Source organism: Legionella wadsworthii DSM 21896 = ATCC 33877, from assembly GCF_000701265.1.
GTDB lineage: Bacteria > Pseudomonadota > Gammaproteobacteria > Legionellales > Legionellaceae > Legionella > Legionella wadsworthii.
Genome location: NZ_KL370760.1, coordinates 57,921 through 173,263, shown reverse-complemented (window position 1 = coordinate 173,263; position 115,343 = coordinate 57,921). Strand labels below are relative to the sequence as shown.

Genomic DNA, 115,343 nt, shown 5'->3' with positions numbered 1-115,343 from the left:
ATCGTGAATTATTAAACGTAATCACGCCTGATTTTCCTCAAAATCCAAAAAACATCCCGGAAAATTTTTCCTTCACCCAGAACCTACGCAATCGAATTATGGATTACAATTTATGGCGGCTACTGATTACCCGTTCAAAACGGGCTCTGGATCTTTTGGCTGCGGTGAATACCGGCTCTAAATCTTATCTCGGTTTTGTGAGTGCCATGGATACTGTGATGGATCCGGTGTTGAGACATCTGGGCTGGTTTTTTTGGTTGCCGCGTTTGTTCGTGAATTTTTATTCACTTTTTAAGCATTCCGTTCCCGGTTGGTGGATGGATGACAGAGAGAAATCGTTAGGCTGGGCGGTACGATTTTCAGCACAAATTAAAAGGCGCTATTTTGAATTTGGGAATGATATTGTTTGGGTCACCTCAGGTTTAATTAATACTTTTTATCTAACCGGAGCATTGGCTCCTGTTGCATTCTATGTGTCGCTTGCAGTATTTGCTTTTGATGTCCTTTTGGCCATCACCCGGGCATACATTGAATTGAGCCGAATATACGAACTTCGCGCGCAATATGAGTCGATGAAAGCAAACAGTCCCCAGGAAGAAAAGCAAATAAGGGAACACATTAAAGCCCTCGACAAACAAATCGCTTTTGAACAGTTTCGTTTGGGCTCCCATGTGGCAACGACTTCGTTTATACTTTTGGGTATGTGCATGGCGCTCCCCATCTTTGCGGTAAATCCCATTATCCCTTTCATAGGCGCTGTGATTTTGGTAATGGTTTGTTTTGCAAATTTCCAAATTACCGAAGAGATAGCCAGGAGACGGCCTCAGGATACATTTGATAAAGCATCTGCTTTGTCCAAGCTTGGATTTTTTAACACGAAAGAACATCCACCCGTAGAATTGGAACAACTTTCCAAGAAGGATAAAGAGGAGCTGTTGGAAATAGAGGATTCCATCTGCTGCATTTAAGCGTCGCGATTAGAAAATAATTCTTCAATACCCCGAGTCCATAAATTCCTGTCCTTCTCGCGCAAGAGTGGAGTTCGTCTTCCAAATAAATCCTTCACTTTGTTTGAGGAATAGATTCCCGCCTGCGCGGGAATGACAGATGCTGAGTGTAAAAAGTCTAAGTTGAGACTCATTATTTCCAAAAAAGTTATTTATGTCTCTTAAGTAAATGAAAAGAAGAGCCCAGATTTCTATAACTCAAATCCAAAAAACCCTGTCTTTCACGTGCAGGCGGGAATCCATCTCTATTTTATTTCTTCACTATGCTTGTGGACAGAATCTAAATTGAAATGTCGAACAGACGAAAAGCACAAAATCATTGAAAATAATTGATATTCAAATTTTCTAATGACTGAAAATAAATGCCAATTCTATAAACTCCATATCACTATATCCCTGTCATTCCCGCGCAGGCGGGAATCCATCTCTGCCGGCAATCCATAACCCTTGTTGAACACAGATTTCAACATTCAGGAAAGACAAAGATCAAATACCCTAAAAGCGACTCCACAAATTCAAAACATTCACCCTCTATTAATGATTCCCCTGAGGTATAGAGCCTTTCTAATTTGAATGCTATGCTTTAGATCTTCTATTTTTTTAAAAAAGGTCAAGTATGTCAGGAACCGTAGGATTACCCCAATTTAGCCATATCGACGTCAATCATTTTCAATCCCATCTTGATGCCATGTTAAAAAAACATTTAGGGCAGGTGGAGCATTTACTCAAAGAAAATACGCATTACACATGGGAAAATTTAATGTATCCCCTGGAAGATATGGCCGATGAGCTCGAGCGTTTTTGGTCGCCGATGTCTCATTTACATGGGGTCATGGATTCTCCTGAACTGCGTCAGTGCTATGATGCCTGCTTGCCGCTACTCTCAGCTTATGAATCGGCAATGGGTCATAATCATGAATTGTACGAAGCCATTAAATCCATAGACACCCACACATTAAACCCCGTGCAACAAAAATTGGTTGCCGACAGTCTGCGTGATTTTGAGTTATCCGGGGTTGCCTTGGCTGCGCTACATAAAAAAAGGTTTGAAGTCATTCAAGCCCGGCTGGATGAATTAACCAACAAATTTGAACACAATATTTTGGATGCCACCCAAGCCTTTACCCTCCACATCACAAACCCTGCACGTCTGGCGGGATTGCCGGAACATGCGTTACATACAGCGAAAGAAGTGGCACACGAAAAAGGCCTGGAAGGACATTTGCTGACCTTGGAATATCCTTGTTATCAAGCTGTCATGACTTATGCAGAAGATCGCGCCTTACGCGAAGAAATGTATCATGCTTATATTACCCGAGCCTCAGACCAAGGCCCTAATGCGTCGACCTATGACAACACACCTTTAATACAGGAAATATTGGCGCTGCGCCATGAAAAAGCGCAACTTTTAGGTTTTAACAATTATGCCGAATTGTCTCTTGCCACCAAAATGGCAGAGTCGACCAGTAAAGTCAGGGGTTTCATGGAGGATTTAATCCAACGCATCCATAATCAGGCAAAAAATGAGTTTAAGCAACTGCAACAATTTGCAGAGGAAAATTTCCAGTTAAACCCAGTGAAGCCTTGGGATGTTGCCTATTTATCGGAAAAAAGAAGACAAGCTTTGTTTACTTTGTCACAAGAAGATTTACGCCCTTATTACCCTCAACCTAAAGTCATGCAAGGTTTATTTGATTTGGTGAAAAAACTCTACGGCATGTCCATTGAAGAAATAAAAGGCGTGGATATATGGCATAAAGATGTCCACTGTTATTGCGTGGTGGATGAACATGGCGCGGTTCGTGGCTATGTGTTTACAGACTTATTTGCCCGACCAAACAAACACAGCGGCGCCTGGATGGATTCTTTACAAAGCCGCCGAAGATTAGACGACGGCAGCCTCCAATTGCCGATTGCTACTTTGACATGTAACTTTGCCAAAGCCTCAGCGAACAAACCCGCCATGTTATCCCATGAAGAAGTGGTGACTTTATTCCATGAATTCGGGCATTGTTTACATCACATTTTAACCCAGGTGGATTACTTGGGTGCTTCCGGCATTAATGGGGTTGAATGGGATGCTGTGGAGCTACCCAGCCAATTTTTTGAAAATTGGTGTTGGGAGAAAGGAGGGTTGGATGTTTTGACTGCACATGTGGAATCCGGAGAACCCCTGCCTGAATCGCTTTTTGAAAAGGTAATTGCGGCAAAAAATTTCCAATCTGCAATGGCCATGTCACGGCAGATGGAATTTTCACTTTTTGATTTTCGCATTCATCAGGAATATACCCCAGAACAAGAAGCCTTTGTTGAAAGCGTTTTAGCCGACGTCCGCTCTAAAACCAGTGTGGTCCCGATAATGCCCTACAATCGTTTTCCTCAGAGTTTCAGCCATATATTCGGGGGCGGTTACGCCGCAGGTTACTACAGCTACAGTTGGGCTGAAGTGCTCTCCAGCGATGCATTTTCCCGTTTTGAAGAAGAGGGCGTTTTAAATTCTAAAACCGGGCATGACTTTTTGCACTGTATCTTGGAAGTAGGTAGTTCCAAGAAAGCGGCAGAGGCCTATAAAGAGTTCCGAGGCCGCCCAGCCACGGTAGATGCATTTTTACGGCATAACGGGATAGAGGGTTAGTTAAGACCTTCCTTAAGGCAAGACCCCTTTTTAAATTTGTCTTGTCCCGCGTTTGATGTGTCTACGTCCCGTGTTTAATTTGTCTACGTCCTCGTGTTAATTTGTCTATGTCCCCCTGTTTAATTTGTCTACGTCCCGCGGCTTGTCCGCGGGATCCCCTATACCCATACCCAGCCCTCGACGAATTTTCACACAAAGACTGCTCATCCACGTCCAGATATGTTATAATTAAGGTGTACAAAAATGGGGGCGACCTGGTTTCGACGTGGGTTGCAAAACCAGAGGTGCATGCCGAGATTGAGAACTCTCGTAAATCAGACTCAACTTAAATATAAATGCAAACGATGAAAACTTTGCTGGTGGAGAAGCTATCGCTGCCTAATAAGCACTTTAGTTGAACCATCACTGTGTACTGGCCAATAAACCCAGTATCCCGTTCGACCGAGCCCGCTTATCGGTATCGAATCAACGGTCATAAGAGATAAGCTAGCGTCCTAATCCATCCCGTATTAAGGCGCGAAATTCAGGGAATCGCTGTGTAGTATCCTGCCCGTCGGAGAATGCACAGTTAAATCAAAAGACACGGCTACGCATGTAGAGCTGAAGGCAGAGGACTTGCGGACGCGGGTTCGATTCCCGCCGCCTCCACCAATTTACCTTCCAAGAAAATCCGATAACATCCATAATTCCTTGTAAACACTATATTTTAAGCCTATTATACGTCCACTAATATTCAATAAGTACCCCCTACATCCAAATTATATTGGGGGTATTTGTTGGGGTATATCGCAATATTGAAAAGGAGGTACCCCCAAGTGGCGTTAAATCATATTCGAATCATTAATGCAAAGCCTAAAGAGAAGGCCTATAAGCTTGCTGATGAAAAAGGTTTATTTCTTTATGTTACCCCTAAAGGTGGTATGTACTGGCGTATGAAATACCGTTTTGGTGGAAAGGAAAAATTGTTGGCCTTGGGGGTATATCCTGATGTCTCTCTTGCTAAGGCTAGGGATAAACGCGATGAAGCCAGAAAGTTGCTTGCAGATGATATTGATCCCGGTGAACATCGAAAGGTCATGAAAAAAGTAGAGCATGAACGCTCATCTAATAGCTTTGAAGTAATTGCTAGAGAATGGTTTGTTAAATTCTCCTCAAATTGGGTAAAGAGTCATTCGGATAAAATAATTCAGCGTTTAGAGCGCGATATTTTCCCTTGGATTGGAAATAAGCCCATCACTGAAGTGAATCCTCCTGTGTTGCTGTCGGTAATTCGACGAATTGAAGAGCGTGGAGCATTAGAAACTGCACACCGAGCATTAAGCAATTGTGGTCAAGTATTCAGATATGCGATTGCAACAGGTCGTGCCGAAAGAGATTCATCTCAAGATCTGAAGGGAGCATTACCTCCAGTAAAAACCAAACATTTTGCGGCGCAAACGGATCCTAAACATTTTGGACAGTTGTTGCGCATTATTGAAGATTATGAAGGCTCGCTTATTGTTCGTTGTGCCCTACGTTTGGCTCCATTGGTGTTTGTAAGACCTGGTGAGTTACGGCACGCAAAATGGGTAGATATTGATTTCGATGCTGCCCAATGGAGTTACGTTGTTACCAAAACTGATACTCCCCATATAGTCCCATTGGCTACTCAAGCACTTTCTATATTTAAAGAACTTCATCCCCTTACTGGTGATGGCATTTTTGTTTTTCCATCAGCAAGAAGTAAGGATCGCCCAATGAGTGATAATGCCATTTTGGCTGCTTTACGCAGATTAGACATTAGTAAAGAAGAAGCTACGGGCCATGGCTTTAGAGCAACTGCACGGACATTGTTAGATGAAGTTCTTGGAGTAAGACCAGACATTATCGAGCATCAGCTGGCGCACGCAGTGCGAGATCCTAATGGTCGGGCATATAACCGTACAGCTCATTTACCTGAGCGAAAAAAAATGATGCAGGATTGGGCAAATTATTTAGATTTACTTAAAAATTAACTTAAGAGAGTTAACCATGGATTCTACAAATTTAATTCTTTTGAATAAGGTCGAGGCTGAAATAGTAATACCCAAGGCATTAAGGGGTGAGGTGCAAGTGTATATAATTGATACTGGCACTGATATTCCTCGTTTATTAAAAATTGGGGATATAGAAAAGATACGTCGAGCAATTCCAAGAAGGACAGAAATTAATCTGGAGGCTTCATCTCCAACGATCAGTAATAGGTTTACTCGGATTGGTTATTTAGATATGTGTATTTTGCAATCACAATATGATCTAATTTTCCCTAAGACCTTGGCTAGTTATAAAAGTGCTATGTTATCAAAAAGTAAATATTGGACTGAATTTGTTTCTCAGGTAGAAAAGGCTGCTACAGACTACCCCATTTGGATGGAGAACTGTAAAAAAAGAGGTAATAAAATTACACAGGAGCATAAAAAAGATTGGGTTAAAGAGAATATTGTTCGAGATGAACGCAAAGCAGAAGTAATAAAAAATGTTCTGACAGACCTGTTCAATAATTAACTTTAAAATCAATAAGATACGTTTGCCATAAATTTTGTTTATGACAAATAATGTGACAAATTCTTACCTAATTTACTTTAAGTCATGTTTAATAACCTTTAAGGAAACACAAACATGACTAATACAATCTTAAGATTACCCGCTGTAAAAATATCCAGTGGATTACCTCGTAGTACTCTCTATCTCCGAATATCCCAAGGTTTATGGACAAAGCCCATTAGCTTAGGTGCTCGCACAGTTGGCTGGCCTGCTCATGAGGTTACGGCATTAAATGCTGCAAGGATTGCAGGTAAAACTGATGAAGAAATCCGTGCTCTGGTTTGTCACCTAGAGGCTGCTCGAAAAAATTATGGAGAAACTAATCATGTTTAACAAAAAGAATGTTTTCCAAAAGAAATTTAATCGGGAGTTATTGCCAAATCCTAGTCAATATTTTCGGGAGCAAGGTTTGAAAATCAATGGGTATGGTGAGTGGAAGAATGCACTTTGTCCGTTTCATCCAGATACAAAACCTAGCTTACGCTTAAACTTAAATTCAGGAGGATTTCGTTGTATGGCTTGTGGTGCGCATGGAGGAGATGTTTTAGCATTCCATATGCGGCTTCATGGTCTTGATTTTATTACCGCAGTTAAAGAGCTTGGAGCTTGGGAGGATCAGCAATGAATTTTTTACCCGAAGAACTTCAAAATTCTGTATCAAAATTAACCCAAAAAATAATTAATGAAGGTTTCCAACAAGAAGCTCTGCATGAATATAAAGATTTCAAAGGTATCCCCATCTATTGGCGAATACGTTTAAAAAATCATGCAACTGGTGAAAAATGGATTCGACCTATGAGATGGATTGAAGGTAAAGGCTTTTCCCTGGGTGAACCAAAATTTTTGAATAAAAAACCCCTTTATAATTTACATAATTTAGCTGAGCAATCAGAGGCCTTAGTGTGGATTGTGGAGGGAGAATGGTGTGCTGATGCGTTAAGCCATTTGGGAGTTCTTTCCTTGACAAGTGGTAGTGCTGATTCTGTGATTACAACTGATTGGCAACCATTGTCAGGAAGAGAAGTAATCATTTGGCCTGACAATGATAATGCGGGTGAACGATTTGCAAAGGCTGTTATTTCTGAACTACGGTTACTTGGATGTAAGCTGTGGCAAGTTAATGTGGACGCATTAAATTTGCCACCTAAAGGAGATGCTGTAGATTGGTTAAGAATGAATCCTCAAGCTACTGATAAAGAAATTGCGTATCTTCCCCTCATTGACTTATCTGCTTCAGAGGCAGAGACCCACGAGCTAGATACTATTACTGCAGAGAAGTCTCATCGAGAAAACCAAGCATCTACTATTGTAAACTTTGTTATAGAGCATATGGAATTGTTTCATGATAAAAACTCAGATGTTTATGCTCAAGATTTATTGACTAGGGAAACACGTCGTCTAGATAGCAGGGTATTTAAGGATTGGTTAGTTTCAAATTATTATGAAAAAACTGGGAAATCACCTCGTGATCAATCAGTCCGAGAAGCTCTGAGTACGCTAGGCGGTATAGCACGATTCAAAGGAGAATGTCGAGAGGTACATATTCGTGTAGCTAAGTATGAAAATGCATATTATCTTGATCTTGGTGGATGTGGGCAAAGTTTAGCAATTCAGATAATACCCGGGGAGTGGAAACTAATAAACAATCCTCCCGTAAGATTTTTGCGTCCCGAAACAATGCGACAATTACCTATTCCCATCGGAGGATATGATTTATCTTCGTTGTGGCAAATGGTTAATATTCCAGAGAATGATCGGCTTTTAGTTATAACTTGGTTAATTGAGTCTTTAAGACCAGATACCCCTTTCCCCGTGCTAGAGCTGATTGGAGAACAAGGAAGTGCAAAAAGTACAACGCAAATGGTGCTACGACGACTAATAGATCCTAATGCTTGCGATCTTCGTGCAGCCCCTAAAACAACAGAAGATATTTTTGTTAGTGCGGGTGTAAATTGGGTAGTCAGTTACGAAAATATTAGTCACTTATCGGCGCCAATGCAGGATACTTTGTGTGTATTGGCAACTGGAGGCGGTTTTGCAAAACGAAAATTATATAGCGATGCGGATGAATCTGTTATCAATGCAAAGCGTCCCGTAATTCTCAACGGGATTAGTGCAGCGATCACTGCGCAAGATTTAATTGATAGGGCCATTTCAATTGAAACTCCAGTTATTACTAAAAGAACTGAAATCAATGAAATTTTGAGTACTTATGAAAAAAAACATCCCATATTACTAGGTGCGCTTTTGGATATTTTTGTCCAATCACTCACGCGTTTACCAATGATCCAATTAATTTCAAAAAATTGTCCGCGGTTAATTGAGTTTACGCGGCTGGGAATGGCAATTGCTGAAGTAATGGGCCAAACTAGCGAGGAGTTCTTTGAAGCTTTCAATGCCTGTCGTCATGAATCGATTGTCCGTACAATTGATGCGAGTCCAGCAGCATCGGCATTGATTGAGTGGTTTGATAAGCGTAACCGCCAAAAAACTGATTTACCTCTTAAAGTATTATTTGCTCAGGTAGAAATGTTTAAGCCGAATGGTTCCGATAGTTGGCCGAGGTCACCTAAAGGTTTTGGCGATGCGTTACGACGAGCAGCACCTGCATTACGGCAAATGGGAATTGAGTGTCGTAGTTTAGGAAAAGTGGGTAGCTACATCTCGTGGGAAATTAGACAATGTAATTAATTGTCACATCCATGTCTTCATGTCTTGCATGTCTTTTCAAAAGACATCAAGACTTGTAAGACATACATAATAAAACTTTTTTCTATGAATAAATTATAACATTCATGTACGTAATAATTGGTATTTCGTAAGGGGTAATAAACTAGATATTACGCGACTAAATAGAGTTTTTTTTGTAAAATATTGCTAAGATTTTTCAGGTGTTATGTCGAACCAGGGAGGTTAAAATGACTAAAACATCATCAAAAGTAGGACGTCCCACGAAATATAACTCTGAATTGGTGGAAGAAATATGCAATGCCATCGCTTCTACAAGTAAAGGGATTAGAGTTCTGTGTAAAGAGAATATGCATTGGCCTTGCCAAGACACCTTATTCGCTTGGCTAAAAAAATACCCTGAATTTTCCGAGCAGTACGCGCAAGCAAAGATATGTCAAATTGAATTATTAATAGACGAAATACTTGAAATTTCTGATGATGAATCCAATGATTATTTTATACATGAAGATGGTACTGTAGTGACGAATAATTCTTCTATAAATAGGTCCAGGTTGAAAATAGATACTCGCAAATGGCTAGCAAGCAAATTAGTGCCAAAGGTTTATGGTAATAGAATTGATAGTGATATTCAGTTCCAAATGTCAGAGGAATTGCAAAAGTTAAGTGAGGAGTTTAACGAGAAATATAGCCGTGATTATTAATTAAAGGTAAGTTTAACTGCGGTAAAAGTGTAAAGCATAAGGGAAAGAAGCATGGGGGTATATCCCCGAAACGAGGGCCCCCTCTAATACGTAGTCTGAGGCTCCAGCAAAGGGAGGTACAATATTTTTTAAAAAAATGATCCAGCAGATCCATCACGGTACTCCTCTGCGGTAATGACCGTTTCATACAAACCAACGTTTTCATTTTCGTGGCGGTTAATACCTGTGTATATTAGACTTGCGTCCTCATATCGCTTGAATTTGTAAACAGCATCATTCATGAGGGCGCTATTAAATACTCCCAGACTAACCAAAAGCTCAAAATCTTTGACGATTAAGCCAGTTACCTTTTTAAAAAGCCCTGGCTCAAGTTGGGTAATAACATCCTTAAGGCTTTTCTCTCTATAATCGGTCAAGTACATGAATACAGGGATACGGGTGGCAAATTTTATGAGTTTTTCCCGAATTTGATTACGTAGCTTTTTATATTCCTTCTCATTGGAAATCAACTCGCGCTTCTCACCAGTATTGAGTTCGCGTTCACTCGCTTCTTTTTTTATCTTTTGAACGGCTTCCGATTTATTAATGATCGTTTCAATATCTTGGTTAAGTGTTCTAAAACCCTCTATTCGCATTAATGCATCCATAGCTTCTTGGCTATTCATCAGACGTTCAAGCGTGTAGTTATCAACATTAACCAGTAAAGCGCTTTCCCAACGACGAGCTAATAAAGTTGCAGTGGTCCCGCTCATAGCCATATCCAGAATACCTGCAGCGTTAATTTGCTTCATGGAGCTGCCATCATAAGCTAGAACAGGCAAGAAATGGATAAATTCCGCTACGTTCTTTTCTGGACTCGATTCATTAACGTTGAGTCGGCAGCTGTAATCTGCAATCTGACGAAGTGCTCTGTCTGGGGCAAAGTCAAAAACATAGCATTCTCCTTTAATAATTTCCTGTTTATTTGGGGATTTGTTATCTGGATTATTTATAACCCAAGGAGTTTGAACTCTAAAAGCAGCCTGAAAATAAGTTTCAGGACTGGAACAATTACGTAGCATAAAGATTCCCGTCCAGGGTTTAACTGATACTCCTGTAGTCAATTTTCCGCAAGATAATGTAATTGTTCTGGTTTCAATAGGCGTCTCCATTGCATCCTCAATTGGAAGAAGTGCCTCGACACCAATGCCTGCCTTGCTCCCTGCTGCCACAAGAATTTTATATGCATGGTAAAATTTATTATGTCTTTGACCCAACAGATTTTTCATGGCGTAGCAAGATGCAACGGATGGTAAAAACCAAAATGTATGCGATAAGAGGGCGAGTAATCTAACGTCTGAAAATGGCATGGGGGGCTTTTCTGCACCGAGCTTTAGATTATCAACAGTGGTTTCAAGAAAAGCACCGCGAATCAGGTCGAGCCATTTTTGTACTTCGTTTTCATACTTAAATTTGGCAGTTAAACCTTCTCCAGTAGCTGAGAAAAAAGTGTTTAAATCAAACTGATTAAACTCTCCTCCCATTGCAATATCCCGAATGGAATCTGGTAATTGGTAAGTTAACATGACCATACGTGGCAACGAGTCGTAGGGATTATTATCGCCTTTCCATTGTTCTTTAGCGCGCTGTTCATCGGAATAAGTCCAGTTGTATATTTGTTCTTCAATGAATTCACCCGTTGCGATAGCGCGAAATGGTGTACCAGAAAGATACAAATAGGCAGAGGTGGTTATTGGCATTATATTTTCATCAAAAAAGTCAATGCCATCCCCTTCAGCATATTGAGCTTCATTTTTATCCTCTGCTGCAAATAACTCTTTAGCGCTTTCCCGCCATGCACCATAATGATATTCATCAAGAATCACACAATCCCAATGCATGGTATGCACCCATTCGTTTTTAGCCTTAATACCACCCACGTTATTTTTACCCATGTAATCTTGGAACGAACCAAAACAAACAATAGGTCTATTGGGATCATTTGATTCAAAGGAAAGCGTGTCTTTTGATATAAATTGCCACTCCTTAAAATCGATATGCAATTGCAAATCATCACGCCATGCATTGTGTACAGCAGGTTTAAAGGTGAGAATCAAAATCTGTTTCCAGTCCATACGTTTGGCCAGTTGATAGGTGGCAAATGTTTTTCCGAATCGCATTTTGGCGTTCCAAAGGAAATGAGGTGTTTTTTCGGGATTTTCCTTTTTGAAACTTTTGAAGTAGGCCATAGTTTTATTAACAGCTGCTTCCTGTTCAGGACGCATACTAAAATCCAGTGTTCTATTATCTTCATTTTCAATACCATCTCGTATAGCGATAATGGCGGCCTTAACGTCTGACACGGAACATTTAAACCATTCACCATCTAAATTATGAAATCCCTTATTTCTTAGATGCCTATGTATTGCATGATCAGTAAAAGCGCTGCCATCTTTTCGCATAGCAGATTCAACAAGTTCAATTTTATAGGGGGGTGGTCCTGGGCGTAATATGGGGTATTGTTGTCTAACACGTTGTTCCACGCCTATACATGTATAACCAATTTTTAATAAACCATCATATTGAGGATTAGTATCCACATAGGCATAAATTTCAGGCTTTGCCACCGATTTTGGAGGAAAAAAACTATCACTCATCAGTGATCTCCATAGGTCTTACCATAGAGTCAATAAAGGCTATTTCGTCAGCTGTTATATTGTATTTTTTATATAGTTTATCGTCTGTCCATATCTCGCTAAAATCTTGCATCGGGACAAGAGCATATTTGTCTCTCATTGCATGTTGAGTATTCTTCTTCAGCATAATGCAAAATCTAAAAAATTTTGTGCGAATGTAAGACATTACATTCTTGCAAGTCTGTTCATTGTTAAATGGCCCGATCAATAGATAAGATTGGGTGCAACAGCTATTTGGTTCTCCCATAAAAGGCTTACCTAAGAATCTATAAGGATAATTTCCTCGTTCTCCATATCCAGCGGCAATATAGACTTTCCATTCATCAACCCAGTGCTGATTTCTTAATAATTGATCTCTGCGAATAAATCCAATTCCACTTGAGGTATGTATCTTTATAGCATCTGTAAAAGAGTTTTCCTGAAAATCTTTAAATGTAGTAATGAATCCAAAGGGAGTTTGGGGGCTAACAAGTGCATCAAAAGTAGGTTCCTTAAAAGCTGCTATTTTTCGTTTGATGGGAATTGACTCATTGAATCGAATAAAAGTATCCCCTTTATCCTCAAGAAGCGAGCGTATTATTGGACTACTGTTTTCCTGATTAGCTCTAATAGTTTTGATTTCACATGGGCCATTATTATCTCTGTCCCATAGAAAATAACAGACCCCACCAGAAATATCGATTCCAGGAAAACAGTCTGTTGCATTAGGATAATCTACTAGTTTTCTTATCCGAGTATCATTTAGCATTTCTGACCGAAACTCATCTAAACCACGACCTCCTGCAAACCATCGAGATTGAATAATCATTGTTAAGAACCGTGGATTTAACTTTTTAGCTTGCTGAACAAACAAATGATATAAAGGTATTGCATAGTTTTTTTTCTCAATTCCTACATTAAGCTGATAAGGCGGATTTCCTATGATCACATCAAATTTCATATTAAATATCTCCCTCGGTGTGCTTGTATGAATGAATTGGTATGCATGGCTTTCTAATTCAATACCACGTTCATATAAGCTCTGTTTTGCGCCACAGAAAGTACATTTTTTTTTATGCCATGTATGACCTATAGGATCAAAAATGATGTTACCATCCGGGTTATTAAATGCAGTTATTACGGAATATGAGCTATTGGCAAACCTTGAGCAATAAACAGATCGTCTAGCCAATAACGCTGTCAGCTCCGTGATTCCAATTCCGTAAAGTTGTTTTGTATAAATATGATTGATACGTTTCTGAAGATTAGGAATTTCTTGTTCCAAACCACGTAATAAACGTTTGGCAATTTCTCGTAAAAACACCCCTGATTTACAGGCAGGGTCTAAGAATGTCATTTCTTTATCTTGCCAAATATATTCTGGCAAAAGATCCAGCATTTGGTTTACAACTGAGGGGGGTGTGAAAACTTCATCGCTGCTCAAATTGGCAATGAAACTTAAGATATCTGGGTTGTATTGCGGTTGTATTTCATACATTTTGATACAACCTCAGAAAATGCATGAGCGGGAATTCTTTTATTGGATTTGCAGGCGATTTTTTTTGATCAAAATTTACATGATTATGTAGGGAAGAATCATCTATGGATTGATTATCCATCAGATGATCAAAGAAATAATCCCTACGCTTTAACATACTCCCGTTTACAGCAGACCATTCTGAAAAAACAATAGGTTCTCCGGTATCAGTAGTTTTCATGGTCAGGGCATTGCCCCAAACTATATTAAGCTCAAGGATAAAGCGTATAGAACTCCTACAATCTTGACTGCAATTTTTGCCATACAAGCTTGTATAGTGTTCATTGAAGTATTTGAACAGGCGGTTGCGGCAATGAAGTACATTGTCTTCTAGAATATCAATGCCATAAAGGGAGGACACTGCAAGAACTGCATAGCGCTCATATTCACGTTTGCTTTTTCTGTAGCGATGCTTAACTACATCTAGTTTGCGGCGCAATATTTCTATTAGGAAGTTACCTGTACCACACGCAGGCTCTAAAAAGCGCGATTCAATTCTTTCTGTCTCTGGTTTGACAAGGTCGAGCATGGCATTTACCTCTCGCTCAGAAGTAAAAACCTCACCGTGCTCCATAACTCTTTTTTTGGATTTGATTTGAGTCATGTTCCCTCTCTTGGCTGATATAATTCCTTACATCACGGCATAAGACTCACAAGACTTATTAATAAACACTTAATTTAAGTGTAGACCAATTTTACTTTCCTGCATGGAATCAAAGCGCTATCATTAGGACATCTCAACCCAGATATGTGTCCTTATCTAAAATATAAAGACACCATTGAGTACAAAGTTCTTCAACGCATCAAAAAAATGTGTGGTAATGTGGTTCTGCGCCAGGATCTTCTGATTGGGTTCTATCGTCAGGTAAGTCGTGTTTTGAAAAAACTGATTGATGCGAATGAACTGATTAAAATTGGCTGGTATTTATGCTAAGGCTTATTTTTGTGAAATGCTCAACAAGCCTGTTCTTAAGGAGGATTTAGCCAAACCTGTAAAGAAGCTCTCGATAGAAAGGGAAGTAAATGGGAGTATGGCACAGCTCTTCAAGAATATAATGCCGGTTTGCCCACGCAAGTACCTTGTCGTTTAATTAATTAAAAACTCGTTACAGAGGAAAAATATCTCACCACAAGCAAAGACTTCGTGTTGAGAAAGGCATTAATGCAAGATAAGACTACTATATAGTTGACTAAAAGCATTCTTTATTCTAAATTCTAGAATATGGAATAAAGGTGGCGATCAATGATTAAATCACAAGACATCGTAGTTCTGGCTAAACTTTTAGCTTATCAATCAGATGAAAACTGGTCTCAAAATAGGATTGCATTTGAACTGTGTTTGAGTCCTTCTCAAGTCAATAGCGCATTCAAAAGATTAGTCACAGTAGGACTGATTACGCCATATCACCCCCCAGCTAAGCCAAAGCCGATTATTCAGGCCTGCGAAGAGTTTTTTCTTCATGGATTAAAGTATGTTTTTCCTGCCAAATTAGGTGAGCTAGTTCGTGGTATTCCTACTAGCTATGCTGCGCCAAGCTTAAAGGATCAGATTATTGCGGGTAATGATCCTATTCCTGTATGGCCATATGGTGAAGGGAATGAGCGTGGCCTTGCATTACAACCTTTATATTCTTCAGTACCTGAGTCCGTAGCAGAACATCCTGATCCATTATTTTATGACCTATTGACGCTAATTGATGCTATCCGTTCTGGTCGTGTAAGGGAAAGGCAAATTGCCGGACAAAAAATATCAGCAATATTAAAATCAAAAAAGTTGGTATCAAATGAATAGAAGTTCAGCTCAAAGAAATATCGAATCCCTTTCTTTAATTGCACATCGGCTTGGAGATCTATGTAATGAAGTAACTTTTGTTGGTGGCTGTATTACAGGTTTATTGATAACAGACAAAGCCGCGCCTGATGTGCGCTTTACTGTCGATGTAGATTGTATAGTGAACGTTATCACCAGGCCGAGTTATTATGTTATTGCTGAGAAATTACGCCAGAAAGGATTTAAAGAGTTAATTTCTGGTGATCATCCCATATGCCGTTGGGATTGTGGTGGTATTTTAATCGATGTTATGCCTATCGATAAAAGCGTATTGGGGTTTTCTAATAAATGGTATAAGGATGCTCAAGAAAATGCTGTTAGTCACAATATTGCTGACAGTATAGATATAAAAGTTATTTCAGCACCTTATTTTCTAGCAACTAAGCTGGAAGCATTTAAAGATCGTGGAAAACAGGACTTTTTATTAAGCCATGATTTGGAAGATATTATTTCAGTCATTGATGGCCGGCCTGAGATCGTTAGTGATGTTTCAGAAGCATTAGCTAATTTAAAACAATATCTCTCATCTGAATTTGCATTATTGATGAATAATGAGCAATTTCTACAAGCCTTACCTGGTCATTTAAACTATTCACTAGAATCTGAGAGCCGAAAGAAAATTGTGGAGTCTCGGATAAATGCTATTATTGATGTGGTGAAATAAATGAATATTGCTTGGTTAACTGATATTCACCTTAATTTCTTAAAAGTTGAAGCAAGAAAGAAATTTTACCAACAGGTCATTGAAACTGGTGCTGATAGAATTTTGATTACTGGAGATATAGCCGAGGCAAAAGATGTTTGTGAAATTCTTCAAGAATTTAGCACCTACACAAATAAGCTTATTTATTTTGTATTAGGTAACCACGACTACTACTTTAGTAGCGTTAATAATGTACGTGAAAAAGTTCGTGCTCTGTGTGCTCAGAATAAAAACCTCATTTGGCTTGGGGAGCCTAAAACTCTAACATTAGCTGAGGGTATTGTATTAGTAGGCCATGATGGCTGGGCAGATGCGCGTTATGGAGATTTTGATCATAGCTTAGTCAATTTAAATGATAGTCGTTTAATCGCTGAGTTATATCAAGCTTTTTTATTGAATAAGTCTGCCTTAAAAAGGGAAATGCAAAAATTGGCTGACACAGATGCCGCAGTCCTCCAAGAGATATTGGATGATGCGACTAAAACTGATGTTAAAAAAGTAATTATTGCTACCCATATCCCACCATTTCCTGAAAGCAGTTGGCACAAAGATAAACCAAGCGATGAAAATTGGCTACCTTATTTCGCTTCAAAAGCAACTGGCGATGTGATTATGAATTTTGTTAAAAAACATGCTGATATTCAGCTTTTAGTTTTATGTGGTCATACTCATACAGCGATAACTATAAAACTTTCTGATAATCTGATAATTAAATCAGGTAAAGCAGAATACTATAAACCTGAAGTTCAGGAATGTATTTGTATTTAAAAATAAGGTGGCTTGTGACAAGTAGCCCTGTCTGAATACTTAGGTAGAGTATTAATTATGAATATATGGAAAACGATACGTGATAAATTGAATCATTATTTCTCTAAGAATAAACCATCAATTTCTTTTGTTCCCCCAGGACTTATTGAACCCCATGCTTATTTACTTAATCCTCTACCGAATAATAGACGCTTATATAAAATAACGAACATTGACTATCTCTTAAACTCAATCCTAGGAAATTATCTCTATTTCAATAATGTTTCTAGTTATAGTGACTTTCAATTAGCTGATATTAATGATGGTGCACAACTACCACTTGAGCGTCCAATTAACGCTAGTAGTTCATTCGAAACAGATCCTAAGTTTACAATGGAACATTATTACGATAATTCGCGTTCTCGAACTTATGCAAGTTGTTTTTCAATACAAAATTCAGAACACATTTGGGAAAATTATGGTAATCACAATCCTACAGCTAAAGTGGGGATTATTTTTGATTATACTAAACTTAAGACTATGCTAAATGCAGCTATGCTGTCGTCAAATACCCGATTATTAACTAATAATATTCCATGTATTCAATTTTTCTCAATTAATTATGGAATGATAAAATACGTTAATTGGCAAGAAGCTAAAAACGAGTCTGAGTTTCTTAGAAATCCTATTGAATATGCATATATAAAGGATTTAGCATTTCAAGAAGAAAATGAATTTCGAATTACATTATCAGCGTTGGGTTTGGGTAATTTTACGCTGAATAATGGGGAGGTGTTGAATTTTACACAAAGACCTAGTCTCCATTTATACTTCAATTATTTAGCTGCCGCAGCTAATGGTACAATTATTGGTATCCAATACTCGTATAATGGCAAAATTGAAAATTTTCAGAATCTGATTAGCGATTTTAGAATTTTTCCAACGTAGTAGGTGCTTTTTTTTATAGGATAAACTTTTTAACTTAATAACAATGGGGGTACATTTGGGGGTATATTGTTATTAACTCTAAAAATAATCTTTTAAATACAACACATTGGCCAATCAATTAAATAGCCGCCGCCACAATTATTCAAGGCAGCAAAGACCACTAAAGACATCATGAATCCTTGTAAATCAACGAGTTAGATCCTATTTTTCAGGGTTGAGGTAGTCATTTTTGGTTTCTCGTTGGCACAATAATCACCTAAAATATGTCAGATCTTGCTTTCTGTCTTTATCCATAAAAGACAGCTTTCTATTGGAGTTCCTTGTCAATCCGTTTTCTTAAAATAGGTGTCTATCTATCAGAGTCTGACCTCATTAATGCAGTAGGCTAAATGAACGCCCAGGGGCTGTTTTTGAACAGAGCCCCAAAGTTTACTCATATCAAATGAAATTAAACCACGATCACTGCTGATGATGTCTCAGTTTCGGACTCAAGAGAGAGTTCTGGTTTATTTTCGGGAGCAGCGATAATAGCTCCTCGCCAACCATCTAATAACTTTTCTTTAGGCAGAGTACAGTGGTAATAATCACCATAAGTAAATACAGTCACGTCTACAGTGTCTTCGTCATTTATCTCCAAATTGGTTAATTCTACCCAGTGATCAGCGGCAATGCCTAAAATACTGGCATCGCCCTTATTTGCGGATGGTGCGTGTTTACAGAGTCTATGTGTTAATCCAGCTGAGACACCCAATATAAATTTTGCATTGGGTTGCTTTTGCATGGCTTCCAATACAAAAGTGAAATTTTCTTCCCAACCGGCATAACTGCGCTGATCCGTGCGATGAAAGAAGAACATATAAATACCGCCTAGTGGTTTACCATTGGTATAGGTATGATAACTCGCATTGGTGCAATTAAATCCAAATGTTTGTAACCAGGATATGACTTGAAAATTAGTAGCAGCTCCCTGGGCAAAATCAATGGTTTTAGGTAAACCAGGTAAATATCCTAGTCTGTTAGAGCTATGACGTAATGCAACTAAAAAAGCATGAATAAGATTATTGCTCTCATAATAATCATTGTTAGCAATTGCTTTGCCGTTAATACAAACTTCTCCATTGCTAATGAAATTGATCAGTATTCGAATTGTTAAATCAGGATAGCTGCTCATTAAAACCTTTAAAAAAACTGCCGCCCCACAAATGTTGGCATTACCTTGATTTATTGATTCGGGGTAAATCACTAAGCGTAATAGCTGATAAGCTGCAGAGGTCTTTGTAGTTTGACCAAAGTAACAATCAACAGTTGCATCTCCATCGAGAAAATGTTGAATTTGAGTTATTTCACCCCTCAAGTGCGGATGTGTTGTAAGACTCGTGACTAAAATGTCCCTGGTAAATTGTTCAAAAGAAGGGAATTGAAAGCGTGCTTTTTTGACATTTTCTGTATGCAAGACTTGAAATTGCTCTTCATTTTCTACAAAACGAAGTAATTTATTGGGGGACGCTCTCATTTTTTCCAACAAAGCTTTATGTAAAACTGAAAATTCTCTAGAGCCATTGGGATCTATTTTGGAAAAAACTCTATAGCTATCAAAGAGTTTAACCATGAGATGTTCATCATTCACAATCAACCGGATTAAATTGTCTGTATAATTGTAGGCATTAACATTTAAATTATACGCATCGAAAAAATCTGACGATTCTCTAATAGCATTGCTTATCATGCTGGAATTACAAAATAGGTAAGCCGCCAAACCATGTGTAAATGGAATATTATTGGCCGTTGTGGTTTGGTTAAGAAACTCAAAAATAGTTCCTTGATTGATATTTAAAATAAGGTCGAGGTAATACTCTCCAAGCTCTTTAAATTCTTCTTCATATTCTTCGGCAAACCAATTTAAGCTATTATCAAAAATACGCTTGGGGTCGAAATTAAAACCAGGGGCTGTTAATTTTTCCATCTTTCTTTTTAGCTTTAAGGTGAGTCTTTCTTCTTCCTCTTTATCTTGATTGGAAATTGCCAAATCTATTGCTTCTCTCACTTTCTTCAATGAGGGTATATTCGTGGAGAGATAAAGCTTAGTCTTATCAGTAGACGCGATCTTTTCCCATATTGAAGAATTAAAGAAAAATAACGAAAAGTCATAATTTAAATTAAAAAGATAACCCAGTGGAATTAAATTAAACTTTTTAGTAATAACAGAGCCATAGTGGCCAATCATAATTGGCACAAAGTGAGGATAAGCTTTTGCGATAAGATTTAAATCTTCAGGGGTTGTACACTCATCTATCAGCCCCTTTATATTATTTAGCAATTGGTCAATTTTTGTTTTTGAGTCTATTGATGATAATTCATCATGGCTTTTAAGTTTTGAGGGCATTTTAGGGTTCTTTTTGAACAATATGTAATTAGTTTAACAAATAAATATTAAGGAAATTTTAAGGCAATGACTGACAAGAGTAGTGTGTATGTTGGCTGAAATGTTCTATAAAAAAAGTCAAGGGGATTAGATCTTGCTTTTCGCCTTTATTCATATGGTACCTATTTACGGATCCTGACCCCCAAAATCATGCTTTGATGCTTTACCCAAATATTATATAAAGGTGAATGGTTTCTTTCAGTTGCAAGCACATAAATGAGGTCAGGTCTTTCCTTATTATTGAATATCAAATAATCGGCAAGCTTGTGTATTAGCATTTCAAAATCTAACCAAATTCAAAGTCTGACACTCTAATGCTTTTCAAACTTTCTTAAATTTTTCAAGTAGGGAATATTTGTGGTTCCACAACAATGACAAAAGTATTTCTATATATTAAGCTTAAAATTATAAATATAAATGGAAAGCATAATGAAAGAACCTACAGAGCCCCAACGACCACTTGAGCCTCCAGAACCAAAGCCCATTGATAATCCAGAAGAACCCCTTGTGATTGAATAAGTTTTCAATTGTTCCCAGGTAATAAATTCTAAACTCGGAACGACAGCTTAAATATAGATCCACTCTTTATTCAGTTGGTCTGTGTAAATCACAGACCATGCAGATGCAGTATATGTTTTACATGCCTTCCAGAGAAGACTCAAGCCACAGCAAAACGATATTGATCTTGCAAAAACACGTTTTGCTGAATTAATGAGGAGCAAATAGAGATGAGCAAAGTAGAATGTTACCAAAATGTTTGGGATACAATTGCTGATATTATTCTGAGCGGGTTTCGATTTACGCCTCCCCACCATAAATTATTGAAGTGTCTTATTATTTTCTATTGAATTTTTTCTACCGGCACCAAAAATTAGTTGATTCACAATTCAAGGCCTGAGCCTCTAGATACTACTTATAGTCAGACGAGGGCTTTCTCCACTATATTTTTCAACAAACGCCTCGAATAATTCAAAGGGAGGATTGGGTTTTCTATAAATCTCTGTAGAAATTTTAGTTAATTCAGCTTGAGCCTCTTTATCGATTTTCACTCCGTTTTGTCTGCAAAATAAAAGAAAAGAATCAACGAGTGATTTAAAATCTTGTTTAAAATAATCTTTACCCGCTTCATAATTTTCAAATTGTTGGGAGATTTCAAGGTCACACAAATTTATTTCACCCTCTTCTGAAACTAAAGCATTGGTCAAATTACCGATATCACCATGAGACATCAGGGAATCCTCATGCATTTTATTCAGCTCTGTCAGTGTCTTAGCTAACAAGGTTAGGCACTCCTCAGGCGTACTTATCTTTAGTTTGGCAGATAATGTTGTTCCCTCTAAATAAGGTTCTGTGGTGACATAAGGAACAGTAGAGTCCTTTTTTTTACCCCCATACGTGTGTACCCTAAAATCTCCTCTGGATTCAAAAAACGCCTTTTGTAACTCCAACTTTTTTTCGTTGCGCTCGGGATTATTTTCATATTTTCTATAAGAACCTTTCAGCCCAGTAGGAATGGAACTCGTACTCGTGCCTAGTTGGCGTTTTACAACAACTTGTTCTGCTGCATCTTCAGGCCCTTTCTTTTGATATAAGTCTGCTGTTCTTGAGGTACCTGTACCAAGTTTTTTTAGTTTATCGAATTGTTCTCCATCCATAAAAACTATCGAATTAGAACGATGTTTGTCAGAGGGCATGAAAGCGAATTCACCCCGATCTTTTGCTTGGTTAAATTCAATAATCTGTTCATCAATATCTGTACCTCGTGTGTATGGTGCCCAGTTTATATCTTCATTTTGAATGATTAATTCTAATAAAACATAAGTCCATAAGGAATGATGCTTTTTAGGAATGCTCCCATTCGATAAATAAGTCCTTATCAATCTTATATCGTCTTCTGCGGATGAGCTCTCAGTAATCTTGGTTTGCAGATCTTTAAACAGCTGCGGAATATTATTCTTTGAAAAAGAATGACGTTTACTGGTAAAAAAACCGTCGCCAAAACCATTTTCGGATTTATTGGCATATTTTTCTAAGGCTTGAGTAATAATTCGTTGGTACAATTGACTCATGATAGAGCCTCCTAAAATTAGCCTCTCTTACTAAAGTATAATAAAAAATCATCTATTTGGTTATTAATGAACAAAGTGGCATATATGGGTCAAGTTTACTGATTAATTGCTCTATTTTATTTAAATTAGAAAAAATCTTTTCATTTGTATTTAGATCTATAAAACCACGTGCCGCTCTCTCGGAGTCTTTAATAGATAGGACTTGATTAAGTAAATTATTATAAAATGTTACTAAGAGTGCTTTTTCCTGTGGATAGTTTTAAAAGGAGAATATTTTTGATAAGTACCTGTTGATTAATAGGACCATTTGAATGGTCTATAATTAATCATTATTATTTTTTTTAAGTTCTCTATGCCCGCACCCGATTCAAAACAAGTGGTTTTAGCAATTGCTCGCGAGAGTGTTGAAAAAACCGCACGCCATTTTCGTCTGGATTCGACAAATATTAGGACTGTCAAAAAAAATTTGTATTCAGATAAAATAACAATATCTCCTACATTTTTTGCAACAAATTCCAGGAGCCGTCAATTAGAGGCCCTTTTATTGGATTCCACAAAAGGATTATCCAGACATCAATTGCGCAAAAAAAGGGAAAACGAATTATATACAGAAGAAGCATTTGATCAATCATTTAACATGCGCACTCAAGATCATATTGATGCAAAGATTTTTGCTGAATATTACGTAGGAAACTGTGGAGAGTTGGCTTTTTTTGCCGCCATAATGGTTAAAGAGTTAGGTTATACGGGTGCAGTGGAATGTATTGAATTTAAAAAATATGACCATATTTTTGTGGTCCTTAACCGACCCAAAAATTCTGATCCAAGTGATCCTTCTACCTGGGGAGAAGACACAATTATTTTAGAGCCTTGGCTGAAAACATCTTTTTCTGCAAAAGATTTTGAAAATTTCTGGCTGAATAATATTGATTTAATTTCATTCAAAGATGATGTAAAAAGAAATGACAGAAAAACACAAATAGATGACTTAAAGACTACTGACTTAGGCACCCAAATCACTTTTAAAGCAAAATATTTTTCTCGTTTATATTCATCAGGGGAAAAGCACACCACTGGCTACACTCATGCAAATATTGTCCGTGATTTATCTGCTGACGATGCATTTCGATTCCTTAGATATTTAAATAATTTATATGGAAGGGAATACATACAAAAGAGTGTACTCACTCCTGAAAACAGATTAAAAATGTTGCAAGGTTTATCATATACAAATTACAACACGTTCATGGAAGAAAAATTTTGCATCGATTCATATAAAGAAAAATATATTGCGAATACTGCTACTGGTTTAGAAGTTTTATTGTTTGCATTAACTACGAATGATATTACATTACTTTCTGCTTCGAGGTTGAAGGGTGCCTTACAGAATTACGGATCAAAATTAGATGATGAGTGTAGGGAAGGTGTTGGGCATTTAATAACCCTGCTCTCAGAATTGGAAAAGAATCAAGATCACTCATTAACTTGCTCTAATGTCATCGATATTATAATGAACACTACAACGGGACGATTTTTTTGTCCTCAAAACCTGTGTTTTGATAATGCCAATTTAGAAAATAAAAATATGAAAGACATTCAGCTTCCTAACTGCAGTTTTAAGGATGCTGACTTATCATATGCCATATTGGAAGGCAGTAATCTCTCTGGAAGCAACTTAACTGGAATAAATTTTAAATGCGCTAATCTTAGTAATGCTTCGTTTCGGGGAGCTACTTTGATCGGGGCAAATTTTCGCGAAGCCAATGTAACTAATACTAACTTTTACAATGCGCAATTTTTAAAAAAAACAGCATTTACCGACAAGAGTGAATTTACTGGCGCTCTTAATGAATTATTAATAAATACCAATCTCAATTACCAAACAGAATCTTTAAATATAGCTATTGCAACTGAAATTGATGTAGAAATTAATAAGATAAATAATACTAATCCTGATTTGGCAAATGAATTAAGACAGATCGTTGTAAATCATTACTTATTCTCTAACTGCCTCACCGATGAAATGAAAGCTTTGATAAAATATGATGATTTTTCACATGATGATATGGATTTTTTAATTTAGCTATCCAGGATAATCAATACAGCAATTCGTTGATGCTGGTTTAAGCAAAGTCCCTTGCTTGATCTAAATCGTCAAAATATATCCTGGATCGTGAACTATGTTAAGCATACAATTGATTTTACAGATATTTCCAAGGCTCATGTACCTGATATAGTTAAAAGCTGTGCAATTGAAAATTATGAACGACAATCAAAGAAATCAAATGATAAAAACTTATACTACACATAAAGATCTTTCACCTGACGTAATACAAGAAATGTTAGATAAATTAATTTTGGCTTAAAAAACTTTTTAATTCACCTGCGGAAAAGCATCTTATAAACATGTTTAAAATCAAATTAGGTATAGATAACTTTAGATGTATTGACCTCACTATCTCCTAAAAAAATAAGAGTAAATTTTTTGACTGAAGTGAAGGTTATACAAAAATATACCGAAAAAGTTTGTTACAAACTGAATTAGATTCTCATATCATAAGATGAGGTATATGAACTTATATTAAAAACTACCTCGGGTTCCTCTTCAGAAAGTACTGATACTAATTCTCGATATCTGATTTAAATGTTTTGAAAGAGTCCACTATTTCAGTACAATGATCGTATAGTTCTCCTCTATTTATCCTTTCCGCAATCGAAACTAATTCTTTTAATTTATTATAATAATTAATTAACTCAGCTAATAGATTATTTAAATGCTCACTGTTTTTATATTCGTTTATTATTGTCTTATATCCTTTTTTGCGAAGACTGTTAAAAAGCACAACGAAGAAGTTACATGTTTATCAATGACTTTGAGCTTATAATAAAATAATCAAACCTTGCTATTGATTATTTGAATCGGGGTCGAAAATAAGAGCCAAGCCCCGAGTCGCCTTTCAAAATTTCTTTTACCTCATTCCAAGTGTTCGGTGTGGTAAATAAATTATAAAACTTATTCTCACGATGATAAGTTAGAAATGGCTTTTGATTTTCCCATTTTTGGATGGAATTAAATAACTGGTGTTTATCATCCTGGTTCCAGTTTTTGGTAAAAAATTTAATTAAATCTATAAATTCAATCTTTAACTCTCCAATTTCCAAAAATTTTTGTTTTTTCTCCATCGTTGATAGCTGAACAGCAGTAAATTTTGATACATAATCATTATAAATATGCTTGATGCGTTCAACTTCATGATTATCCGCTTCTTTAGATGAATAAAACGCTTCATGCGTTTTACTGTAGTCAGGTGCGTTTAATAAAAGTGGAATTGTCTCTGGAAATTTAGTTTCTCTGACCGAAAAACCCCGCAAGTCTTCACCTTCTAAATATTTTTCTAGTAAAAAAGGAAAAAGTTCTGATGTATCTTGAGCGCAGGCCTCTTTATGTTCATTCACCTCATCCTCCAATTTGAGCATAATATCTTCAAATAAACGATAAATATCATCATTTTTTTTAAGGGAATCTAACTTCTCTAATTTTTTTTGATACCAGTCCAGCCTGGGTTCTGGCGAGAGTTGTTTTATCTCCTGTTTTAGTTCGGTTAAATAGATTAGTTTAAAACAATCAAGATAATTTTGTGGTGCTGGGGAGATGAGCTGCAAAGGTTTGATTGGTTTACCCATTAAAACTCGATGAATGTTATAAATTAAACTGGCTCGAATAAAGGGATCCTCCTCAAAATCCATCACCGTTATATCCCTTAAATCCAGGTTAGGAATTGAAAGAAGCGCCGAAATTCCAGGAGCTCTCAATTCTTTCAAACTAATATTATGATGGGCTCCCACAAGTGCGATATATTTTTCGGGGCTTTGCGAAATAATTTCAGCGGCGGCAGGATTCATAGCCAAGGAACGTTTTTTCGGAAATTTAGTTTCATTTTTTTTGGCATAACCAGTAATACCATCATAAGCCTCAGTGCTATCAAGAGGGATAATGCGTATCCCAAGCATTTGAGCCATGACTACTAAGCCTAAACTGGAGTAAGGGTTAGTCCTATAGCTATATAAAAAATCATCAGAATTTTTTCCGGTAATAATACGATTGCTGATATCCTGATGAATTAATTCGGCTAATAATGCTTTGGGTAATAAGCCTGTTTGGAAAAATTTTTCGTATAAAGCCGTTTGAGTATCATAAAATCCTGACTCAACAAACAACTGTTTAACTCCAGAGGCCGCAAGGCTAGGCATAGAAGTAATTAAAAATTTTTTATGTAAAACTACAGAATGAGTCTCGCCAATACAGACACCTTGTTGTTCCGATATTTTTTTTAGTAAATGTTCTTTTGCAGAGGAAGCTGAGTTACCACTTATTCCAGTAATTTTATGATCCGACAAACTGTCAAAATCCAGGTTTTGTAGCGCATGCTTTGCTTTGCGAATTTTATTTCTTCGCTTAACTGTGACGGGTTCTTCGCATCGCTCAAAAACGATTCCTGATTTTTCCTGGATAAATTTTTTTTCAAAAACATTTTCTTCATCTAATGAAATGGGTTCACCTGCTTTTTTGAAATCTAATATCAGCGGTAAAAATTCAGCAATAAAAGCACTAATTTCATTTAAATTATGCCGAAAATAAATGGCATTGTTTTTGAAAACAATCGATCGTTCAAAATTATTTAAAAACCCAGCTTTTTGTAAATGAATGACTAAGGCATCAAAAATGCTCGAAGAAGGGTCAGAGCCCGGTTTAATGACATAAAGATACCCTTTATTCTTTTCTGTGCGAGCTTTCAAATTATTACTCATTTATCATGCCTTGTATAATTATAATTCATCTAAGGAATATTTATTTTTAGCCTGTTCGAAAAACAGAGTTTCCTGACACAAGCGCGTCAAAGTTTGTTATTCGCAGTAAATTGAATCCGGTCTTTGCCTAGTCTGATAATTGATAAAACAAGATATAGGAGTAAGAGAGGCTAAATCACCCCGTAAGTTAAATATCAAAGGGTTTATTGCGGGTTTTCAAACGGTTTTTTCTCACTTAGATACAATCATTCAATCGCTATTAACAATGCACGGAAGGCAACCTTATTGACCCACAAGTCCGGAAACTGGGCGACAATATAATCGACCAGTTTGGCCGAATTGAACATTCAGAAACCGCTGCCAAGCCGCTTTTTTCTCGGCCATGGGCTTACTACACCTAACTGGTTTTGTACAATTAATTTATGCTAGTATCACGCGTCATTCTTATTAGGCATTATTCATTTTAATTTAGATATTTCCGAGTATTTAAGAAAGATGTTGTTAAGGATATTCTCTATGATAACAAGGACGGCTAGTATGGTGTATTCGCTAAAAAAAAACCTATTACTTGTATTGCTTTTTTCCGTAGTTCCCTATATTTCTGCGGCGCCATTCAATTTTAATGGATTGATTGGCGTGGATTATCAACCAAATCATTATGCAGGCAAGGTTCCATTAAACAATCATGATGTATTTGTTGTGGGAAATAATACGGCCGGCACGCCGATTACTAATGTCTATACAGAACTGGTTCAATTGAAAGAAGCAGGATTTAATACTGTTCGTTCTTATCAAACAACCGTTTTTTCATGGGTAGAGATTATCAATCAGGCCCATGCTTTAGGAATGAAAGTAATCTATGAGGCAGCTATTCCCCAACGACCAGCAGACTCACTCTATAATGGTGCATGCCCATTTCATCGTAAAAATCAAAATGCTATCCCTTGCGCTCAAGAAACTCTTAATGCCGTAATCACTCAAGTGACCAAGCAAGTTTTTGATGAGACGGTTATTCTTGTATTCGCAGGACACGAAAATTATTGTGAAGCAGGTAATACAAAGTCACCCTGCAACAATCCTGCAACATCAAATGTTACTTACTTAACTTCAGCTGTCAACGCTCTTCAAAGTACGTTGGCTGCTGCAGGTCTTACTACACCGGTAAGCTCTGCATTAGTCAGCGGTAATTTGGTTACGCCAAGTATGGCTATCTCTAATGACATGATGACGCTCATTGACAGCTATTCACCTGATGCTCCTTTGGCTTTTGACCCCTATCCGTTTCAATGGGGTGTGCAAGCAAATAAAGCAGTGTGGACTCCTCCCTTGGCTTCTATAGTTCAATCAAACAATTCATTAGCTTGGGATTATATACATGTTGTTGGTTCAAGTAACCCGAAGGCTTTACCTACAGCTTCAAAACAACCCTTTTATACAGCCGGTCGAGTTCTTTTGGCGGCAGAAACAGGTTGGGCTACTGCTGGGAAAAATCCTTCAGACGACCAATGCAATACTCCCGGACCATGTGTCCCATCCGTTGCAAACGCTTCTACGTATTACAAAGCCCTTTATCAATCCAATACTGCCAATTTTGTTGCTACTTCAGGATATTCAATGGGGGTTCTGGCATTTGAAGCCTATGATGAGCCTAATAAAGGCAGCAGTTCTACTGAAGGACATTACGGGCTTTTTGATTCGAATTGCCAGCAAAAAGCAGCGGGACTGGTTCCTAAAAACCAAATGGTCTCATCGCTTGGATGCCAAGGATTTTCAAAAGGAAGTTTATTAACCATTGTAGGAGGTTTTGGCCATCCCCATACAATTGTCATCAGGCAAAAAAACCCAATCACGGGCAAGGATGCCTCTATCACAGCAACAGGCCAAGATAGAGAAGGGCCTTTAGATGCAAAATGGCCTCAGTACTTGGTATTTCCAGGCGCAACAATTACGATTAGAGGCAATCCTTCTTGTACAAAAACCGTGAACTCAATTGACAGTGCTGGACATATTACATTTTATCCTCCTAATCCTTCAGGTTGTAATTGTCCAAATGATGGCCTAAGCAACTGTTATTATTAAACCCTTATCAAATTGGGATGGCAGTGGGGGCACTGCTATTTCGTTGAATTAGTTTTCACGGAGATTTTTATTATGAAATACGTTGGATTTCGCATATTCGTCTTAAGTTTTTTCATTTCATCAGTATTTGCGGGTAGCGGTGGAGTCATTTCCTCTCCACCAACGAAGCAAACAGGTCTCTTCATCGGCCTGGGTGGCAGCTACAATTTTGTGCGCATCAATTCTGAGATGTCAGGAACTCTGAATGCTATTAGTGGCTTTCCTCCTACTGGTGTGTTTTGGGGTACAACAGGAGACTACTCCAATAAAAAACAAGCGTTTGCTCCTGAGGGGCAAATAGGCTATTTGGGACATTTTAAAGACAGCAATTGGTTATGGGGCATTGATTTTTTGTACCAGTATTCACGGATAAAAAAGTCAGCTGATGGCGATGTTAATGCCCCAGGTACTTATATCCATTTTATAAACCCGTCTGTTAACGTAACGGATGAAGTGAGCATAAATTCTGTCGAAACAAAAGTGAATCATGAGTTAATGTTACCCGTATTTATTGGTTACTCATTGACAAACAGTTTTATATACTTAGGTGCAGGGCCTTCCTTGTTCAGAACACAACATAATATGGCACCAAGTTCTGATACACATTCTGGGTTCTATATGGGTGATATCAATGGTTTTTCTAACACGAGATGGGTATGGGGTAGTGCAGTACAAACAGGTATGGCGTTCTATCTCAATCCTGCTTGGTTTTTAAAGCTCAATTACAGCTATGCCCAAACAGGGCATTATAATGTGGGTAACTCTGTGCCTTTCTCACCTGAGATTAACGGGGGGCTTAATAAAGGAATTGTGTCATTTAACACGTCGCATCGCCTTATCGCCCAAGAAGTTGCCGTTTCGATTAATAGATTGTTTGCATTATGAAATTGATGTATATCCTGCCAGGAAATAATAGCCACAGTATCAACTATACCATTGAGTTTGCTCCCTAATTACAAAGTTAAAGCGCCGAACCATTAATGTTCGGCGCTTTCTGCTAGTAACGAGTTTTGCTGCACCTTATTTTCCGACAATTAATGACTACTCACGGTCGCAGGTTCAGGAACTGTCTAAATAAATGACAAAGTTAATCAAAAATTAGCTATACTTTAAATATTCATACTCTGTGAGTACCAATTTTCCTGGTTTGTTTTTAAAGGAATTCATTATTATGCGTAGTTTTTTGACATCAACCCCCTCAAACTCTATTTTTAAACTGATACAAAACAATAAATTTATGGAATCAAAACAAGACAAGAAAGAAAAATCAGTCGAAAAATTGATTTATGAATCCAAGGAAGAATTAGCCAAAAAAGATGAGTATGGAAATACACCTCTGCATGCGCTTTTATTAAAATTGCATACTGATCTTGAGCCAGGTACCGATCTAGCCAATGATTGTATTCAATGCATATCATTATTGATCTTAAATAAAAATGCTGACACCACTGTAAAAAACCAAGAGGGTAAATCTGCTCTGGATTTAATGGGTGTAGCATTCATAGGGTCTGATTTTACTCTATATAAAGAGCTTATTGATAAGTTATCTGCCAATTCTGATTATAAAAAAGCACTTTTCCATTCAGCAATATATGCCAATAATCTTGAGTTAGTTCAATATCTCCTGAAAGATGATAAAGACCAGCTAATCGCATCTAAAGATCGAAGAGGTTTATCACCTTATGCCATCGCTTTGGCCGCCTCTTCGGCTGATGTAGAAGCTTTTTTTTATGATAATTATCCCAATGATATAAAAGAAACAACTCTAAAATTAGAACCTGAGCAGCATTCTGCGCCCTCTATAATTAAAGCAGCAATCACTTATGAAGATGAAAGTCTGAGACCCACCATCGAAAAGGTTATAGATGACCTTTATAATACTCCTGAATTTAGACCTGTACTCAATCTCATTGCTGCTGAAGCTTTACGAGAGCGTACTGCTGATGTCAAGTCACCAAGAATATTTGTAGCAAATTCAGATAATATCGCCAATCTTACACCGAAATCAAAGGCTTTCGGTGACTCTGATTATCGTACAAATATACTTAGAATAGGCGGGAAAAGAGCTGAAATTGAAATTGCTGGAACTTTTATCCATGAGATCACGCATCTTGCTGCAGAATTAGCTTATGGAAATAATACAAAACCTTATCCCAGAGGTTCTGAAAATCAGGAACAGCTTTATAACACTGCAATCCAGGAACTAATCGCCATAGATCTTACACATCCCAGGTTCTCAGGAGTTAATGAACAAATTCAAAAAATGCTTACCGCAAGAGTTCTTGCCTATCAGGCGAAAGAAGAGAACAAGGAAAAAGGAAGTCTTTCTCAGCCTGAATGGATTGTAGGAGTTGTTCAAGCATCAGTGCTCTGGGGAAAGTATTATGACGGTGCTGACTCTATTACAACACTCGAAAGATTAGGCCAACCAATGATTGACTATTGGGTTAATATTTTTAATAGGGATGTTAGTAATGCTTTTGACAATCATCCGATGAGAAAAGAAGTGATAACCGCTACATCCCTCAAAGATAAAGAAAACGAACCTCTTCAGAAAATAATACTAACCTCTGATTCCCAACCTGATTTTTTGATAAAATTTTTTATACAATCAAATTCAATTTATAAGGGGGGTTTTTGGGGTTCAATAAAGGAGGGTTATGTTGAAGGGAATAGCAAACAAGAGGCTATGGCTCACAGTCTGATCTGGACCGATAAGTTGAAAGAAAAGCTTTCAGAAATTAAGAACTTACCGGATGAAATTAGCCAATTTGAAATTATACAGTTATTCACAAATGAAATATTTAAAAGCCGTGAATATGAAAATTGCCATAGGGATGTTTATAATAAACTGACCAGTATTTATGAAGAGTGGCAAAAATCAAATAATTCAAACCAAATTTTCAGTTTGTCTTCACTGACCGAAACACAAAAAAAGGAAATTAATGACTTGATACCCATTTCTTTAACGACTGATGTCGACAAGGTAGTAGATCCCTGGATAGAAGAAATGAGATCAAAAATAGAAACGATACAACATTCGGTTGTAGTACCCGCAATAAAAAACGTGTTAGGCCGATATGATGTTAAGCCATCTGATGATCGAGCAAGATTAGAAAAAACGCTCATTAATTTTTTATATATAAATTTAACAAAGAAAGAAGTAAATTCTTTAGATTTAAAGAGCGTTGTTGAGGAGATGCTTCAAAATGAAAATATTTTTATTCTACAAAAGGGGCCTATCACTTCTCTAAGAAAAAGTGTTGCTTCACTTCTCGATTCCGATAGAAAACCTCGTGTTACTATTGCCTCGGAAGATAAAATTTTAAAATACTTAAGTAGTACCTTTCGAGAAAAATTCAAAGCCAGTAAAACGAGTAACGAAATAATGTCTCATAAAATGCCTAAAGCGAAGGTAAAAGAACAGAATAAGAAGGAAGAGGAGAATAAAGTGAATGAGAGTGAGGAGATGAAAGAGAATAGAAAAGAAGAGAGGAAAGTGGAGGATATAGAGCAGGTGAAGGAGGGACAATTGGGATTGTATTCCTAAAGGCATCTTTTAGGGTCAACCTGGAATTGCGAACTTCAATTAGGGCAGATAAGTGTTGACGCTCAGAAATGAATGGGCTAAAAATATTTCTCGGGAAAAGGTTCAATTCTCGGCTTGACCACGTGCGTTCTAAACAATTTTTTTCCTTGTTCTGGTTTGTCTACCAACTATTAATTTAACCACAAAAGCCAAATCTCTCTAGATTTTACTCTTACTTATTAGTTTTGCACAAATCTGATGATCCTGTGCCCATACGGGAGAAATGGCCTCCCTGGATTGATTATTTGGAAGCAATGTTATTGCTGTGATCAGACCTATACTGGTCATGAAAAAAAGATAATAAGAGGGGGCTGTAGGACCAATATTGTTTATAAGTAAGGTCACAATCAGGGGGGTAGTTCCACCAAATAAGGCATTTCCTAGATTGTATGAAAAAGCTATCCCGCTGTAACGTATATTTTCAGGACAATTTTCAACAATTGCTGTCATGGTATTGCCTTGATCTAAGGAGCTGAGAAGGGTTGCTATACCTAGAGCTAAAGAAGTCATGAGTAATGATTTATACTGCATTAAATAAAAACAAGGGAAAGTGAATAATAGAATGGCTAAGCTGGTGAACAATATCATTTTTTTGCGACTAAAATGATCTCCAAAAACTCCTCCAAGTGGAACGACAAATAACATGGTAATTAATATGATTGTTTGAAAAGTTAACGCTGTATTGAAGGGAAAACCCATGTAATGTTCTAAATAGGTGGAGATATAACCAACAAAAAAATAATAAAATGTGGCACTCATACAAGTAAGTCCCAAAATTTTAATGAGCTGGTAAGGGGCGTATCGCATAGCTGTCATAAAGGGTCTATTTTCAATAAGATGATTTGTTTTTAAATAGGAGTACACCTTGGTTTCGGATAATTGAAAACGATAATAGGTAAGGAATGAGCCGAATATACCTGCTACAAGAAAAGGTAATCGCCAGGCCCAGGTATTGATGGTTTCTACAGAAAAAAATAAATTAAGTAATGTTAATGTCAATGTGGCACATAAAAATCCCAAATTTGAGCCGCTTGCTGCAAAACTGGTAATAAATCCCCGATGTTTTTGTGACGCTGACTCAGCCAAATAAATCATGATACCGCTGTATTCACCACCTATAGATATTCCTTGAATTAATCGAAGTATAATAAAAAGTGTCGGAGCGAATAAACCTATTTCTTGATAAGATGGAATAATCCCAATTAAGAAGGTGGATAATGTAATAATGAGTATAGAAATTCTTAATGTTTTTGCTCGGCCTCGAGTATCCCCAAAATAACCAAAAAAAATACCGCCAATAGGACGACAAAGAAAGCCAATTGCAAATACCATTAAAGCGTGGATGGTTGCAGTGTTTGCTGATTCTTGAGGAAAAAATTTTCCACCAATGATGGGGGCCATAAAAATAAATAACCCAAAATCAAACCATTCTATAATGTTACCCATACTTGAAATGAGTATTGCTTTATTTTTCAATTAAGATTGCCAAAATTTCGTTGATATGAAGCACACTATAATGAAGAGCAAACCCCGTATGCTTTGTAATAGATTTATCTAAATAGTTCTAATCATATTAAAGAAAAAGACGTGTAAATCAAGAAAAGTATTTTTTACTCTATTTATAGAGCAAACTGTCTCATTTTCAATTCCTAAGAGATCATCTTAAGCTAAGGCATGGATTGTTTAGCCTCAAAAACAGCTATGTCCTTGAACCCCTGTTTAGCTTAATACTTAATGGGTATTATTCCTACCTCTCAATAAGTGCGGTGTTCCATTTTCTTTCAAATCAATTAATCCACCGCAAGAGATAATGTAGTCGATGCGCCTTGCCCCATGAACTAATGTTCCCTTAATATAAAAGGAGTACAATAATCCAACAAAATGATCGTTTAATGCTCTTGTGAGGAGTGATGTAATGCCGAAAAATCCAGAGAAATCCCAAAAAACCAAGGTTTCCCTAACATCAGACCATCAGGTAGTGTCATTAAAAGCAAAAACTCAACCCTTAACACCTCATGAAATCAAAACTCTAAACAGCATTTATAATGAATCCATTCTTCGTTTGAAAAGAGCTGTAGATTTGCTTAACCAATTAGAGCATTACCTTAATTCCAGAGAGGATAAAGGAACGCCCACGAATGTAAAACAGCTTCTAATAGATGATAACGTGGACCCAGAATTACTCCATGCTTTAAAGATGGTAAAGAGACATTTTTACCTCGAGATAAGCAATCCTGTGCATACCATAAATGAGACGGTACATTTCATCAATCGAATCAAGAATAATTTACACAAAACATTAAAAGGACTTGAGGGGCAATTAGATATCACTTTAGAGATAAGCTATAAAGGGCATGGAGATGAACCCGATGAAAGTTTTATTCAACAAAATGCAAAAGATAAAACTTATGTACTGGTGGCGGATAATAGCGCTGCGCCTTTAACCTGGTCCTTATTTTATTATCAGGATAAAATCCTGCAAAAAAAGATTGATGCCTCCGAAGTATTTCCAGGAATTGCGACCCTCCAGTCTGTAACAGAGGCCAATGGCTCGAAAGGGAATTTAATGAAGTTTTTGATGGCCTACCATGCATTACATATGCCCTCTAAAACAAATGCAGTTTATATCAGTAATATGTCACTTAAACGGCAAATGGATACCAGCAGTCCTGTCATTGGATATGTTCATCGTGATGAATCTTTAACCATGTTCAAAGGTGCTATCCATCTCGATTATCGACTGCTCAAATCAAATCCTGATCTCGCGATGAAGACTTTAATTCATGAAGCGGCTCATCGATATGCATGGGTCAATGATCGAGGTTATTATCACAGTACCAAGGCTTTAAAAAAAGAACCATCAAAAACAAGGCCCTTTCCCGCCCAAACCGAACAAAATCCACTATTTGCTCTGGACAATGCGGACTCCTATTCCTATTTCGTCAGTGATGTTTCTGGAGGAGATGGACTTCTAGGCTCTAGAGCCAACTTGCCTCAATGGTGTACTCAGCCTCAGTATGCAAATGCCCACAAACCACTACCAGAGGGTGCTGTTTCTGAAAGTAATCTACTGAAATACGGTATGTTTGGTGCAGGTGTAGCTGCTGCTTTAACTGTAATTGGTGGCGTTTGCTATATGGCAAAATCACAAAATAACCCCGGAGCTGCTTAGCTCAAGGGGTTTAGGCCTTTGCGACGAATGAGGATTGCAACTAGCCTGGTACTGTTTCTAGTTATTTAATGGATATAATAAATTTTTGTCATCAGAGGGTATATATTCCTTATTTGGATAAAGTTTTTTCTCAGAGAAAAAAGTAGATTGAAGATTCATTACCCTTTTCTTGATTCTAGAGTGGCATAGAATTTTTAATAATTCCAAATCAGGATCATCAGAATTTAGAATCATTCGATGCAAACGTTCCGGGGATCGGGCATCGTAACAGGCCTCTTTAAGCAGATCGACAACGACACTCCAAATAAGTAAGTAATTATCTCCATGCCCAAAGGTATTAAATATTTTTAGGATAGGGAGGGTTAAAAAGGGCGTGTCCTTTTGCTGTAACCCAATCAGCAACCATTGAATAGGGTGCGTGAATTCACCATGCTCTAAACCTGCACCAGGATCTTTTAAAAGTAATCCTTTGGAAAAAATTTTCTTAAAAGTACTTAATTCAAGTACGTCTAGTGCTTTTCCCAGGTTAGGGGCAAAACCAATTTTGTGTAATTCATGTTCGAGTACGCTGCGTAATACTTTATGATGCTTTAGAGCATCAACATTGTCATCATCACTAAACGGTACACCTCGCTTATTGGCTTCGGCTACTAATAAGGTATTTAAAGTTCTTAACTGGTTTAATACCGCATCGGTATCTTGTAAAAATAAGGAAATTTTTGCACAGTCTTGAAAAAAATTTTCATATTCTTTTGGGCAACCGTGAAGATAATTCTTTAAGCCAAAACAAATTTTTTTTAAGGTTAAAGCTTCTTCATCAATTAAATTTTGTTCCTGCCATCTACTACTTGGCATGATATTCCCCTCTGATACCACCAATACATTGTCGAGCACAAGACCAATCGAGATTGATTCAAAAAAAACACCTGCATGTTTTTATGGTGATATATTAACCATTGATTTAAAATAAGTCAACTTGCTTAATGTTTGCTTAATATAAAGAGGTTTTCCCAGGATCTGCAGATGGATAATTAACCTATTAAAAATATCTACAAGTAAAGCCTGGATCTTTGTATCCAGTTAATTCAGTAAATGAATTAATGCCACAGCCCCTCTTGGCGCTACATTAAGTTAACGTGACCGTTTGCTTCATTTCATTACGAAGTTTATGTAACAACTTGGCAATTTTGTCATGGCCTTGGCTACATTTTTGAATAATAGATTGTCCAGAAAAATCATTGCTTAACTCTTTTAGCTTGGTTCTAAATGCTACCTGCTCGTCGCTGCCTAATTTTTGATTCACAAAAACTTCGGATAAAGAACACTTATAATTGCTTGCAATCTTTTGGGCAAATTCTCGCATTTCACCATAGGTTAGCGGACAATCATCACCAATAAAGGTTCCCCAATAGGGTGACTTGCCCTCAATATATTTGACTAAAACCAAATTGCCTTTAATTAGGTTCTTGAGGGTCTCTTTACACTGAATTAAATACATACCCTGTAACATCATTGGGCGATCGGCATGATCTTCAAATTGGTTACTTGCAGCATTTGTATCACGCAATGGCTCTATATCAACCATTTTTAAAGTCGTACTGATCACCTCACCAGGACAATAGAGATAATCAAAAGGTAAAAAGCCCTCATTATCAGATACTTCAATTGATGCTCCAAGGGTAATAAGACGCTCAGCAATATCAGCACGGCCGAGGATAATGGCATAGTGCAATGCTGTTTTTCCGTTTTCATCCTGGTAATCCAACAATAATTGATTTTGGTAACGCTCCATAAATTTAAATATTAATGAATCGTTTGAAGGCAAAAGTGTAAGCAGAATAAGTAGCGATTTTTTACCAAACTCTGCCCCGTCACAAAGATTAGGATTGATACGCTCGGGAATTAATGTGAGCAAACGGGCTACATAATCAAAAAGTTCATTAGCCAATAGATAATGCAGAACCGGATTATCCTCTGCCCAGTCTGCGTTAGGACTAAAATTATTTAATCGGATAAAAGTTAATAATTCTTTATCAGGAAGATCCAAAAAATCCAGGGAGTTAAATTGGCTAACGGAATAATAAAAAGGCATGGTATTGTTTGGCTAAAAAATTTGTGCCTATTTTAAACAAATAACATTAAATAAATATTAAGTAGATTGGTTTCACTTTTTGTTGAGCATCCCAACGGGATCAGGCCTTGAATTTTGAATTTACGAATCTAGCCCCCTGTCTTTCCTTTACTAAAATTTCCAAAAGGAGTCTCTAGAACAGATGATAGTGATTATCCTTGAGTCAGTAGGCATATCATATCCATGAACACTTTAAATAAAGGAACAGATTTACATTTCAAGGCCTGACCCTGTGAGTGAGGGCAGAGATGGATATGTAAAATACCTTTTCATGCGCCTCGCGATGCTCTCTTGTACTTATGCCATCAAATTCGTACAATAAAATTTATATATATATCAATGGGGTAATTATGAGGCGAGCGGGTTTGTTCATTATAGGGATTCTCGTTATTCTAGTCATTTTTATTGGCAGTGGTATCAATAAAATTCCAAGATTGGATGAGAAAGTTAAAGCATCCTGGATGCAAGTACAAAACCAATATCAAAGACGTATGGATTTAATTCCTAATCTTGTTAACACAGTTAAAGGGTACGCTAATTTTGAAAAGTCTACTTTGACCGATGTGATTAATGCGCGCGCTAATGCAACAAAAGTCACCCTTACCCCGGAAATGTTAAACGATCCCGTGGCTGTGCAAAAATATGAACAAGCGCAGGGCGCTCTGTCATCAACATTATCAAGACTTATGGTGGTTGCAGAACGATATCCTGAGTTAAAAGCCAATCAAAATTTCCTAGCACTGCAATCTCAGCTTGAAGGAACAGAAAATCGAATTGCCATTGCGCGAAAAGATTATATCGACACAGTCCAGGAGTATAATACCTTGATTAGGACGTTCCCTGGGATTATTTGGGCGAAAATTTACGGTGCCCAAATTAAACCTTCATTTACAGCAGAAACAGGTGCGGAAAAAGCACCCCAGGTGAGCTTTTAACCGATGCGTTTTAATGCGCGTCTGTTCATTGCATTCATACTCTTCCTTTGCTTTTATTCAGGCAGCAGCTTAGTCGCTGCTGCACCAAATTTCCCAGCACTAACAGGCAGAGTCGTCGACAATGCACAACTCCTAACCCCTAAGGCCAAGCAGGATCTCGAAATTCAACTAGACAAATATGAACAAACCACAACGAACCAAGTGGTCGTTTTAACCCTCCCTACATTAAATGGCTATGACATAGAGGAGTATGGTTATCAACTCGGGCGTCGTTGGCAAATTGGACAAAAAGGCAAGAATAATGGGGTGATCCTTATTGTTGCCCCAAAAGAACGAAAAGTACGGATAGAAGTAGGATATGGATTAGAACCTGTTATTACCGATTTGTTAGCCAATCAAATTATTCAAACGGTTATCCTTCCCTCTTTTAAGAAAGGGGAGTATCAAAAAGGGATTGTCGATGGAACCCAGAGTATTCTTGATGTTTTAGGTGGAAAAACAATTACTAAAGCCAAAACTCAAACATCCTCCAAATACGGCTGGCTGGAATGGCTTTTTTTTCTTTTAATCATTATTTTTTTCATTCGCAATCCTAGTCTAGCCTTTTTAATATTTGCTGGTTCTGGAAATCGATTCGGAGGAAGGGGCGGAGGTGGAGGGTTTCGCGGAGGGGGCGGAAGTTTTGGCGGCGGAGGTTCATCAGGATCATGGTAAAGATTTTTTCAAATTTGGAGTCAGAGCAAATCACCAAGGCAATTGGTTTGGCAGAGCAACGTACCTGTGCAGAAATTGCGGCGGTTGTTGTCCCCAGAAGTGATCATTATATTGCCGAAATGATGTTGTATGGTTTTGTTTTTGGAAGTTTAATCAATTTTATATTGTGGGAAACTACAGGATTAAATAAATTTCCTTTATTTTTTTTAATTCAGCTGTTGTTTATGTTTCTGGTTCCTTTTATTCCAGGTTTAAACCGTATTTTGCTCTATTTCTTACCCAGAAAATTACTATTCCATCGCGCATCTCACCTGGGTGCAGAGGAGATCCTGGCCATTACTAAGGCGGTGCCTCATGAGACTCCGGTTGTTTTACTGTTTATTTCCCTAGCAGAGCATTATGTTCATATTTTACCCAATCACAGGGTTGCTCATCAAGTGGATGAAAAATCTTGGGATCCAATTATCAATAGATTTACTATCGCTTTAAAAAAAGAGAGTTTGTCAAAAGCCTGTATTGAAACAATTAAGGAAATAGCAACACTTCTTGAACCCATTTTCCCTGACAATGCAGGAAAAAATTTATATGAAGATGAAATGCGTCATGGCTCCAAATGATGTACAAGATAACTAGGGACAAGGAGCAGACTTCACGTCTCAATGCCTGGTATCCTGGATTACTGAATCACAATTCAGGCGTGACTCCATGCACTGACTCTTGCGCCACGTCATTTTGTTGCAGAGATTTTTGCAATTGCTGTTTCAGTAATGCTAAATCCTCTGTTCTCGCTTTTTGTAAATCTATCATGGCATCTCGAGCGAAGGATGAGCTAAAAAAATAGCCTCGGGTTGAGGAGAGAGTTTTTTCGCCCCATGATCGGTTCATTGCAAAAGTAACCCCTAATCCTGAATCTGAAAACCAATTTCTCCGCTCCTCATCCTTCCAATTATAGAACTCAAGTGAGCGAGTAAATTTTTCTTTTTTAAATGTTGGCGCTGGATTTAGCGGCTCCTCAGGGTCACAATAATGTTGGGCCACATGGGCAGGGACAAGTCTTTGTGCCTGCCCAACTTTCAAACACCAACTTTTATCGCGTTCTTCCCATTCTAGCCTATTAAAATTATTGAGATACTCAGTTAACTCGTTAATAATAGCAAAGTCATAGTGTTTCTCTTGATGAATCTCTCCGTTTAATTCGTAAGTCACTCCTCGGGTTTCAATCTCATCGAATTGCTTATCTAGTGCCAGTCGTATCTCTTCCCCCTTCTTATTGTGGGGCAAACACTGAAGCATCATGGATGCCATATAGCGAACATCTAACGACCATAGAGTGTATTCCCAAACGGTGATGTTTCTAAAAATCCGTCCAGATTGATCGACAATTGTTATTCTAGCAAGAAGTAATTCAGGATTTTTTTGTAGAATCATTTCTGCCTGATCTTGATTCCCTTTAACAACAGCTTGGGCTAAGTCAATAATTAATCGTTTCTGTTTTAATCGCTCTTGTTGGTATGCGTTATAAAATAAAGAACAAGCCAGGACAAAATTGTCGCTGCTTTCTATTCGTGACTTGTTTTCATCTACATGATGGCCAATCGCCGCTATGAGCTCATTAGGGAGTATGTCAAATAGGTTTTGATTCTCTTCATATTTTCTTTTCATCGATACGTTCTAATTAATTTTACAATGGAGCCATTGTAAGCTCTTTTTTAGTGGGTAAAAAATTGATTATTTGTATGATAGATATACAAACTACTTATATGTAGGCTATAACGTCGAATCTTGCGGGATCCATTAAGAAAAATTTCATCCCATGATGCAGTTCTTTCTAAAAGCAGTTCTTTTTTATATCGATGGACAGTATTATTTGATTAAAATGTGATTAAAGTGTAAAATATAAGAACTTAATGCAGGTCATCAAAGACTAAATCACATCCTTTATTCTATTTGTCCTCTGACCTACCGATAATTACTTGCTTAAGCGAATATTAACCTGTGAAGTAGATTATGACTCGAGTAAAAATAGATACAAAACGAAACGATGAAACAGTTGAGAACCCAAATTTATCTTTGTTTAAGTCAAAGTGTTTCAAATTAATTCCCGCGCTTGCATTTTTTCGTTGGAATAATGAAGCATTGAATGAAGAACAGTGGAAAGAGGCTTTGCACCGTTTTGAAGCTTTGGGAAGGAAGAAATTAACGGCTACTCATTTAGTTTACCTATTAAGTGAAGTATTAAATACAGATTTTGAGTCTATAAGTTCTACCTTACAAAAGAAAAATCCTGGTAGGAGTTGTAAAAGGAAGCTTGGGCAAGAGGAAAAAACACTTGCGTCACAAAATTCTTACTCTAAAAAAAGAAAGCGGGAAATAGAAGCTTCGGATCCCTCCCGTCAAGTCATCGTTGACGATGAGAATATACCATCTGGCTTGAAGGATTCTTTTAAAGACCTAAACCTTAGAATGACCTCTCTGACTCCAGGAACACCCACAAAAGAATTTGTGGAGGTCAAAAGAACCCCAGGGCAAAGTAAAGTTAGGCCCTTTTATACTAAAGAAGGTGGCAGTTTAAAGAGACCGCTAACTTTTTATACCCCAATCTCACCTGAAGGAAAGAAAGGGATGGTGGCCATAAAACAAGTCACTGCCCAAGAGATCAAAGATAAAATTCCAACTTTAGCAGCACAGCGAGCTAAGCCTATTACATTTCAAGTATTTCAGAAAGACATTAAAAGTAATACCAGATCTACCAGGCGTATTCCTCAAAAATCAATGACAGGTACTACTTGCCAAAAACTTTTCGCAGCCCATGGGGTAGACACTATCCTTAAACTACATGGTAGCGAGTATCATTGGAGCCATATTTGGGGACTTTTATTAGGTGGCCAACATTCAGTGAAGAACTTAATCCCCACCACCGCAGCCGCAAATTATAATATGCTGAAGATTTTTGAGAAATATGTTGCAAAAAGACTAACTGAAGGCAAGGCCAACTCCCTGGATTGCATTCAAATCACTGCAATACCAAAGTATGAAGAAAACTCTGATTCTCTCATTCCAATCGAGTTGAAATTAAATTTATCCTGGGAAGATAGGGACTCACTGGGAAACAGTAAAAAAATAGCGGAAACAATTACGCTCAATACGCGCTCTTATCGAACCATGACCGATTCCATGGTGCAAGCAATCTCTTTCGCACGCCATGATTTAGAACTCATGATGTCAGTAATTAAGCCCGAAAATGATGACTCTCAATTAGAGGATGGTCAGTTTGAAAACGGCTCTTCTTTTTCTATTTAATGAAAATTTGCAAAATCTTCAAAAGCTTGTGAATTGATGGGTTGTAAACATAAGCTTTGCTGAATCATGTAGACCAGGACACCTAAAAGAAAATCAAACCAGTATCTAACCAACTATATCGCAGCATCGGAAATGCAAGGTAAATGGTATGATTTTCTAAAATAGAATTTGACGAGTAATGTAATTACAAAATGATCATAGATATGCTACAAGTGGTGAAATATTAACCTATACTAAACTTATTCTTTCTAATTAATTTTTTTCCTATGGTTGATTTAAATAAATTGGAACGGTTATTTAAAGCGATTCAGTCCTTGGTAGTCTCCAATTCAGCCCCCTCATTTTGGAAAGGTATCATTCCAGGTACTCTAGAGTTACCCAAGAATGTTTCCAATATGAAGGTTCTCTTCGAAGAGCTCCAAAGAAATCCTTTTGGCCAGGATCCTACATACAAATTAAAATTTTTGATGGGTATAGGAAGTCAGGCAAATGCAGCGATAAACAAAAAACCAGACTTAATAACAAGTAAAATAAGTACTCTCAAAATATTAAGCAGTCTAAGTCGAGATCCTATTACAACCCGGTTTTATGAAGCGCTTGCTCCATTAAAAGATTTAGACAAGCTTTCTGAGGATGAGCAAAATGCTTTAATCCATGAGGTTCAGAATGAGTTATTTAAATTAATTAAGGAAAGAAATAGTGTTCACTTTAACCCACCAAGAGAATTGCTTGATGTAGTGCACTCCGAGCACCAGGAACAGATGTTAAAATCACAATTAGCACATAAGACTTCCCCAAATAGAACAACAGCATATATTTATAGCAATGTTCCGCCTGATCAAGTATTTAATCAAGGATTTACGGCTGGTGGATTTGATCGGGCTTTATTTGAAGGAACATTGGATAAAACGGCAGGAGGTAATACCAGCATGTACCTCCTGTCACAAAATCAACTGGATTTAAAAAAAGCGAAAGATTTTAAATATGTTTACATGATTGATATTTATTCATCGGCAATAATCAATACAAATAACTTTCCAAGAAATACTTTTCCCAATCAAAGTTTAATACCACGTGCTGTTGAACCTTCTGAAATTGTTGGTTGTTTCCAGTTAACTGATGATGAATATCCGCAAATTACCAAGGTAAAAAAAAACGAGGGGCATAAAAAAATAGAACCAGGCGAACAACTTTTATTTCGTGCAGACAGCCGTCATCACTCCGGAGATCCCTCAAAAGATGCAGCATTGCATGTCTTTAGAGAGGGCACCACCGCTACCGCATCCCGCAAAGAGCATGGATGGAAAAAAGGCGATGATTTATTTCAAACGGGTATGAAACCCTGGGTGAATCATTCTGATAATTATAAAGAATATATTGACAATCGAAAACCAACTATTTTTGTTTCTACCACCGATGACATTGAGCGAACACTTAAATTTCCTGAAGAAGTAAAAGCAAAAGAAGCGCGTTATATTTATGTCATGTATAAGCCGGAGCGGGCATTCCAATCTTTAAGTGTTTATAAAGATAGCCAGCATGCATTAACTGATAGTGAATACTTGGTTCCAGGGGGGATTGAAGGTGAACATATTATTGGTATGTATACTTATCAAAATGGTCACTACGTTTCATTTGACTTTAATCCTCACTCAACAATCAATATAGGGGCAGATCCTCAGGCGTTTTTACAAAAGCAAGGTTTACCCATTCCTGAGAACATGAAAAAACAAAATCCTAAAGAAGAAGAAACTTCAAAGTATGAAATCTAAAGGTGACTGATCTTTTAATTTCTTATCTAAATAGGGGATGTCACCCCCCTATTTCTCAAGTAAAGGGAATATTTTGCTAATGAAGAATATATTCCAATGTTATTTTGAGCCGTAATTCAATGGATGATTGTATTTATCATGTTTTCATTTTTTATGGATTCATTCTAATTTATAATAATTTAGCTTAATTAAATATTAGTCATTAAACAAAGGATATGAGGCTGATGATGAAGCAAGGAATGAGCTCGATTGTTGACATTGGTTGTAAGGTTCAGACCTTGAAATTTAAAATTACAAATCTAAGGCCTAATCTTTTTGATTATCAAACTTACATTAAAATAACGCCTAGATTTTTTGTGCTTTTTTTAATTTTCAATCTTGTTATTTTAGAAATTTATGCTGGAGTAAGCCTTTTTGCTGATGGTTCTTTTTTTCTAATCAATATTTTAAGTACAAAAAATTTTTTTATTTTTTATAAAGCAAGAATATTTTCTCAACTCATACCACAAATTCCAGTTGTTTACGCATTAAAATTTGGCGTCAATGATTTAAATTTTTTAATTAAGATATATGGATTTGGTTTAATCGCCATACCAGTTGGCTTATGGATTTCAGCACTAATCATCCAAATAAGAACTGATTTATTTTGGATGTTTGTTATTGCTTTTTCTATCTCTTATCTTAGCTCAGGATTTTTTGCTGTAGGTGAATACAATTTCTCCTATGGTTTGACCGCTCTAATCACTTCTCTTTTGCTGCACGACAATATGGGAAAAATGAAGCAAATGATTTTGCTTTTTTCTTCCTTTTTTATCATTGTAACTTACGAAACAATGATATTTTTAGGTCCATTGCTTTTTACAATTTGTGTTTTAAGGTTTCTTACAACAGAAAGAAATACATTTTTTTCAAAGATTTTGATTGTTATCGCTTTATTTTTTTTCTTAAGCACAGTGATATCTATTTCCTCTCTTTTGATTCCTGGTCCAGGGCATCCGTCAGGGGCAGCAGGGGATGCTTTTAAGATGACAATAAGCACGCATTTTATTTTCTTTTTATTTATGGGATTTTTATTTGTAATTTCTTTAAATAAAAACAGTAAAACTCCTTATTTTTTATTAGCTTTACTTATCGCTGTTGCTCATATAGTAAATACCAATTTTTGGTGCCTCCCTGAAATGAATTATAGCTTCAGATTCCTTTCCGGGTTGGGTATATGCTTTCTGTTTGCCCTATCTGCTTTATATTATTTTGCAAATAGAAGAAGCTTTTTAAAGTTCTCAAAAGGAGCAAGTACAATATATCATTCTCTATTATTTTATTTATTAAAATTAATGAGAAGTTTATTAAAAATAAAACGGACTTTGTTTAATCCCATTCCCATGCTTGTTTTTATTTCATCAATTATTCCATATTATATTCAAACAATTGATTTTTATAATTGGGGAAATAAATATGAACACGAAATTAACGTGCAAATAGGGATGATTTCAATTAAGAAAACCCTTCTAGCGGATTCTATCTATAATTGGTTTTGGACTAGTTCTTTTTTATCCATGATACTTCGAGGGAATCAGACTGGTGCTCTCTTTCTTAATGGGGACAACAATGAAGCACTTCAACCTATTGATCCTTATGGAACTGGTGATCTTTTTAATCAAACTGACAGTAGTGCTTTGAAGTATCTTAATAAAAAATCACCTTATTACCATGATTGGCCGTTATTGGATAATTTAGATCGGTTTCTAGCTTTTAACGCCTCAATGCATGGATTGAGAAGACCCAATGGAAGCTTACCTGGGTCGGGATTATAAACTTTGGACTCTTAAAAATCACCAGCATAGACCAAAAAGACGATGAAGTGTTTCATCTGGTACGAAACCCTGGGTTTATCATTCTGACGATTGTAAAGAATAGATAGATAATCGAAAATCAATTGATTCCAAAGTTAATTTGATTAGAGTATTCATGTAGAAAGAAATTGTTTGATTGGCATAATTTAAGTAAGTAGAATCTCTCAGGGTGCTATAAAATTTCGAGGATAATTAATGAGATATAAATTTTTTATTTCAATCATACTCTCAATTTTTTTATCTGTATGCCATGCAATTAGCAATCCAGTAGTACCTAACTCTTCTGCAGTTGAATCAGACGGCTCATTGAATTCTGTTGATCCCTACCAATACTGTTTTAAAAATTCAACATGGGTAGTTCCTCCCCAAACATTGCTTGCCTACGTCTATGATAATGCTATTTTTACTCCGGTGAGTGACCAAACGGTTTGGGTCATTTCCAGTTATAATCAAGGATATTTTACTGGACAATCTTATACCGCTATCAATAACAGCCTCTTATCTCAAAGATATCTAGTAGGCTCTGTGACTACCGAAGGAAAGGTCTACATCACTTTTTATTCAGGTACCTCATCAAGAACGGACCTTGTCAATGGTATCGGTGATTTGAAGGTGAAAAGCAGTGGTCAATGTTCTTTCATTATGCAAATGAATAGTGGGCAAAATGGTGTCAGCGGTTTGATCCACTGGTCTTATATGACTCCGGTTAGACCGGGGGATGTTTTCTATAATAATTTACCAGGTACCCATATGAGCGTTCCCCAATTTTTGGCACAATTTTAATAATATCTTGATACCTAATGGGTTAATCAAAAATGGAGTTACAAAAAAGTTATGAAAAAAATAGTGCTTTCTTTAATTCTGTCTGTAGCCAGCAATATTACATATTCTGGCAGGGTAGGGGTTAGCACCGATACCAATTGGAATGGTTTTTATCTTGGGGGTAACGCCGGATACTGGAGTTCCCAAGCCAATAAAATTGTCACCACCGGTTCAGTTAATTATATCAATCCAATATTTCCTTTGGGCGCTGGAAATATTGCAAATGCATTAGTGCTAGTGGCTACTAATAATTTTTCCCTGGATTCCACTGGATTTTTAGCCGGAGGTCAAGCGGGCTACAACTACCAACAAAGCAAAAAAATTTTACTGGGTCTTAATGTTGGTTTCGATGGTTTAGTCGATTCAGATCGCACCTATGCCTTGCAAAAAGTCGTTAATTTAACGAATTTTGATGAGTATTACGTAGGCTCTCTGGCAGTTCAACAGAAGATTCATTATCTAGGTACCGTGAGTGCTCGTTTAGGCTATCTTTATCATCCAAATTTTTTAATCTACGGCACCGGAGGTTTGGCTTATGGTAAAATTGGGTTGGATACAGCTTGGTCAGTTAATGAATCATTGGGGCCAACAGTTTTCCCCCCGATAGCCATGCAAAATAACTTAAGTCAAACCCTCCCCGGCTGGACTGCTGGTGCAGGAGTTGAATGGTTATTTAAGCCCTGGAGTGTAAAGATTGATTACACTTACTATCGTTTGAATACCTTGAACGTCCCTGCTGTACTTGCACAACGCAACGCCGCTGAAACCCCAGCTATTCTTTGGGGTAGTACTGATGCGAATACGGCTCTTACTGCTTCTATTGGAAGTGTCAGAGTTGGAATAAATTATCATTTTGCCTGATTACTGTTACTTATGGAGCAGTAAAAGCTGAGGCTAATTTTTACTTCTAGGGGCAGGTCTTGAATTTTGAGTTTACTAATCTAAGGTCTTATTTTTTCTATTTGTCCTTAAAGTAGAATAAGACAAAAAAATAATCCCCAATTTCTTTTAAACTAAATTGCCCGCTTTTATATTGTCACCCCTTATTTCTCAAGCAAAGTAGAATATTTTGCTAATGAAGGAATATATTCCAATGTTATTTTAAGCGTAACAAGAAGTGGAACAGAAATAATCCCACCTGGTACGCCCCATAGCCAGCTCCAAATGAGAATCGTTAGAAAAATTAGAAATGGATTTAATTTTAGGCGCCTTCCTAAAAATATTGGCGTGATGAGCTGTCCCTCTATAACAGCAATTAAAAAGTATAAGATAGGCGGTGCAAAAATTTCCAGGTATGAATCAAATGTGATTAAAGAAACAAATAAAATGATAATAATGCCAAATAAATGTCCTAAATAAGGGATAAATGTGAGGAGTGTCACCATAGCGCCCCAAAGCGGAGCATTAGGCAGATCAAGCAACCAAAAAATGATCATCATGACTAATCCAAAGAAAAGGCATATTAATGAAAAAGTGAATAAATATTTAGATACTTCATTTTTTAGAGTAAGAATATATGGATTTTCAGGAGCTGGTAATTTTTTCCGATTGTAAATAATTAATTCTAATTTTTGGATGAAGGACTTAAAATACATTAAATAAAAGAAAAGCAAAATGACCACTGTACCAATAGAAAGAAGGATATCCGTGGTAAGGTTGAATAGAGAAGGGGCAAGGCTGACGTTAGGTGTTACAATCACGTTCTTTTTTTTATCAATGTTTGTTATGGATTGAGCACTTTCAGCTGCTTGGTTAATTTTCCCTAAAGAGGTCTTTACTGTTCTAAATTTACCTTCAATGATTTTAAAATTATCCGGTGCATTTGCGATCCAGTTTGAAGCGGGTGGGATGATAAAAATAATAAATATGGCAATAATGCCCAGTATGCCGCTTAAGATAAATGTAGAAGCAATGACCCTCGGAATTTTAATATCAATAAGCAAATCCAAAAATGGACTGAGTAACAAATATAAGAGAAAAGACAACAGGAGAGGAAACAAAATATGTTGAGAGAATGCAATGATATACAGAAATGCAATACCAACTAATATTTTTAACTCTATGGATGATTTCGTCTTTATCATGTTCTCATGTTTTATAAGTTTACTTTAATTTATAATAATTTACCTTAATTAACTATTAGTCCAGTAATTTAAATAGATAATTCATAATTCAAGGCCTGACCCCCTGGGTTTACTAGGGAGTCTTTCGGGAAAGAGCTGCGAGTCGGAGTTGACGCGATCTTGTAGTGTATTAATGTCTTCGTGATTAATATGAATGATACACATAACTTATATCATTTAAGCAAGACCTGGATATTAAATAAAAGGAGGATCACTCAGTTTTTTCATCTGGCTTGGGTCTGTCCCGACGGATTTGTTTTTATCGAAAAATTTAAAGCTTAAAACTGGTTCAAAGAGAAAGTTAAATCGTTCGCTGGAAAAGTTAATCGTTCTCACTTTGTCCCCTCCTCGAAACATCCTAAGATCTTTTAAATCCTTCTCAGTTTTCATTTGAGGAAGTAAGGAATTATACTTTTCTAATAAAGCTAATATAATTTCTTCTTCCGTGGCGTCTTTCATATCTAATTTACTACATTCGAACCGCCCATCTCCATGATAAATACACTCGACATATTGCCATTCTTCTATCGGGCAGTTTATATGTCCATTTATGATTACTTTTTGACCTTTTTGGAGTTCTTCTTCTTCACAATCCAACCCCATTGTACTCATATCGATATTTTCAATTGTTAATTTAATTGGAAAGGCGCAAAAATCTTCATTATAAATTTCCAAAAAATGAAGTTCAGCTTCCTTTTCTGTCATTAAAGGAGAACCAAACCCCCGATATTGCTCATTACCCATAAACATCGAGTGAAGGCCATTGCCATCTTTCGAGTAATCAAATAAGGTTGCATGGCTGTATTCTGGAAAATTAGAAAGATACAACCAATCCCCCGGGATATAATCTTCCTTTTTGCAATGAGAAAGAGAAAAGATTTCTAACATCTCCTGTTTATGATCCTCAATTAAAAAGCCATCTGCAATGATAAGAGGATGGTTTTTAAAAAGTAGATTAAAATTGGTTGCGCCGATACTATCTAATAATGCTTTATATTGAATACACATCATCATGCTATGGCATTCAAGAACTATTTTTGTTGTATCATCAAAAATGGACTCTATTGCTTCAGAGGGTAATACTCCTTCCTTTACGGTAAAAAGTCCTAATTTGTTTTTTTCTTGAGTCCAATAATTTTTATTGAGTTGTAGATAATTCGCTTCAGCTGTTGGATATTGATAATAGCCATTCAGTGTATGAAATTTCTCATTATTCATAAGTTTGACTGCATTGAACCTAAATGCAACTTCATAATTAAAGCTTTCCAGTGATTTAAATCGTCGCTCACTATTAACCAGTTTGATAATTATTTCACGCTGGAGAGGATCTTGGCCTATGGAGGACAATGCCATTTTTCTAATTTCCAGTTGCGTTAAAACGTCCTTAATTGAAGGCCAGGCTTTCGCAAGATTAAGATGAAACTGTGTGTTAAGGTAGTTGGTATTTTTTAAATTATCCTCATAAGACTTAAATATTGAAAAGTATTCTGCATCTTTTTTTAACTCGTTCAGATCACTGAATACAAAAGTTCTTTTTGATTTTATCAACATATCAAAACGTTCTGGATTTACAGATCTTATTCTAAGTAATTCTTCAATTAATTCCTTATCAAGGATGGGATCTAACTCAAAATTTTCTTTTATTTTTAAATTTTTAAAATTTTTATAACTAATAAAAAACATAATACTATTCCAAATCTATAAATGGCAAAACTTACTCATATTGGCTATTATACCATCAAAACATTTAGATAAGGAATTAAATTGAAACTCCAGCAAGTGTAGAGCCTTATCAACGCAAAACATGATTTGATCGGTCAGATTCTGAAATCGAAATGGTTTAAATAAGAAAATCAATTCAATTAAAATGGTACATAAATAATCAAACTGAATTGAAATATATCATAATAAGCTATAATGAATATACCTCATCCACCGGCGCTGTTTATGATTAAGACGAAGATTATTGAAAAGAATGATACTGCCATGCTTGAAGTTTTTAGAGACAAATATGCCTCGCTGGCTCACAATCAGGTTGATTTAGAATATTTTAAAAATTCTAAGGTTCGTATTTTTTACACGGATTCTGAAGACAATATAGCTGCAGGATATTGTATTTGTTCAGGTCCTGATTATCGTACCTTTCTACCTTTACCTCCTTCTACCTTAGAAGAACTTAGCTCGAAACACAGTTTTAAAAAAAAGCCGCCGCATGAAATCACCTGCTTATGGATAGAAGAGAAGCATCGAAAAAAGTTTTGGGTATTTTATTTTTTTCTTGTGTTGTACGTAGATCTTCTCCGTTCTCCCCGAGGGCCTTTAATATTTGGAACCCATGGAAAAAGCATTAACAATTATTTCTTACTCGCGTTTCCTAAATTAATTTTTAATAAACGGTTATTTATCCCTACAAAAGGAGAAGAATGTGATTTTTTGATTAGGAAAGGATCAAAATTCCACTTTTTAAAAGGCTTTATCATGTTCATTTCAATCCGCACATTGTTTGGAAACAGGACGCTGTATCGTTTTCGGTTATGGCTTGATGCAAGAGACAAAGTGAATCGTGATCGATTAAGAAATTAAATTATGGGATTTGAGCGGTAGACAACCAAATATTTTTCTCTCCGGGGTGATCTGTGCTTTGTTTCACTAAGTCCACGCTTTTGGCAAACTTTGACTTGAATCGACAATGATTCACATAAGGTAAATGTATTGAACAAATCCCATATCCCGATCAAACATAGACCAGCAAAATAGAATGAAAATCTATTGGTAAAAAGAGTAGACAGAAAACTGTTTAATGATGTCATTTAATTTCTATTTATGTTAAAAACTTTTGCCAATATTTTTTTATGCTTTTAATAAAACAAAGGAGATGTGATGTCATTTAGCAAGAAAGAAACTCAGACGAACCATTTTAGCTGGTCTAATTTTTTGAATTGGGGTACTGCATATAGAGGATATAATGCAAGTATTGCACTACTCGTCAGTTATCAATATTTAACTAATCCGGAAGCTGCATTTTTTGAATATGTTCCTGATATCCTGATTCATGCGGCAGAAGCAGTCATCCCGAACCAATGGTCTGAAATTGCGATCGCAGCAAATATTGGGCGTGCATCGCAAGCTGCCTTCGGATTTTTTTCTGGCAATTCCACTATTCCCAGTGTGGCAAATTTAGTCGATGTAGGGAATCACGTGCTCAATACAGCGCATCGATTGTCCTAATCTCTTTCTTCATAAGTATTATAAATTGAATAAAAACCCACTATGTGTTCATGAGTTGACACTTGACAATATCTCATGAGCTGACACATTTAATTGTGGCAGACACAATGTACTTCATATCCTGGCTATTTGCAGCCAGGATTCTTTCAGCAGCAGAATATAAGATTTTGACCCTATATTTATTTGCTAGCCTTGACCTGGTTTTAATGAGTTGCTTAATTTTTCTTCTAATTCTGTCTCTTTTGAATTAAATGCACGATAAAGCGCTGTCATACCGACACTTAAAACATCAACCAGTTTTTGTAAAAATGGCCTTTCAGACCATTCTGGTTTATTATTTAGGCACGTTTTTAGTGCGCGTTCTGCTGCTTTTATATCCCCATCGTCTAAGGTAGTTTTGTCTTTGATTCTTTCATGCAATTGATGCATGGCAAAATGTCGGTTTATTAATTTTTGCTGTTTTGGAGTTCTTTCATCATTTTTATGGAGAGATGCAAGGCCTTGTTCAGTAAAGATAAATCCTTCATCTGCCAGTTTATCATTTAAATGCTCAAATAATTCACTAGTCGTTGTTTTAATTTGGTTTGCAAAGTTCTGTTTTTCTTGCTCTTCGGCTTCTTGTTGTTGTTTCTCCAACTTATTTTGTTCCCTTTTTTGAGCAACTATCATAGGCTCCTGGAGCGAGCCTTGAAATTCGTATATTTTAGAACCATTAAATTCGTTGTCTCGCAAGTCCTGTGCAGTACGCAGCGTCCCATAGTTTACGTTTTCTAAGGAAGCAATTGAACCTAAAACAGACTGTACTTTACTATGAAAATTAACGGGATTAGGGCTTTCTAAATCTTTATTGAAACGCTTCAATAGGTCCTTCAATTTGCTATGGTCTTTATTTAAAACTCTAAGTTCATCTAACCATTGTTTAAGCTCTTGGTATTTCATCGCGGTCACCTATTTGCCCTGCATGTATTATTATTATACACCAAATGGCTAATGATTTTATTGAAAATAAATTGAAATGAATCAAAAATTAATAAAAATAAAGCATTTTGATATTATTTTATCCGTATACTATTCTTCAAATAGGCCTGGAAATTTAGAACATTTGTTATGTGGAATGAATTATGAAAAAGCATCCTTTCCAAAAAGGTATTGAAAAATCTAATGAAGAATTAAAAGAAACTTCTTTAGGCGTTTATGGTGAATCAAAAAAAAATGTTATTCACAATAAAAAGAGTAAAAAAACTAAAAAAACTGACACATAACATCTTATGATTCGGCCTTATATTTATCTATGGCTATCATTTTTTGACTATTTTACTTTCCAGCATCCACAAAATCGCTTTGATTCTCGTTCTATTCACCGTACAGTACCCCTATGGTTGCGCTGATTGCAGTTTTAGTCGTAACCATGACTTTGACCGATCTCATGAATAATGCTGCGACTGCCGTAGTGATGGCTCCTATTGCTGTAAATATTGCGCGATCTACTCATGTAAATATTGATACTTTTTTAATGGCTGTTGCAATTGGCGCATCTTGCTCCTTTCTCACGCCCATTGCCCATCAAAATAATACAATGGTTATGGGGCCAGGCGGCTATCACTTTTTCGATTATGCTCGATTAGGACTCATTCTTGAAATAATAATTGGAATCGTAGCAATCCCTACTTTACTCTGGATTTGGCCATTACATTAATCATGTTTTAAGACTTGCCTTGATACCAGACACTTCTCCAATTGCTTTGCTGCTCGAGGTATCATCATCCATTTCTATAATGAGATTGGTAGATATAACCTCTGTTATTATTTTCTATGGCATCATCTATGAAGCAGGTAATTATTTTGAATAAGAAAGCGGTAAATGCCATGAGTAATCCGGTCATAGCACCGGTATAGTCTTCATTACATAAGGCTAACGTAAAGTAAAGCATGCTTAACAGTAATGTCATAAGTGCATGATAATCTGATTTATGTGTTTGAGCAGGATTTAACCTATAAAATATGCTGTTTTGATTGTTACTTAATTGTGCTAATTGTTCAATGTGCTCGAATTGTTCTAAATTTTCGAGTTCGGTTTGTTCCAATTCTAATTGTTCCTGTTGTTCCAATTCATTAATTACTTCAGCTAGGGAGGGTACGATTTGGGGGTTTATTGCTTTAAATTTTATTCTATATTTGCTCATAAGGAGACTCCAAAAAAAAAGAAATAGGTACTTTTTGAAGGAAGTTTCTACCTATAATTTTCTAATTTATACATCAAAAGAAGAACAATGTTTCAATTAATCTTTTAAAACTTCGGTTCATCTAAGAAAGTAGTGTTCTTTTACCTCTTTTAACAATTACTTTGCATGGCAATCTTATGCGTTAACATTTTACCATCAGGGATTTCTCATTGTTCATCAGCATCATGATAGGACTAAAATCAATTGTGTTGAAATCAATTAAATGTATCCTGTATATACAAATTTCTTATATGTTGAATTCAAATATGCTGGTTTTTCAATAATAATTTTTAACAACTGAATCCATAGCATAGATAAATAAAATTACTTGCGGGTTGCTCCAAAAGGAGCACGCTTGCTAATTGAGAGTAGTTCATAACTTAAAGTAAAACATGATCTATTCGATGAATTTTTACAATGTATGCAAGTTTTTTAAAAAATCCGAGCATCATTTCCTTAATATTTAGGAAGTAACAGGAACACACCGCCAAGCCAGTAATTAGCGGTACTGTTATTAAGGGATAATTACTTCATGTTTCACAAATTCTGATACTTGTTCGCCACATTCGGTATTTAAATAGTAGGTATATTTACCTGATTTTCCTGGAAGAGTAGTTTCTGTCCATGTTAAATCCTTACCTGTCCAAAGAACCTGTTGTACCCAGTTTCTTACTTGATAATCGGTTATGGGTAAACTTCCTGCAGGTGTTTGCCATTTTAGTGTAACGCTTTTTTTGTCTTGGCTGTAACTGGAGGTGATACCTACAGGTGGTTTGCACACCGAAGGATTGACTACTTTATAACTTTTGATACTCTGCACCAACATACTTGCACTTTTCATATGCGGATTGGGTTGGCCTGCGTAGGGACCGCCAATCGCTAAATTGACAATTAAATAATAGCCCCCGTCCTTGTCATTAAAACCACGGCTTAAAGCATTGGCGCCATCTGCGGGTAATGAATCGGTTTTGACTGGACCCCAGATTTGTTGATTATCAAAATAACCGCTAATGATGTATCCATTTTGGTTACTTTGAGGGTCTTTTTCCCATTCAAACCCCCATTTATGAAATTTATCATACAACTTCTCGGAGACAGTTTTAGTAATTAATCGATAACCCGCTCCTTTGCAATCTCCACCTGTACATCTGGAGTCGTTACCATTAAAGTGCAATGCTGCGGTGCTCACATTAAAATCGGTATTTTTGGGATAGGCTTCCATAATGTCGATTTCACCATTAGTGGGCCATGGAGTATCATTGGTGGGTAGCAACCAAATCGCGGGCCATAATCCACTATGATAATTTGCAGGGTTCGTTTTTGTTTCACAGGAACCATCATCACTGGTTTCACATTTAGGTAACTTGGCAATGACTTCAAGATATCCATGAGATAGACTGCTTGTATCCCAAACCGCTGAGCTCATTGCAGCATTATATGGAGGGGCATCTAGATTTTTACGGGTCATAATTTCACCCGCCATCCAATACTTCTCGTTGACTTTGATCGCAGATAATTTTAATTGTCCAGGTTCATTGTTCTTATCGCAATAGGAACTGACTAATGTTGAATCATACACATTAATTTCACCTGATTTGCGATGATCATAATTAGTTGGGGCAAAAAAAGTTAAACTGTCCTCGGTTTTATCTGTCAAAATGTTTCTAGCTAAACTACATTGTTTGTTTTCATTAAAAGAGCAGGGTATTGAATAGATAGCTTGTGACGATAGGGAGAGAGTTAATAATAAAATTCCTTTCATTGGCGTCCTTATGTTTTTGTGATCCGAATTTTTACTTTAATATTTTATCATAATACTCTTTCAATCTTTAATAGCATCTGAAAGACAACCTTAAAGCCCTGGCAAATAGGGCTATGTCATTATTTGAACCAATTTTAATGCGGTAATATGCTTTATCGTAGCATTGATACAAATCTGGATAATCGTATAAACATCGCACTCCTTTTTATTCAAATACTTAAAACTCTGAAAAGTAATGATGCGTTCCTTGAGCCATGACCGCTTCTGCTTGTTTATTTAATGCGTGCACATAGGCAGCTGTGCGCATATCAATTTTATGATCTTGAGCAATCTCGAGTATTTTTTTAAATTCCCCAGCCATAATGGTTTGCAAACGTTTATATACTTTTTCTAATTTCCAATAATAACCGGACCGGTTTTGTACCCATTCGAAGTAGCTCACAGTAACCCCACCTGCATTAGCTAAAATGTCAGGCAAAATGAAAATATTTTTTTCTTTTAAAATAGAGTCAGCTTCCACCGTGGTCGGGCCATTTGCTACTTCGACAATAACGGATGCTTTAATGTGGTTTGCATTTTTGCTGGTTATTTGATTTTCAAGAGCGGCCAAAATTAAAATATCAACATCCAATTCCAAGAGCTCTTCATTGGTAATCTGGATCGCTTCTACCATTTGACAAACTGAGTCCTCGCAGTAGGCCGCCTGAACTTTATCGAACTTGTTTTTCGCATGGATAATACTTGGAATATCGAACCCTTTCTCACGATAAATACCTCCTTTAGAGTCACTTACCGCTACTATTTTATAACCATCTTGATGTAAAAAATGAGCTAATGGTTGTGCTGCATTTCCAAAGCCCTGAATGGCAACCCGCATTTTTTTGGGCTTCCATTTTTTTATTTTTTCGAGTTCTTTGATGCAGTAGTAAGCCCCAAGGCCTGTTGCTTCCTCTCGGCCCTGACTTCCGCCTAGCGGCAATGGTTTTCCCGTAATTACAGCGGGAGTTGCTCGACGTACAATTTTTGAGTATTCATCCATCATCCAACCCATGATCATGGCGTTGGTATAGACATCAGGGGCTGGGATATCTAAATCTGGACCGATGAAATCTGCTATGGAGATGATATAGCTTCGGCTTAATCGTTCTAATTCAAGCCGGGATAACTCCTTCGGATTCACCACAACACCGCCCTTTGCGCCGCCAAAAGGAATGCCTACCACAGCACATTTAATGGTCATCCAAAATGCGAGTGCTTTGACTTCACTCAGACTGACTCCGGGGTGAAAACGGATACCTCCTTTAGTAGGGCCGCGTATCGCATTATGATGTACTCGATAACCGGTAAATATTTTTAATTGGCCATCATCCATACGTACAGGAACTGACACCTCCAAACAAGCTTTAGTATGTTTTAACCTTTCAACGGCTTCTGGTTCAAGTCTGGCTAGAGCAGAGGCACTATCCAGTCTTAATAAAGCCTTTTCATATAAATTATCATCCATAATATGATCCTTAAGCATTCCCTTGTGAAGATAATACTGTTATATCTTTACTATAATATGTCCTGGGGTAGAAAGTGAAATGGATGCTTTACTTTTAGTGAGGTGACGCTTGATAAAAATCCGTTATCTATCTAAATTAATTACTAAATGCAAGAAATTCATATAAAAAATCAGTTCACAAGGGATAAAGTGATGATAAAGGGAATTTTTTCTCAAATTAAATACGACATACAAGCCTCCATTGTAGTATTTCTGGTTGCATTACCGTTATGCCTGGGTATTGCTCTGGCATCAGAGGCGCCCATGTTTTCGGGAGTCATCGCAGGAATCATTGGGGGTGTTGTTGTCGGGTTCCTTAGTGGCTCTGCATTAGGTGTCAGCGGTCCAGCAGCGGGTCTTGTGGCCATAGTGCTCGCCGCTCAAAAATCGTTGGGGTCTTGGGAAACATTTTTACTTGCAGGATTTATTGCCGGTATTTTCCAAGTCATTGCCGGTTTCTTGCGAGGGGGAATCATTGCTTATTATTTTCCATCTGCGGTGATTAAAGGGATGTTATGCGGTATTGGGATTATTATCATATTAAAGCAAATACCTCATTTAATTGGTTATGATATTTCACCTATTTTAACGGATTTAACAAATGGCCGTTTCGAATTTTTTTATATTAGGGAAGCCATTGATAATTTAAATCCAGGGGTGGTCATCATTAGCATGCTGTCTATTTTTATATTGATCACGTGGCAAATTTTAGTTAAAAAAGGATATAAATTTTTTGAACTAGTGCAAGCGCCATTAGTAGTTGTCTTATTCGGTTTCCTTCTTGCATGGATTTTCAATACTGGGTGGTTTGGTTTCCATTTGCAACCATCCCAACTCGTGCAAATTCCTGAGTTTAAGAGTATCGCTGATTTGACTCAATCCATCGCTTTTCCTGATTTCAGCCAATTTACCAATCTTGAAGTATACAGGGTGGCTGCCGTCATTGCTTTAGTTGCCAGTCTGGAATCTTTATTGTGTGTGGAAGCTACTGATAAGTTAGACCCTTTAAAAAGAGTGACACCTACAGATAGAGAGTTAAAAGCTCAGGGAGTTGGAAATATGCTTTCCAGTTTAATCGGGGGATTGCCGATTACTCAAGTTATTATCCGCAGTTCTACAAACATTACTTTTGGTGCTAAAAGCAAGTTGTCGGCTATTTTACATGGTTTCTTTCTTTTAATTAGCATCCTGGCGATACCCACCTTGTTAAATGAAATTCCATTAGCTTCCCTCGCTGCAATATTGGTGATGATTGGCTATAAACTAGCGAGTCCTTCTCTTTTTAAACAAATGTATCAGATGGGGTGGGAACAATTTTTACCCTTTATTATTACAGTCGTTGGAATTGTCCTAAGTGATTTACTTATTGGCATAAGCGTGGGTTTTGGAGTGGCGATTTTCATTATTTTACGGCATCATTATTTAAATGCACACGATACCAGCATTGTGATGAAAGAAGGAATTGTTTTTCATATGGAATTAGCTGAAGAAGTTTCTTTTTTAAATAAAGGGAATATTATTCACCAGCTCAAACGTATTCCTCCCAAAGCAACATTAATTATTGATGGAACACGTTCCAAATTTGTGGACAGTGACGTGCGGGGGGTTATCTCTGATTTTCTGGAAAATGCAAAATCCAGACAAATCACCGTGGAGATGAGAGGGATACCTGCGTCAAATACTCCTTTTGCCGCCGAATAAGAAGCCTGGCGCAAATTGATTGAATCCATGTCACAGTTATAAATTTATCTGTGTTGCTTTGCTTGTTTGATCACCCTTTTATCTCATGGTGTTAAAGCCATTTGAAAATTATTGTTTCTTAATTTGTTTCTATTTGGATAAAATCATCCTTTTTTAAACGCAGATGATAATGAACAAAGAAAATAAGCATTGGTCACGAGTAGAATATTTACACGAAAATGTAAAAAATCCCCATATACATATTAAAGGTACCCACAGTTACTACAGTGATGCGTGGACGGGAAGTTTTGAAGAAACAGTAGTGCGATATTTATATGGCGATGAGTTTAGTTTGAACAACTGGCAACCCCAATGGCACATTGACCAGCTCTATATTGGTGATTATGTATGTATTGCTGCGGAAGCGATTATTATGATGGGTGGGAACCATAACCATCGTAGTGATTGGTTTTGTCTTTATCCTTTTGCGGATAACTACATTCAAGCGTACCAGGGCAAAGGGGATACGCACATTGGAGATGGTGTTTGGCTTGGTATGCGTTCCTTGATTATGCCTGGAATTACTATTGGCGAAGGAGCAATTATTGCGGCAAATAGCGTGGTCACTAAAAATGTGGAACCATACAGTATTGTGGCAGGAAGTCCTGCAAAATTGGTTAAAAAAAGATTTCCAGATTCTGTGATTCAACGCCTCCTACAATTAAATATTTACAGTTGGGATCAGGAAAAGTTCAATCATTTAAAGCAATACCTCTGTAACAGCAACATCGAAGAATTGGAAAAGCAAAGTGTCGCATATGATGCTGCAAAACCTGGTGGTTTCAAAAAGTAATGCATCAAATCATTTTTTACATGGCTCATTGCGCAATCGCTAGTATAGGATAAAGCATCAGTGAAATACGAATCATTGCTGGGGATGCAGGGTGTACTGATGCCCTTATCAATAGAATTGAATTACCTGGAAAACATAAGGGAGGTTGCCAACCAAATCATTAAAAAATACTCAAATACATCATTACATAAAATTGCACTTAAGCTAAGTAGGTGCTAAATTTTAATTGGTTACTCCATCAATAAATTGCATTGATGGCCTAAGAGAAGACGCCACATGAGAACATTTTCTGAAACAGTAAAATGCATCACCGGATTCTTTGGGCCGGTCTGGAATTTAGCCAAATGAGACGAACAATTATGGGATGTAGATGTTACTAATCAAGGAGAATAAAATGAAAAAGATAATTCCTATACTAGCCTCAATTTTACTCGTGAATTTTGCGTATGCAAGTGATGAGGCAACTACCAATAATTCTGATCAAAAGGCTTCTAAAGCGGATGTTCACACTCATATTACAGATTTTGAACTTATCAGCGAAGGCTCCTCTTCCGATTGCGATAAATTTTTTGGACAGGTTCTAAAAGAAAAAAACTTTACTTGGAAAAAAGGACAACAGACCCTTCTCCCAGGTGGTCATTCAATTAGCCATAAAGAACGCATCATGAAGCATTATTCAGATCATGATCAGGCATTAATTCGTCATAAAGTCATGTTTAATGGTCAAGAAACAGCTGATGTTATTGTCGGATTCTCAAAAAGCAAAGCCAATAAAGATGGAGCTGCAGATGGGCTAATGATGGTAATCAATTGGACCGACGCTCAAGGAAAATCCGAAGATAGACAGTGTTTCTTTTCTTTTAAAGAAAAAATAGAGAAATAAATAATACATGATGTTGATACATTAAATTATTAGGAGAGAGTTTGTTCGTCAATTATTTTTTCAATGAGGTATTTGCATGAAAAAAATTGGTTTGATTGAACGTGTAAACTCTCTCACTCCAGGAAAATTTCACTCCCATTATGTTTTACAGAATAATCCTGTGATAATCCAGGATGCAGTGACTTTCTGGCGCGGATATCAATTATGGTCTCTCGATTATTTTGTTAAAACTATTGGGGACATTAAAGTTCGTTATTATATTTCACAATCAAATTTATACCCTGATCTTCGATGTATAGAGGGGGATAAACTGGATCCAAAAGCTTTTTTAAATGAAGGAACGCTTGCACATTTTGTTGCTCTTCTAAAAAAGAAAAAAAATGTATTTCTTGCTGGAGACGAATTATCGCTTTTTGATAAAAAAAAATACAATCAAAAACTAAAGATTTTAGAGCAGGATTTTGAAGTTCCAATATTAATTGATAAAAATAAAATTCATAGTGGCGGTCTATGGATCTCTCCAAAAAACATTGTCTCGTGGTTACATTATGATCAAAATGGTTGTCATAATTTGAATGCTCAAATTAAAGGCACCAAAGACATTTTCTTATTTCCTCCTGTAGATCTGCAAAACTATTATCTGAATTTATCGAGTGACAAAAAAATTACAAACTTCAGCCAAATCGATATCTTAAATCCTGATTATATTCGGTTTCCTTTATTCCGTAATGCTGCTTATCTAGAAGGTAAACTGGCTGAAGGAGATATTTTATTTATTCCCGCCTATTGGTTGCACAGCTTCAAACATCTTGGTGGCATCAATATTAATTTAAACTTTTGGTGGGGTGAAGACAAATAAACTCAGTCGATTATTTATCATTAATTAGATAAAATTAAAAATTACATTCAAAAAAGTTTATGAGTGGGAAAGACCACATCTTAGCCTCTTAAGTCAATCTAATAAAAAGGCTAGAAGGTTATTAAAATGAAAATTTACAGTAAGAGAGTTAATTTTAAAATTTTTTTCATGATCCAAAATAGAAAAAACTTTTATTTACTCTCTAACCTGTAAAATATAAATTAACTATCGAGACAACCAAAACCAAGAGCCCGGCCTTCTTCTTGAGCGGTTATTTGAGTTGAGTCTGCACCAGCAATGGAAACCTCATCTAATTCAACAAATTCAATTTCTGTGTTGTTTTGAAGTTCATCGAGTATTTCGTCTTTCATGTTACCTCCTAAGTGCAATTTGCCCTAAAGCTTTAGATAAGCTTTTCCCTTTTATTTTAGTATAATTTACGAAAATTGCTGCAGCAATACCCTGTATTAAATTTAATAGAATTGGAAAATTTATTATTTTCAGATGAATAGATATAGCTACTTTTTTTAGCTATATTCAAATAAAGTCAAAGGAGGATATTTCATTTGAGTTCTCTCACATTTTTTCAACTGGGTACGAACCTGTATGAAATAATGAAAAAACAGGATACCCATTTTTTTGATTTAGCCCCGATTTTCAGTAATTTAACCAGAACAGACATTATTTCTCTGATGAACCACTTTTTAATGGAAATCACTGCAAATGATAAAATTACTGATGAAAATAAAATATATTTTTATCAGCAACCCGGCTTACATTTATTAATGCGCTTCACTCATCGTAAATCTTTTTCCCATTCCTTCTTGGCAAGTGAAGTAGATGCTATTGTTATGAATTTATCCGAGGTTGAATTAAAGGTACCTTTGTACCAGTGTAATCTGCATGCCGATCGCTTACATGAGAAACCGGATTCACTTAAACGGCAAGAGGATTTAATTCTCCCGTCATACCTACCTGTTTGTTTACCTGCATTCACCGCAATTCCTGACTTTTACAATGCATCACACAATGCGCCTTTGCTCGTTGCGCATTCAGATAAAAAGGCAAACACCACTTGGGTTTTTAATCGGGATACATTAAATCCCATGCGAAGGGTGAGTACTGATGTACGGGCATCAAGGATTAGATTAATTTTAGAATTGTTTCAAGCAATGCAAGTGGTTAAGGGAATCAAACTTCTTTTAAAAAAATTAATTTTGTCCGATTATGATGCCAATGTTCGCTGGGAAGCGGTGAAGTATTACCATAAAATTAATGGTCAGAGTGCTTTACCTTTATTGCGACAGCTTGCAAAACAGGATGTGGATCCAGAAATAAAGAGAGCATCACAAAAAACATTAGCCTTAATGGGGAAAAAGCATGGCGGAAACATTTTACCCTAATGTAAAAACACCCATTTCATTAGAAGCATTTATTAAATTTATTGAAAACAATCCCATAATCGATGCACTGAAGTCATCAGATTACCAGCCGGAATACTTAGCAACCATTGCGCAGAAATTTGCGCAACTCACTTTAAATAAAAATTTTCTAGCGAAAAAATTATGTAATGAATTAAATCATTTTAGAACGTTCCAAACGGATAATCAGTTCAAACCCTCAACGATTATAATTCATAGAAGTGCTCACTACGTGATAAGAGCAGTCATTTGGATGCCTGTATCTGATCGTTATCAAGCCAGAGTTTTTTCCTATTTCGAACCCCATGATCATAATTTTGATTTTTTTACGGCAAATTATTTTGGGCCTGGCTATAGGACACGGATTTATCATTATGACTATGAGCAGGTGAAAGGGATACCAGGAGAGGAAATTGACTTAGAGTTTATTGAGGAATGTTATTTAACTCAGGATAAGGTGATGTATTATTTTGGTAGTTCTGACGCTCATGTCCAATATCCTCCCGAATCCATAACCGTTTCACTGAACCTGATTTTGCCCAAAACACATCCTGCCAAACGCCGCCAATATGAGTTCGAATTCCTGGAAAACGGTAAAGCCAAAATCATTTTGGGTAATCTTGATCGCTTGACTCAAATGCGCACTTTAATTGATACAGCAATTAGTGTGGGTGATGGCAATACTATGGAGCTCATCCGCAACATTGCGATGACACATTCGAATGAGCAAATGAGAGCAATTGCCTGGCGGGCAATCTTGGCTAATGATCCAGATAAAACCATTAATTTAGATTTAGCTCTTGAAGACCCAAGTGATTATGTCAAAGCGGCTCTTGCTGAGTTTATTAAAAATTAAATTGCGCCGACAATTATTTCTCGAGGGAAGCTTTGTGTACCCGGATAGTTCAGGATGTAATTGACTAGTTGTGCGACTTCCCTGGGGGGAATGGTATTTTGCTCATTCACACCCGAAATGGTGAGTTGTCCTGGAGCAATGGTACACACCCTTACTCCTTGATTCCTGACTTCCTCAAATAATGATCCGGAAAAGCCGAGAATTCCATGTTTGGTGGCACAATAAGTAGACGCTCCAGGAATATATTCCCGTGCTGCAATGGATCCTATATTAATAATCATGCCCTGTTTACCCGCTATTAAATAAGGTAAAGCCAGGCGAGTCATCATCACTAACGAGACCAGATTTACTTGAAGGATATTTTTTATAATAGGCAGAGGCATCTCCATAAAATTTCCAAAATTAAAACACGCTGCATTATTAATCAAAACGTCTAGAGATTTAAAATGATGAATAACCTCCTGGATAATTGATTCAGCTGCCTCAGGCAAAGAGAGGTCGTGAGCAACCGTGATCACTTCACTCTTATCCATTGATTTGGCTAATTCATCCAGATTATGTTGATTTCTGCCATGAAGTGCAATTTTGTTATTGGGCGTATTTAGGAATTTGGCTATTTCTCTGCCAAGCCTCCCTGTTGCGCCCGTTAATAAAATATTCATGATAAAATTCCTAAAAAAATTTAACTATGGACCAAAATCTCCATGAACACCACCGTCCCCTCTATCGGTCAATAAACGAAAGGGATAAAACGATAACGAACTCGTTTGGTATACTGGATGTATTTGTTTGGAAATTCTTCTGCCAGTGCTTTCTCTTCCAGCATAGAGCGTATAATTAGGAGGATGATTAAACACAATGTAATGAGTAAACCATGCCATGAGCCTAATAATAAAGGTATGCCAATAAAATAGAGTATAGAACCCGAGTACATTGGATGACGTACAAAGTGATAGGGCCCTGTAGTCACGATTTTATGTTCTCGGGCTTTTTGAATTTTTACAACAGGGGAGGCATAAGAATTCTCTTTAAATACCAGATAAAAAATATAAAACCCTGTCATTAATAGAATGGCTGCTACTATTTTCACAAAAAGCGGTACCAAATTTTCTTGGGAATAAGCCACATCGAAGGCAATGAAGGGCAACCAGGTTATTTGCAGGATTGAGAAAAGCACCATCAGTACTTTATCCCATTTCTTTTGTCCTTGTTGTATTACAAAAGATCGCCTTTCTTTTAATAACTCAGGATCATGTTTTGCCAACCAAAAACCAATGGAGAGCTCAAAGCTTCCCTGAAGAAAAAGAAAGATCCAAGCGCTTGGCCAATTAAAGGTGTGTACAGGGAGAAAAAGTAAGAACGCCATAATAAGTAACGTAATCAATGTGCGAATCACTAAATTTAATCTCACAATGTATTGTTCCTAATTTTAGTTTTGACTTTGAAGAATAACTTACTTGCTCATCATACCGCCAACATTTAAAATAATCCTATATGCCGCCTGGCTCTATCAAGGCTCGTATTTTTCTATTAAAGATGAATACTTAAGACATCGGTTGGATTCTCAAGGTATTGCCCTTCACAGATCACTTTTGCCCCAATTTTGATATACATTTTATTGAGTTTAGGATTTAACGTATCAAGGTAAATAAAGTCAGCATCCAATTCAACAGCTAAACATTTCGCTTTTTCCAGAAGCTGTCGTGCAAAGCCTAAACCTCGGGCTTTCTCTTCGACATAAATATAATCGAAATAAACGACTTTTAATTCACCTGCTGCAGCGTCATCTTTTTCATTGTCTGGAAAAGGATGGAATTTTTTTTCAAATAAACCAAACATGCCAACGGGTTGGTTATTAAAAGTTCCAACATAAATTTGATCCTGCTTTTCACGTATATCCCTTAGATAAAATTTTTTGTCATTATTCTGCAAATACCCCCAGGCTTTTTTTGCCCAAGACGCTGCAAGGCTTAAATACTCTTCTTTATTTTCCTCATATTCAGATAATTTCTTAAAATGAAGCGAGTGTTGTCTTCCAGCATTGGTAAAAAAAATCATTTAAACTCCTATTGTTTTCAATTTTAAATTATTTTGATACAAGACCATAACTGCTACAGCAAAAATAAGATTTTTAGCCGGTAAATTATGGTTTTGACAATTTCGAGCAGAAAACAGTTCGCTTGATAAAGAGCGCCTAATAAGTATTTTCCTTTCTTCACATATATGTTTGAACCATGATTTTTGCAGATGGAATTTTTGTGCATCATAATGAAGATAGCAACCTCTTGTCATCTTTGTCGCTGGTAGTTCATAAAAAAAATGGGTGGGTCAGGTCAGATTATTCCTGAGCAGGAGCCGCCTGGGTGATGAAAACAAGTGATCAAAGGATTACTTCTCCACCTCCTAATTCATTAATCCTTTTTCTCCCACCCAACAACAATATCATTTTCCAGGGTAATTTTAAGTCCAAATCTGTTTGTTCCTTGCTGATCGTATTTCCATATCTCTTTTTTCTTGGTCTTTAGAATTTTTTGATCTATATCTTTTGGTGTGCCTAAAGAATCTAGCAATTGTTCTGAAGTTTCTCCTTTCCAAATTTCTCTTTGAAGAATTTTTTTAACTGTGCGTTCCTCTTTGTATTTGTTTCGTAAAATTTGCTTTTGATTTAATGTTTTGTGCCTCTTGGCTACATATTGGATGATTTTAAATAAAATAAACATCAAAAGAAGGGAAATGGCTGCCTTTATAAAATAGATAAATAAATAAATAAAAATTAAAACTAAAACGAAATAAAGCACTACTGTGTTATTTCTTCTCATAGAATCAGACCATTTTTGCAGGGTTATATTATGAGTTTAGAGGATAAGTCACTTTCTATCCCGAATTTATAATAAAAACTAAATTTTGTATAAAGAATTTAAGGGATTAATTTGAGTTTACATAAATAAAGATCTATTTTTACGTCGATGGGTTAGCTTTACGTCATTAAACAACCCCCAAAAATTTTAAATATATGGGGGTCTAATAATTATTTGTATTCTGCAGTGGTGATATTGTTTTCTATAAAAGCCTCATTGTCTTGTATTTCTTTTATAAATTGCTGTCCTTCTGTACGGATGATTTCCCATGCACGCTTTACTGCAGGAGTGACAGCTTCTTGTATCCTTTCATTTAATTCCTGGATACGATCATTTTTTTTATAGGCATATTGAATTAGGGCAAAGGGGAATAAGCGGTTTGTGACTGCTGGGCCTTCGGATTGGTATTTCTCTATTAAAGGACTTGTCTGTTCTAGTTTTTGACAATGGTCTACGGTATATCGCATCATTAATAATGCCATAATTCTATAGACAAAGGCTTCAAGTGAATAGGTTGGTTTTTGGGGGGGAAGAGCGACAAAATCGCTGGTATTCATGACGAGGGGATGGCTCATTGAGTTGACTTGGGGATTTAACTGTAGGGATACAGTGGGATGATTGTTTTTAAATTCTTTCTTAACGAGCTTAAGGACACTTTCAATTAGGGGAGCTCCTTTCTTAGGCCATAATCTATCTCTTATTTCGGGAATAAATCTCATCTCTAATTCTTTAATTAACTCAGAATCAATGGCTGGGTTACTTTGCCAATCAAGGACAATACCATACTCCCAAAATAATTCTGGTGGCTTTAGTTTAAAAGAGGTTGAAGTTTCTTCATGTTTAAAAAATTGTACGGAAAGCACTCATTTCTCCTTATAGAATGGCTTGAATTTGGATGAAAATCAGGTAAATCGCAAGAGTAGCCTTGATTGATCCTGCAAAAGAAGAGAATATAACCAATGCGATTAGCGAAATCAAAAGAAAATAGTCGCAAACAACGACATTCGGCATGTATTGCCTGGACGACATTTTGTGAAGATATGAATAAACCCAGTTCTATTTTGATAACTATTATATTTCAATTATGTATCGCATTAATTTGTTTCACAGGTTTTATATTAGATCCATTAATAGGAGTTATAGTGGTATTAATATATTTCCTTTTCATTGGTACATTATTGACATATTTTTTTCTTTTAAAATTTAGAACTTAATACGGTGATGAATATTTGCCTAATCAACAGGGATTATGAACCAGTGTAGTTTGCTTTCTTTATTCAATAGACTCAATTAAGGTTTTCTAAAATAGTATAATAAGAAAAATTTAATCTCTTTTGTGGGCCAATAATTCCCTGGTTTTGTTTATAAATATATAAACCTGATTTATCATTTTCAGTATTTAATAATAAGGTGTAATCTGTTTTTACATTTTCATTCATTTCATGGCATGAAATAAGAGCAATCCCATTATCCTGATCTAATACTTTATAGGTATATTGCCCTTGGTTTATTTTTTGGTTGCTCACGGCTTCATAGGTATAGGTGTCTTTTCTAAAATGCATGACAAAAATTTGGTTGGCATTGGGATTGTCTTTATTTTGGATATCAGCCACACGAAATAGAAAAGTTTTACCCTCTATCTTATTTGGTAACGATGCTTTGGCAGATAGGGCAATGACCATCAAAGAAAGAAATAGAAAAAACTTATGCCTCATAGTTCATCCCGCTTTTTTTAATCATGTTTTGTATCTCATGTGAAGAAAGAATGCGTTCAATACTGTCAACAATTGTTTTGGTTTTTTGATCAAATTCAATATTGACTTTGTTATGAACTTGTTTGTTCGCAAAATGGGTGAGCCTTAGCGTTTCTGGAATCAAATGAAGATAAAATAATCCTTGTTCAGGAATTGTTTTGCCGACAGTTAAACTCGAGCCATCTACTGCAATAAAACCTTTAGGTAAAATATACTTCATCCATTCCGGCTCACATTGAATGACTAGAGTTAAATTATTTTTATCACGGATACGTTGATGAATTCTTGCTGTGCCAAAAACATGTCCTGATACTTCATGTCCACCAATTTCGTCGCCAAAACGCAAGCTACGTTCGATACTGACATAACTTCCTTGCTGCAATTCATTTAAAGTCGTTTTATCTAGGGTTTCTTGAATGGCTTGAAACGAAACATGTGTGTTTTCAAGGGTAACTACCGTTTGACAGACGCCATCGACTGCCACACTATCACCAGGTTTTAAGTTATTGCATAATTCAGCTGATAAATTAACGGTATAATTGATCAAGCCGGGAGACTTCGTTAATGTAATAACTTCATATAAGCCTTTGGTAATACCTGTAAACATATCCTGTTTCTCTTTGAGATTTTTGTACATTTTAATGCATCTAAACGCGCTTAACAATTATCTATTTTGAGCAAAGGTTGCCTGATGGAATAACGCATCATAAATAGGTTTGTCTGGCAATTTGTTGCTCTACCTCGCTTTCCCAATAATAAAAAAGATTTCGCCGTTTCTTGAGTCAGGTATTCCTAATGCCAAACTACCCATGCTATTGTGCAATGTACCCAAATAAAAAACGTCAATTTGCAAGATATTGAGATAATTGAGGAATGAACTTTGCAAAAAAAACAATCTTTGCATGTTGCAGGATGGATAGTCGGATTTCAAGCAGTTGGTTTTTTACTCGGATTCATCACTAAAAATAATATATCCAGTTGGTATGGCGGTCTCATTAAGTCAGAACTTACGCCACCTCCTTTTGTTTTTTCTATCGTATGGCCTTTGCTTTATCTTCTTCTCGCTTGTTTAGGATGGAGAATCTGGAAAGAACAAAGAAATAATCCCAACCGAGACTCCCGAAACATCTGGTTCTTATTTATAACTCAAATGATTATGAATTGGTTGTGGACGCCTATTTTTTTTCAATTCCATTTCATAGGGTTGGGTTTGATTTTTTTGTTTCTATTAATCGGCATTAATTCCTATATATCTTGGAAACTTAGAAATAAAAACCTAATCCAGAGCCTTCTTTTTCTTCCCTATATCCTTTGGTTGATTTTCGCAACTTATTTAAATGCAACAATTTATTGGTTGAATTAAAGTTACATATCATTTAGGAAATGAAAAGGCACACATAATGGAGCAAAATTATGTCCTCTTTATCTGGTTTGTGAATGGGTATCCAATAAGCCATACTGGTGCGTTGCTCCACAAGACCATCATTAAAATTTGAGATTAATTCTTAGGTTAATTGCTTCAGACCCTTGAATCTATCTCCTATAAAAATGATACAATTTACTCCTTTATCAACATGTTAAATTCAGTTTCCCCTCTTTGGGGTTGGTTATTTTTGTTTTAGGCTAGTTAATTTATAAGGATAGATGTGAACTACCAATCGATAATACTATTATTTTTATTCGTTGTAAGTCATATTGCTTTTGCTGCAGAAAAAGAAAAAACCTGTAATGAAGCAGACTGGAACTGCCACGGCTCATTCTATATCACAGCTGGCTATGTCTTTGTTCATACATTGTTCCAGGACAATATTTTATCCCTAGACCCACCCGATCAGGCCACCATAAATTTTTCACCCCAATCTTCCTTTCCTAACAATGCCAGTGGGATGCGCTTTGGTTTCTCGTCGGGTTTTGGGCTGAACCTGCCCTTGAGTTATGAATTGGATTACAATCAGGTGTTTACTCATTCCCAAATAAACAATGATTTAAAAATTTCTCGAGCAAGTAAATCCATAGTCGGTACATTAGCTTATACCGTTAACCCAAAAAGCAGGTTAAGGTTAAGTTTGGTCGCTGGGGCATCAGTCATATCCACCTATTTGACAGCAACTACGGTATCTCCTCGTCCGTTTTTTTCTCAAAATACCAATTCAGTCGATGTCGATCCTTTTTTTGGTGGTTCCATTTCCTATCAGATTAATTCGAAGCTCGCCATTAGGGGGGTGGAATTTTATGATATGGCAACCTATAACCGAGGCGCAGATGGGGCTTTAGTCACGCTGGTGATGCTGAATTATTATCCAGGTTGAGCCACGAAGCGAACTATAAATCGGCTATAGTCAGTGATGCAAAATTTTTTTGACGTACCACTTTTTACGCATTTTATTGCTTTATTTCATAAATTTAATCTATAAGAGGTGTTTCCCTGTGCTGAATCAACTATAATTTTTAATCATAGATTCCTCTTTGAATGGACAAGCAAATGATTAAAGGAAGGATTTTGTTTTCATTCAGAAGAAGCATTTTTTTTATGCTGCTCTTTTGTATTCCTGCGTCTTTTGCACAAAATACCACATCAGCTCAACCAATTAAGATTGGAAGCAGTACTGCGTTAGAAGGGCCGGCACAAACACTTGGGCAAGGGATGACCTTGGGGGAACAGCTATATTTAAAAAAAATTAATGAGGCAGGGGGGATCAAGGGGCAAAAGGTGACCCTGATTGTTTATAATGATTCGTATGAACCTTCTTTGACTGCGCCAAATATGCGCAAATTAATTACGCAGGAGAATGTCCTTGCAATTATCGGCAATGTGGGGTCACCTACTGCCGTAGTATCTGTACCGATCGCGCAAGAATTAAAAACACTCCTCTATGGTTGTTATGCTGGAGCAGAAGTCCTTCGTCAAATACCTCCAGATCGTTATGTCTTTAACTTTCGTGCGAGTTATACAGAAGAAACTGCTGCTATGGTAAAAGGGCTATTAGAGGCAGGCATCCAACCGGACGAAATCGCTTTTTTTACTCAAAATGATTCTTTTGGTGATTCGGGTTATTTTGGTGGTATTAAAGCCTTGAAAGAAGCGGGTTATCACGATGTAGATAAATTAACTCATGGCCGTTTTACGCGAAACACGGTCAATGTGGAAGAGGGTTTATCCGAAATTCTGGACTCAAAAAAGACACCTAAAGCCATCATTATTGTGTCGCCGTATCTTCCGGCAGCTAAATTTATCAAAATGGCTATTCAAGATTTACCGAATACCTTGTTCTTGAATGTTTCCTTTGTTGGAAGCGAAACCCTGGCAAAAGAGCTGGGGTCAGTCGGTAATGGCCATGTGATTGTGACCCAGGTTGTACCCAGTTATGACTCGGATCTTCCGGCGGTGAAAGAGTACCGGGAAAGTCTTAAAAAATATGCCCCGGATGCGATTCCAGGTTATATCTCCTTAGAAGGATATCTCGCAACTAAATTATTTGTTTTGGGTCTAAAGCATGCTGCAGATACCAATAAGCTCACCCGGGAAGGGCTTGTTGATACTTTGGAAAGCATGCGGAATGTAGATATTGGCATAGGTATTCCCATTAGTTTTGATAAAAACAACCATCAAGCACTCCATACGGTTTGGCCAACCATTCTAAGAAATGGAAAATACATCTCTTTTGATTGGATGGAATTGCGCCAATTCATTAAAGAATGGAAGGATAATTAATGCATAGGAAACTCAGGCTCTCATTGGTGAACGTGTTTCTGTTATTTTATATTCTTACCGTCGTGTTCACCCTAATTCTAAGCGCCGCTGCCTTGTATCTAAACCACCAGTTGATTCAAAATCAGAATCTTTTGTTGACTGTGACCTCAATTGAAAATGCCCGTTTTCAAATGAGTAATGCACGATCACAGTTTTTAATTAGACAACAAAGTATCTTAATAGCACATGAAGAAAAAGATTTATCAAAATTGGAGTCTCGAATGCCGATGGAGGAGACTTTTTTAGCAGGGGAAGCACAACTGGCTTCGGTTACCAGTAAAGTATCCTCAGTGGCGCAAGCTCTGCAAAATCTTAAAGTGATTTATCAGAAATTCTTAAAAATTGATGATCAACTCTTGAAATTGACCCAATCCTTTTTAAAACAAAAAAAAGAGCTGGCCAATAAAAAAATGAATATAGACCAGCAAATAAAAAGCATCCATGATCAATCCGAAAATATAAGTGGTATCCTGACTTATCAATACAAAAAAAACATACGGAATTTACGCAGTCATTTTCAACAAGGAAAACTTTCACAAAATGATGTTTTGAAAGAAGCCTTGGATAACCTAATCCTGAGTAATGCTTCCGATGCCCATCGTATTGATGAAAATATTAATACAGAGTTGTCACAACTGATTGCGCTCATCGAACAAATTTCAGATGAAGAAAATTCCGACGAGTTGGTTAATTTAACACACAATCAGCTGCTGCAATTGACTCCTTTAATCCACAATAAATTACAGCAACTGAATGAATTATTGCAGAATAATCCAGAATTGCACCAGGCTTCTCTTGACTTAACCCATAAATTTGACAAGGTAGTCAATGAATTGACTCAGGGCACGGGCAGCATTCTCTCTCTTCGGAAGGAATTGAATGTCCTCCAGGCACAAGTTCAGAGAAATCATATTGAAATACAAGCAAACTTAGCAGAACTTTCCAAACAATTCGGAAATCTGGATAAAATCACCAAAGAATTAAAAAAAGAAGCATTAATAAAGTTCAATCAACTCATCGTGACCAATCGTATCATCATGATTAGTTTGCCTCTTGGCATTCTCTTATTAATCAGCATCGTGGGCTATTTTTTCTTGAATGCGATCTCCAAGTCTTTAAGAAATCTCAGTTTGGCAATGCAAACCATCACGAAAAATAAAATCGGAACAGAGCACCGTTTAAACTTGACCCCTTATGCCGATCTGAATGGAGTTGTAAAAACATTCAACCTGATGGCGGAGAGCCTGCAATATACTCAAGAGCATCTTCACGAGTTGGTCGAGTCCAGAACGATGGAACTGAAAAACGTCAATCAAAATTTAGAACAATTGGTGGTCCAATTGAATGAAGCCAAAAAGGATTCAGAAGTTGCCAATAAGGCAAAATCTGAATTTATTGCAAATACCAGCCATGAGCTACGAACACCCCTAAATGCGATCATTGGTTATTGTGAACTCTTGAAAGAAGAAATGGAAGATGAAGGCCATGATATCTATTTGGATGATCTGAAAAAAATTGAGGCTTCAGCCAAACACTTATTATCCCTTATTAACGATATCCTGGATTTATCGAAAATTGAAGCGGGAAAAATGGATGTATTCTTGGAAGATGTTCACATACCTGAAATGATAAAGGAACTGGAGGCAATAATATCTCCTTTAATGAGTAAAAATTTAAATACATTCGAATATGTAATCGACCCTCATGTGGATATCATGCACACCGATCTCGTTAAAGTCCGGCAATGTTTGTTAAATTTAATAAGCAATGCCGCCAAATTTACCAAAGAAGGTACGATTACGTTGGCCGTAAAACCGATTGTGATTGACGCGAAGCCTTACATGCAATTTGCAGTGAGTGATACAGGTATTGGGTTAACAAGAGAACAGTTAGGTAACTTATTCAAGGCTTTTTCTCAAGCAGAGTCTTCTACAACCAGACGATTTGGGGGCACTGGTTTGGGTTTGTATTTGACTAAAAGTTTCTCCAATATTTTGGGTGGCGATGTCAGTATCCACAGTGAGTATGGTAAAGGCTCCACTTTTACCATTATCTTGCCCTTGAAAAGTACAGTAGGGATGGAAAAAATAATTTCTCATAATCTTTCTGATTTAATTAATGAGAAAAAAGAAGTTAAGACTGTATTAATCGTGGATGATGATCCTAAAATACATGAGATACTACAAAAAACTTTAGATAAGGCTGGAATAAACGTTTTACATGCATTCCACGGGGAAGAATGTCTTTCACTGGCAAAAAAATACCATCCAGACCTCATCACACTTGATGTGATTATGCCGATGATGGATGGATGGACGACTTTGACTGCTTTGAAATCTGATCCTAATCTGGTCAATATTCCAGTTATTCTGGTTTCAATGCTTTTAGAAAAAGACTTAGGGTTTGCCTTAGGCGCTGTGGACTATGTCAGTAAGCCAATTGAGCCTAAACTACTTATGGATAAGATTCAGCACATCTTACCTGCAGATGCAATTAAGTCAGTATTAATAGTGGACGACGAAGCCGATGCACGTAATATTTTACGAAGGTCCATCAATAAGTCTGGTTGGAGTTTAATGGAAGCTCAAAATGGCCGTGAAGCTTTAGAGTGTTTGGCCAAAGAACCCCCTTCTCTGATCTTGCTTGATTTAATGATGCCTGAGATGGATGGTTTTGAGGTGATTAGAGAACTACAAAAAAATGAAAAATGGGCTCAGATTCCTGTAATAGTAATTACAGCTAAAGAGTTAACCCAAAAAGAACGAGAGTTTCTTCTGAATTCGAGTAAGGTTGTTTTACAAAAGAATTCCTATAGCCGCGAACAACTCATTGCTTCGATAACGGATCAGATTGAACAAACGCTTAAAAATCGTTAGGAGAAATTGTAATGACGATAAAGATTTTAATAGTCGAAGACAACGAATTAAATCTTGATATGCTTTCAAGACGTTTGCAACGAAAGGGATTCGATGTAATCAGTGCAGTAGATGGAGAAAAAGGAGTGGATAAGGCTAAGGCAGAACGTCCTGATCTCATATTAATGGATTTAAGTTTGCCTGTATTAGATGGATATGGGGCAACGCGACAACTCAAATCTGATCCTGCAACAAGTACTATTCCCATTATTGCCTTAACGGCACATGCGATGGTTGGCGATCGAGAAAAAGCAGTCGCAGCAGGTTGTGATGAATATGAAGTCAAACCGATTGAGTTTCCCCGGCTTCTTGAAAAAATTGAGAGCCTGGTGAAAAAAGCTTAAGAGTATCGGATTCAAAAGGAACTGGTCATGAATTCAGGTAAAGACATAAAGCCAGATCGCAGCCTAACTCTTATGCGTGAACGGGAGGCGTTATTTGCTAGTTTACGTAGTGATTTTTCAACCCCCATTGACGTCATCGTTGGCTATGCGGAAATTTTAATTGATGAACTTGAATTTTATAAGCTCAGTCAGTATGAAGATGATCTGACTAAAATTTTACAATCAGGGAAACTGTTACAAAATCGTGTCGACGAAGTATTAACCTTTGGTGTGAATCTTCGTAAAACCAAAAAATTTAATTTAAAAACATTTAACAGTGAATTGCAATTCAATTTATTGACGCCGCTTAATTCCGTGATTGGCTACTGTGAATTATTGTTGGAGGAGCTCCCTGCCGAGCAAGAACATTTTATTAAAGATATAGAAAAAATTCTTAAATCAGCAAAGTTATTTATCAGCTATATTAATGAAATCAACAAATTAGCACAAATACAATGGAAGGGTACTGATTTATTAGCGCAATTTAAAAAATCGAATATTGTGATTCATGATGTCATCATTTCCATTCCCCCACTTGATCATAAAATCAAATACAGGCCTTCTCCCTCTAAAGGATCCATTCTGGTTGTTGAAGATAATGAAATGGCCAGAGATTTACTGATACGCCGATTGCATCATTATGGTTTTAATGCCATGCCTTGTGGTGATGCATCCAAAGTAGTGTCGCATATAGATAAGGGGAATTACGATTTAATTTTATTATCCATTATTACTTCGGGGGTCAGCGGTTTCGATGTATTAAAAAAAATAATGGGTCACAGCTTATACTATTATCTTCCAGTAATCGTTATTTCTCCTCTTAAAGAAATTGATGCGGTAGTACGTTGCCTGGAAATGGGCGCTGATGATTATCTTCTCAAGCCATTCAATCCTGTTATTTTTAAGGCCAGAGTAGAAGCTTCCATTGAGAAAAAAATGCTCCGGGATAAAGAAAAACTATATTTAGAACAGTTAAAAGAAGCCAAAAAAAGATCGGATGATTTGTTGCTAAATATTGTTCCAAGTTCTATTGCAGAACGCTTAAAGTTAGGGGAGCAAACAATTGTCGAACGGTTTCCTTCAATCACCGCGATATTTATCGATATGGTTAATTTTTCAAATTTAGCGGATAAGTTGACTCCTGGGAAATTAATTAATATGTTGAATATTATATTTTCCGCTATGGATGAACTTACAGATCATTTTGGCCTTGAAAAAATAAAGACAATAGGTGATTGCTATATGGCGGTGGCAGGTGCTCCAATAGACAATCAATTCCATGCAGAAGTCGTCGCAAATTTTGCTTGTAGCGTTCTTGAAAGGATAGAAAAAATAAACAGGGATTCTTCTATTCCCATTCAAGTACGTATAGGGATACATTCGGGATCCGTTGTAGGTGGCATTATTGGGAAGAAAAAATTTGCCTATGACCTTTGGGGAAAGACAATTAATCTGGCAAGCCGTATGGAGTCTCATGGCGAGACGAACCGGATCCATGTCAGTGAAGCGACCTATCAACTTCTTAAAGACCAATTTGTTTTTGAAAAAAGAGGAACTATTTTAATTAAAGGAGTAGGGGAGATGTCTACTTATTTTTTAATTCACCGCAGACGAAACAAATCCTAAATTTAAACCCTTCTACCTCGTCGTAGCCTTGATCGCGTAACACAACAATTAAAGTTTTTCATTCGCCACATGTTAACGTTCTATTTGTTAACCTACCTACTTTTGCTTATTGTATTAGAAGTAATTTTTTGCTAACTATAGACTAAACGGTTATAAAAAATCACGGCCGTATTTATCATTTAATTATCTAACATGGAGTGTCATCAATGCATTTTAGGTTAAAAAAAATTGGGATTTTTTTGTTTTCGGTAGCAATACTTCCTGTTTATGCTGGCGATATGGGGCCTATAGCTTATAGTAAAGGGAACGGTTTTTATTTAGTAGGGCTTGCTACTTACAATTCATTGGATTTTAATCGAGCAGAAACTGCTTCTTTTTTTTCTCCAGACGCAATTGATGCACCCGCAGCTTCCATTGGTAATAAGTGGGGGTATTCATTAGGCCTTGGATATCGTTTCAATCCTGTTTTTCGAACTGATTTTCGATTTCAAGAAATATCCGATATACCTTTTTCCGTAACTGACGATGGTAATGAAACAGCACACGGACATATAGACACCTATACTTACATGTTGAATGGCTATTTATCTTATCCTCTACCCATGAATGAACGCATCGAACCTTATCTCAGCGGCGGTTTAGGTGCGGCACATAACACAACAAATACTATTTTTTGGCCTTTGGCAGTTCAACATGAATTTGGGAGTACGACCACACAATTTGCATGGCAAGTCGGTGCAGGCGGTCTTTTCAGGATGACGAAGCACTTAGACATTGATATCAATTACAGTTTTCTCAATATAGGCCGAACAACCAATAGTGGGCAATACGACACAATTGCCTCAAACGGGACTCCTGCTAACGGTGCCCCGACAAGGTTTTCACGGGTATACAGCAATCAATTAAGCTTTGGGCTGAACTATCGCGTATAGACAGGGCAGCTTTGAATCGCAGAATATGCTTTAGCAACTTACTTCGGGAATACAGCTATAGCCCAAAAAGTGAGGATTGGATGTCGAATGAGGTTCTAAAAAATCAAATATGCTGACGCCATAAATTTTTTTGCCTTGATACGTCCTTCCATTGCTCGAGCCCAACATCAAGGGCTCACCTTCTCGATTTTTTCCTATATAAACCATGACATGGGTTACATAAGCATTACCGGGTGCCGAATAGGTGCCTGTCCAAAATAACAAATCACCGGGCCGAAGGTACTCTAGACCCCGATTAGCCGAATAAAAAACGCCCTTACTTTTTATCCATTGATACAGGTCATCTGAAGAGCGGGGAACGGATTGCACCCCCATTTGCGTTAGAAGATAATACATGGTTCCTGAGCAATCCATACCTCCTTGTTTGGGATCAGAAGAACCGTATTGATAGGTAAGATTTCGCTTGGTTAATTCCAGACCTATTTCAATCATTTTTTTTACTCTAGTAGGATAGGATTGAAAACCGGTTATCTCTCTTGTAGAAATCGTTTGTGGCCTGAAATCAGAACCTAGAGAGAATGAAACTGTAGAATAAATTATTAAGAAGTAAGTCGCTAAAAGTTGCATCAGTAAATCAATTTATTATTATTTTAAATAGAATAATAAATCTTTACCGCATTGTTTCAAAGCTCTCATTGCTAAAATAAAGGTAAAAGCCAACTCAATACACACCATAATCTATTAAAGTGAGCTATATGTCATCCACATCTTACGCTGAAAAATATCGTCATATTGATTTTAGAAAAAATCCTGAACAGTACTGTATTGGCAAAGGGGAGCAGGGCGTGCTTATCGCGGAACCCTATAAAAGCGAAATTCTGCCGCACTGGCGTTTTAAAACACCAGAAATTGCTAAAGATTCTGCAGCCAGGATTTATGAATTGTTTTTAAATTACAAAAAGGTCAATGATTTTGTAGGAATGGATATGGCGCGAAAATTTTTACAAATGGGATTCACCCGCTCGCGCCGTTATGCCAATCATTCCTCCGGAAGAAAGTATGTTAACAATAAAAAACAGCCCCAAGAGGAACATTCAGAACAATCAGAGAAAGCTAAATCCGCAGCAGTTTTTCTTGAATTCTTACGTAAAGTAAAAAACGATGAGGTTTATAAAAAACTTTATGCAGCCCATAAAAAGTTAGAAAAAAATAGAATCCCAGACGATTATTAACATCAGGATAGGCCGGGCAATTGGTTGTCTGGCCTATCCTTTGAGTTGGCGCATTGGTTTTTAGTGTAAAGTATTTTGGGTGGTATTCTGACAGCCAGGATCTTCAGAGGTAACGGGGTTATGCGATTGAAAAAAAGGATAGCTGTTATCCGAACTGAAAATAAATCCTAATCGTGTTTGCTGATTTTTTTGAAATCGATCTACAAAAGGTTGTACGCTTTTTCTCATGGTTGCGCAGTGATCCATGACTTCATTGCAATAAGCATCAAGTTCCCGGCTCTGGGGAGGAGCAAGATCTTCCATCGGAAGCGTTGTCTGAACTAAATCTATATAATCATTATAAAATGCTTCATAAGTATCCCATAATTGATTTAATTCTTCTACATCCTGTTCATTCTCCATATTAGTTTGGTTCATTTGGTTCAAAAAAAAAGCATCCCCTATGATTTTCATTCCATCAAATTTTTTTTTCAATTGACTTAATAAAGTGCGGAATACTACAGGATCCATAGTCATTTTCTGGTTTCCCAATGGTGAATAAACATGTGGGCTAATTTTAAACTAAATAACAAAAATAAGGCAAGTGTAAATAATTTTTCTCCATCTAATGGCTAATTTATGATGTCAGTTGCTGGGATTGGAAGAAAAATGTACTAAACTTCAACTATGAAGAGAATAATCCTATGTTTGATTTTATTTTTTGCCTCGTTTATCACTACAGCAAATCCTCAGGTTACAGATGAGAATATAAAACTGCAAATTTACCTGGATAAAAATAATTTTAGCCCCGGTAAAATCGATGGAGTGGATGGGGAGTATACTCGTTTTGTGTCTTCTTTGTTAAATCAACTGTCTGAAGAGGACAAGGTTAATTTAAAATACTCGAAGAGCTCTATCCATCCACTTTACACCCAATATAAAATAAAAGAACCGGATAAAAAGTTTATTGGAAAAGTACCGCCATCGCCCAAGCAACAATCCCGAAAAAAATATATCCCTTACTCAAGTTATGGAGAGTTTGTAGCAGAGCGCTACCATACAACTTTACAACTTTTAAAAAAACTCAATGCCGAGAAAAATCTCAATGATTTGAAAGTAGGAGATGTGCTTAAGGTACCCAATGTAGAACCTTTTATAATTGAAAAACTTAAGCCCAAGGTGCTGACTAAGAAAAAGCCTGAGTTCACAAAACGTGTGATAAAAATAAATACCAAACAACATCTTCTAAGAGTTTATGATAATGACATCCTTCTGGCAGTATTTCCCATTACTCCAGGGTCTTCTGAGCTACCGGCACCCAAAGGGGTATGGAAAGTAGTCAATATTACTTATTTACCCTGGTTTAGATATGATAAAAAAATGCTCAATAAAGGAAAAAGAAGCAAGCATTTTTTTAATATTCCCCCAGGCCCTAATAATCAGGTAGGAGTCGTTTGGATGGCTTTGAATAAATCGGGTATTGGTATCCATGGCACGGATAATCCTGAAACAATCGGCCGCGCTACAAGCCATGGATGTATTCGCTTAACGAATTGGGACATCATTAAGTTGGGCAATTTAATCAGCCCAGGCGCAATGGTTAAAATCGATGTGAATTAATCAGATCCGATTATCACAACTTAATTCTTTCAGTTATAAAATTTAGCACAAGTGAGAGCAAAAGGGATCACGCAACACTATAGAATTCTTTAATTATCCGTGCCGCTGATAATGCTGTAATATGATTATGATCTAGTTTTGGAATCAATTCACAAATATCTATGCCAATGTAATTGAAATGTTTCCTTAATCGATGAATTAAGTAGATTACTTGATCTATACTTGGGCCTCCGGGGTAAGGGCTTTCGACCGCTGGCGCACAAGAGGGGTTTAGTCCATCAAGATCAATTGAAAAATAAAGATACTTAAGACCAGCAAATTGCGCGATAATTTTTTTGGTCATGGTTTCAAGATTAGCGTGCGCAAATTCACTACCGCTGATAATGCCTATATTTGGTTTGTATATGGCTAAAGAATCAGCTTCACTTTCAGTGAATTGTCTTATGCCCATGAGCATCACTTGGCGCGGGGTTAATGAAGGCAACAAGAAGCCATGATGTAGAATGGAGCTATAGGATAGTTCATCTTGAGCTTCACAATCAGGATGGGCATCAAGATAAATAACGCCAAACTGACCTGGAAGAATTTCATCCAATGCTTTCAATGCAGCAAATTTGATAATATGATCCCCACCCAGGCAAATGGGCTTTTTATTATTTTTTATCAGTGTACCAAATTTTGAACAAACCAATTGGATTTCTTCAGAAAGAATAGGTTCTGGTATGGCGAAGTGACCTTCATCCCAAAGTTGGTTACCTGATTTAAAATTTTCTGGAAGTGAATATAATCTGTTATCAACCTCTCGAATAAAATCCCCAGAAAATACATTTCGATCCGATGTTGATGAAAATGTAGGCGCAGTTCCTGCGCACTGTGTATTGACGCTGAATAGAACCGAGTGCGCGTTTGCGTAATTTGGACTACTTGCGTATTTCAGCTTAGACATAATCTACTCCTGCTTTTGAACCTTTTCCACATAAAAAATATAAAGGTTACATTTGTTCTCTTTAGATGCATATTGTAAAGGAGATATGATGATGCGTATAATTCATTATTTTTTATCTTTGATGAATTATTTTGATATTACTTGATCCCCAATTAGTGGCTTTTGAAGCAATTGTTAGCAAAGGGACAGTTCATGCTGCTGCAGAATCACTTTCTTTAACACAAACTGCAGTAACGCAACGTTTGCGTCTCTTGGAGCAAAAAATGAAAACTACTCTTTTTATCCGCAGCCGCCGGGGCATGCTGTTGACTTCAGAGGGTGAGCAGTTGCACCGCTATTGTCAGAGAATCATTGAAATGGGAAGCGAGGTGCTTGCCAATATCCAGGGGGCTGGCATCTTATCTGATTTGCGGATAAAGATTGCTGGCCCCTCCAGTATTATCCGTTCAAGAATTATTCCCCAATGCCAACCTATTTTTAAAAATTACGCCAAGTTGCATTGGTCATTTTTAATCGATGATGCTTTTGATCTTACCCCTGCTTTGAAATCTGGTACAGTGGATTTTGTTTTAATAAGGCCAGAACAAGTTACTCAAGAAATGGAAAGTAAGCCTTTATCCCCAGAGCATTATTTATTAGTTTGCTCTTCAAACTGGAAACATCGCAATTTATCTGAAATTATTCGGAATGAAAAAATAATCGATTTTGATAGTTCGGATCAAATGACTTTTTCTTATCTAAAGAAATTTGGGTTATCCGATGGAATTCAGTCGGAGCGACATTTTGTGAATAATACAGAAAGTATTGCCCAATTATTTATTGCCGAGTTTGGTTATGGAGTATTGACCAAGGAATTCGCAGAATCTTATATAAAAAATGGAGATTTACATATTCTGAATGAGGGAAAAGCGTACCTCAACCCGGTAACTCTGGCATGGTATAAACGGCTTGAGCAGCCTCATTATTTTGCTGCCATTATTGAAACGATTAATTAGAGTTCGTTGCTTTAATAATGATAATTCTGAAATTATAATTAAAAAATCCTGGATGCAAGCAATTGCTATGCTGGTTTTATTGTGAGGGGAAATGATGTGTGATGTAATGATGAGTGACCTTAAAATTAGATTTGCCACTGAAAAAGATGTCCCTTTAATTCTGCAACTGATTAAAGAACTCGCAGAGTATGAGCAGTTATTGGCTGAGGTGGTTGCGACAGAAGAAAATTTGCAAGAAACTCTATTTGGTTCTAAAGCGCATGCAGAGGTTATCCTTGGCTACATAGAGGAAAAACCTGTCAGTTTTGCTTTATTCTTCCATAATTATTCCACTTTTTTAGCCAAACCCGGTCTTTATCTAGAGGACTTGTATGTGGCCCCGGATGCTAGAGGACAAGGGGTTGGGAAAAAAATGTTGTCTTATCTTGCCAAATTAGCCGTCGAGCGAGGTTGCGGACGCTTTGAGTGGTGGGTTTTAGATTGGAATAAATCGGCAATCAACTTTTATAAGCAATTGGGAGCCAAACCTATGGATGAATGGACTGTGCATAGGGTGAGTGGCCAGGCATTGTATGATTTGGCGAATAGATATCAGTAAATGACCAGTCGGGCAATTTGTAGCCCGACCTATAAATAGAGTAAATGCTACAGGATTTCTGATGAACAATCATTTACTGCTATATTTCTAAAGGATAGAAAGCGTAAACCCCACAGTGCTGACAAGCTTGCACCGATTAACAAATAAGCGATTCCATAGGGCAATTGCAAGTTGGCTATTAAAAAATGACCTAGAACTGGCGAAAGCCCACCAACAAGACCCATGCTTAGATTATATGATAATGATGCCGCTGTGTATCGAAGATGTACGGGGAAATATTCGCGCATTAAAGCAGGAACGCAAGCTTCCTCGATACTATAAACCAAGAATAATATCATCAAGAAAAATGGTTCTTGGTATATATAAAGGAAATAAAATACAGGAATGGCGGTGACAAGATACAGCAAACAACACCAAACCAATAATCTTTTTGCTCCTAAATAATCAGCGAACAATGCAAATACAGGCACCAAAATAAGACTGAAGCTGATAAATAATGTTTCATATTGCACTGCTTCGTTGAGAGAATAGTTTAATTCTTGTTGTAAAAAGGTGCTCACATAGCCCATCAAAGCATAACTGCCCACTGCGCCGACGTTCACAACACAAAACAAACGCCATAATGCGGGCCTATGATATTTTAGTACGGTTTTTAAAGGATTTTTCTCCCTTGAAGTATGCGCTAAAAATTCAGACGATTCTTTTAAATCAGCCCGAAAATTAAAACCAATGACTCCAATCAACCCACCAAATAAAAACAATACCCGATAACCCCAGGCCGATACGGACGCTTCTCCCAATAAGGCAGTTAAACCAATGGTGCTCATGGAGGCGATCATGATTCCAAGATTTGAACCATTATTACTTAAAGAACTAAAAAAAGAGCGTCGATGAGGGGCTGCAGATTCAGACAAATAAATCATACTTCCAGCAAATTCACCACCGAGACACAATCCTTGAGCAATACGGCATAAACATAAGGAAATCGTTGCAAAGGAACCAATTTGGCTGTAGTCCGGTAAGCATGCCAAAACGATGCTCAAGCTGGTTAGGCCGGTAATCGACCATCGGAGTGCAAATCGTCGTCCAAAACGGTCGCCTAAATAGCCAAACAAAATGCCGCCTAATGGTCTAAAGAAGAAACTCACGGCATAAACCGTCAATGTGCCTAATAAAGCCAGGTGTTGCGCAGTTTGCGGGAAAAAATGCTTTGCTAAAATGGGCGCCAGCAATAGATAAAGCGCAAAATCATACCATTCGATAAAATTGCCGCATACTGCAGCGAATAATGCGTGTTGTTTTAGTTTCATAACTATTATGTGAAGGAGTCCTGTTGCCTATAATTACGACATAAACTTATTTCTAATAAGTCTAGATTTACATCCATTATTTTCATACATCGGGCGTGAAGAAAAATTGACCGACATGTTGCTAATGAAAGCTATATCATACTAACTAGTTTGTACAATGTTAAGGAGACTTGCGAAAAAGTATTCAATCATCAATGAAAATTTATCGACCTTACGGGATTTATTCCCCACGAATGCAAGTTTATAAAAGAATCTATTACAGAAATTTTATTAGCACACAAACATTCTATAAAAATGCAACTGCAAGTGATTTCGAAGATAAAAAAAGAAATGCCTTTCGTATTAGCAAAAAATTGGCGGCTATCTAGCCCCCAATCTACTCTTGCTAGTTTGGAGAAGATATTTATAATGCACTACGCATACAGAATGAATATAAAATCCAATTACCTCCAGTAATTTCATTTAAGTTGAATTATTTGCTATAAAATATTCCGACTAATAAAAAATTTAATAAACGTTAATTGAAGGAAATCGATATGAAAACTCTTAAAAAAGAAGATCAGCTTAGTATTACTCCCGATGAAGCAGTTGATTTACTAAAAAGAGGAAATGAACGTTTTATTCAAAATTTGCGATTTAATCGTAATCTTCTTCAGCAAGTCAATGAAACAGCAGAAGCACAATACCCTTTTGCTACGATCTTAAGTTGTATTGATTCAAGAACACCAGCAGAACTAATCTTTGACCAAGGTCTTGGAGACATTTTTAGTATCAGGATTGCAGGTAATATCGTCAACGATGACATTATTGGTAGTTTAGAGTTTGCCTGTAAAATAGCCGGATCTAAACTTATTGTGGTGCTTGGCCACACAAGTTGCGGTGCAATAAAGGGAGCATGTGATGATGCCCAGTTAGGATATTTGACTCAACTTCTGGATAAAATAAAACCCGCGATTCACCTGGAAAAATCTTTCAAAGAAAATCGCAACGGGAGTAATCACCTTTATGTCAATGAAGTCGCTAAAATTAATGTAAAACATAGCATCCAAAATATTCTTGATAAAAGCAGGGTTATAAAAGAACTAACCAATGAAGGAACCATTAAAATTATTGGCGGCTTGTATGATGTTGCTTCTGGGGAAGTCATATTTTTTGATTAGCGCCCGCAGGTCGGGCATACATGGCCTAATCGTTTTATGGTAGATGAAGAATATTATTCAAGAAGTAAAATTTGTTCCAGAATCAAATTTCCGAAGCGGTAAATCGTATACTGGGCTGTAAGCCCAGTGACCTTCATGTTCTTACTAAGTGTTCATCCATCTCAAACAGGAATGCATTTTGTGGCATTGGATCATCATGATGAATCTAAGCCTGTATCAGAGTCAATATGGTAAACGCCGGGCTTGACTGACCAGTCCATGGGTTGCGGATCAATAAATAATTTAACCCCTTGACGCCTCATTTTTATCATTGGATACTCCATCTATTTTCAAGGAAACATAAGGGATTTATCATGCCACGTCATAAACTGGTTCTTGGATTTGCCCATTGGGGAAGCGCAGAAGTTCCTGTGCTCCAAATGATAGACACAGTGAAACTTGCTGTACAAAACGGTATTGAGGAAATTGATTGCGCCCCCCATTATGGAAATGGAGCCCAGGAAAATGTTTTGGGTGTGGCGTTGCTTTGCTTATCTCCAGAAGAGCGGGCCCGAGTAAAGATTTCTACGAAAGCAGGCCGCATTATTGACCCCAATAAACCATCAGAAAGCAGCAATGGTTTTACTAATGCGAGTGATTTTTCACAGTTTTTTGATTACAGCAAAGACGGCATCGAAAAATCGTTCAGCCAAAGTCAATTGCGGATGCGCTTATCCAATGTTCATGCCTTGTATTTACATGATATAGACAAAGGGACTCATGGAGAAAAATTTACAATGCATTATGAGTCCTTTATTCAAAATGGGTACCTTGCATTCGCTGGATTAAAAGATCAGAAAAAAATCGATATTGCTGGAATTGGTTCCAATGATGTAGAAATTTGTATTAAGTTGATTCAAGATGGCCGCTTTAAAATCGATCGCATTATGTTGGCTGGTTGCTATAACTTACTTAGTTTTACTGCTCTGGATGAACTATTTCCCCTGTGTAAAGAAAAAAACATCAAACTCTATATTGCTGCCCCCTATGGTGGAGGTCTTTTAAGCGGTCAAAAGAACAATCATTTTTTTCGTTATGAAAAAGCCAATCAGGAGCAGCTGGAAAAGCTCGAAAAAATAAAATCAATATGTAACCAATATGGTGTCGAACTCCCCCATGCTGCAATGCAATTGGTACACATGCATCCGCAGGTAGAGAAAGTCGTTGTGGGTGCTAGAACACCGGATGAACTACGAGCTTCTTTGAAATATGCTCTTGAACCCATCTCGCCTAAATTCTGGGAAGCTCTAAAGCAGGAAGGTTTAATTCATGCCAGTACCTTAATATCCTCATATGAGTGCGCTCCGGTCATGTCAATATTTGCTCATGCAGATGAAAAAAGAAAAGTATCGCCGCAAAATGAAGTCGAAAATACTGGACTTAAGATCTAATCTCTCGTCGGGCAATTTGTTGCCCGACTTACGTCTAAAGTGCGCGATATCGTTCATAAGAAGCGGCTTCCCATTTGCCGTAACAGATGCTTCCATCCGAGGATTTATGTTCAAGATATCTTGTATCTTGAGTTAATTCGGAGTGACTTAAAATGGCGGTATCATCTTGTGCGGAAAAGAATAAGGCAAATGTAAAACGCTCAACCGAACCTGTGGTTTTTTTCACTAAATGTTTCGTCGCACGAATTCGATCATTTGATGCGAGCTGTAGAAACTCTCCTACTTGAAATAACATAATTGATTTGTCGGCAGCATCAATTTTTTCAAACCGCTCACTGTTGGAAGGCATAATATAGAGTCCTACATCTTGCGGCTCATCAATTTCGATTCCATTCCTAAAATAATATGCGGGCATCAGTGCGGTTAATACCCCATGATCTAAATGAGCGCCACACCAGTTAGGATTTTGTATGCTGTCATCTGCCAAATAGTGCAACATACGTCCATAACCCACTAAATGGTCAAGCGGCAGCCCAACACCTTCGTTTAACCCCATAAAATCTAAAATTTTTTTACCTGTCTCAAACATTAATTCACCCAAATCCAGATAGGGTGTTTTGATGTCAATTTCATTGGGCCATTGATTACGTTTGTGATCAGGCACAAACGCATAAAAGGAGACTTTTTTATCATCCGTTTGCCATTGACCATTTTGATCTAAAAACTGTTCTGCACCCAATTCGTATCCTTCAGTCAGGCCTGCATCCCGATCAGGGGCGTATTGCTTTTTTATATTCAAACTTAATGAGGAAAATTGACGTGCTGCTTCAATATATGCTTTGGATTTTTCGACAAATTGTGGCACATCTTTCACCCCAATAATGCCAGTGGTGTATAATGCAGTTTGGATTATGTCTTTGACTGAATCACTAGGATGAGCCAAATCTTTATATGAAATGATATCGAGGTTCATTATTTTTCCTTAACTAGTTGGGACCTATGTATTTGCTCAAAACCAAAATAGAGCCTCACTGTAGCCAAATGCTTTACAGGGATAGATTTTTTTCATGAACTTGTGCCCCATCCATCCCCTGTGTGGAAAATTGTTTTCTTAAGCCTTCATCAAAAAAGCCAGCATAACCTTTAGCTTGATGAAGATCATTTGTAAACGTTTCTAAGTGAACCTGTGGTTGATTCAGCGCAGACCATATTTCTTCCATAAGGTCATCATATGTTCTTGAAGAACATAAATCTTCGGATTCAATGTGGCTTGCTACCTCATATTTAATTTTGTCAAAAATAACCTTATCCCCACCTTTTTTTCTTAATGTGGCTATCATCTTTTGAGTTTGCAATAAATCTTGCGGGCTGGTACTTGCTGCAATTGTTGCTTTGCAATAATGAGTCAAAGCTGCAGTTACCCAATGAGACACATTGACTTCAACAATGTATTTTGGACTGGGTGGAAAGGGGCGGAAGGAGGTAAAGAAATCGAAAAAGATTTTCACCTTATTTTCTCCTTGAGCCAAACTTACTTGTTTGATTATATTATCGGCTGCAGTATCATTTAAAACTTCTGTAATGACGGAATAATCCGAAAAACCACGCAGCCTGGCACCAAAAATAGTTTGACATAAAGGATTCGCAAGCACCCAGGTGAGGTCAGCAAATTTTTGAAAATGTTGAGTTTTATAGGAGAAATGACTCAAATCAAATAAGGTTATCGTATCATTCAAACCTTCTAAGGCAACTTGTTGCGATAAAAAATTTTTAATTATCGCAATATCGACTCCCTTTGAGAGGGCGCGCAATATAAACTGGACACAAGCCTGAGGGTTTCTTGAGGAGAATAAAAAAAAGAGGGTGTCTTTGGAGAGCATCAATCGCTGCGAAAGTGTATGAATACTTACTTTTAAATCCGGTAAATAATGGTTTGAGAATAAATGGTTGAGCATCAAACGATTCAAACACTGATGGTGGCTCATTAAAGTAATAAAATAGGATAACTCTGAGATATACGACGAATTATCCAAAAGATGACTTACCACAGCGTCATCCAGTACTTCTGTTCCGGATTTTTCTAATAAGTCAAACAAATCGGATAAAGTATCCTGTTCTTCAAAGTCTAATTCAGTAAAAAGATTTGGGTATCGAGAAAAACTTTTGGAAAATTTTATTTGCCAGTCCTTTAACATAATCGCTCTCATTTAAATAAAAAATAAATTTTAATAAGTAAACCCATTCACTGTCATGGTATGTCTTTTATTTTTAGATACTATACTACTGAAAAAAGTATCTTTTCTATCATTTTATTCGGTGTATCTATGGCGTTGATGGACGTGCTACCTCAATTGACTGGACAGCTTCTGCTTCGGTCGCCTTAAGCATCTCCTTCACGAAAAAAGATGGGGCACTGGAAGAGCGTTTCAGTAACTTGGGTTTCTTCTCATCGGAATGCAATTTAGTTGGATGCAGTGGATGGGATGGGAGAAAAAAGTTCTCTAAGTCAATTGATGGACTTAGGTCATTAATGAGTTCTTCAGAAATAAGTTTTAATTTTTTAACATCTTCTTGCACGGTTGCTGATAGCCATTTCCATAAGTGGGCCAATTGCAGATTGGCAATTTCCATATTAAATTTTTTCACTTCGTCATCAAGATAACCGTAGCGGTAACCAGTAAAAAGGATTCCATGACTCTTTAACGCCAGCATGACTCGTTCTAAGTGCTTTTTCTTATCGTCAAGCATTACGATATGTCGTGGCATACGTTTTATTCTTGAAAATAATGAATTCAAATGTTCTCCTTTGTCACCTCCATCACAAAAAATGACACCTCCCTCACAAGATGAGCCATCGTCAGGAACAATACTGTTCCGCGAAAAATCGACACCCATATCCTCAAGCTGTCTCAGTGTTTGATGGCGGATCGAATATCCGCGGGCAGTTAATCCAATGATGGGAATGCCAATATCTTGTAGTGCTTTAATGATGCGAACAATCTCGGGCTCTACTGCAGCGGTGCGAACGAAATGCTGCGCGGTATTATAAACGGACATGAGTGAAGGTTGGGCAATTGTAAGTTCAATTTTATTTTTCGAGACGTGGAAAAATAATCCTTCAAACCAGGCATCTCCCCCAAATGCTACTCGAGGCGTCATAACGGTATTATCGAGATCCAAAACGAGCCAGGTATTATAATGAATGTCTATTAGTGCCTTTTTAAAATTTTTTATTTCCTCAATTTTTTGCAACATCATTATCTCCAAATAACTAATTAATACGATTCTAAAAATGAAAAAGCCGGGGTTTTATCACCCCGGCGCAATAGAGAAACTGACTTATCCGTATCGAGCTCTTTTTCGATGATTGGGTTCCTCTTCATCTACATCATCAGCTCTTCGTTTGAAGAACCCATGACGTTGTGTCCTTGGATTAAGATGTTGCGATTTCTGAGAATTTTTATTCTTCGATTTAATATCAACTGCCTCTTCTTCTGAGCCGGAACTATCTAACTCCATGCTTTGATCATCTGTTTCATTTTCTTCCTCAGAGAAGTCAGACTCATCCGAAGCAGCATAATCTTCTTCATCTTCTTCATCCTCTGGAAGATCTTTGTAGCGCTCCTCCATTTCATTAATTTTTTGCTGATAACGTTTTAAACCAGGCAACATATCCCTTGTTAAATCCACTTCTTCTATATCGGATAAAATTGTTTGTTCCTCCTCTTCATCCGATTCAACAATATGCCGCCTTTTTCTCGATTGTACCGCCTTCTTCTCACTGTCTTGAGGGGGGCGACTGAAGAACCCTGAAGGAATTGGTTTTATAGGAATAGGGCTTATAATCTCAGCACGATTTTTCAGTTCACTTTCTTGCCTTAATTCTCGAGCATCAATTAATTTCTTTGATGGAGCACCTGAAAATTGACTGGTCACCGATTGGAGCCATGTAATGATCTTCATGAATCCATTATTGGCTAGTTCATCGCGCATTTCTTCAGAAAAAACTTTACCCAATATCGATATACTAATAGGAGTAGGTTGATTTAATGCTGAATGGATCCTTAGGCCGGTTGATGCAACCCAATAACCACATAATCCTCGATTTAATCCCGCTTCGGTGGGAATAACAGAAAGTCTGGAGCCTCTGGGTAATTGACTTGCAAGATCATCAACATAATTCTTTCCTGATGCTTGTCCCATCGGATCAAAGATAAAGTATTCATTGTTGCATCCACGCATGAGCATAATCCAGTGTCCGGAAACATTGCTTTGCCCTACGTCAGTTAATACGGGCATAAAACCTTGGTGGTTCAGTGCCTCTATATCAATAGTGGGGTTCCCATTATAGATTGAGCCACTGATTATTCCGGGATACCCCATCCTTGCAAAAAGAGCGTGCATCCCTGATTGAGTTAATTCCATGTCCTCTACATATAACTCAGCTTTTTTGGGCGCTGCCATTTTAGGGGAAGATACTGTTTTTTCCTTCATCGGTGTCGAATTCAAATCAGTTGATCGATCTTGGGCGATATGGTTACGTTTTAATAACTGAGCATGTTCTTGAGCAGACATATTAGGAATTACAATCTTTGATTTGGAAGCAAGGGAAATCACATGCCTTTTTTCTTTATTGGCTTCCATAGCCCGTACTACATCATGAATATTGTTAATGGGTTGCCCATTAATCTCTTTAACGATAGAACGGATATGTTTCTCATACCCTTGAGTTTCTTTACAGTTAAAGATGGTGTTAATGACAATGATTTGCTCATTGGGATTTTTTTTAGGTGCATCCGGTAAAGAACAATTTTCTTCAACTAAATGCATCTCTTCAAAATCACACCCATTTCCTTCCATGTAATTACGTGTCAGAGGGACAAAGCAAATTCCAGAGTTAATGTAATAAGTGGGTAATTTGTCGTGTTCTGCTACGGATACCTTTTCGGTATCTCCTAATATGGTATCCAAGAGTACATCAACTTCCAATTCCTCAACTGTATCGGTATCCGGTTTTCTTCGTAAAATATTTAGCCTTACGCTATCACCTATAAATTTTGCCTGAGTCATATGATAGAAATCAATACAATTTCCAATGTCTGGAATATCCACTGTGCCTTCATTAGAGATAGGTAATCCTTCAATGGCAAGGATAATATCGTCTGGTTTTAATTTATTATAGGCATCCGATAAATTATCCACTTTCAACACGCGAATACCTGATCGCTTACCCATTTTATAAAATTCACGCTCACTCGGATTTTCAATTTCTTCTGTGATCACAGGAATTGTTGGAAATCCGCGGTATGGCTTACCACTTAATGCTTCGGTCAGGAAGTGCTGCATGATGGGTATCGGGATAATGTAGTTCAACCCTTGATGGCCGCCATATCCTTGAAACGCAACGCCCACAACTTTATCGCCTATAAATACTGGCCCACCGCTATTTCCAGGATTCACTGCTGCATCCACTTGTGCCTGTAATAAATTTTGACCGCTCATGGAATAGCTGTCCATCTGTATTCGTGAGACGATACCTTTAGAAAGAGAGATTTCAGTCCCCCCCATTGGGAAACCAACCACCATAATTCTATCGCGTAAACTGACCATTTCACCCAACGCAACCGGGTCGACAAGATCATTAAACTCAGGATCTTCAACTTCCAGTAAAGCTAAGTCACACTGGTAAGAAACGCATTTGACTTTTGCCTCATATTTTTTAATACGGTTATTCGCCAAACGTACCTGAAGAAATGTTGTATTCTCAGCAACATGAGCATTGGTCATGATATATTTCTTGTCTGAAGAGGGATCTTGAACAATAAAACCCGATCCGGAGCAGGAAGCTGATTCGGGTCCTCGCCAGGGATTATCGTAATCAGCAACAAAATAGTCAGAATAAACTTGTACTACGGAACGTTCGTGCTTATTTTGAGTGGGAAATTTGCTGCGTTTTTTGGGGGGTTGTATTAATTCCTCTTCTTCACTGTCTTCCTCTTTGCGCGCTGTGGCTCTCTGTTGTGCACTGGATTGCTCACTTACATTTCCCTGGATTGCTTTCTTTGCTCGATTTTCTTGACGAACCTGTCTGGGTTCTGGTTGGCTCAGTTCCAGTTGGACCTCCTCTTCAGGAGACTTCTCTTGAGGTGAAACTTTTGCAGGACTTCTCTTGATGGTTTTCGTTTTGGTTAAGATAGAGCCAATTTTTTTTGAGGAAATGGTTGAAAGCCCTTCGTCACCTTTAGATTTAGCCCCTTTAACAGTCTGTTTACTTACAGGGTCAATTTTATTGAGAATATTATAGGTTACTGCAGCGCCCTGGGCTAAATCAGATGCTTTCGGAAATAATGGGTAAGCGAGGAAAGGATCTATCGATTGGATCAGTTCCACATACCGTTCTTTGATTTTAACACGCACACTAAAATCAATATGTTTTACCAGTTCTGAATCCAGCAACATCTCAAATTTAGGTTTAATGGTTAATAATGATTCGGGGGCGTTGATTGCAAACCATTTTACAATCCGTTCTAGAATCATCATTTGCGTATTTGCCCATTTTGGCGCGGCACCTAAGTTGTCTTTTTTTTGTGGATTTTGACTCATTGGCATTAAGGACCAACCGTAAAGATGCAGCCATTCAGGGCGATAACTATTTTTTGAAAAATTATCTTTAATATCCGCTTCAAAAGCACGTTTTAAACGTTTTTTCATCTCAGGATGAAGTTCATCCGTCATTTTTTCAAAAAAGTTTTGATAGGCGTCACGTGCGGATTCCCCCATGACTGTATTCTGGTCAGGAGTTCGTGTTTTAATTAGATCACGTTCTGGGACTGAGTCATGATCAACGGTCAAATCATGTCCTCCTTTAGTGACCTCACCGATCTCTGCCAATTCTTTTTCTAATTCTTTTTTTACTGATTTTTTGAGTTTGCCATTAAATAAAGGGGTTTCTTTAATTGAGCCCCAAAAGGGTTGCTTGCCTTCTTGAGGAGAAGGGGAAAAACAAACAATTTGTATGGGATCTTCCTCGTCCTTATCGCCCACTTTTCCATAAATGGAACGTTTCCCGTACATGGGCGTAAAATTATCGGGTGTTTGTGCACGAAATCGATGCATCCCAGGATAAGGTTGAATTGCCTCTATATTAATTAAAGGACGAACTGTTGGGGTTTCTTCGTCATCGACCTTAGGTAACTCATATTGCAGGGCAACAGTCTGTTCACCCTCCTTAGTAATCACTGCATGACCTACTTTTTTGCTGTTAGGTGCATAACGATAATGTTCGTTTTCTGCAAGGTGGGAAAAATCGTGGGCGGTAAATTCTTTGCTGGTATTTGAATCATGAGTGGGGGAGGTTTCCGTATCGCTTTGTTGCACTTTCTTTTGTTTATCTTGGTTCTTTTCCTTGGAACCTTGATAAATATCCATTTTATCATTAGACATAATTTACTCCTAAGTAAAGATAATGTAACTCCATTACAACTCTCTTTGCTAAAAGGCAGCGATTTATTGTTAACAGAAACAAATAAAGGTGTAAAGATTTTTTATTAACCAAAAAATAGGGCAAAAGTAACTCTGAATGTATTTTAAAAATGCAGATAAAGGGAGGGTTAAAAACTCCAAGTACTTGTTAAAATTAAGATTTAATTAAATTCAAGGCATTTTTTTTAACACATACAAGTGAGCAATGATTGCTCTAATGACTTTAAAATATTTCAAAATTAAAGATTCAAAATGAATCATGTAAATTCTTATAAGCGTTGCCTGGTACTTACCCCCAGTTAAGGGCATGAATAAAATCTAACAGTTCTTTCGTATGCGTATAAACTTTTGCCAAAATTTAGCAAAGGTAGGCTTATCTCTGGCAATGCTGCATGGTTTGTCAGTGAGATCAAAATATTTTGGAATAGATCTCCTGGATCCCGCGGACAAGCCGCAGGACGTGGGCATAGAGTGAAAAAAATCTGTTCAGAAGATTATTGAGTGGGCAATGGCATTGTAATATGATAATTTAAGCCGATGAAAAATAAGGAAATTTATATGCCCATTGTCAATGTTTTCCATCAAAGACGAATCTTAACTGCCAGATTAAATGATTTAGAGGCGCAAATACCTATATTAGTTGCAGCTACTGCGGAAGAGCTTTCTCAACCAGAAAACCATTTCAATATGACAGAAGAGGAAAAAATACTTTCGAGGCTGCAATTATTTATTAAAAAAGGCAAAATGTTCGGCTATGAACACAAACAACCTACGCTTAAAATCTCTCAACTTGCGAGCGACAGCATTACTTTGTTTGGAAAGCCACAACGAATGGCCCCTGTTTCCATTATGCAGAATGAAGCATTTTTTTTAGCTCTTAAAGAAAAAGCAAACCAATATTTGGAAAGTGTATTAAAAGTAAAACCTCGGAAGAAGACGGCGGATACTTATCTGCAGGAGATGGTCATTCATTTGTATCAAATTATAAAAAGATCATGTCCAAAAGAAGGCGAAATCATTCACTTAGCCACTATGGAAAGAGACCTATCCGCACCTGATGCTGGCAAAAACCGCTTAACCGCAGAATTTAGTCTTCTATTACTTACTGAATTAAGAAATAAAATTGCCAAAAATAAAGACCATTGGAAGGTGGAATTAGATAGGATATTTGCGATAAAGCAGCGCACATCACGTGCGGAATCCTTTGGTATTCATCGAATAGCACAGCAGCCATTAATGCTTTACCAATCAAGAAATCTTCACGAGGAAACGACTCCTAAAGAAAAGGTAATTATTGTTGATGATCATATTCAAGCGGGTGCAGCGATATATTGTGCCGCATCAGAAGTGATGAATCGAGGCGCTCATTTACTGGGTATCGTTGCGATAACAGCACATAAAAACTCAATGTTTTTTAATATTCAACCCGATGTTTTAGAATTCATCATGAGTTTGTTGCCGCGTGGTGCAGAGGATCTTCCTATTTTAAATGAAATACTAAAAATAGTGGGATTAAACCTAGATACATTGACTAATGTTGAGGGGATGATTTTAATCTCCATTTTGTGTGATCCAACCCATAAAGAGCATCAATTTAAATTCAAACAATTACTTGAAAAATATGATGGATCAGAAGCAATTGATCATGCGCTTTTTAAAAATCAAAAAAACAGTTTACTTGAAGAATTTGAAAAACCCAAAGTAGCGTTTGCAAATTTTGAGAGAGAGTTATTGGCGGCAATAGAAAAAAACAGGTATACAGTATCCTATGAAAAACAAATTGTCTTATCCGATGAAGCGGGACAAGAGATTCAGAAAGAAGCGAGTAAGAGGATGAACCTTCCTTGGTTATTATTTGATTTTGATGATACGTTACATAATTTGAGTACTACTACCTTCACAATATTTCAAGTGATTGTAAAAACTTACTCTGGGATAGAAGTGCCTATCGATATCATAGAGCAAACACGTAAAAATCTAAAAGATAAAGGTCACTATCAATATCAAGAAATGCTTTTGGCATTCATTAAGAAATATAAACCGGACATTCAAATTACTTGCGAAGATATTACTCAACAATACCAAAAACATAAAAGCGAAGAACCTTTTATCCCCAAAATGTCCAAAGAAGATTTTTTATCTTTAAGATCTAAATATCGAATTGGAATCATCACGGATGGTTCGGCTTTTGAGAGTAAGGTTCCAAAGATTAAAGAGTTTTATGGAGTGGATATCGATGGATATATTTACAAGGACAATAAGCTACCCTCCAAGCCAAATCCCACAATGTTCCATGAATTTTGTAAAAAATACAACGTGAAGGATAAACCAATCGCTTATATTGGCGATAGGTCTGACTTGGATGGTGGAATGGCAAAAAATGCCAATTTAAGATTTATCAAAGTTGATCCTACGCTGCCTGCGATTGATATGGTTAAATTTACAGAAGAACTTCAGGTGATTGAAGAACAAAGAATGACAGCGAGAAAGAGATGGGAGTTCTTCAGAAATGTAGTGACAAATAAAACAACAGAGATGGAACCCGTTAGAAAATTCTTGGGATTGAAGGTATAAAGAAGTTAACTGGCCCTGCGACAAAGTCGCAGAGCGTCAGCTGGCCCAGGTTGGACAAACAAATTGCTCGAGTACCAATTGCTTTCCTATCGTGAATACTGGGAATTGGGTTTGTAAGCCCAGCTTTAATTTTTGGCGGTCGTTTTAGAACGTTTTTGAATACCCCTATGTGGAATAACAGGATCTTTTATCGGTAAATTTGATGTTCGTTTTACAAATCAACTCCCCTATGGGTATTTTCCAATGGAGTTGTACAGTTTTTGATGGCCTCAGCAATTAAAAGATTAAAAGCAGTAATAGAAGATGTATCTCGTTTGAAAAAATAGGTTACGAGCCCTTGTGCTGATTTTAATACATCATATTCAGGTTTGTCTAAGAAATCAGATTTATATTTTTCAATGGCTTGAGGCTCAGTCAATTTATCAAGATCATTTTTAACCTTAAGTAAAATAGCCGTTTTGAGCGCATCTCCGCTTAGCTTTCGTAGCTCTGGGCTTAATTTACTTCGATCAATATTTAGAGCATGAATGCGTCCTTTTACGTAGGTAGCATGCTCGTAATGTATCGCATCTCGTGTGATCATATCTGGATCATTGTGCTTCTCGGCCAGAATCTCTTGCCATTTTTGTTTCACAGTTTTATCTTCGCCTTCTGTTTCGAAGAGCGCATTAACTCGAACTAATACCGCATAAATGTTATTTACTAAAAGTTGTTCCTCATCATCAGTACGTTCCAATTTATGTTCTACTGCTTGTAAGATATCATCAAGCAATTTTTTCATTGGTTCAGAATTTTTTATGTCTTCATTTGTAAGTTCTTTAGCTATTACGTGATATAAAATCGGCTGCAATTCATCTAAATCGACTTTCGCTTTTTTATGTTTCATACATGCCATCTTATAGGCGAAATCATAAAGATTAAGAAAATAACAGAAAACCTGAAGGCATTTTTGAATTTCATGAATTTAAAAGAATCACAAGTTTTATAACAGGTTACCATTCATGTTGTAAAATTAGGGCAACCTGCTGTTTTGCGTCTCTGGGTTATGTTAATTTTCAACCACTTAAGAAAAATGAAGGGCTAAGCGGGCAGTAATCCCATTATCTTGTACCTGCTTGGCAAATTGTCCTATATAGGAGACAGTTAAAGAAACATCTTTATTCAACTGACGGGCGGCGAAGCCAGCATCAATTAAAAATGAGTCCCTTGCTAAAGGTGTTCCTGAGATTAAGAAGGATTGACTTCCGGATGCAAATGCATATAGCGTGTCTGGTGTTAAGTCATTGTAAGCATGTCTCCAACCCAAAAAGACTCTTTGATTCAGGTTATAATTTTTAGTTTGGAAAAGAAGGCCTTTCTCCCTTGCTCCTAAAGTAGTATAGAAAACATCCTCAGAACTATCGAATGATTTTAGGGCTGCTGCGCCACCTTGTTCCTCAAAACTATCTGCTTGAGTATGAATATAAGCGAGATTAACTAAAGGCTTTAAATGATAACCAAAGAGACCCAGGTTATAACCTAACTCTCCAAATACTTGGCCCGTGCGTGCATTATAATCGCCAGTGAGCTGATTAGAGAAGTAGGGGAAAGAAATCATCCGATTGCTTTCCAGATCATGCCAGCTGTAAGCTGCACCAGCATTTAACGAAAAATCACCCAGATGCGTATTCCCATAAATTCCGAGATGGTACGTACTGACATCCATATGCGAGTGTCGATTGTCCACATCAAAATCAGATACAGTATATCCACCAACGAGACCAAGTCGCGCATTTTCTCCTACATAGGTATCCCCGCCCAAAAATAATCCCCCGGTATTTCGATCTAAGGTAGAAGCATTGCCATTACCATTTAAATTACCCCAGCCCCCAAAACCGTGTGTCCAAATGTTAACACCACGCTCATTAATTATTTGATTTTGATTGATTAAATCTCCATCCATATAAGTGAATAAAGCATCGCGTAAATAACGGCTCTCTTCCACCAAAGCCCCCAAGCTCGAAGCATAGATTTCACCACTGAGATCATCTAATGCGGTTCGAATGGTTTGGGTATCACCCAAACTTGCAAATGCATTGAATAACCCATTACCCATGCCTAAGCTTTCTACCCCTGAGGCAACGGCAAATTGGTTGGGCGTAGCCGCAACGGAATTAAATGCGATAAAGTTACGTAGTACGGTAAGGTAAACATTATTTGCATCATAATCTAAAACAAAATTTAAAAAGGGCATATCTTGGTACAGTGCACTGTAGGTACCCGAGACGCCACTTGCAGTAGTGACTATCGTATAACGTGTTCCAATGTTATAGACACCAGGCTCTTTGGATACAGCAACAGCAGCTCCTGACTCGAGAGTTGCCGTAGTATCCACAGCAATTAAGTCAGATTGTCCTTGGGGATTAATTTCCACTTCATAGATTGATCCAGAGGCTGCAACATAGCTGGCCATTCCCAATGTACCAATTGAATTACCCGGTGCTATCCTGCCATAAACAAGAGTGTTCCCCACATGTCCCGTGCCTTTTAAGCGTCCAGCGGCATCCACAACGACATCCCCTCCAAGTAGTCCATTAACCACTACATCGCCAGAGTCAATTAAGAAGTTGCCAGAAAATCCGCTGGAATCACCCGATAGGGTAAAACTTCCGGATCCTTGTTTTACAAGCGCTCCATTCCCTAAAAATGTACCCGCAAAGGCCGTTGAACGGTAAGTTCCAAAAGTTAACTCCTGACTTCCCACATTGACTTGGCTGCCTGCAACTCCAGAAAGATCCCGAATAACTTGATCTCCCTCAGAAATATCGAAAACGGCGCTATTACCCAGGAGGTGTATGCCACTGCTGCTGGAGACATTACCGGTTGCAGCCATAAAAAGTGTACCGGTAATAATGTCTGTCGCGCCAGAATAGGTATTCACACCGGCTAAAGTTAAAGAACCTGCTCCTTCTTTCAATAAATCCCCTGTACCGAATATCGCACCCTGGATGGTAAGGTCGCTTACTGTGTCAAAAATACCATTGGAATTGAGGAATACGGCTCGATTCATTGTCACTGAATCGATTTTGGTTTGTAGTATGCCCCCGTAGCCATTAAAGGTTAAAGTGCCAAGGACATTACCTAACTGGGCATCATTAGAAATACTCAGTATTCCACCCAAAATAGACCAGGGGGTTAACTCATTAGTTGCTCCTGTCAAAGTCCAGGTGCTGTTATCTTTCTTGACATAGATATCAAAATTTTGAAACTGGGTACCTATATCATTGACATTGAAAGAATGACTTTCCGTTCCACCTAACGCTAAGGTTTCCACAGCGCTGTTTCCATTCGCCACCACATTGCCTAGAAAGGCAGAATTGGCATGTAATTCCAATGTATTAATACCCCCGGAAAATTCGACTGCATTGGCACGTACTGTATCGGTTCCATTCAATCCTCCGCTGATAAAACCATCATTTATCAAATAAACATTACTACCAGATACTCCAGTACCTCCTGCCCCGGACAGTGCATTAATGCCCGAACCTGCGGTACCGCCATGACCTCCTTGAATGACGCCTTGATTATAAATTAATGCTCCGGATTGGATATGGATGCCGCTCCCGCCTGAGCCACCATTTCCTCCGATACTAGCTCCCTCAATACCTCCGGGTGCGCTACTCCCATTACCTGAAAAGACGCCACCAGCACCACCGATTCCTCCAGTACCATTACCGCCCTCGCCACCATCTCCTCCATTAATGGTTCCAAGATTAAAGAGGGTACTCAAGGTCATATTAACACCATGGCCTCCATGGCCACCTGCTCCTCCTATACCGTTACCGCCATTACCTCCAAAACCGTTAGAAAAACTTGCAGTAAGCTCAGAAGCACCGCTTTCTTCAAGGGAGGTAGAGCCCCCATCACCGCCTTGACCACCAATACCATTCCCTCCATTGCCACCAGACCCACCTGCAATAGCACCTAAGTTAGACAAAACGCTTGCAGAGAGCGAAACTCCGATTCCTCCAGAGCCTGCAATGCCTCCTTGTCCCAGTCCGCCCGCGCCTCCAGTTTCACCATTTGCATTAAGATGTACCGTAGAATCCAGAATATATATTGAGGATTGGGAGACAGTAGCGGCAGAATTAGCAGCACCACCATTTCCGCCTGCACCACCGGTTCCGGCTCCGCCATTACTCCCGGCCCCACCGCTTATTAAGTTCGAATTTGTTAAAACACTCCTTGACATGTCAATACCTAAACCCCCATGTCCACCGGTTCCACCAATGCCAAAGCCTCCTGCGCCTCCCAAGCCTCCAGTCACATTGACCGTATTTACAGTTCCACTTACGTCACCCACTTCAATTGACGCATTGGCATTATTTCCCTGACCAGCTTGACCACCAAATCCGTCTCCTGCTATACCCCCGGTACCTCCTTGGATGGTGCTCGAATTGTTTAACACACTGGTAGACGCGGTAAGACCGATACCTCCATTGCCCCCCTTACCCCCTAAGCCATTGCCGCCGTTACCACCATTTCCCCCGTTCGCGGTTGAGCTGATATTTGACTCTGAATAAGATGAGCCCGTTGCAGTGGCTGTACTTGAAGCATTTCCTGCGTCGCCACCACTTCCTCCAGTGCCAATAGCCCCTGAACCGCCAGCTCCACCGGAAACGGTGTTTAAAATATTGAGGATGCTTTCGAACGCTTTGAGACCTAATCCACCAGAGCCTCCGTTACCACCGCTACCGATCCCACCTAAACCCCCGGTCCCTCCAAAGGAAGTTGAACTCTGTGTTAAAGTGGAACCTACATTATTATTAGACGAGGTCGTGGCCATTGCTTGATCACTACTACCCCCATTCCCACCTGTTGCTTCTCCTCCATTTGCTCCAGTACCTCCAGAGGTGGAAATTAATAAATTTGAGTTATTACTTATAATTTGGAGTCCAAACCCTCCACTTCCTCCATGACCTCCATCCGCATTTCCCCCGTCACCCCCTTTTCCAGTTATAGCCAGTGCTGTAATCACTATATCAGCAGTGGGTGCATTAGTATCTTCGACAGTAGCAATTGCATCAGCACTAACCACATTTTCACCATTGCCTCCCAGCGCCGGGCCTCCATTGGTTCCTGGACCACCTGTACCACCACCATTTGTACCAGAAATTCCACTGACTCCTACTGCAGAACCTCCCATCGAACCGTCGGGTGATTCTGCAAATGCTTCAGAGGAAATGACTTCAAATATGTAGGAGGAAAAGGAATTATTCCAATTGGTGAAGATTTCTTTTTCATCTTTTTTTTGCATTTGGGAATTAAGGATTTTCATTGTATGTAGTGATTGAAGCGAAGATAAGTTGGTCTTGCCTTCAGCTGCAGGAAAACCTTGTGCGATGCTAAATGGCGACATCAACAAACTACCGGCTAAAAATGAGTAGTGTAGCTCGGTCATTCTTTTTAACTTAGATAGATTGGACGGCTTTTTATTGGAATCCATTTTTTTAGACATACTTACTCCATGTAATATTTATTAAAGAAAACATTGACCCTAATGTATTTAACCATTATTTTTCAACACAATTAAATAATGGAAATCATTACTTTATCTGGTAAAAGAGTTAAATTTATCTCTAGGTAATAATTATTAGTCATTCAGATTCATTATGACGCGGTTAAAGTCAATTTAAGTGAGACCGCGTCATGAGCACCTTGATTTATTCCAATGATCCTATTTGGTGACGTCTGGATGTCAATCGATTCCTTTCTAAAAAAAGCATGACCATATCCAAAATCAACAGTGAGCTGATCCAGCAAATGGTATCCCATGGAAAAACCTGTAATGAGGCTGTCGCCAGGGCTGATTTGAAATCGCCCATTTGAGGGCGACTGATTATAAGTTCCTGCTACCCGGACCACCCATTTCGGAGACACTTGATAAATTGTCCCGAGTGTTAGCAACCAGCTGTTGTGAAAATGGTAATTAATGCGTGCAACTGGGACTATTAAAGCATGGGAGCCTACTTGAGTTGCAAAATGATGGATCGAAACCTCTTTAAAGATATTCCATTGGATGTACTGGACAGTACTTAAAAAACCTAACTTTTCATTGATAAAATGGGTTAGCGTCATGACGCTTCTTGCAGGCGTCCAGTATTTAAAATGGTAATCATCTGAAGAAATACTCTGCAAACCATTAAGTGTACTGCGCCCTTGTAAACGATAAGTGACTGCACTACGGTAATTAAAACCTAAGGCAGTTTTTTTATTGGGTTTCATGATCATTCCAACATCACCGCCCAAACTATGTGCTTGTGTGTCATTGATGCTGCTGCTCTCAGGAATATTCAAACGGGGTATGCCTGCAGCAATGGGCTCTTGAATGAGATGAGCATAAGTAAAATTTAAATTTCCACCTATTGCAAGAAATTGATTGATTTTAAAGGCAAGGGCGGGAATATAATCTATATTATGGGTTTGGTTGCGTGACAGGAAATAGCGAAGGATGGGTTGATTATCCAATTCCCGGTTAAAATCATTTGCAACCACAGCAAAACCGGCTACAACTCTTTCATTGATTGGGGTGCTAAGATACATGGAAGGCAAGAAAAAATTAGATCGTGTCGTAGTTGTTCCGGACTCAATCCTCCCTACAGAGAATGTTTGTGCGCTTCCAATAAATTCAAACTGCGCTTTGGCGAGGGTGCCAAGAAGAATAAATTGTCGATGAGGTGAAATCGTTAAACCCGCTGGGTTAAAGTAAACGGCAGTGGCATCTTTCACGACAGCAGCTCCAATTGTTTGCTCAATAAAAGAGGCATGTAACGATGTGCATGATAATAAAAAACCAAAGGTCATGCACTTCCTGAAGTCGATTAAGCTTGCCATGGACCTGATCGGTAAATTTGAGGGTATCCTACAATTTTTAAGAGTATTTTTTCAAAGAGTCAAGGGCGGATCGATTTAATTAACAAATAACTTTTGTTAAGACGTTTTCGTGCCTTTAGCCAAAAGCGAATCGTCCGCTTTACTTATTGGGTTTATCTAATATGCTTAAATAATAACCATAATTTATGAGTGCTTTAAGTTCCCTTACCCTAATTTAAGGAAAATCAATGCACCATAGTTTACCTTTAATATCAACCTTGGCTGCGGCATTGGGTTTATCATTACTGTTGGGGTTTCTAGCGACTAAACTGAAACTTCCCACCATTATTGGTTATTTACTCGCTGGAATTCTCATTGGCCCCTTTACGCCTGGATTTGTTGCAAATACTGCTCTGGCAGGAGAATTGGCAGAAATAGGCATCATGCTACTCATGTTCGGAGTAGGTCTTCACTTTTCATTTGAACAGCTTTTAGAAACCCGAAAAATTTCTCTTCCTGGTGCATTAATTCAAATTATTGTGGCGAGTTTAATGGGGGGAGGCCTGGCTTTATTTTGGGGATGGCACTGGGGTGCCGCTTTAGTTTTTGGTTTGGCATTATCAGTAGCAAGCACCGTAGTCTTGATTAATGCGCTCAAATCCTTTGATATTTTAAATACTAAAAACGGCCAAATAGCTATCGGTTGGCTTATTGTTGAAGATCTTGCTATGGTTCTTGCGCTGGTTTTTCTCCCATTGTTATCCGAATCGATGGGAGGGAATAGCAATGGCGCTCAAAGTAAAAGCTTGTTACTCGCTTTTGGCACCACATTATTAGAAATCGGCTCTTTTTTTATTGTCATGTTCATTTTCGGGCGATGGATGATCCCTAAATTATTGTGGCACATCGCTCGTACAGGTTCTCATGAATTATTTACATTAGCGATTATCGCTGCCGCAGTGGGAATTGCGTTTGGCGCCTCTAAAATTTTTAATATTTCCTTTGCTCTGGGTGCTTTCTTTGCAGGAATGATCATGCGTGAATCCAAATTCAGTTTGCGTGCCGCGGAGGAGTCATTACCTTTCCGAGATGCGTTTGCCGTATTATTTTTCGTATCTATAGGCATGTTGTTTAATCCCTTTGTTTTTCTACACCATCCCTTTCAGGTTCTGGCAGTAGCCTTGATTATTATCATCGGAAAATCAATCGCTGCGAGTTTTGTTGTTCTCTTGTTACGCTACCCCCTCAATACTGCTTTGGTGGTGTCAGCAAGTTTGGCACAAATAGGAGAGTTTTCCTTTATACTCGGCGGTCTAAGCGTGCAAATGAAATTGTTACCGAAGGAGGGATTGGAGCTGATTATCGCAGGCTCACTACTCTCAATTTGTCTTAATCCCTTCCTTTTTAAATGCATTAAGCCATTAGAAAAAAGGATAAACTCAAAATGTTCCTGGGTTGAATCAAAAGAAGAGTTTGATAACCCCTCAGTACAGGTGCCCTTAACGACAGAAGAAAAATTTCTATCTGGCCAAATTGTTCTTGTAGGCTATGGTCGCGTAGGAAAACGTATTGCCCGCTTCCTGGAGCGTCAAGGATTATCCTATGTGATTGTGGACCAGGATCGCAATCTCATAGAGGAACTGCGGGAAAAAAATAAACTGGCTGTGTATGGCGATGCGACAAGGCCTAATGGGTTGATTAAAGAACATATCGCTAAAGCAGGGATGTTGGTTATTGCTACAGCGGGATCGTTTAATATGAGACAAATAATCGATGTGACACTTAAAATTAACCCCAAAATAGAGGTTGCCATTCGCACGATTGATGAAAAGGAAGCATTACTCCTAAAACAAGAAGTTAAAGGAAAGTTTTTTTTCAATGAACGTGAGCTTGCCCAAGGAATGAGTCGTTATATATTATACCGTTTTGGTGTGAAATTTCCCGGTAAGCATTAATTGATTGGGTCGCATTTTTTAGAAAAAACCCGCTTAAATGGGCTCATTTTGATGCCTTGCAATGTAGGGTTCATATCTAAAGAGCATTTAGAAATTCTTTTAATGGCAAATGAATCCCATAAATAGAGATCCATTATAAAGTCCAGCTTCAAGAGAATGGTATTGGTATTATAATTCACCCTCCTATGGATGCCGCGAACAAGTCGCGGCAAGTAGGTGGGGTATGGATGCCGCGAACAAGTCGCGGCAAGTAGGTGGGGTATGGATGCCGCGAACATCGCGGCAAGTAGGTGGGTATGGATGCCGCGAACAAGTCGCGGCAAGTAGATTGGGGTATGGATGCCGCGAACATCGTGGTAAGTAGGTTGGGGTATGGATGCCGGGAACAAGTCGCGGCAAGTAGATTGGGATATGGATGCCGCGAACATCGTGGTAAGTAGGTTGGGGTATGGATGCCGCGAACATCGCGGCAAGTAGGTGGGGTATGGATGCCGCGAACAAGTCGTGGCAAGTAGCTCTGGAAGGAATTGCTCCGTCCTATTTTTTAAATTATGGCGACCATGTACCTGTAAGCCTGGCAGATTTGTTGCTTTCAAAACCTTTAAGATCATCTAAACTTCGGGACTTTTTCAAGAAACCTAATCGCTCTAATTTGGGACTTATTTTCGCAGAATCCGAGTGGGACAGAAAACACTTAACACCAAAGTCTGCAAGAAGTTCCATTTGTTCCGGTGGTAATTTGAGGCTGCCTTCACGAAATTGATGATATGTTTTCTGAGCATTGTCAGGATAAGATTTATCTGTCGTTATTTTAAAATCAATAAATTCTTGGATCACTTGAGGCAGATCTTGCGCTGTCAAAAGACAAGCACCTACAATAATGTCGAGAAATTTTTTGCCTTCACTGATTTTAGAAGTATCAATAAAGAGAGTGCGATTTATTGGATCTCGAACTTCAGTCAAGGAGAGTTGATGTGTTTCACCAGAAACTGTCGTGTGCGTGCGCAAACTTCCTTCTGCACTGGAGCGTTTTTCGTTTTGTAATTCTCTGCGATTTGCCAGATGTTTTACCAGTGGTCCTGATTCATCCCGCCCAAGGAGGGCATAATTGCGAGCGACGAATGAATCAACTGCTTGGGAGACAAGTGCAGTGAATTGTTCTTCACTTAAAATACAATCTGGATTTTGTTGATCAAAATTCAGTAGTTCACTCCATCTTTTTTGCTCGGCAACAGCGATAGCAACACTTACTTGCGCTTGTAACAGGGCGTGTGTCTTAATTTCAACAAGATTCAGCGTGTCGCGAATACCCTTAGCGGTTTGCAGTTGTTCCTGGAGTAGTGTGATTTCATTTTGAATTTCTTCATCGCTTTCATCTTCTGAAAGCTGGGCAAGATCGTCCTGGCATTCGCGAAGTTGTTTTTCCAATACGGGAATTTGCCGGACTTCTTCTGGAAGTGAATCCCATACCCACCGATCAAATAGATGATCAACCGAATCGAGAGTACGCTCATGATAATATAATTCTAATTGTCTTCCCCTTTCCCCGTTTGCACTTAGATATTTAGCCAAAGGAAATTGATCATGCCATGCCTGAAGCACTTTATCCCCTGCGATGATTGATTTATCCTCGCTTTCAGGAAGTGCTGTCAGGATGTATCCGATACCGGTTGGACCGCTCGCATCAACAATACCAATTAAAGTTCGGCAATCCAGAGCAGATTTTTGCATACCCGTTAAAGTTTCGGCATCGAAAAATCGCAGTTGTTTGTTGTTGTTGAGACAAAATTGAGGGTTTTCAGGAATCGTTTGGAGCACAGGGTCTACTAAAGAATCCACTTTTTCAAATAAACGTTTTGAATCTTTAATCTCTTTTTTTTGCAGCATGTTAATTTCTCCAGTAAAACAACTCGTTACAGAGCACTCCGCAGCTACTTATCTTTCCGGATGCATGAATCAGGTAAATGTGCCAAAAAATAGGGCTGACAGATAAGTAGATTTACATCTTAGCACGTTTTTAAATTTAAAATAGAGAGTGAAGTTTACTTTCCGCGGCTTCATTGAACTATGTATGAAGAGATGATAAAAAAATTACGTGGACTATTATATTGAGTTCTTAGCAAGTACTTAAAATCATAGTACCCTGGCCAGAATCCATAATTTTTTCTAAGGTTATTTTATGTCGGAACAACCCTCCAAGATAATCTATAACAAAACACCAGAATCCGCTGCCATGTTGTCCAATATCAAGCGTGCCCTGGCGATCACTGCAAAGATTAATCAATTGTCAATGGATGATGCCGAAGAAATTAGGGTCCTTTTTAGTGAACTCATTGGCAAAAAAGTGCACGAGAGCTTTTTATTAATTCCACCATTTTATTCGGTGGGGGGTGGCGAAATTTCTATCGGCCAGAACCTTTTCGTAAACCAGAATTGTACTTTCTATGATCTTGGTGGACTGAGCATAGCGGATAATGTGATGATTGGGCCAAATGTGAGTATTATCACAGCAAGTCATCCTCTTGAGCTGTCCCTTCGTCACACCACAACAATTGGCAAACCCATAGTGATTGAGGGAAATGTCTGGATAGCTGCAGGTGCAACGATTATAGGGGGTGTGACAATTGGTGAGAACTCTGTGGTAGCAGCGGGTTCTGTAGTCACTAAAAGTGTTCCCTCCAATTCCTTTGTTGGAGGAAATCCAGCACGGGTGATTCGATCAATTGAATAACTGTAACTTAAAAAATTCAACTATAAAAGCTGATTTACTTTCATTGGTGAAGATTTAATCCCTTCACTTATCACGATGTACGTCCTTAGATGGGCATTATTTATGCTATTATTAATATATGGTATTTTATAATTAAGATGTTCATATGGCCCAAATAGTCGGGGTAGTAGCCGCCCAAGTCGCATTGGATGAAGCCGATAAGATGTTACAAAGCCAGACTCAAAACCAATCCTCAAATAGCGATGATCAAAGCTTTTCTATGAGCGCTCCTTCAGGGGGTATGTTTTCAGATCCCCTGCAATCTGTTTCATCCATGTTGCCTGATAATTTAGATTCGGTGATGCAGATGGGAAGTGGAGGAGGACAGAATCAAAGTTCATTGCTTGACGAAGGAGAGGACGTGCTTCAACAAGGTGTGAGCATGGCCATGTCATTTGTAAAATAATATTATTTCCCTACTGAAATACAAAACTTTCTTCAGTATTAAATGCCCCACGCTTCACAAAGACCTGCATTTACCGAAAACGCGCTTAATGGTCTCAATTAACAGAGCCCTCTAATTCTAATGTTGGTTTCTCTCAAATTAATATCCAAAGTCTGAAACTGATAAAACATACAATAAAAATCAAGCCAATGGATAGTTATATGGGTTGTGAGCAGTTTTGGGATTTTCCTTTATAAAGATAATATTAATCATGATATTTAATGGGTTATCTAAAAAAAAAGATCTAAAAATTAGTGACTTAATATAATCTACCCCGCTTGCATCGTTTTATAAAAAATTTATAATCTCTTTTTTTAAATATAAATGGAGTTATTGGTGAATAAGATAGATTTGATTAACTTGATTGTTAGGAAAAAATTGAAAAAATTTGCTGCGGCGGAATGTTTTGCCCAGTGTGGTGTGCCCTGTGGTTTTCGCATCAACAAAATTTAAGGACTCGTGGTGTTACCAGCAATTAAAAGTCTCTTGAGCTACAGCAATCAAAAAGTTCTTAATCGATACTCAAGGGACTATCCTGACAATCAATTGAAAAGTGATGAAGCTTTCGCAGAATTAATGAAGTATTTTTGGCTTTCTCAAAAACATAAAACAGAGATCAGTGTTGATCCTCATAATGAGTCATTAAAATTTCACTGTGTCATCCATAAGGAAATGAGCGACATGGATGACATGTGGCACACATTCTTATTGTTTACTCAAGATTATTTAAATTTTTGCATGGAGTTTTTTGATGGATATATTCATCATACTCCCATAGGTGAAGAAGAACAAAAAGATCTTCTGCTTCCTGATTTCGAGTTAGAACTAAATCGATATTTATCCTACATTTACGATAATTTGGGTCAAGAGACCGTAGAAAAATGGTTTAGTTCTTTATTGGTCTAATCCATTTTACCCTTATGTAGGATAATCCAAAAGAGTCATATGAAAGGAAGCAGGGGACAATAAATTGAAGTGAGTTCTCTTTGCTTATTTCACCACATGCGGTTGAAGTGCCAATTTTTTAGTTTAATATAAGGCAATCCTTTGCCACAAAACTAATCCGTTTAATTCAGGTAGAATTTTTAAGTTTTTTGTTTGATGCAAGTTGTATGGCCGATAGTAGACTTATCAAGATTAGTCCATTTTCCAATCATTTGGCCATCTTGTCTCATGCTCTTTACTGAAATACCAATTTCTTCCATGTTGCGATTATTCCTAAAAGCAATAGAAAGTTGGTGTTGTTTTAAATCATAAATACCTGTCCCGGTAAAAGAAGTCCCATCATTGCATTTCGCCGTAAATGCATAGGTCTCTCCAGTTTTTTTGATCGATTCATCACAGGTAAACTTGGCTTTTGTATCATGTTCGGTACCTGTGCAGTTGTAATCTCCTTCAATATTGATGGATTTGTTCGATTGGGCAAATACGCTTGAACCCGCAAATAACGCGATTACAAATAAATATTTTTTCATCATTTTCCTAAATGTTATTATAATTCCAATAGGGATTTCTATTACCCCACTTCATGCGAGCATGTATTATATTTCAGATAAAATCCAACTTAAAGTGAGATGCCTGTATTTCATCTAGAAGAGAAAAACAGGATCAAGTAAACCAACAATTCTGATTTGCAACAGCCACCTAAAGGTTTTTCTTTCTACTCGAGGTAAGAAATATGGGTCACTGTTAAATGGCTTTTCTCAGGACCTACCCATAAAGTGAGGTTGTCTCCAACTCTTGCCTTCAATAATGTTTTGGCCAAAGGTGAAATCCAGCTTATTTTTCCAGCATGAATGTCTGCTTCATCTATACCCACAATTTTAACGCAATGAGTTTCACCTTGTTCATTCATGTATTGAACAGTAGCGCCAAAAAATACTTGAGTAAGACCCAATTGACGTTTCGGATCAACTATTTCGGCGGTTTCTAATCGTTTGGTTAAATAGCGGATACGTCTATCAATTTCACGTAACCGTTTTTTACCATAAATATAATCCCCGTTTTCCGAACGATCGCCATTTCTTGCTGCCCAACTGACCACTTTCACAACTTCAGGCCGTTCATGACTCACTAAATTGCGTAATTCATTTTGCAGCATTTCAAAACCAACAGGGGTCATATAATTTTTGAAGTGAGGCAACTCGGTTTCTGGGCGTTCTGGCTCATTATACTCATCATCTTCTTTTGTAAAAGCTTTACTCATAAAAAACTCCTATGATTACAGTCGTTAGAATTTTATTTTAATTGCATGCTTACGAGGAGATAAAATACTTCGAGATTAATTATATGCTCTATCAATTTTTGTATCATACTTTTCCTATCTCACCTAGCCTAAAACTTTATACCTCAACTTTTATGAGCATCTGTATGTGCGCGTTGCTAATCTTAGATGGTTTTTATTAAAGCACTGGTTTTAATACCTTGTTGCAGAAGTATTTTTATGGCAGGATACAGGCCGTCTTCAAAAGAACAGATAGAATTGAGATTGATGTCAATTCTATGTACCTATAGAAACTAGGCCGGATGAATATGGAACTACGTAGTCCTTCACATCCAAAGTATCGCCCAGACATTGATGGACTGAGGGCAATTGCAGTTTTGTCAGTGGTTATTTTCCACGCTTTTCCCAACTGGATTCAGGGCGGTTTTATTGGCGTTGATATTTTTTTTGTTATTTCGGGTTTTCTGATTTAAACCATTATCTTTGAAAATTTAGATAAAGGGACTTATAGTTTCACTGAGTTTTACACTCGCCGAATTAAACGCATCTTTCCCGCACTTATCTTAATATTAATGGCCAGTTATGCTTTTGGATGGATGATGCTGTTTGCTGACGAATTCAAGCAGCTGGGAAAACATATTGCCGGCGGTGCTGGGTTTGTATCCAATTTTGTCTTGTGGAAAGAGATAGGTTATTTTGATAACTCAGCAGAAACCAAACCACTCCTGCATCTTTGGAGTTTGGGGATTGAGGAGCAATTCTATATTGTCTGGCCAATTTTACTTTGGCTTGCCTGGAAATGTAAGTTTAATCTTTTACTGGTTACAGTTGCAGTGGCAAGTATTTCTTTCTGGCTGAATCTTCAAGGGATAAATCAGGATAGTCTTGCTGCTTTTTATTCTCCCCAAAATCGCTTTTGGGAACTTTTATGCGGCAGTTTACTCGGATGGCTTGTTCTCAATTACAATAATTTTTTTCTAAGTTTAAGTTCTCGTTTCCAGTCTATTATTTCTTTCATAGGCTTTTTTCTTTTGATTTATGGCTTTTGGCATATCAACAAAAACTTAAGCTTCCCTGGTACATGGGCATTAATTCCCACTCTTGGTGCCGTATTCATTATTGCAGCAGGGCCTCAGGCATGGATTAATCGTCAGTTATTGTCCCATCCAGTGATGGTATGGTTTGGACTTATTAGTTTCCCTCTGTATTTGTGGCACTGGCCTTTACTGTCTTTTCTGAGAATTGTCGAAAGTGGGATGCTTGACAGTATAACACGTATAACAGCCGTTCTTCTTTCAATCATCCTTGCGTGGGTTACGTTTCAATTTGTAGAGAGAAAAATCAGGTTTGGCGGACATAACACAATTAAAATGGCGGCACTGGTGCCATTAATGGTTTTAATTGGCTGTGCAGGTTACGCAACTTTTAAAAATGATGGTTTCTCTTTCAGGACTAAGGAAAGAGAGCAGTTTATAGCGCACTTTGAAAATAGTTTTCCAAAATGGAAATATCTTCGAGCCGTTAATCTTCCTAAAGAGTGGCGAGGTGAATGTGCTTTTTTTAATGGCAAAAAATATCGGAAGGATGGTCAGCTTGAGGGAGGTGTTGCCAACAGTAAACCCGTAGAGCGTCTTGATTCTAGTTGTTATGTTAGGGATTTACATTTTGAGAAATCAGTATTAATTTGGGGAGACTCCCATGCTCAGGCTCTTTCTCCAGGAATTGTCCATTATATCCCGAATAATTGGCAAGTGCTGCAAGTAGCTTCTTCTGGTTGTGCACCCAATCCCAATGTGGCGCTTCCCTCGACAACCAATCAGTGTGCTCAGTCTAATTACTTTGCCATGGAGACCATCCGCAAAACACGTCCGGATGTTGTACTTGTCGCTCAGGCTAAAAATCACTCAATTAAAAACATGGAAGATATTGGCAATAAATTACATCAGCTGGGTGTCAAAAAAATATTGTTTTTAGGCCCCACGCCCCAATGGACAACTGATTTGCCGAAGATTATTGCCCGGCAACTTTGGCTTACCCAACCAAAACGTACCCAATTAGGTCTTGATCAAAAAATCATAGAGAGCAACAAGCAATTATTACGAGAATTTAAAACGAGTAAGGAAGTACAATATGTTGATGTCATCGGATTTTTTTGTAATGAGAAAGGATGCCTGACTCATACCGATGAGGATATAAAAAGTTCAATTACTACGTGGGATTATGGTCATCTGACTCCAAATGCTTCTAGGTATCTGGGCAAAAATTTTCTTATTCAACAGATTATTTCTTGAGCATCACCTACGTCCCGCGACTACTCGCCTCGTCCAGCGACTACTCGCCTACGTCCCGCGGCTTGTCCGCGGGATCTAAGATTTAGACACCGCGGACAAGCCGCGGTGC

Annotated in this window: 94 protein-coding genes, 1 other RNA gene and 1 pseudogene (1 of these 96 only partly in view); 57 read left to right on the top strand and 39 right to left on the bottom strand. The window is 37.5% G+C overall.

Annotation, left to right across the window (positions count from 1 at the left end):
• From BU07_RS0112395 to BU07_RS0112355, 9 genes are all read left to right on the top strand, one after another.
• Nucleotides 1–968, top strand: partial view of a hypothetical protein gene (locus BU07_RS0112395; protein ID WP_031566507.1) — the 3' portion only. The gene continues 340 nt to the left of window position 1, outside the view; only the last 968 of its 1,308 coding nucleotides appear in the window; the start codon falls outside the window, past its left edge; its stop codon occupies nt 966–968.
• 655 nt (nt 969–1,623) lie between these two features.
• The gene (locus tag BU07_RS0112385) at nt 1,624–3,642 is read left to right on the top strand and encodes a M3 family metallopeptidase (protein WP_031566505.1); all 2,019 of its coding nucleotides are present in this window, start codon (nt 1,624–1,626) and stop codon (nt 3,640–3,642) included.
• A gap of 245 nt (nt 3,643–3,887) precedes the next feature.
• Nucleotides 3,888–4,293: a transfer-messenger RNA gene (gene ssrA, locus BU07_RS17295) on the top strand.
• Between the two features lie 164 nt (nt 4,294–4,457).
• Nucleotides 4,458–5,636, top strand: coding sequence for a tyrosine-type recombinase/integrase (locus tag BU07_RS0112380; protein WP_031566504.1), 1,179 nt, complete (start codon nt 4,458–4,460; stop codon nt 5,634–5,636).
• 16 nt (nt 5,637–5,652) lie between these two features.
• The gene (locus BU07_RS0112375) at nt 5,653–6,165 is read left to right on the top strand and encodes a hypothetical protein (RefSeq protein WP_031566502.1); all 513 of its coding nucleotides are present in this window, start codon (nt 5,653–5,655) and stop codon (nt 6,163–6,165) included.
• 114 nt (nt 6,166–6,279) lie between these two features.
• Nucleotides 6,280–6,537: a helix-turn-helix transcriptional regulator gene (locus BU07_RS0112370; RefSeq protein ID WP_031566500.1), complete on the top strand. Its 258-nt coding sequence runs from the start codon at nt 6,280–6,282 to the stop codon at nt 6,535–6,537.
• Nucleotides 6,530–6,829: a CHC2 zinc finger domain-containing protein gene (locus tag BU07_RS0112365; protein WP_031566497.1), complete on the top strand. Its 300-nt coding sequence runs from the start codon at nt 6,530–6,532 to the stop codon at nt 6,827–6,829. The genes BU07_RS0112370 and BU07_RS0112365 overlap by 8 nt, the downstream gene beginning before the upstream one ends.
• A complete protein-coding gene (locus BU07_RS0112360; RefSeq protein ID WP_051635576.1) occupies nt 6,826–8,895 on the top strand; it encodes a hypothetical protein in 2,070 nt (689 codons plus the stop codon). Before BU07_RS0112365 ends, BU07_RS0112360 begins: the two co-directional genes overlap by 4 nt.
• Before the next feature lie 227 nt (nt 8,896–9,122).
• Nucleotides 9,123–9,596 (top strand): terminase small subunit-like protein, encoded by a 474-nt coding sequence (locus BU07_RS0112355; protein ID WP_031566494.1) that lies wholly within the window; start codon nt 9,123–9,125, stop codon nt 9,594–9,596.
• Nucleotides 9,597–9,724: 128 nt separating this feature from the next.
• Here BU07_RS0112355 and BU07_RS0112350 read toward each other — a convergent pair whose 3' ends face one another.
• The 3 genes from BU07_RS0112350 to BU07_RS0112340 are packed head-to-tail and all read right to left on the bottom strand — an operon-like array spanning nt 9,725 to nt 14,391.
• A complete protein-coding gene (locus tag BU07_RS0112350) occupies nt 9,725–12,232 on the bottom strand; it encodes a GIY-YIG nuclease family protein (protein WP_031566492.1) in 2,508 nt (835 codons plus the stop codon).
• A complete protein-coding gene (locus BU07_RS0112345) occupies nt 12,225–13,748 on the bottom strand; it encodes an Eco57I restriction-modification methylase domain-containing protein (protein ID WP_031566490.1) in 1,524 nt (507 codons plus the stop codon). Before BU07_RS0112345 ends, BU07_RS0112350 begins: the two co-directional genes overlap by 8 nt.
• Entirely contained in the window at nt 13,741–14,391 is a 651-nt protein-coding gene (locus tag BU07_RS0112340; protein WP_031566489.1) for a DNA methyltransferase family protein, read from the bottom strand. Before BU07_RS0112340 ends, BU07_RS0112345 begins: the two co-directional genes overlap by 8 nt.
• A gap of 144 nt (nt 14,392–14,535) precedes the next feature.
• On the opposite strand from BU07_RS0112340, the gene BU07_RS17745 reads away from it, so the two are divergent.
• The 5 genes from BU07_RS17745 (at nt 14,536) to BU07_RS17045 (ending at nt 18,016) form a co-directional block, all read left to right on the top strand.
• Nucleotides 14,536–14,721 carry a hypothetical protein gene (locus tag BU07_RS17745; protein WP_031566487.1) on the top strand — a complete coding sequence of 62 codons (186 nt, stop codon included), beginning with the start codon at nt 14,536–14,538 and terminating at the stop codon, nt 14,719–14,721.
• A 309-nt stretch (nt 14,722–15,030) separates the two neighbouring features.
• Nucleotides 15,031–15,579 (top strand): helix-turn-helix domain-containing protein, encoded by a 549-nt coding sequence (locus BU07_RS0112325; RefSeq protein WP_031566485.1) that lies wholly within the window; start codon nt 15,031–15,033, stop codon nt 15,577–15,579.
• Complete coding sequence (locus BU07_RS0112320) at nt 15,572–16,282, top strand: hypothetical protein (RefSeq protein ID WP_031566483.1); 711 nt, start codon at nt 15,572–15,574, stop codon at nt 16,280–16,282. Before BU07_RS0112325 ends, BU07_RS0112320 begins: the two co-directional genes overlap by 8 nt.
• Entirely contained in the window at nt 16,283–17,089 is an 807-nt protein-coding gene (locus tag BU07_RS0112315; RefSeq protein ID WP_031566481.1) for a metallophosphoesterase family protein, read from the top strand.
• Nucleotides 17,090–17,146: 57 nt separating this feature from the next.
• Nucleotides 17,147–18,016 carry a hypothetical protein gene (locus tag BU07_RS17045; protein ID WP_051635575.1) on the top strand — a complete coding sequence of 290 codons (870 nt, stop codon included), beginning with the start codon at nt 17,147–17,149 and terminating at the stop codon, nt 18,014–18,016.
• Nucleotides 18,017–18,464: 448 nt separating this feature from the next.
• On the opposite strand, the gene BU07_RS0112305 is transcribed toward BU07_RS17045, so the two are convergent.
• Both BU07_RS0112305 and BU07_RS0112295 read right to left on the bottom strand, forming a co-directional pair.
• Nucleotides 18,465–20,399, bottom strand: coding sequence for a hypothetical protein (locus BU07_RS0112305; RefSeq protein ID WP_031566478.1), 1,935 nt, complete (start codon nt 20,397–20,399; stop codon nt 18,465–18,467).
• 941 nt (nt 20,400–21,340) lie between these two features.
• Nucleotides 21,341–22,507 carry a protein kinase family protein gene (locus BU07_RS0112295; protein ID WP_031566476.1) on the bottom strand — a complete coding sequence of 389 codons (1,167 nt, stop codon included), beginning with the start codon at nt 22,505–22,507 and terminating at the stop codon, nt 21,341–21,343.
• A 724-nt stretch (nt 22,508–23,231) separates the two neighbouring features.
• Between BU07_RS0112295 and BU07_RS17040 the strand changes: the two genes are divergently transcribed.
• Entirely contained in the window at nt 23,232–24,590 is a 1,359-nt protein-coding gene (locus tag BU07_RS17040) for a pentapeptide repeat-containing protein (protein ID WP_162173981.1), read from the top strand.
• A gap of 827 nt (nt 24,591–25,417) precedes the next feature.
• Here BU07_RS17040 and BU07_RS0112285 read toward each other — a convergent pair.
• Nucleotides 25,418–27,316: a membrane-targeted effector domain-containing toxin gene (locus tag BU07_RS0112285; RefSeq protein ID WP_031566471.1), complete on the bottom strand. Its 1,899-nt coding sequence runs from the start codon at nt 27,314–27,316 to the stop codon at nt 25,418–25,420.
• A gap of 516 nt (nt 27,317–27,832) precedes the next feature.
• On the opposite strand from BU07_RS0112285, the gene BU07_RS0112280 reads away from it, so the two are divergent.
• From BU07_RS0112280 to BU07_RS0112270, 3 genes are all read left to right on the top strand, one after another.
• Nucleotides 27,833–29,395 (top strand): glycosyl hydrolase family 17 protein, encoded by a 1,563-nt coding sequence (locus BU07_RS0112280; RefSeq protein ID WP_248616634.1) that lies wholly within the window; start codon nt 27,833–27,835, stop codon nt 29,393–29,395.
• 72 nt (nt 29,396–29,467) lie between these two features.
• On the top strand, nt 29,468–30,319 hold the full coding sequence (locus BU07_RS0112275; RefSeq protein WP_031566468.1) for an outer membrane protein: 852 nt from the start codon (nt 29,468–29,470) through the stop codon (nt 30,317–30,319).
• Between the two features lie 286 nt (nt 30,320–30,605).
• A complete protein-coding gene (locus BU07_RS0112270; RefSeq protein WP_031566466.1) occupies nt 30,606–32,984 on the top strand; it encodes an ankyrin repeat domain-containing protein in 2,379 nt (792 codons plus the stop codon).
• A 198-nt stretch (nt 32,985–33,182) separates the two neighbouring features.
• Here the strand turns inward: BU07_RS0112270 and BU07_RS0112265 are convergent, their stop codons facing one another.
• Nucleotides 33,183–34,499 (bottom strand): MFS transporter, encoded by a 1,317-nt coding sequence (locus tag BU07_RS0112265; protein ID WP_115262312.1) that lies wholly within the window; start codon nt 34,497–34,499, stop codon nt 33,183–33,185.
• A 439-nt stretch (nt 34,500–34,938) separates the two neighbouring features.
• Here BU07_RS0112265 and BU07_RS0112260 point away from each other — a divergent pair, with 439 nt between their 5' ends.
• A complete protein-coding gene (locus tag BU07_RS0112260; RefSeq protein WP_031566462.1) occupies nt 34,939–36,195 on the top strand; it encodes a M35 family metalloendopeptidase in 1,257 nt (418 codons plus the stop codon).
• Between the two features lie 57 nt (nt 36,196–36,252).
• Here BU07_RS0112260 and BU07_RS0112255 read toward each other — a convergent pair whose 3' ends face one another.
• Both BU07_RS0112255 and BU07_RS0112250 read right to left on the bottom strand, forming a co-directional pair.
• Nucleotides 36,253–37,050: a LirA/MavJ family T4SS effector gene (locus BU07_RS0112255; RefSeq protein WP_031566459.1), complete on the bottom strand. Its 798-nt coding sequence runs from the start codon at nt 37,048–37,050 to the stop codon at nt 36,253–36,255.
• Nucleotides 37,051–37,321: 271 nt separating this feature from the next.
• Nucleotides 37,322–38,287 carry an ankyrin repeat domain-containing protein gene (locus BU07_RS0112250; protein ID WP_031566457.1) on the bottom strand — a complete coding sequence of 322 codons (966 nt, stop codon included), beginning with the start codon at nt 38,285–38,287 and terminating at the stop codon, nt 37,322–37,324.
• 389 nt (nt 38,288–38,676) lie between these two features.
• Between BU07_RS0112250 and BU07_RS0112245 the strand changes: the two genes are divergently transcribed.
• From BU07_RS0112245 to BU07_RS0112235, 3 genes are read left to right on the top strand one after another with little or no spacing between them, the layout of a single operon-like run.
• Nucleotides 38,677–39,261, top strand: a complete 585-nt coding sequence (locus BU07_RS0112245; RefSeq protein ID WP_031566456.1) for a LemA family protein — start codon at nt 38,677–38,679, stop codon at nt 39,259–39,261.
• 3 nt (nt 39,262–39,264) lie between these two features.
• A complete protein-coding gene (locus BU07_RS0112240) occupies nt 39,265–39,975 on the top strand; it encodes a TPM domain-containing protein (RefSeq protein WP_031566454.1) in 711 nt (236 codons plus the stop codon).
• Nucleotides 39,969–40,592 (top strand): hypothetical protein, encoded by a 624-nt coding sequence (locus BU07_RS0112235; protein ID WP_031566452.1) that lies wholly within the window; start codon nt 39,969–39,971, stop codon nt 40,590–40,592. Before BU07_RS0112240 ends, BU07_RS0112235 begins: the two co-directional genes overlap by 7 nt.
• Nucleotides 40,593–40,659: 67 nt before the next feature.
• On the opposite strand, the gene BU07_RS0112230 is transcribed toward BU07_RS0112235, so the two are convergent.
• Nucleotides 40,660–41,637, bottom strand: coding sequence for a hypothetical protein (locus BU07_RS0112230; RefSeq protein WP_031566450.1), 978 nt, complete (start codon nt 41,635–41,637; stop codon nt 40,660–40,662).
• A gap of 345 nt (nt 41,638–41,982) precedes the next feature.
• Between BU07_RS0112230 and BU07_RS0112225 the strand changes: the two genes are divergently transcribed.
• From BU07_RS0112225 to BU07_RS0112205, 5 genes are all read left to right on the top strand, one after another.
• Nucleotides 41,983–43,275, top strand: a complete 1,293-nt coding sequence (locus BU07_RS0112225; protein ID WP_031566448.1) for a DNA/RNA non-specific endonuclease — start codon at nt 41,983–41,985, stop codon at nt 43,273–43,275.
• Nucleotides 43,276–43,541: 266 nt separating this feature from the next.
• The gene (locus BU07_RS0112220; protein WP_031566446.1) at nt 43,542–45,047 is read left to right on the top strand and encodes a scabin-related ADP-ribosyltransferase; all 1,506 of its coding nucleotides are present in this window, start codon (nt 43,542–43,544) and stop codon (nt 45,045–45,047) included.
• Nucleotides 45,048–45,271: 224 nt separating this feature from the next.
• Complete coding sequence (locus tag BU07_RS0112215) at nt 45,272–46,861, top strand: hypothetical protein (RefSeq protein ID WP_031566444.1); 1,590 nt, start codon at nt 45,272–45,274, stop codon at nt 46,859–46,861.
• Between the two features lie 234 nt (nt 46,862–47,095).
• Complete coding sequence (locus BU07_RS0112210) at nt 47,096–47,683, top strand: hypothetical protein (RefSeq protein WP_031566443.1); 588 nt, start codon at nt 47,096–47,098, stop codon at nt 47,681–47,683.
• A gap of 51 nt (nt 47,684–47,734) precedes the next feature.
• Nucleotides 47,735–48,583 carry an outer membrane protein gene (locus BU07_RS0112205; RefSeq protein WP_031566441.1) on the top strand — a complete coding sequence of 283 codons (849 nt, stop codon included), beginning with the start codon at nt 47,735–47,737 and terminating at the stop codon, nt 48,581–48,583.
• A gap of 182 nt (nt 48,584–48,765) precedes the next feature.
• Here BU07_RS0112205 and BU07_RS0112200 read toward each other — a convergent pair whose 3' ends face one another.
• On the bottom strand, nt 48,766–49,806 hold the full coding sequence (locus tag BU07_RS0112200) for an AI-2E family transporter (RefSeq protein ID WP_031566439.1): 1,041 nt from the start codon (nt 49,804–49,806) through the stop codon (nt 48,766–48,768).
• Between the two features lie 234 nt (nt 49,807–50,040).
• The gene (locus BU07_RS0112195; RefSeq protein WP_051635573.1) at nt 50,041–51,528 is read right to left on the bottom strand and encodes a hypothetical protein; all 1,488 of its coding nucleotides are present in this window, start codon (nt 51,526–51,528) and stop codon (nt 50,041–50,043) included.
• Between the two features lie 264 nt (nt 51,529–51,792).
• On the opposite strand from BU07_RS0112195, the gene BU07_RS0112190 reads away from it, so the two are divergent.
• On the top strand, nt 51,793–52,428 hold the full coding sequence (locus BU07_RS0112190; protein ID WP_031566435.1) for a hypothetical protein: 636 nt from the start codon (nt 51,793–51,795) through the stop codon (nt 52,426–52,428).
• A gap of 297 nt (nt 52,429–52,725) precedes the next feature.
• On the top strand, nt 52,726–53,073 hold the full coding sequence (locus tag BU07_RS0112185) for a hypothetical protein (RefSeq protein WP_051635572.1): 348 nt from the start codon (nt 52,726–52,728) through the stop codon (nt 53,071–53,073).
• A gap of 186 nt (nt 53,074–53,259) precedes the next feature.
• On the opposite strand, the gene BU07_RS17035 is transcribed toward BU07_RS0112185, so the two are convergent.
• Entirely contained in the window at nt 53,260–54,012 is a 753-nt protein-coding gene (locus BU07_RS17035) for a hypothetical protein (RefSeq protein WP_051635571.1), read from the bottom strand.
• Between the two features lie 182 nt (nt 54,013–54,194).
• Here BU07_RS17035 and BU07_RS17465 point away from each other — a divergent pair, with 182 nt between their 5' ends.
• Together BU07_RS17465 and BU07_RS0112170 are read left to right on the top strand one after the other, a co-directional pair.
• Entirely contained in the window at nt 54,195–54,335 is a 141-nt protein-coding gene (locus BU07_RS17465) for a hypothetical protein (protein WP_154659375.1), read from the top strand.
• 113 nt (nt 54,336–54,448) lie between these two features.
• Nucleotides 54,449–54,769 carry an SLC13 family permease gene (locus BU07_RS0112170; RefSeq protein ID WP_031566430.1) on the top strand — a complete coding sequence of 107 codons (321 nt, stop codon included), beginning with the start codon at nt 54,449–54,451 and terminating at the stop codon, nt 54,767–54,769.
• A gap of 64 nt (nt 54,770–54,833) precedes the next feature.
• Here BU07_RS0112170 and BU07_RS0112165 read toward each other — a convergent pair whose 3' ends face one another.
• The 3 genes from BU07_RS0112165 to BU07_RS0112155 form a co-directional block, all read right to left on the bottom strand.
• A complete protein-coding gene (locus BU07_RS0112165) occupies nt 54,834–55,256 on the bottom strand; it encodes a hypothetical protein (protein ID WP_031566428.1) in 423 nt (140 codons plus the stop codon).
• A gap of 553 nt (nt 55,257–55,809) precedes the next feature.
• The gene (locus BU07_RS0112160) at nt 55,810–57,057 is read right to left on the bottom strand and encodes a glycoside hydrolase family 16 protein (RefSeq protein ID WP_031566426.1); all 1,248 of its coding nucleotides are present in this window, start codon (nt 57,055–57,057) and stop codon (nt 55,810–55,812) included.
• 217 nt (nt 57,058–57,274) lie between these two features.
• A complete protein-coding gene (locus tag BU07_RS0112155) occupies nt 57,275–58,561 on the bottom strand; it encodes a Glu/Leu/Phe/Val family dehydrogenase (RefSeq protein WP_031566424.1) in 1,287 nt (428 codons plus the stop codon).
• Nucleotides 58,562–58,753: 192 nt separating this feature from the next.
• Here BU07_RS0112155 and BU07_RS0112150 point away from each other — a divergent pair, with 192 nt between their 5' ends.
• The 4 genes from BU07_RS0112150 to BU07_RS0112135 all read left to right on the top strand — a co-directional run bounded on the left by BU07_RS0112150 (nt 58,754) and on the right by BU07_RS0112135 (nt 62,875).
• The gene (locus tag BU07_RS0112150; RefSeq protein WP_031566422.1) at nt 58,754–60,301 is read left to right on the top strand and encodes a SulP family inorganic anion transporter; all 1,548 of its coding nucleotides are present in this window, start codon (nt 58,754–58,756) and stop codon (nt 60,299–60,301) included.
• A 169-nt stretch (nt 60,302–60,470) separates the two neighbouring features.
• On the top strand, nt 60,471–61,133 hold the full coding sequence (locus BU07_RS0112145) for a CatB-related O-acetyltransferase (RefSeq protein WP_172459798.1): 663 nt from the start codon (nt 60,471–60,473) through the stop codon (nt 61,131–61,133).
• Between the two features lie 394 nt (nt 61,134–61,527).
• On the top strand, nt 61,528–62,016 hold the full coding sequence (locus tag BU07_RS0112140; protein WP_031566418.1) for a hypothetical protein: 489 nt from the start codon (nt 61,528–61,530) through the stop codon (nt 62,014–62,016).
• A 76-nt stretch (nt 62,017–62,092) separates the two neighbouring features.
• The gene (locus BU07_RS0112135) at nt 62,093–62,875 is read left to right on the top strand and encodes a cupin-like domain-containing protein (protein WP_031566416.1); all 783 of its coding nucleotides are present in this window, start codon (nt 62,093–62,095) and stop codon (nt 62,873–62,875) included.
• 221 nt (nt 62,876–63,096) lie between these two features.
• On the opposite strand, the gene BU07_RS17555 is transcribed toward BU07_RS0112135, so the two are convergent.
• Nucleotides 63,097–63,246: a hypothetical protein gene (locus tag BU07_RS17555; protein WP_165482412.1), complete on the bottom strand. Its 150-nt coding sequence runs from the start codon at nt 63,244–63,246 to the stop codon at nt 63,097–63,099.
• A gap of 195 nt (nt 63,247–63,441) precedes the next feature.
• Between BU07_RS17555 and BU07_RS0112125 the strand changes: the two genes are divergently transcribed.
• Both BU07_RS0112125 and BU07_RS0112120 read left to right on the top strand, forming a co-directional pair.
• On the top strand, nt 63,442–64,278 hold the full coding sequence (locus BU07_RS0112125) for a HEAT repeat domain-containing protein (protein WP_031566414.1): 837 nt from the start codon (nt 63,442–63,444) through the stop codon (nt 64,276–64,278).
• Complete coding sequence (locus BU07_RS0112120) at nt 64,256–65,152, top strand: hypothetical protein (protein WP_031566412.1); 897 nt, start codon at nt 64,256–64,258, stop codon at nt 65,150–65,152. The genes BU07_RS0112125 and BU07_RS0112120 overlap by 23 nt, the downstream gene beginning before the upstream one ends.
• Here the strand turns inward: BU07_RS0112120 and BU07_RS0112115 are convergent.
• The 7 genes from BU07_RS0112115 to BU07_RS0112080 all read right to left on the bottom strand — a co-directional run bounded on the left by BU07_RS0112115 (nt 65,149) and on the right by BU07_RS0112080 (nt 70,401).
• Nucleotides 65,149–65,814, bottom strand: a complete 666-nt coding sequence (locus tag BU07_RS0112115) for an SDR family NAD(P)-dependent oxidoreductase (RefSeq protein WP_031566410.1) — start codon at nt 65,812–65,814, stop codon at nt 65,149–65,151. The genes BU07_RS0112120 and BU07_RS0112115 overlap by 4 nt on opposite strands.
• Nucleotides 65,815–65,882: 68 nt before the next feature.
• Nucleotides 65,883–66,563 (bottom strand): methyltransferase family protein, encoded by a 681-nt coding sequence (locus BU07_RS0112110; protein WP_031566408.1) that lies wholly within the window; start codon nt 66,561–66,563, stop codon nt 65,883–65,885.
• A 119-nt stretch (nt 66,564–66,682) separates the two neighbouring features.
• Nucleotides 66,683–67,210 (bottom strand): GNAT family N-acetyltransferase, encoded by a 528-nt coding sequence (locus BU07_RS0112105; RefSeq protein WP_031566406.1) that lies wholly within the window; start codon nt 67,208–67,210, stop codon nt 66,683–66,685.
• A 353-nt stretch (nt 67,211–67,563) separates the two neighbouring features.
• The gene (locus BU07_RS0112095; RefSeq protein ID WP_051635570.1) at nt 67,564–67,971 is read right to left on the bottom strand and encodes a hypothetical protein; all 408 of its coding nucleotides are present in this window, start codon (nt 67,969–67,971) and stop codon (nt 67,564–67,566) included.
• A gap of 209 nt (nt 67,972–68,180) precedes the next feature.
• Complete coding sequence (locus tag BU07_RS0112090; RefSeq protein WP_031566401.1) at nt 68,181–68,873, bottom strand: hypothetical protein; 693 nt, start codon at nt 68,871–68,873, stop codon at nt 68,181–68,183.
• Between the two features lie 423 nt (nt 68,874–69,296).
• On the bottom strand, nt 69,297–69,725 hold the full coding sequence (locus BU07_RS0112085; protein ID WP_031566399.1) for a hypothetical protein: 429 nt from the start codon (nt 69,723–69,725) through the stop codon (nt 69,297–69,299).
• Nucleotides 69,715–70,401, bottom strand: coding sequence for a riboflavin synthase subunit alpha (locus tag BU07_RS0112080; protein ID WP_084157884.1), 687 nt, complete (start codon nt 70,399–70,401; stop codon nt 69,715–69,717). The genes BU07_RS0112085 and BU07_RS0112080 overlap by 11 nt, the downstream gene beginning before the upstream one ends.
• Nucleotides 70,402–70,644: 243 nt before the next feature.
• Between BU07_RS0112080 and BU07_RS0112075 the strand changes: the two genes are divergently transcribed.
• The 7 genes from BU07_RS0112075 (at nt 70,645) to BU07_RS17285 (ending at nt 79,371) form a co-directional block, all read left to right on the top strand.
• Nucleotides 70,645–71,127 (top strand): TspO/MBR family protein, encoded by a 483-nt coding sequence (locus BU07_RS0112075; RefSeq protein WP_031566394.1) that lies wholly within the window; start codon nt 70,645–70,647, stop codon nt 71,125–71,127.
• Nucleotides 71,128–71,410: 283 nt separating this feature from the next.
• Nucleotides 71,411–72,073, top strand: a complete 663-nt coding sequence (locus tag BU07_RS0112070; protein ID WP_031566392.1) for a hypothetical protein — start codon at nt 71,411–71,413, stop codon at nt 72,071–72,073.
• 173 nt (nt 72,074–72,246) lie between these two features.
• Nucleotides 72,247–73,476 carry an ABC transporter substrate-binding protein gene (locus BU07_RS0112065; protein WP_031566389.1) on the top strand — a complete coding sequence of 410 codons (1,230 nt, stop codon included), beginning with the start codon at nt 72,247–72,249 and terminating at the stop codon, nt 73,474–73,476.
• Nucleotides 73,476–76,391, top strand: a complete 2,916-nt coding sequence (locus tag BU07_RS17030; protein WP_051635568.1) for a hybrid sensor histidine kinase/response regulator — start codon at nt 73,476–73,478, stop codon at nt 76,389–76,391. The genes BU07_RS0112065 and BU07_RS17030 overlap by 1 nt, the downstream gene beginning before the upstream one ends.
• A gap of 11 nt (nt 76,392–76,402) precedes the next feature.
• Complete coding sequence (locus BU07_RS0112055; protein ID WP_031566386.1) at nt 76,403–76,774, top strand: response regulator; 372 nt, start codon at nt 76,403–76,405, stop codon at nt 76,772–76,774.
• Between the two features lie 27 nt (nt 76,775–76,801).
• The gene (locus tag BU07_RS0112050) at nt 76,802–78,439 is read left to right on the top strand and encodes an adenylate/guanylate cyclase domain-containing protein (protein WP_051635567.1); all 1,638 of its coding nucleotides are present in this window, start codon (nt 76,802–76,804) and stop codon (nt 78,437–78,439) included.
• A 206-nt stretch (nt 78,440–78,645) separates the two neighbouring features.
• Nucleotides 78,646–79,371, top strand: coding sequence for an outer membrane protein (locus tag BU07_RS17285; protein ID WP_172459797.1), 726 nt, complete (start codon nt 78,646–78,648; stop codon nt 79,369–79,371).
• A gap of 30 nt (nt 79,372–79,401) precedes the next feature.
• On the opposite strand, the gene BU07_RS0112040 is transcribed toward BU07_RS17285, so the two are convergent.
• On the bottom strand, nt 79,402–79,998 hold the full coding sequence (locus BU07_RS0112040) for a C40 family peptidase (protein ID WP_084157882.1): 597 nt from the start codon (nt 79,996–79,998) through the stop codon (nt 79,402–79,404).
• Between the two features lie 128 nt (nt 79,999–80,126).
• Here BU07_RS0112040 and BU07_RS0112035 point away from each other — a divergent pair, with 128 nt between their 5' ends.
• The gene (locus BU07_RS0112035; protein ID WP_031566379.1) at nt 80,127–80,603 is read left to right on the top strand and encodes a DUF4385 domain-containing protein; all 477 of its coding nucleotides are present in this window, start codon (nt 80,127–80,129) and stop codon (nt 80,601–80,603) included.
• A 60-nt stretch (nt 80,604–80,663) separates the two neighbouring features.
• Here BU07_RS0112035 and BU07_RS0112030 read toward each other — a convergent pair whose 3' ends face one another.
• Nucleotides 80,664–81,119 (bottom strand): hypothetical protein, encoded by a 456-nt coding sequence (locus BU07_RS0112030; protein WP_031566377.1) that lies wholly within the window; start codon nt 81,117–81,119, stop codon nt 80,664–80,666.
• 171 nt (nt 81,120–81,290) lie between these two features.
• On the opposite strand from BU07_RS0112030, the gene BU07_RS0112025 reads away from it, so the two are divergent.
• Nucleotides 81,291–82,202, top strand: a complete 912-nt coding sequence (locus BU07_RS0112025) for a L,D-transpeptidase family protein (RefSeq protein ID WP_162173980.1) — start codon at nt 81,291–81,293, stop codon at nt 82,200–82,202.
• Nucleotides 82,203–82,269: 67 nt separating this feature from the next.
• Here the strand turns inward: BU07_RS0112025 and BU07_RS0112020 are convergent, their stop codons facing one another.
• Nucleotides 82,270–83,148, bottom strand: a complete 879-nt coding sequence (locus tag BU07_RS0112020) for an arginase family protein (protein ID WP_031566374.1) — start codon at nt 83,146–83,148, stop codon at nt 82,270–82,272.
• 131 nt (nt 83,149–83,279) lie between these two features.
• Between BU07_RS0112020 and BU07_RS0112015 the strand changes: the two genes are divergently transcribed.
• Both BU07_RS0112015 and BU07_RS0112010 read left to right on the top strand, forming a co-directional pair.
• Nucleotides 83,280–84,143: a LysR family transcriptional regulator gene (locus BU07_RS0112015; protein WP_031566372.1), complete on the top strand. Its 864-nt coding sequence runs from the start codon at nt 83,280–83,282 to the stop codon at nt 84,141–84,143.
• Nucleotides 84,144–84,234: 91 nt separating this feature from the next.
• Nucleotides 84,235–84,741 (top strand): GNAT family N-acetyltransferase, encoded by a 507-nt coding sequence (locus BU07_RS0112010; protein ID WP_242601892.1) that lies wholly within the window; start codon nt 84,235–84,237, stop codon nt 84,739–84,741.
• Nucleotides 84,742–84,788: 47 nt separating this feature from the next.
• On the opposite strand, the gene BU07_RS0112005 is transcribed toward BU07_RS0112010, so the two are convergent.
• Nucleotides 84,789–86,051 carry an MFS transporter gene (locus BU07_RS0112005; RefSeq protein ID WP_031566369.1) on the bottom strand — a complete coding sequence of 421 codons (1,263 nt, stop codon included), beginning with the start codon at nt 86,049–86,051 and terminating at the stop codon, nt 84,789–84,791.
• 536 nt (nt 86,052–86,587) lie between these two features.
• Here BU07_RS0112005 and BU07_RS0111995 point away from each other — a divergent pair.
• Entirely contained in the window at nt 86,588–87,211 is a 624-nt protein-coding gene (locus BU07_RS0111995) for a carbonic anhydrase family protein (RefSeq protein ID WP_031566367.1), read from the top strand.
• Between the two features lie 353 nt (nt 87,212–87,564).
• Nucleotides 87,565–88,641 carry an aldo/keto reductase gene (locus tag BU07_RS0111985; protein WP_031566365.1) on the top strand — a complete coding sequence of 359 codons (1,077 nt, stop codon included), beginning with the start codon at nt 87,565–87,567 and terminating at the stop codon, nt 88,639–88,641.
• A gap of 34 nt (nt 88,642–88,675) precedes the next feature.
• Here BU07_RS0111985 and BU07_RS0111980 read toward each other — a convergent pair whose 3' ends face one another.
• The 4 genes from BU07_RS0111980 to BU07_RS17820 all read right to left on the bottom strand — a co-directional run bounded on the left by BU07_RS0111980 (nt 88,676) and on the right by BU07_RS17820 (nt 96,084).
• Nucleotides 88,676–89,614, bottom strand: coding sequence for an isopenicillin N synthase family oxygenase (locus tag BU07_RS0111980; RefSeq protein WP_031566363.1), 939 nt, complete (start codon nt 89,612–89,614; stop codon nt 88,676–88,678).
• 73 nt (nt 89,615–89,687) lie between these two features.
• The gene (locus BU07_RS0111975) at nt 89,688–90,836 is read right to left on the bottom strand and encodes a hypothetical protein (protein ID WP_031566361.1); all 1,149 of its coding nucleotides are present in this window, start codon (nt 90,834–90,836) and stop codon (nt 89,688–89,690) included.
• Nucleotides 90,837–90,963: 127 nt separating this feature from the next.
• Nucleotides 90,964–91,896 carry a DUF2608 domain-containing protein gene (locus BU07_RS0111970; protein ID WP_084157880.1) on the bottom strand — a complete coding sequence of 311 codons (933 nt, stop codon included), beginning with the start codon at nt 91,894–91,896 and terminating at the stop codon, nt 90,964–90,966.
• Nucleotides 91,897–91,980: 84 nt separating this feature from the next.
• Nucleotides 91,981–96,084 carry a PDZ domain-containing protein gene (locus tag BU07_RS17820; protein WP_031566358.1) on the bottom strand — a complete coding sequence of 1,368 codons (4,104 nt, stop codon included), beginning with the start codon at nt 96,082–96,084 and terminating at the stop codon, nt 91,981–91,983.
• 597 nt (nt 96,085–96,681) lie between these two features.
• Between BU07_RS17820 and BU07_RS0111960 the strand changes: the two genes are divergently transcribed.
• Nucleotides 96,682–98,697 carry an HAD family hydrolase gene (locus BU07_RS0111960; RefSeq protein ID WP_031566356.1) on the top strand — a complete coding sequence of 672 codons (2,016 nt, stop codon included), beginning with the start codon at nt 96,682–96,684 and terminating at the stop codon, nt 98,695–98,697.
• Nucleotides 98,698–98,908: 211 nt separating this feature from the next.
• Here BU07_RS0111960 and BU07_RS0111955 read toward each other — a convergent pair whose 3' ends face one another.
• The 3 genes from BU07_RS0111955 to BU07_RS0111945 all read right to left on the bottom strand — a co-directional run bounded on the left by BU07_RS0111955 (nt 98,909) and on the right by BU07_RS0111945 (nt 105,540).
• Complete coding sequence (locus tag BU07_RS0111955) at nt 98,909–99,583, bottom strand: hypothetical protein (RefSeq protein WP_031566354.1); 675 nt, start codon at nt 99,581–99,583, stop codon at nt 98,909–98,911.
• A 177-nt stretch (nt 99,584–99,760) separates the two neighbouring features.
• Nucleotides 99,761–104,194, bottom strand: coding sequence for an autotransporter family protein (locus tag BU07_RS17815; protein ID WP_031566352.1), 4,434 nt, complete (start codon nt 104,192–104,194; stop codon nt 99,761–99,763).
• 152 nt (nt 104,195–104,346) lie between these two features.
• Nucleotides 104,347–105,540 (bottom strand): OmpP1/FadL family transporter, encoded by a 1,194-nt coding sequence (locus BU07_RS0111945; protein WP_031566351.1) that lies wholly within the window; start codon nt 105,538–105,540, stop codon nt 104,347–104,349.
• Nucleotides 105,541–105,797: 257 nt separating this feature from the next.
• On the opposite strand from BU07_RS0111945, the gene BU07_RS0111940 reads away from it, so the two are divergent.
• The gene (locus BU07_RS0111940; protein ID WP_031566349.1) at nt 105,798–107,504 is read left to right on the top strand and encodes a cation:proton antiporter; all 1,707 of its coding nucleotides are present in this window, start codon (nt 105,798–105,800) and stop codon (nt 107,502–107,504) included.
• Here BU07_RS0111940 and BU07_RS17635 read toward each other — a convergent pair.
• Both BU07_RS17635 and BU07_RS0111930 read right to left on the bottom strand, forming a co-directional pair.
• Nucleotides 107,501–108,115 (bottom strand): hypothetical protein, encoded by a 615-nt coding sequence (locus BU07_RS17635; protein WP_147283308.1) that lies wholly within the window; start codon nt 108,113–108,115, stop codon nt 107,501–107,503. The two genes, BU07_RS0111940 and BU07_RS17635, sit on opposite strands and share 4 nt — an antisense overlap.
• Nucleotides 108,054–109,391, bottom strand: coding sequence for a hypothetical protein (locus BU07_RS0111930; RefSeq protein WP_031566347.1), 1,338 nt, complete (start codon nt 109,389–109,391; stop codon nt 108,054–108,056). Before BU07_RS0111930 ends, BU07_RS17635 begins: the two co-directional genes overlap by 62 nt.
• A gap of 292 nt (nt 109,392–109,683) precedes the next feature.
• On the opposite strand from BU07_RS0111930, the gene BU07_RS0111925 reads away from it, so the two are divergent.
• From BU07_RS0111925 to BU07_RS0111910, 3 genes are all read left to right on the top strand, one after another.
• Nucleotides 109,684–110,235 carry a sugar O-acetyltransferase gene (locus BU07_RS0111925; protein ID WP_031566345.1) on the top strand — a complete coding sequence of 184 codons (552 nt, stop codon included), beginning with the start codon at nt 109,684–109,686 and terminating at the stop codon, nt 110,233–110,235.
• Between the two features lie 145 nt (nt 110,236–110,380).
• Nucleotides 110,381–110,680: a hypothetical protein gene (locus tag BU07_RS0111920; protein WP_031566343.1), complete on the top strand. Its 300-nt coding sequence runs from the start codon at nt 110,381–110,383 to the stop codon at nt 110,678–110,680.
• Nucleotides 110,681–111,181: 501 nt separating this feature from the next.
• Nucleotides 111,182–111,625 carry a glycine-rich domain-containing protein gene (locus BU07_RS0111910; RefSeq protein WP_031566341.1) on the top strand — a complete coding sequence of 148 codons (444 nt, stop codon included), beginning with the start codon at nt 111,182–111,184 and terminating at the stop codon, nt 111,623–111,625.
• Nucleotides 111,626–111,804: 179 nt separating this feature from the next.
• On the opposite strand, the gene BU07_RS0111905 is transcribed toward BU07_RS0111910, so the two are convergent.
• Nucleotides 111,805–112,197, bottom strand: coding sequence for a hypothetical protein (locus BU07_RS0111905; protein ID WP_133134472.1), 393 nt, complete (start codon nt 112,195–112,197; stop codon nt 111,805–111,807).
• 182 nt (nt 112,198–112,379) lie between these two features.
• Nucleotides 112,380–112,925, bottom strand: coding sequence for a transcription elongation factor GreB (gene greB, locus BU07_RS0111900; RefSeq protein ID WP_031566339.1), 546 nt, complete (start codon nt 112,923–112,925; stop codon nt 112,380–112,382).
• A gap of 320 nt (nt 112,926–113,245) precedes the next feature.
• On the opposite strand from greB, the pseudogene BU07_RS17715 reads away from it, so the two are divergent.
• Both BU07_RS17715 and BU07_RS17710 read left to right on the top strand, forming a co-directional pair.
• Nucleotides 113,246–114,244: pseudogene (locus BU07_RS17715) on the top strand (acyltransferase family protein); the annotation flags it as partial.
• A gap of 69 nt (nt 114,245–114,313) precedes the next feature.
• Nucleotides 114,314–115,234 carry an SGNH hydrolase domain-containing protein gene (locus tag BU07_RS17710; RefSeq protein ID WP_341273454.1) on the top strand — a complete coding sequence of 307 codons (921 nt, stop codon included), beginning with the start codon at nt 114,314–114,316 and terminating at the stop codon, nt 115,232–115,234.
• Nucleotides 115,235–115,343: the final 109 nt, after the last annotated feature.

Excerpts from the sequence above, each read along its gene's own strand:
- BU07_RS0112385 (WP_031566505.1), top strand. The coding sequence starts at position 1,624 with ATGTCAGGAACCGTAGGATTACCCCAATTTAGCCATATCGACGTCAAT.
- BU07_RS0112375 (WP_031566502.1), top strand. The coding sequence starts at position 5,653 with ATGGATTCTACAAATTTAATTCTTTTGAATAAGGTCGAGGCTGAAATA.
- BU07_RS0112370 (WP_031566500.1), top strand. The coding sequence starts at position 6,280 with ATGACTAATACAATCTTAAGATTACCCGCTGTAAAAATATCCAGTGGA.
- BU07_RS0112365 (WP_031566497.1), top strand. The coding sequence starts at position 6,530 with ATGTTTAACAAAAAGAATGTTTTCCAAAAGAAATTTAATCGGGAGTTA.
- BU07_RS0112360 (WP_051635576.1), top strand. The coding sequence starts at position 6,826 with ATGAATTTTTTACCCGAAGAACTTCAAAATTCTGTATCAAAATTAACC.
- BU07_RS0112355 (WP_031566494.1), top strand. The coding sequence starts at position 9,123 with ATGACTAAAACATCATCAAAAGTAGGACGTCCCACGAAATATAACTCT.
- BU07_RS0112350 (WP_031566492.1), bottom strand. The coding sequence starts at position 12,232 with ATGAGTGATAGTTTTTTTCCTCCAAAATCGGTGGCAAAGCCTGAAATT.
- BU07_RS0112345 (WP_031566490.1), bottom strand. The coding sequence starts at position 13,748 with ATGTATGAAATACAACCGCAATACAACCCAGATATCTTAAGTTTCATT.
- BU07_RS0112340 (WP_031566489.1), bottom strand. The coding sequence starts at position 14,391 with ATGACTCAAATCAAATCCAAAAAAAGAGTTATGGAGCACGGTGAGGTT.
- BU07_RS17745 (WP_031566487.1), top strand. The coding sequence starts at position 14,536 with ATGTGTCCTTATCTAAAATATAAAGACACCATTGAGTACAAAGTTCTT.
- BU07_RS0112325 (WP_031566485.1), top strand. The coding sequence starts at position 15,031 with ATGATTAAATCACAAGACATCGTAGTTCTGGCTAAACTTTTAGCTTAT.
- BU07_RS0112320 (WP_031566483.1), top strand. The coding sequence starts at position 15,572 with ATGAATAGAAGTTCAGCTCAAAGAAATATCGAATCCCTTTCTTTAATT.
- BU07_RS0112315 (WP_031566481.1), top strand. The coding sequence starts at position 16,283 with ATGAATATTGCTTGGTTAACTGATATTCACCTTAATTTCTTAAAAGTT.
- BU07_RS17045 (WP_051635575.1), top strand. The coding sequence starts at position 17,147 with ATGAATATATGGAAAACGATACGTGATAAATTGAATCATTATTTCTCT.
- BU07_RS0112305 (WP_031566478.1), bottom strand. The coding sequence starts at position 20,399 with ATGCCCTCAAAACTTAAAAGCCATGATGAATTATCATCAATAGACTCA.
- BU07_RS0112295 (WP_031566476.1), bottom strand. The coding sequence starts at position 22,507 with ATGAGTCAATTGTACCAACGAATTATTACTCAAGCCTTAGAAAAATAT.
- BU07_RS17040 (WP_162173981.1), top strand. The coding sequence starts at position 23,232 with ATGGTTAAAGAGTTAGGTTATACGGGTGCAGTGGAATGTATTGAATTT.
- BU07_RS0112285 (WP_031566471.1), bottom strand. The coding sequence starts at position 27,316 with ATGAGTAATAATTTGAAAGCTCGCACAGAAAAGAATAAAGGGTATCTT.
- BU07_RS0112280 (WP_248616634.1), top strand. The coding sequence starts at position 27,833 with ATGATAACAAGGACGGCTAGTATGGTGTATTCGCTAAAAAAAAACCTA.
- BU07_RS0112275 (WP_031566468.1), top strand. The coding sequence starts at position 29,468 with ATGAAATACGTTGGATTTCGCATATTCGTCTTAAGTTTTTTCATTTCA.
- BU07_RS0112270 (WP_031566466.1), top strand. The coding sequence starts at position 30,606 with ATGCGTAGTTTTTTGACATCAACCCCCTCAAACTCTATTTTTAAACTG.
- BU07_RS0112260 (WP_031566462.1), top strand. The coding sequence starts at position 34,939 with ATGCCGAAAAATCCAGAGAAATCCCAAAAAACCAAGGTTTCCCTAACA.
- BU07_RS0112255 (WP_031566459.1), bottom strand. The coding sequence starts at position 37,050 with ATGCCAAGTAGTAGATGGCAGGAACAAAATTTAATTGATGAAGAAGCT.
- BU07_RS0112250 (WP_031566457.1), bottom strand. The coding sequence starts at position 38,287 with ATGCCTTTTTATTATTCCGTTAGCCAATTTAACTCCCTGGATTTTTTG.
- BU07_RS0112245 (WP_031566456.1), top strand. The coding sequence starts at position 38,677 with ATGAGGCGAGCGGGTTTGTTCATTATAGGGATTCTCGTTATTCTAGTC.
- BU07_RS0112240 (WP_031566454.1), top strand. The coding sequence starts at position 39,265 with ATGCGTTTTAATGCGCGTCTGTTCATTGCATTCATACTCTTCCTTTGC.
- BU07_RS0112235 (WP_031566452.1), top strand. The coding sequence starts at position 39,969 with ATGGTAAAGATTTTTTCAAATTTGGAGTCAGAGCAAATCACCAAGGCA.
- BU07_RS0112230 (WP_031566450.1), bottom strand. The coding sequence starts at position 41,637 with ATGAAAAGAAAATATGAAGAGAATCAAAACCTATTTGACATACTCCCT.
- BU07_RS0112225 (WP_031566448.1), top strand. The coding sequence starts at position 41,983 with ATGACTCGAGTAAAAATAGATACAAAACGAAACGATGAAACAGTTGAG.
- BU07_RS0112220 (WP_031566446.1), top strand. The coding sequence starts at position 43,542 with ATGGTTGATTTAAATAAATTGGAACGGTTATTTAAAGCGATTCAGTCC.
- BU07_RS0112215 (WP_031566444.1), top strand. The coding sequence starts at position 45,272 with ATGATGAAGCAAGGAATGAGCTCGATTGTTGACATTGGTTGTAAGGTT.
- BU07_RS0112210 (WP_031566443.1), top strand. The coding sequence starts at position 47,096 with ATGAGATATAAATTTTTTATTTCAATCATACTCTCAATTTTTTTATCT.
- BU07_RS0112205 (WP_031566441.1), top strand. The coding sequence starts at position 47,735 with ATGAAAAAAATAGTGCTTTCTTTAATTCTGTCTGTAGCCAGCAATATT.
- BU07_RS0112200 (WP_031566439.1), bottom strand. The coding sequence starts at position 49,806 with ATGATAAAGACGAAATCATCCATAGAGTTAAAAATATTAGTTGGTATT.
- BU07_RS0112195 (WP_051635573.1), bottom strand. The coding sequence starts at position 51,528 with ATGTTTTTTATTAGTTATAAAAATTTTAAAAATTTAAAAATAAAAGAA.
- BU07_RS0112190 (WP_031566435.1), top strand. The coding sequence starts at position 51,793 with ATGATTAAGACGAAGATTATTGAAAAGAATGATACTGCCATGCTTGAA.
- BU07_RS0112185 (WP_051635572.1), top strand. The coding sequence starts at position 52,726 with ATGTCATTTAGCAAGAAAGAAACTCAGACGAACCATTTTAGCTGGTCT.
- BU07_RS17035 (WP_051635571.1), bottom strand. The coding sequence starts at position 54,012 with ATGAAATACCAAGAGCTTAAACAATGGTTAGATGAACTTAGAGTTTTA.
- BU07_RS17465 (WP_154659375.1), top strand. The coding sequence starts at position 54,195 with ATGAAAAAGCATCCTTTCCAAAAAGGTATTGAAAAATCTAATGAAGAA.
- BU07_RS0112170 (WP_031566430.1), top strand. The coding sequence starts at position 54,449 with ATGGTTGCGCTGATTGCAGTTTTAGTCGTAACCATGACTTTGACCGAT.
- BU07_RS0112165 (WP_031566428.1), bottom strand. The coding sequence starts at position 55,256 with ATGAGCAAATATAGAATAAAATTTAAAGCAATAAACCCCCAAATCGTA.
- BU07_RS0112160 (WP_031566426.1), bottom strand. The coding sequence starts at position 57,057 with ATGAAAGGAATTTTATTATTAACTCTCTCCCTATCGTCACAAGCTATC.
- BU07_RS0112155 (WP_031566424.1), bottom strand. The coding sequence starts at position 58,561 with ATGGATGATAATTTATATGAAAAGGCTTTATTAAGACTGGATAGTGCC.
- BU07_RS0112150 (WP_031566422.1), top strand. The coding sequence starts at position 58,754 with ATGATAAAGGGAATTTTTTCTCAAATTAAATACGACATACAAGCCTCC.
- BU07_RS0112145 (WP_172459798.1), top strand. The coding sequence starts at position 60,471 with ATGAACAAAGAAAATAAGCATTGGTCACGAGTAGAATATTTACACGAA.
- BU07_RS0112140 (WP_031566418.1), top strand. The coding sequence starts at position 61,528 with ATGAAAAAGATAATTCCTATACTAGCCTCAATTTTACTCGTGAATTTT.
- BU07_RS0112135 (WP_031566416.1), top strand. The coding sequence starts at position 62,093 with ATGAAAAAAATTGGTTTGATTGAACGTGTAAACTCTCTCACTCCAGGA.
- BU07_RS17555 (WP_165482412.1), bottom strand. The coding sequence starts at position 63,246 with ATGAAAGACGAAATACTCGATGAACTTCAAAACAACACAGAAATTGAA.
- BU07_RS0112120 (WP_031566412.1), top strand. The coding sequence starts at position 64,256 with ATGGCGGAAACATTTTACCCTAATGTAAAAACACCCATTTCATTAGAA.
- BU07_RS0112115 (WP_031566410.1), bottom strand. The coding sequence starts at position 65,814 with ATGAATATTTTATTAACGGGCGCAACAGGGAGGCTTGGCAGAGAAATA.
- BU07_RS0112105 (WP_031566406.1), bottom strand. The coding sequence starts at position 67,210 with ATGATTTTTTTTACCAATGCTGGAAGACAACACTCGCTTCATTTTAAG.
- BU07_RS0112095 (WP_051635570.1), bottom strand. The coding sequence starts at position 67,971 with ATGAGAAGAAATAACACAGTAGTGCTTTATTTCGTTTTAGTTTTAATT.
- BU07_RS0112085 (WP_031566399.1), bottom strand. The coding sequence starts at position 69,725 with ATGAGGCATAAGTTTTTTCTATTTCTTTCTTTGATGGTCATTGCCCTA.
- BU07_RS0112080 (WP_084157884.1), bottom strand. The coding sequence starts at position 70,401 with ATGTACAAAAATCTCAAAGAGAAACAGGATATGTTTACAGGTATTACC.
- BU07_RS0112065 (WP_031566389.1), top strand. The coding sequence starts at position 72,247 with ATGATTAAAGGAAGGATTTTGTTTTCATTCAGAAGAAGCATTTTTTTT.
- BU07_RS17030 (WP_051635568.1), top strand. The coding sequence starts at position 73,476 with ATGCATAGGAAACTCAGGCTCTCATTGGTGAACGTGTTTCTGTTATTT.
- BU07_RS0112055 (WP_031566386.1), top strand. The coding sequence starts at position 76,403 with ATGACGATAAAGATTTTAATAGTCGAAGACAACGAATTAAATCTTGAT.
- BU07_RS0112050 (WP_051635567.1), top strand. The coding sequence starts at position 76,802 with ATGAATTCAGGTAAAGACATAAAGCCAGATCGCAGCCTAACTCTTATG.
- BU07_RS17285 (WP_172459797.1), top strand. The coding sequence starts at position 78,646 with ATGCATTTTAGGTTAAAAAAAATTGGGATTTTTTTGTTTTCGGTAGCA.
- BU07_RS0112040 (WP_084157882.1), bottom strand. The coding sequence starts at position 79,998 with ATGCAACTTTTAGCGACTTACTTCTTAATAATTTATTCTACAGTTTCA.
- BU07_RS0112035 (WP_031566379.1), top strand. The coding sequence starts at position 80,127 with ATGTCATCCACATCTTACGCTGAAAAATATCGTCATATTGATTTTAGA.
- BU07_RS0112030 (WP_031566377.1), bottom strand. The coding sequence starts at position 81,119 with ATGACTATGGATCCTGTAGTATTCCGCACTTTATTAAGTCAATTGAAA.
- BU07_RS0112020 (WP_031566374.1), bottom strand. The coding sequence starts at position 83,148 with ATGTCTAAGCTGAAATACGCAAGTAGTCCAAATTACGCAAACGCGCAC.
- BU07_RS0112010 (WP_242601892.1), top strand. The coding sequence starts at position 84,235 with ATGATGTGTGATGTAATGATGAGTGACCTTAAAATTAGATTTGCCACT.
- BU07_RS0112005 (WP_031566369.1), bottom strand. The coding sequence starts at position 86,051 with ATGAAACTAAAACAACACGCATTATTCGCTGCAGTATGCGGCAATTTT.
- BU07_RS0111995 (WP_031566367.1), top strand. The coding sequence starts at position 86,588 with ATGAAAACTCTTAAAAAAGAAGATCAGCTTAGTATTACTCCCGATGAA.
- BU07_RS0111985 (WP_031566365.1), top strand. The coding sequence starts at position 87,565 with ATGCCACGTCATAAACTGGTTCTTGGATTTGCCCATTGGGGAAGCGCA.
- BU07_RS0111980 (WP_031566363.1), bottom strand. The coding sequence starts at position 89,614 with ATGAACCTCGATATCATTTCATATAAAGATTTGGCTCATCCTAGTGAT.
- BU07_RS0111975 (WP_031566361.1), bottom strand. The coding sequence starts at position 90,836 with ATGTTAAAGGACTGGCAAATAAAATTTTCCAAAAGTTTTTCTCGATAC.
- BU07_RS0111970 (WP_084157880.1), bottom strand. The coding sequence starts at position 91,896 with ATGTTGCAAAAAATTGAGGAAATAAAAAATTTTAAAAAGGCACTAATA.
- BU07_RS17820 (WP_031566358.1), bottom strand. The coding sequence starts at position 96,084 with ATGTCTAATGATAAAATGGATATTTATCAAGGTTCCAAGGAAAAGAAC.
- BU07_RS0111960 (WP_031566356.1), top strand. The coding sequence starts at position 96,682 with ATGCCCATTGTCAATGTTTTCCATCAAAGACGAATCTTAACTGCCAGA.
- BU07_RS0111955 (WP_031566354.1), bottom strand. The coding sequence starts at position 99,583 with ATGAAACATAAAAAAGCGAAAGTCGATTTAGATGAATTGCAGCCGATT.
- BU07_RS17815 (WP_031566352.1), bottom strand. The coding sequence starts at position 104,194 with ATGTCTAAAAAAATGGATTCCAATAAAAAGCCGTCCAATCTATCTAAG.
- BU07_RS0111945 (WP_031566351.1), bottom strand. The coding sequence starts at position 105,540 with ATGACCTTTGGTTTTTTATTATCATGCACATCGTTACATGCCTCTTTT.
- BU07_RS0111940 (WP_031566349.1), top strand. The coding sequence starts at position 105,798 with ATGCACCATAGTTTACCTTTAATATCAACCTTGGCTGCGGCATTGGGT.
- BU07_RS17635 (WP_147283308.1), bottom strand. The coding sequence starts at position 108,115 with ATGATCTTAAAGGTTTTGAAAGCAACAAATCTGCCAGGCTTACAGGTA.
- BU07_RS0111930 (WP_031566347.1), bottom strand. The coding sequence starts at position 109,391 with ATGCTGCAAAAAAAAGAGATTAAAGATTCAAAACGTTTATTTGAAAAA.
- BU07_RS0111925 (WP_031566345.1), top strand. The coding sequence starts at position 109,684 with ATGTCGGAACAACCCTCCAAGATAATCTATAACAAAACACCAGAATCC.
- BU07_RS0111920 (WP_031566343.1), top strand. The coding sequence starts at position 110,381 with ATGGCCCAAATAGTCGGGGTAGTAGCCGCCCAAGTCGCATTGGATGAA.
- BU07_RS0111905 (WP_133134472.1), bottom strand. The coding sequence starts at position 112,197 with ATGATGAAAAAATATTTATTTGTAATCGCGTTATTTGCGGGTTCAAGC.
- greB (WP_031566339.1), bottom strand. The coding sequence starts at position 112,925 with ATGAGTAAAGCTTTTACAAAAGAAGATGATGAGTATAATGAGCCAGAA.
- BU07_RS17710 (WP_341273454.1), top strand. The coding sequence starts at position 114,314 with ATGGCGGCACTGGTGCCATTAATGGTTTTAATTGGCTGTGCAGGTTAC.